Annotated in this window: 83 protein-coding genes, 2 tRNA genes, 1 other RNA gene and 1 pseudogene; 32 read left to right on the forward strand and 55 right to left on the reverse strand. The window is 67.1% G+C overall.

Features of this window, described 5'->3' with window-relative positions; translation table 11 throughout:
• Positions 1–263 precede the first annotated feature (263 nt).
• Both Q0O97_RS04250 and Q0O97_RS04255 read right to left on the reverse strand, forming a co-directional pair.
• Entirely contained in the window at positions 264–3,518 is a 3,255-nt protein-coding gene (locus Q0O97_RS04250) for an error-prone DNA polymerase (protein WP_294925342.1), read from the reverse strand.
• Positions 3,515–5,011 (reverse strand): DNA polymerase Y family protein, encoded by a 1,497-nt coding sequence (locus Q0O97_RS04255; RefSeq protein WP_294925345.1) that lies wholly within the window; start codon positions 5,009–5,011, stop codon positions 3,515–3,517. Before Q0O97_RS04255 ends, Q0O97_RS04250 begins: the two co-directional genes overlap by 4 nt.
• Positions 5,012–5,166: 155 nt before the next feature.
• On the opposite strand from Q0O97_RS04255, the gene glyA reads away from it, so the two are divergent.
• On the forward strand, positions 5,167–6,450 hold the full coding sequence (glyA, locus tag Q0O97_RS04260) for a serine hydroxymethyltransferase (protein WP_294925348.1): 1,284 nt from the start codon (positions 5,167–5,169) through the stop codon (positions 6,448–6,450).
• 503 nt (positions 6,451–6,953) lie between these two features.
• Here glyA and Q0O97_RS04265 read toward each other — a convergent pair.
• Entirely contained in the window at positions 6,954–7,337 is a 384-nt protein-coding gene (locus Q0O97_RS04265) for a hypothetical protein (RefSeq protein ID WP_294925351.1), read from the reverse strand.
• Positions 7,338–7,424: 87 nt separating this feature from the next.
• On the opposite strand from Q0O97_RS04265, the gene Q0O97_RS04270 reads away from it, so the two are divergent.
• Positions 7,425–8,192 carry an alpha/beta fold hydrolase gene (locus Q0O97_RS04270; RefSeq protein WP_294925354.1) on the forward strand — a complete coding sequence of 256 codons (768 nt, stop codon included), beginning with the start codon at positions 7,425–7,427 and terminating at the stop codon, positions 8,190–8,192.
• A gap of 2 nt (positions 8,193–8,194) precedes the next feature.
• On the opposite strand, the gene Q0O97_RS04275 is transcribed toward Q0O97_RS04270, so the two are convergent.
• The gene (locus Q0O97_RS04275) at positions 8,195–8,485 is read right to left on the reverse strand and encodes a hypothetical protein (protein ID WP_294925357.1); all 291 of its coding nucleotides are present in this window, start codon (positions 8,483–8,485) and stop codon (positions 8,195–8,197) included.
• A gap of 216 nt (positions 8,486–8,701) precedes the next feature.
• Between Q0O97_RS04275 and Q0O97_RS04280 the strand changes: the two genes are divergently transcribed.
• Positions 8,702–8,944 carry a hypothetical protein gene (locus tag Q0O97_RS04280; protein WP_294925360.1) on the forward strand — a complete coding sequence of 81 codons (243 nt, stop codon included), beginning with the start codon at positions 8,702–8,704 and terminating at the stop codon, positions 8,942–8,944.
• On the opposite strand, the gene Q0O97_RS04285 is transcribed toward Q0O97_RS04280, so the two are convergent.
• The 12 genes from Q0O97_RS04285 to Q0O97_RS04340 form a co-directional block, all read right to left on the reverse strand.
• Positions 8,938–12,036: an efflux RND transporter permease subunit gene (locus tag Q0O97_RS04285; protein WP_294925363.1), complete on the reverse strand. Its 3,099-nt coding sequence runs from the start codon at positions 12,034–12,036 to the stop codon at positions 8,938–8,940. The genes Q0O97_RS04280 and Q0O97_RS04285 overlap by 7 nt on opposite strands.
• Positions 12,036–13,208, reverse strand: coding sequence for an efflux RND transporter periplasmic adaptor subunit (locus Q0O97_RS04290; protein WP_294925366.1), 1,173 nt, complete (start codon positions 13,206–13,208; stop codon positions 12,036–12,038). Before Q0O97_RS04290 ends, Q0O97_RS04285 begins: the two co-directional genes overlap by 1 nt.
• A gap of 139 nt (positions 13,209–13,347) precedes the next feature.
• Positions 13,348–13,989: a nitroreductase family protein gene (locus Q0O97_RS04295; protein WP_294925367.1), complete on the reverse strand. Its 642-nt coding sequence runs from the start codon at positions 13,987–13,989 to the stop codon at positions 13,348–13,350.
• 26 nt (positions 13,990–14,015) lie between these two features.
• A complete protein-coding gene (locus tag Q0O97_RS04300; protein ID WP_294925370.1) occupies positions 14,016–14,417 on the reverse strand; it encodes a CBS domain-containing protein in 402 nt (133 codons plus the stop codon).
• Positions 14,414–14,581 (reverse strand): hypothetical protein, encoded by a 168-nt coding sequence (locus tag Q0O97_RS04305; protein ID WP_294925393.1) that lies wholly within the window; start codon positions 14,579–14,581, stop codon positions 14,414–14,416. Before Q0O97_RS04305 ends, Q0O97_RS04300 begins: the two co-directional genes overlap by 4 nt.
• A gap of 9 nt (positions 14,582–14,590) precedes the next feature.
• Positions 14,591–15,517, reverse strand: coding sequence for an FAD:protein FMN transferase (locus Q0O97_RS04310; RefSeq protein ID WP_294925396.1), 927 nt, complete (start codon positions 15,515–15,517; stop codon positions 14,591–14,593).
• A gap of 2 nt (positions 15,518–15,519) precedes the next feature.
• Positions 15,520–16,737 carry an NADH:ubiquinone reductase (Na(+)-transporting) subunit F gene (gene nqrF, locus Q0O97_RS04315; RefSeq protein WP_294925399.1) on the reverse strand — a complete coding sequence of 406 codons (1,218 nt, stop codon included), beginning with the start codon at positions 16,735–16,737 and terminating at the stop codon, positions 15,520–15,522.
• Positions 16,734–17,336 carry an NADH:ubiquinone reductase (Na(+)-transporting) subunit E gene (nqrE, locus tag Q0O97_RS04320; protein WP_294925402.1) on the reverse strand — a complete coding sequence of 201 codons (603 nt, stop codon included), beginning with the start codon at positions 17,334–17,336 and terminating at the stop codon, positions 16,734–16,736. The genes nqrF and nqrE overlap by 4 nt, the downstream gene beginning before the upstream one ends.
• Positions 17,333–17,992, reverse strand: coding sequence for an NADH:ubiquinone reductase (Na(+)-transporting) subunit D (locus Q0O97_RS04325; protein ID WP_294925405.1), 660 nt, complete (start codon positions 17,990–17,992; stop codon positions 17,333–17,335). Before Q0O97_RS04325 ends, nqrE begins: the two co-directional genes overlap by 4 nt.
• Complete coding sequence (nqrC, locus tag Q0O97_RS04330; protein ID WP_294925407.1) at positions 17,989–18,771, reverse strand: NADH:ubiquinone reductase (Na(+)-transporting) subunit C; 783 nt, start codon at positions 18,769–18,771, stop codon at positions 17,989–17,991. The genes Q0O97_RS04325 and nqrC overlap by 4 nt, the downstream gene beginning before the upstream one ends.
• Positions 18,764–19,546, reverse strand: a complete 783-nt coding sequence (locus Q0O97_RS04335) for an RnfABCDGE type electron transport complex subunit D (protein ID WP_294925410.1) — start codon at positions 19,544–19,546, stop codon at positions 18,764–18,766. The genes nqrC and Q0O97_RS04335 overlap by 8 nt, the downstream gene beginning before the upstream one ends.
• Complete coding sequence (locus Q0O97_RS04340; RefSeq protein WP_294925413.1) at positions 19,543–20,784, reverse strand: hypothetical protein; 1,242 nt, start codon at positions 20,782–20,784, stop codon at positions 19,543–19,545. Before Q0O97_RS04340 ends, Q0O97_RS04335 begins: the two co-directional genes overlap by 4 nt.
• A gap of 190 nt (positions 20,785–20,974) precedes the next feature.
• Between Q0O97_RS04340 and Q0O97_RS04345 the strand changes: the two genes are divergently transcribed.
• Positions 20,975–21,886, forward strand: coding sequence for a carbohydrate kinase (locus Q0O97_RS04345; RefSeq protein WP_294925603.1), 912 nt, complete (start codon positions 20,975–20,977; stop codon positions 21,884–21,886).
• Positions 21,887–21,992: 106 nt separating this feature from the next.
• On the opposite strand, the gene Q0O97_RS04350 is transcribed toward Q0O97_RS04345, so the two are convergent.
• The 4 genes from Q0O97_RS04350 to Q0O97_RS04365 all read right to left on the reverse strand — a co-directional run bounded on the left by Q0O97_RS04350 (position 21,993) and on the right by Q0O97_RS04365 (position 25,208).
• Positions 21,993–22,538 carry a 5-formyltetrahydrofolate cyclo-ligase gene (locus Q0O97_RS04350; protein WP_294925416.1) on the reverse strand — a complete coding sequence of 182 codons (546 nt, stop codon included), beginning with the start codon at positions 22,536–22,538 and terminating at the stop codon, positions 21,993–21,995.
• Positions 22,535–23,917: a magnesium transporter gene (mgtE, locus tag Q0O97_RS04355; protein ID WP_294925419.1), complete on the reverse strand. Its 1,383-nt coding sequence runs from the start codon at positions 23,915–23,917 to the stop codon at positions 22,535–22,537. The genes Q0O97_RS04350 and mgtE overlap by 4 nt, the downstream gene beginning before the upstream one ends.
• An 88-nt stretch (positions 23,918–24,005) precedes the next feature.
• Positions 24,006–24,791: an inositol monophosphatase family protein gene (locus Q0O97_RS04360; RefSeq protein WP_294925423.1), complete on the reverse strand. Its 786-nt coding sequence runs from the start codon at positions 24,789–24,791 to the stop codon at positions 24,006–24,008.
• Between the two features lie 57 nt (positions 24,792–24,848).
• Entirely contained in the window at positions 24,849–25,208 is a 360-nt protein-coding gene (locus Q0O97_RS04365) for a helix-turn-helix transcriptional regulator (RefSeq protein WP_294925426.1), read from the reverse strand.
• A 397-nt stretch (positions 25,209–25,605) separates the two neighbouring features.
• Between Q0O97_RS04365 and Q0O97_RS04370 the strand changes: the two genes are divergently transcribed.
• Complete coding sequence (locus tag Q0O97_RS04370) at positions 25,606–26,376, forward strand: Bax inhibitor-1/YccA family protein (protein WP_294925429.1); 771 nt, start codon at positions 25,606–25,608, stop codon at positions 26,374–26,376.
• A 306-nt stretch (positions 26,377–26,682) separates the two neighbouring features.
• Entirely contained in the window at positions 26,683–27,993 is a 1,311-nt protein-coding gene (locus Q0O97_RS04375) for a Hint domain-containing protein (protein ID WP_294925432.1), read from the forward strand.
• Between the two features lie 55 nt (positions 27,994–28,048).
• On the opposite strand, the gene Q0O97_RS04380 is transcribed toward Q0O97_RS04375, so the two are convergent.
• The 3 genes from Q0O97_RS04380 to Q0O97_RS04390 are packed head-to-tail and all read right to left on the reverse strand — an operon-like array spanning position 28,049 to position 32,364.
• Positions 28,049–29,641, reverse strand: coding sequence for a gamma-glutamyltransferase family protein (locus tag Q0O97_RS04380; protein WP_294925436.1), 1,593 nt, complete (start codon positions 29,639–29,641; stop codon positions 28,049–28,051).
• Entirely contained in the window at positions 29,638–31,191 is a 1,554-nt protein-coding gene (locus tag Q0O97_RS04385; RefSeq protein ID WP_294925439.1) for an acetolactate synthase large subunit, read from the reverse strand. The genes Q0O97_RS04380 and Q0O97_RS04385 overlap by 4 nt, the downstream gene beginning before the upstream one ends.
• A 45-nt stretch (positions 31,192–31,236) precedes the next feature.
• The gene (locus Q0O97_RS04390) at positions 31,237–32,364 is read right to left on the reverse strand and encodes an aminotransferase class V-fold PLP-dependent enzyme (protein ID WP_294925442.1); all 1,128 of its coding nucleotides are present in this window, start codon (positions 32,362–32,364) and stop codon (positions 31,237–31,239) included.
• Between the two features lie 139 nt (positions 32,365–32,503).
• On the opposite strand from Q0O97_RS04390, the gene Q0O97_RS04395 reads away from it, so the two are divergent.
• Genes Q0O97_RS04395 through Q0O97_RS04405 form a run of 3 tightly spaced genes read left to right on the forward strand, consistent with a single transcriptional unit; the run spans position 32,504 to position 35,888 of the window.
• The gene (locus tag Q0O97_RS04395) at positions 32,504–33,220 is read left to right on the forward strand and encodes a type 1 glutamine amidotransferase (RefSeq protein ID WP_294925445.1); all 717 of its coding nucleotides are present in this window, start codon (positions 32,504–32,506) and stop codon (positions 33,218–33,220) included.
• The gene (locus tag Q0O97_RS04400) at positions 33,217–34,575 is read left to right on the forward strand and encodes a glutamine synthetase family protein (protein ID WP_294925448.1); all 1,359 of its coding nucleotides are present in this window, start codon (positions 33,217–33,219) and stop codon (positions 34,573–34,575) included. Before Q0O97_RS04395 ends, Q0O97_RS04400 begins: the two co-directional genes overlap by 4 nt.
• A gap of 2 nt (positions 34,576–34,577) precedes the next feature.
• Positions 34,578–35,888, forward strand: coding sequence for an FAD-binding oxidoreductase (locus tag Q0O97_RS04405; RefSeq protein WP_294925451.1), 1,311 nt, complete (start codon positions 34,578–34,580; stop codon positions 35,886–35,888).
• Position 35,889: 1 nt separating this feature from the next.
• Here the strand turns inward: Q0O97_RS04405 and Q0O97_RS04410 are convergent, their stop codons facing one another.
• The 4 genes from Q0O97_RS04410 to Q0O97_RS04425 all read right to left on the reverse strand — a co-directional run bounded on the left by Q0O97_RS04410 (position 35,890) and on the right by Q0O97_RS04425 (position 41,464).
• Positions 35,890–36,777: a DmsC/YnfH family molybdoenzyme membrane anchor subunit gene (locus Q0O97_RS04410; protein WP_294925454.1), complete on the reverse strand. Its 888-nt coding sequence runs from the start codon at positions 36,775–36,777 to the stop codon at positions 35,890–35,892.
• Positions 36,777–37,514, reverse strand: coding sequence for a 4Fe-4S dicluster domain-containing protein (locus tag Q0O97_RS04415; RefSeq protein ID WP_294925456.1), 738 nt, complete (start codon positions 37,512–37,514; stop codon positions 36,777–36,779). Before Q0O97_RS04415 ends, Q0O97_RS04410 begins: the two co-directional genes overlap by 1 nt.
• The gene (locus Q0O97_RS04420) at positions 37,511–40,312 is read right to left on the reverse strand and encodes a molybdopterin oxidoreductase family protein (RefSeq protein ID WP_294925459.1); all 2,802 of its coding nucleotides are present in this window, start codon (positions 40,310–40,312) and stop codon (positions 37,511–37,513) included. The genes Q0O97_RS04415 and Q0O97_RS04420 overlap by 4 nt, the downstream gene beginning before the upstream one ends.
• Positions 40,313–40,459: 147 nt before the next feature.
• Positions 40,460–41,464 (reverse strand): D-glycerate dehydrogenase, encoded by a 1,005-nt coding sequence (locus Q0O97_RS04425; protein ID WP_294925462.1) that lies wholly within the window; start codon positions 41,462–41,464, stop codon positions 40,460–40,462.
• A gap of 245 nt (positions 41,465–41,709) precedes the next feature.
• Between Q0O97_RS04425 and Q0O97_RS04430 the strand changes: the two genes are divergently transcribed.
• Positions 41,710–42,174, forward strand: coding sequence for an SH3 domain-containing protein (locus Q0O97_RS04430; protein WP_294925606.1), 465 nt, complete (start codon positions 41,710–41,712; stop codon positions 42,172–42,174).
• 26 nt (positions 42,175–42,200) lie between these two features.
• Here the strand turns inward: Q0O97_RS04430 and Q0O97_RS04435 are convergent, their stop codons facing one another.
• From Q0O97_RS04435 to infC, 5 genes are read right to left on the reverse strand one after another with little or no spacing between them, the layout of a single operon-like run.
• Positions 42,201–42,629: a hypothetical protein gene (locus tag Q0O97_RS04435; RefSeq protein ID WP_294925465.1), complete on the reverse strand. Its 429-nt coding sequence runs from the start codon at positions 42,627–42,629 to the stop codon at positions 42,201–42,203.
• A gap of 22 nt (positions 42,630–42,651) precedes the next feature.
• Entirely contained in the window at positions 42,652–44,697 is a 2,046-nt protein-coding gene (locus Q0O97_RS04440; RefSeq protein ID WP_294925467.1) for a M3 family metallopeptidase, read from the reverse strand.
• Positions 44,694–45,761 (reverse strand): HesA/MoeB/ThiF family protein, encoded by a 1,068-nt coding sequence (locus tag Q0O97_RS04445; RefSeq protein ID WP_294925470.1) that lies wholly within the window; start codon positions 45,759–45,761, stop codon positions 44,694–44,696. Before Q0O97_RS04445 ends, Q0O97_RS04440 begins: the two co-directional genes overlap by 4 nt.
• Before the next feature lie 51 nt (positions 45,762–45,812).
• Positions 45,813–46,274, reverse strand: a complete 462-nt coding sequence (dut, locus tag Q0O97_RS04450; RefSeq protein ID WP_294925473.1) for a dUTP diphosphatase — start codon at positions 46,272–46,274, stop codon at positions 45,813–45,815.
• A gap of 27 nt (positions 46,275–46,301) precedes the next feature.
• The gene (gene infC / locus Q0O97_RS04455) at positions 46,302–46,841 is read right to left on the reverse strand and encodes a translation initiation factor IF-3 (RefSeq protein ID WP_294925609.1); all 540 of its coding nucleotides are present in this window, start codon (positions 46,839–46,841) and stop codon (positions 46,302–46,304) included.
• Between the two features lie 191 nt (positions 46,842–47,032).
• Here infC and Q0O97_RS04460 point away from each other — a divergent pair, with 191 nt between their 5' ends.
• The 11 genes from Q0O97_RS04460 (at position 47,033) to pdxY (ending at position 56,030) form a co-directional block, all read left to right on the forward strand.
• Positions 47,033–47,686 carry a hypothetical protein gene (locus Q0O97_RS04460; protein WP_294925476.1) on the forward strand — a complete coding sequence of 218 codons (654 nt, stop codon included), beginning with the start codon at positions 47,033–47,035 and terminating at the stop codon, positions 47,684–47,686.
• Positions 47,683–48,558, forward strand: a complete 876-nt coding sequence (locus tag Q0O97_RS04465; protein ID WP_294925479.1) for a glycosyltransferase family 2 protein — start codon at positions 47,683–47,685, stop codon at positions 48,556–48,558. Before Q0O97_RS04460 ends, Q0O97_RS04465 begins: the two co-directional genes overlap by 4 nt.
• Positions 48,559–48,696: 138 nt before the next feature.
• Positions 48,697–49,206: a bifunctional 3-hydroxydecanoyl-ACP dehydratase/trans-2-decenoyl-ACP isomerase gene (fabA, locus tag Q0O97_RS04470; RefSeq protein WP_294925481.1), complete on the forward strand. Its 510-nt coding sequence runs from the start codon at positions 48,697–48,699 to the stop codon at positions 49,204–49,206.
• Between the two features lie 24 nt (positions 49,207–49,230).
• Positions 49,231–50,460: a beta-ketoacyl-ACP synthase I gene (fabB, locus tag Q0O97_RS04475; protein ID WP_294925484.1), complete on the forward strand. Its 1,230-nt coding sequence runs from the start codon at positions 49,231–49,233 to the stop codon at positions 50,458–50,460.
• Positions 50,461–50,479: 19 nt separating this feature from the next.
• Positions 50,480–51,268, forward strand: coding sequence for an enoyl-ACP reductase (locus Q0O97_RS04480; protein WP_294925486.1), 789 nt, complete (start codon positions 50,480–50,482; stop codon positions 51,266–51,268).
• Complete coding sequence (locus Q0O97_RS04485) at positions 51,265–52,092, forward strand: alpha/beta hydrolase (RefSeq protein ID WP_294925612.1); 828 nt, start codon at positions 51,265–51,267, stop codon at positions 52,090–52,092. Before Q0O97_RS04480 ends, Q0O97_RS04485 begins: the two co-directional genes overlap by 4 nt.
• Positions 52,093–52,136: 44 nt before the next feature.
• Positions 52,137–52,781, forward strand: a complete 645-nt coding sequence (locus Q0O97_RS04490; protein WP_294925489.1) for a GntR family transcriptional regulator — start codon at positions 52,137–52,139, stop codon at positions 52,779–52,781.
• Positions 52,782–52,883: 102 nt separating this feature from the next.
• On the forward strand, positions 52,884–53,441 hold the full coding sequence (locus Q0O97_RS04495; RefSeq protein ID WP_294925492.1) for a biotin transporter BioY: 558 nt from the start codon (positions 52,884–52,886) through the stop codon (positions 53,439–53,441).
• Positions 53,438–54,415: a biotin synthase BioB gene (gene bioB / locus Q0O97_RS04500; protein WP_294925495.1), complete on the forward strand. Its 978-nt coding sequence runs from the start codon at positions 53,438–53,440 to the stop codon at positions 54,413–54,415. The genes Q0O97_RS04495 and bioB overlap by 4 nt, the downstream gene beginning before the upstream one ends.
• A 65-nt stretch (positions 54,416–54,480) precedes the next feature.
• A complete protein-coding gene (locus Q0O97_RS04505) occupies positions 54,481–55,182 on the forward strand; it encodes an MOSC domain-containing protein (protein WP_294925498.1) in 702 nt (233 codons plus the stop codon).
• Positions 55,179–56,030, forward strand: a complete 852-nt coding sequence (gene pdxY / locus Q0O97_RS04510; protein ID WP_294925501.1) for a pyridoxal kinase — start codon at positions 55,179–55,181, stop codon at positions 56,028–56,030. Before Q0O97_RS04505 ends, pdxY begins: the two co-directional genes overlap by 4 nt.
• 64 nt (positions 56,031–56,094) lie before the next feature.
• Here the strand turns inward: pdxY and rpmG are convergent, their stop codons facing one another.
• The 4 genes from rpmG to Q0O97_RS04530 all read right to left on the reverse strand — a co-directional run bounded on the left by rpmG (position 56,095) and on the right by Q0O97_RS04530 (position 60,001).
• On the reverse strand, positions 56,095–56,262 hold the full coding sequence (gene rpmG / locus Q0O97_RS04515) for a 50S ribosomal protein L33 (RefSeq protein ID WP_011750518.1): 168 nt from the start codon (positions 56,260–56,262) through the stop codon (positions 56,095–56,097).
• A 126-nt stretch (positions 56,263–56,388) separates the two neighbouring features.
• An RNA gene (rnpB, locus tag Q0O97_RS04520) (RNase P RNA component class A) lies at positions 56,389–56,762 on the reverse strand.
• A gap of 47 nt (positions 56,763–56,809) precedes the next feature.
• Positions 56,810–59,185: a UvrD-helicase domain-containing protein gene (locus Q0O97_RS04525; protein ID WP_294925521.1), complete on the reverse strand. Its 2,376-nt coding sequence runs from the start codon at positions 59,183–59,185 to the stop codon at positions 56,810–56,812.
• Between the two features lie 84 nt (positions 59,186–59,269).
• A complete protein-coding gene (locus Q0O97_RS04530) occupies positions 59,270–60,001 on the reverse strand; it encodes a GNAT family N-acetyltransferase (protein ID WP_294925524.1) in 732 nt (243 codons plus the stop codon).
• A gap of 113 nt (positions 60,002–60,114) precedes the next feature.
• Between Q0O97_RS04530 and msrB the strand changes: the two genes are divergently transcribed.
• Positions 60,115–60,510, forward strand: a complete 396-nt coding sequence (gene msrB / locus Q0O97_RS04535) for a peptide-methionine (R)-S-oxide reductase MsrB (protein ID WP_294925527.1) — start codon at positions 60,115–60,117, stop codon at positions 60,508–60,510.
• Complete coding sequence (locus Q0O97_RS04540; RefSeq protein ID WP_294925530.1) at positions 60,510–61,505, forward strand: P1 family peptidase; 996 nt, start codon at positions 60,510–60,512, stop codon at positions 61,503–61,505. Before msrB ends, Q0O97_RS04540 begins: the two co-directional genes overlap by 1 nt.
• 12 nt (positions 61,506–61,517) lie before the next feature.
• Here the strand turns inward: Q0O97_RS04540 and bamE are convergent, their stop codons facing one another.
• Complete coding sequence (bamE, locus tag Q0O97_RS04545; RefSeq protein WP_294925533.1) at positions 61,518–61,976, reverse strand: outer membrane protein assembly factor BamE; 459 nt, start codon at positions 61,974–61,976, stop codon at positions 61,518–61,520.
• A 115-nt stretch (positions 61,977–62,091) separates the two neighbouring features.
• Between bamE and Q0O97_RS04550 the strand changes: the two genes are divergently transcribed.
• Entirely contained in the window at positions 62,092–62,628 is a 537-nt protein-coding gene (locus tag Q0O97_RS04550) for a YceD family protein (protein ID WP_294925536.1), read from the forward strand.
• Here the strand turns inward: Q0O97_RS04550 and betA are convergent.
• Genes betA through betI form a run of 3 tightly spaced genes read right to left on the reverse strand, consistent with a single transcriptional unit; the run spans position 62,625 to position 66,305 of the window.
• Positions 62,625–64,283, reverse strand: a complete 1,659-nt coding sequence (betA, locus tag Q0O97_RS04555; protein WP_294925539.1) for a choline dehydrogenase — start codon at positions 64,281–64,283, stop codon at positions 62,625–62,627. The genes Q0O97_RS04550 and betA overlap by 4 nt on opposite strands.
• Before the next feature lie 7 nt (positions 64,284–64,290).
• Positions 64,291–65,739 carry a betaine-aldehyde dehydrogenase gene (gene betB / locus Q0O97_RS04560; RefSeq protein ID WP_294925541.1) on the reverse strand — a complete coding sequence of 483 codons (1,449 nt, stop codon included), beginning with the start codon at positions 65,737–65,739 and terminating at the stop codon, positions 64,291–64,293.
• Positions 65,736–66,305: a transcriptional regulator BetI gene (gene betI, locus Q0O97_RS04565; RefSeq protein ID WP_294925544.1), complete on the reverse strand. Its 570-nt coding sequence runs from the start codon at positions 66,303–66,305 to the stop codon at positions 65,736–65,738. The genes betB and betI overlap by 4 nt, the downstream gene beginning before the upstream one ends.
• 90 nt (positions 66,306–66,395) lie before the next feature.
• Between betI and choX the strand changes: the two genes are divergently transcribed.
• From choX to choV, 3 genes are all read left to right on the forward strand, one after another.
• Positions 66,396–67,334 carry a choline ABC transporter substrate-binding protein gene (gene choX, locus Q0O97_RS04570; protein ID WP_294925547.1) on the forward strand — a complete coding sequence of 313 codons (939 nt, stop codon included), beginning with the start codon at positions 66,396–66,398 and terminating at the stop codon, positions 67,332–67,334.
• Between the two features lie 252 nt (positions 67,335–67,586).
• On the forward strand, positions 67,587–68,438 hold the full coding sequence (choW, locus tag Q0O97_RS04575) for a choline ABC transporter permease subunit (protein ID WP_294925550.1): 852 nt from the start codon (positions 67,587–67,589) through the stop codon (positions 68,436–68,438).
• Positions 68,431–69,459: a choline ABC transporter ATP-binding protein gene (gene choV, locus Q0O97_RS04580; protein WP_294925553.1), complete on the forward strand. Its 1,029-nt coding sequence runs from the start codon at positions 68,431–68,433 to the stop codon at positions 69,457–69,459. The genes choW and choV overlap by 8 nt, the downstream gene beginning before the upstream one ends.
• Positions 69,460–69,472: 13 nt before the next feature.
• On the opposite strand, the gene Q0O97_RS04585 is transcribed toward choV, so the two are convergent.
• The gene (locus Q0O97_RS04585; RefSeq protein ID WP_294925556.1) at positions 69,473–70,390 is read right to left on the reverse strand and encodes a DMT family transporter; all 918 of its coding nucleotides are present in this window, start codon (positions 70,388–70,390) and stop codon (positions 69,473–69,475) included.
• Positions 70,391–70,433: 43 nt separating this feature from the next.
• Positions 70,434–71,027, reverse strand: coding sequence for a LysE/ArgO family amino acid transporter (locus Q0O97_RS04590; protein WP_294925559.1), 594 nt, complete (start codon positions 71,025–71,027; stop codon positions 70,434–70,436).
• 90 nt (positions 71,028–71,117) lie between these two features.
• Here Q0O97_RS04590 and Q0O97_RS04595 point away from each other — a divergent pair, with 90 nt between their 5' ends.
• Positions 71,118–71,969, forward strand: coding sequence for a LysR family transcriptional regulator ArgP (locus Q0O97_RS04595; protein ID WP_294925561.1), 852 nt, complete (start codon positions 71,118–71,120; stop codon positions 71,967–71,969).
• A gap of 40 nt (positions 71,970–72,009) precedes the next feature.
• Here the strand turns inward: Q0O97_RS04595 and Q0O97_RS04600 are convergent, their stop codons facing one another.
• The 9 genes from Q0O97_RS04600 to Q0O97_RS04640 form a co-directional block, all read right to left on the reverse strand.
• Positions 72,010–72,750, reverse strand: coding sequence for a YebC/PmpR family DNA-binding transcriptional regulator (locus Q0O97_RS04600; protein ID WP_294925564.1), 741 nt, complete (start codon positions 72,748–72,750; stop codon positions 72,010–72,012).
• Between the two features lie 46 nt (positions 72,751–72,796).
• Positions 72,797–73,060 carry a ribbon-helix-helix domain-containing protein gene (locus Q0O97_RS04605; RefSeq protein WP_294925567.1) on the reverse strand — a complete coding sequence of 88 codons (264 nt, stop codon included), beginning with the start codon at positions 73,058–73,060 and terminating at the stop codon, positions 72,797–72,799.
• Positions 73,053–73,241 (reverse strand): DUF4169 family protein, encoded by a 189-nt coding sequence (locus Q0O97_RS04610; protein WP_294925569.1) that lies wholly within the window; start codon positions 73,239–73,241, stop codon positions 73,053–73,055. Before Q0O97_RS04610 ends, Q0O97_RS04605 begins: the two co-directional genes overlap by 8 nt.
• Positions 73,241–74,635: a class II fumarate hydratase gene (fumC, locus tag Q0O97_RS04615; RefSeq protein ID WP_294925572.1), complete on the reverse strand. Its 1,395-nt coding sequence runs from the start codon at positions 74,633–74,635 to the stop codon at positions 73,241–73,243. Before fumC ends, Q0O97_RS04610 begins: the two co-directional genes overlap by 1 nt.
• A gap of 96 nt (positions 74,636–74,731) precedes the next feature.
• Entirely contained in the window at positions 74,732–75,199 is a 468-nt protein-coding gene (locus Q0O97_RS04620) for a ClpXP protease specificity-enhancing factor SspB (protein ID WP_294925575.1), read from the reverse strand.
• Between the two features lie 163 nt (positions 75,200–75,362).
• Positions 75,363–75,439, reverse strand: a tRNA-Asp gene (locus Q0O97_RS04625).
• Positions 75,440–75,467: 28 nt separating this feature from the next.
• Positions 75,468–75,544 (reverse strand) — tRNA-Asp (locus Q0O97_RS04630).
• 170 nt (positions 75,545–75,714) lie between these two features.
• Positions 75,715–76,623: a PRC-barrel domain-containing protein gene (locus Q0O97_RS04635; protein WP_294925578.1), complete on the reverse strand. Its 909-nt coding sequence runs from the start codon at positions 76,621–76,623 to the stop codon at positions 75,715–75,717.
• Between the two features lie 123 nt (positions 76,624–76,746).
• Positions 76,747–77,871 carry an anhydro-N-acetylmuramic acid kinase gene (locus Q0O97_RS04640; protein ID WP_294925581.1) on the reverse strand — a complete coding sequence of 375 codons (1,125 nt, stop codon included), beginning with the start codon at positions 77,869–77,871 and terminating at the stop codon, positions 76,747–76,749.
• 56 nt (positions 77,872–77,927) lie between these two features.
• Between Q0O97_RS04640 and tyrS the strand changes: the two genes are divergently transcribed.
• Positions 77,928–79,166, forward strand: a complete 1,239-nt coding sequence (gene tyrS / locus Q0O97_RS04645) for a tyrosine--tRNA ligase (RefSeq protein WP_294925584.1) — start codon at positions 77,928–77,930, stop codon at positions 79,164–79,166.
• Between the two features lie 11 nt (positions 79,167–79,177).
• Here the strand turns inward: tyrS and Q0O97_RS04650 are convergent, their stop codons facing one another.
• A complete protein-coding gene (locus Q0O97_RS04650; RefSeq protein WP_294925587.1) occupies positions 79,178–79,351 on the reverse strand; it encodes a hypothetical protein in 174 nt (57 codons plus the stop codon).
• 100 nt (positions 79,352–79,451) lie between these two features.
• Between Q0O97_RS04650 and Q0O97_RS04655 the strand changes: the two genes are divergently transcribed.
• The gene (locus tag Q0O97_RS04655) at positions 79,452–80,399 is read left to right on the forward strand and encodes a Hint domain-containing protein (protein WP_294925589.1); all 948 of its coding nucleotides are present in this window, start codon (positions 79,452–79,454) and stop codon (positions 80,397–80,399) included.
• Between the two features lie 73 nt (positions 80,400–80,472).
• Here the strand turns inward: Q0O97_RS04655 and Q0O97_RS04660 are convergent, their stop codons facing one another.
• Together Q0O97_RS04660 and Q0O97_RS04665 are read right to left on the reverse strand one after the other, a co-directional pair.
• Complete coding sequence (locus tag Q0O97_RS04660; RefSeq protein ID WP_294925592.1) at positions 80,473–81,066, reverse strand: peptidylprolyl isomerase; 594 nt, start codon at positions 81,064–81,066, stop codon at positions 80,473–80,475.
• On the reverse strand, positions 81,059–81,565 hold the full coding sequence (locus Q0O97_RS04665; protein ID WP_294925595.1) for a peptidylprolyl isomerase: 507 nt from the start codon (positions 81,563–81,565) through the stop codon (positions 81,059–81,061). The genes Q0O97_RS04660 and Q0O97_RS04665 overlap by 8 nt, the downstream gene beginning before the upstream one ends.
• Positions 81,566–81,733: 168 nt before the next feature.
• Here Q0O97_RS04665 and Q0O97_RS04670 point away from each other — a divergent pair, with 168 nt between their 5' ends.
• Positions 81,734–82,930 carry a phosphoglycerate kinase gene (locus Q0O97_RS04670; RefSeq protein ID WP_294925597.1) on the forward strand — a complete coding sequence of 399 codons (1,197 nt, stop codon included), beginning with the start codon at positions 81,734–81,736 and terminating at the stop codon, positions 82,928–82,930.
• A gap of 40 nt (positions 82,931–82,970) precedes the next feature.
• On the opposite strand, the gene Q0O97_RS04675 is transcribed toward Q0O97_RS04670, so the two are convergent.
• A complete protein-coding gene (locus Q0O97_RS04675; RefSeq protein WP_294925600.1) occupies positions 82,971–83,204 on the reverse strand; it encodes a hypothetical protein in 234 nt (77 codons plus the stop codon).
• A gap of 200 nt (positions 83,205–83,404) precedes the next feature.
• On the opposite strand from Q0O97_RS04675, the pseudogene Q0O97_RS04680 reads away from it, so the two are divergent.
• Positions 83,405–83,768 (forward strand): annotated as a pseudogene (locus tag Q0O97_RS04680) (fructose-bisphosphate aldolase); the annotation flags it as partial.

Consider the following 83,768-nt stretch of genomic DNA (forward strand, 5'->3'; position numbering starts at 1 on the left):
ACCACGACCACGACCACGACCACGACCACGACCACGACCACGACCACGACCACGAGGAAGGTCACGATCACGCGCATTGACGCGCAACCCCGGTCGCATGGACGCCGCCCCGACAAGGGCGGCGTCTTTGCGTCGGGTTCAGCGGCAAAAGGATCCCGGCATCCGCGAAGATCGCCCTGAAACAGGAGATTTTCGCCGTATCTAAGGCAAATTCCCCGGATTCGCTGCCACATGGCCCCGTCACGGACTGTTCCGGCAGCCTGTCAATGAAAGTCGCGGCTTGGAAACAGCCGCTTGGCCTGTTCGCGCGGATGGCGTGCCGAGGCGCGGATGGGCGCGCGGGGGGCATTGTCGGCCTCGGGATGGGTGCACCCGACAGCCTCGCCAAGCGGATGGCCAAGTTCGGAGAGGTGATGCGACAGGTCCTCGATCCGTTCAGCGATCAGATGGGCCACGATCCCCTCGCGCTGCAACCGTCCCCGCACCCGCAGCAGCCTGCCGCCCATGACCTCGCGCCGGAAGCGTTCATAGATCTTGGGCCAGACGACGACATTCGAGACGCCGGTTTCGTCCTCGAGCGTCAGGAAGATCACGCCCGAGGCCGTGCCGGGACGTTGCCGCGTGATGACCAGCCCGCAGACCGACAGGTGCCGCCGGGGCGTCCCCGGCAGTCGGTCATGCGCCGTCAGTCCGGGAATAGCGGGGCGCAGCAGCGCCATCGGATGGGCGCGCAGGGTCAGACGGGTGGCGATGTAATCCTCGACCACCTCTTCGCCGGGATGCATCGCGGGCAGCATGACCGCCGGTTCACGGAGGCCCTCGCCGTCGATGGGATCGGCAAACAGCGGCAGGGGCGCAGGCGCGCGGATCGCCCGCACCGCCCATAGCGCATCGCGGCGCGTCAGGCCCTGCCCGGCGAAGGCATCCGCTTCGGCCAGGCGTTCCAGCACCGCGGGCGCGATCCCGGCGCGCAGCCACAGGCTTTCAGGATCGGGATAGCCGTTGCCCCGCGCGCCCGCGATCCAGTCGGCATCCTCCTGGCGGAAACCCTTGATCTGGCGAAACCCCAGCCGCAACGCCAGCGCCCCGTCGGCGCGGCGTTCCAGCGTGTTGTCCCATGCGCTGTGGTTGACGCAGACGGGCCGCACCTCGACCCCGTGGTCACGGGCGTCGCGCACAAGCTGGGCGGGGGCGTAGAAACCCATCGGCTGGCTGTTCAGCAGCGCACAGGTGAAGATCGCCGGATGACGGCATTTCAACCAGGACGACACATAGGTCAGCAGCGCAAAGGCCGCCGCGTGGCTTTCGGGAAAGCCGTAATCGGCAAAGCCCTCGATCTGCGAAAAGCAGCGTTCGGCCACCTCGCGCCCATAGTTGTTGGCCATCATCCCGGCGATGAACTTGTCACGGTGCTGCCCGATGGTCCCCATGCGCCGGAACGAGGCAAGCGAGCGGCGCAGATGGTCCGCTTCCTCGGCGGTATAACCCGCGCCGATCTCGGCGATACGCAGGGCCTGTTCCTGAAACAGCGGCACGCCAAGCGTCTTGCTGGTGATCGCCTCCAACGCGGGGCCGAAAGGCTCGGCCTGCTCCTGTCCCTGGCGGCGGCGGATATAGGGCTTGACCATGCCGCCCTGGATCGGGCCGGGGCGGACGATGGCGACCTCGATCACCAGGTCATAGAAGTCGCGCGGCTGCATCCGGGGCAGGAAATTCATCTGCGCCCGGCTTTCGACCTGGAACACGCCCACGGCATCGGCGCGGCACAGCATGTCATAGGTCGGCCCGTCGCCCTGCGGGACCGAGGCGATGGAATGGCGCATGCCCTCGTGCCGTTCCAGCAGTTCGAACGCCTTGCGGATGCAGGTCAGCATCCCCAGGGCCAGGACATCGACCTTGAGGATGCCAAGCGCGTCGATGTCGTCCTTGTCCCATTCGATGCAGGTGCGCCCGGCCATTGCGGCATTGCCGATGGGGCACAGCGCGTCCAGCCGCCCGCGCGTGATGACGAAGCCGCCGACATGCTGCGACAGGTGGCGCGGAAAGCCGATGATCTCGCGGATCAGGCGCAGGGTCAGGGCCAGCCGCCGCTGGGTCGGGTCAAGGCCAAGCTCGCGCATCCTTTCAGGGTCCGCGCCGCCATTCGTCAGCCCCCAGATCTGGCCCGAAAGGCTGGCGATCAGGTCCTGCGACAGCCCCATGACCTTGCCCACTTCGCGGATCGCCGCGCGGGAACGGAAATGGATCACCGTCGCGCACAGCCCGGCGCGGTGGCGTCCGTATTTTTCATAGATCCACTGGATGACTTCCTCGCGCCGCTCATGCTCGAAATCGACGTCGATATCGGGCGGCTCATTGCGGTGGCGCGAGATGAAGCGCTCGAACACCATGCCGATGGTGCCGGGATCGACATCGGTGATGCCAAGCGCCCAGCAGATGATCGAATTCGCCGCCGAGCCGCGCCCCTGGCACAGGATGCCAAGCCCGCGCGCATGGGAAACGATGTCGTGGACGGTCAGGAAATAAGGAGCATAGCCCAGTTCCGCCACGATGGACAATTCCCTGTCCAGCTTGCCGCGTTCATCCCGGCCAGGGCGGCCCCGGCGGCGTTCCAGCCCAGCGCGGGCAAGGCGTTCCAGCCGGGACTGGGGCGTTTCGCCGGTCCCGGCCTCATCGGGATAGACATAGCCCAACTGCCCCAGGTCGAAGCCGCAGCGCCCCGCGATCTCGACCGAGCGGTGCAGCGCGGCGGGATGGCGGCGAAACAGCCGCGCCATGTCACCGGCCCCCTTCAGCCGCCGCTCGCCGTTCAGCAGGGCGCGGGTGCCGATATGGTCGATGGTCAGCCCCTCGCGCATGCAGGTCAGCACATCGGCCAGCGGGCGGCGCGAGGCGCGATGCATCAGCACATCCCCCACCGCCACCATCGGCGCGCAAGCCGCCCGCGCCAGCGCGGCGCATTCGTCGAACCAGGCCTGATCGGTGCCGTCATAACGCGGCGCGGCACCGGTAAAGACATGGCCCGGATAGCGCCGCGCCATCGCCCGGATCGCCTCTGCCGCGCTGGCGCCGGGACAGGGCAGCGCGATCAGGATCATGCCGCGGCAATGGCCCAGCAGGTCGGACGGCGTCAGGCGGCATTCCCCCTTTTGCGCCCGCCGCTTGCCCCGTGACAGCAGCCGCGACAGGCGATGCCATGCGGGCAGGTCGGTGGGCAGCGCCAGCCATTCGACCCCGCAGCCCTGCACGATCAGCCGCGCGCCCGCGATCAGCCGGGGCAGCCCGACCGGCACCTGCGCCTGACCCGTGGGCAGCGCCTCGGCCTGCTGACGCAGGTTGCGCAGCGCCGACCAGGCCCGCACCACCCCGGCGACCGAGTTGCGGTCGGTGATCGCGATCGCCTCCAACCCCAGTTCGGCGGCGCGCAGGACCAGTTCCTCGGGATGCGAGGCGCCGGTCAGAAAGGTGAAATTCGTCGTCACGCACAATTCGGCATAGCGGGGCGCGCGGCGGGTCACAGGAATTCCCCCTGAACGAACCAGCCGGGGTCCTGCGGGGTATGGAACAGCCACAGCCGCCAGCCCTCATGCGTCTGGACGCGCCAGTAATCGCGGATGCCGCACGGCCAGTCCCCTTCCCCGTCACCGTCCCACCATTGCGGCGCGATACGTTCGGGGCCGGTGGCATGGGCCACGGTCAGGTCCATGCGTCGCCAGCGAAAGCAGCCGGGCGGGTTGGTGTCGCCGCAGATGGTGACGGGTTCGGGCGGGAAGATGCGCAGCGGACGGGGGCGGCCCGGCTGCCATTCCGCAACCCCTTCGGGATGCCCATCCGCGGCGGGCACCAGCGCAAAGCTGCGCTCGGGCAGGTGGCTGTCCACGGGACGATAGCGCAGGATGTTGTCCAGCCCGATCCGCGTCCCGATCCGGGTGACCAGTTCGGCCAGCCTTGCCCCATCCCCGGTATCCGAGCCGCCGGCCTGACGCATGGACAGGGGTTCGGCCAGCGTCACCTCAAGCCGCAACCGGTCGATGCCGAAACCCGCATCCACCTTGTCCACGTCGCGGGCGAACAGCGGCAGGATGCGCCCCGGATCGCGCATCGCCGCCGCTAGCCGCAGCGTGATCGCGCAGCTTTCGCGATCCACCCGCCGCAGGGTCAGCCGCAGGGCGCGCGCACCGGCCTGCTGCCGCGCCAGCCGCGCGCAGACCGTATCCAGCAGCCGCGCGATGCCCGCCATGACGTCCCTGCTCAGCCCGATCGGCTCGGGCAGGGCCAGGCTGGCCGAATAGCGCGGCGGCAGGGCGGGGATCGAGACAGGCTCGGGCCGGTGCCCCAGGGCCTGGTCCAGGCGCGCCAACAACTCCGCCCCGAAGCGCCGCGCCAAGGGTGCGCGCGGTGCGCGGGCCAGCGCCCCGATGCTGCGCAGGCCCAGCCTTTGCAGGGCGATCACCGTTGCCTCGTCCAGCCGCAGCCCGGCGACCGGCAGCGCCTCGATGGCAGTCAGGGTTTCCCCCGGCGGCGCGATCCCCGGCTTCGCGCGCCCTGCCGCATGATGCGCCAGCGCCCATGCCGCCCCGCGCGTATCGGCCAGCCCCAGCCGGGCACCGATCCCCGCCCGCCCCAGCCGCGCGGACATGTCGGCCAGCATCGGTGCCTCTCCGCCCCGCAGATGGGCGGCGCCGGTCACGTCCAGCACCAGCCCGTCCGCCCCGTCCGGCCCGACCCAAGGGCAATAGCGCATCGCCCAACGGCGCAGGGTCTCCAGCATGCGGGCATCGGCGGCGGCATCGGCCTCGGCGCTTTGCAGGTCGGGACAGAGCGCGCGGGCCTCGGACAGGGGCATGCCGCGCACCAGCCCGCGCGCAAGCGCCTGCCCGTTCAGGCAGCCGACGCGCCAGGCGTTGCCATCCCTGACCCCCACGGCGAACGGTCCCGCCACCGGTCGGGCGCGCAGGATCCGGTCGCTGGGCAGCCGGGGAAGCCATATCGAAACGATTCGCCGCTGCATGCCTTCATTTATGTTCCCTTTTTGTTCTTATTAATGCCCGGCGCGATCCCTGTCGAGTCCCCGCCCCTTTCCTTTCTGGCCCGCACCGGGGAAAGCGGCTAGAAGGACCGTGGATGATTGGGACGGACGCGCCGTCACTTGCCCGAGAGGACCTTATGACCGACACCGGATTCTTCACACAACCGCTTGATTCCCGCGACCCCGAGATCTTCGACGCCATCGGCAAGGAGCTTGGCCGCCAGCGCGACGAGATCGAACTGATCGCCTCGGAAAACATCGTCAGCCGCGCGGTGTTGCAGGCGCAGGGCAGCGTCCTGACCAACAAATACGCCGAGGGCTATCCGGGCAAGCGCTATTACGGCGGCTGCCAATATGTCGATATCGTCGAGACGCTGGCGATCGAACGCGCGAAGAAGCTGTTCGGCTGCGAATTCGCCAACGTCCAGCCCAACAGCGGCAGCCAGATGAACCAGGCGGTGTTCCTGGCGCTGTTGCAGCCGGGCGATACCTTCATGGGGCTGGACCTGAACTCGGGCGGGCACCTGACGCATGGCTCGCCGGTCAACATGTCGGGCAAGTGGTTCAACGTGGTCAGCTATGGCGTGCGCCAGCAGGATCAATTGCTGGACATGGACGAGATCCGCGCCAAGGCGCACGAACACAAGCCCAAGCTGATCGTTGCGGGCGGCACCGCCTATTCGCGCATCTGGGACTGGGCCGAATTCCGCAAGATCGCGGATGAGGTCGGCGCCTGGCTGATGGTGGACATGGCCCATATCGCGGGGCTGGTCGCGGGCGGTCAGCACCCTTCGCCCCTGCCCCATGCCCATGTCGTGACCACGACCACGCATAAGTCGCTGCGCGGCCCGCGCGGCGGCATGGTGCTGACCAACGACGCCGATATCGCGAAAAAGATCAACAGCGCCGTGTTCCCCGGCTTGCAGGGCGGCCCGCTGATGCATGTCATCGCCGCCAAGGCCGTGGCCTTCCGCGAGGCGCTCGAGCCGGGCTTCAAGGACTACGCCGCGCAGGTCGTCGGCAATGCCCGCGCGATGGCGGACGAACTCATGAAGGGGGGCATCGACATCGTGTCGGGCGGCACCGACAACCACCTGTGCCTGGCCGATCTGCGTCCCAAGGGCGTGACCGGCAAGGCGACCGAGGCCGCGCTTGGCCGCGCCAACATCACCTGCAACAAGAACGGCGTGCCTTTCGATCCCGAAAAGCCCTTCGTGACCAGCGGCATCCGCCTTGGCGCACCGGCAGGCACCACGCGCGGCTTCGGCGAGGCCGAGTTCCGCCAGATCGCCCGCTGGATCGTCGAGGTCGTCGATGGGCTGGCCGCCAATGGCGAGGAAGGCAATGGCGCAATCGAGGCCAAGGTCAAGGCCGAGGTGCAAGCCCTCTGCGCCCGCTTCCCGCTTTACGAAGGGCTGTAAGGCCCAAGCTTGCGGCATTGCGGCGATCCCCGCAATGCCGCCCCTTCGCCCTTTGCCGCCCCCGTCCTTTTGCGAGCTGCTGAAAAATCAGTGCAACAGGGCGGCGCAGGCCAGAAGGCGGAAGCCAGGAAGCCGGAAGCCGGAAGCCGGAAGCCGGGAAATCCGCCTTCAACTCGACCGAAAACACCCCGTTTTTCAGACCGATCTTCGTCAGATCTGCAACGGCTTCCGCTGCGACTCCCCGTTAAAAACATGTTTATCAAACGGTTATCGCATTCACGCAGACCGGACCTTGCCGCTGTCCGGCGCCGCCGCTTGCCCCTCGCGCGCCGGTGCGGGCGGGATCAGCGCGCCTGCGGAAAAGACGGCTTGACCTCCTACCTTGCCCCTCACGCGCGGGGGCGGGCGGGATCAACCCATTGAAATGCCTCGCGCATGGCGTGACGCTTACCCTTCGCGCGCCATTGCGGGCAGGATCGGCATTCGACCCCGCCCGGAACGCCTCAGACGTGACCGCGCAGCACCATCAGCCAGACCGCCAGCGCACCGATCAGCAGCAAGGCCAGCGCGAGCGAGGCCCCGACCGAGATCGCACCGCCCTTCCACCTCGACGCCGCGCCAAGTGGCCGCAGGTGCCGCAGCAGCACATCATGCGCGCGCACCAGCCGCGCCATGTCCTGCTGGCGCGCAAGGCGGGGGGCATCGACCAGCACATCGGCCTGCGCAAGCAGATGCGCCTGTCTGCGCAGCTTGCGCGGCAAGGCGCCCCCGCGCCTGCGCATCATCGCGGACAGGTTGACCCTCTCGCCCCGCCGCGCGCCGCCGAAGCGTGAAACCATCAGCGCAGCGACCTCGTCTGCCATGCTGCGGATGTCTTCTGTCGCCATGTCGCCTTCCTTCGCCGAATTTCCGCCCCCGGCTCTGGTTGAGGTCGAGGCAGGACGCTACTATCGCCCCAAAACACGGGTGATGCGATGCTGACATATACAACGACGGGGCAGGCTTCGGAACAGCCTGCGGTAATCCTTGTGCATGGGCTGTTCGGCTCGGGGCGCAATCTTGGCGGAATCGCGCGCAGGCTGGACCAGGGGCGGCAGGTGGTCTCGGTGGACATGCGCAACCACGGCGACAGCTTTCACAGCGACGAACACGACTATCCGGCATTGGCCGATGACCTGGCCCAGGTCATCGCCGCACATGGCGGGCAGGCGGATGTCGTAGGGCATTCGATGGGCGGCAAGGCCTCGATGACACTGGCGCTGACCCGGCCCGAGATGGTCCGCAGGCTGGCCGTCCTGGACATCGCGCCGCTTCGCTACGGCCACAGCCAGAACGACCTGATCGACGCGATGGAAGCGCTGGACCTGCATGATCTGACCCTGCGTTCCGAGGCCGACCGCCGCCTTGCCGCGCGGATCGACGAGCCGGGCGTGCGCGCCTTCCTGCTGCAATCGCTGGACCTGAAGTCGCAACCCCCGCGCTGGAAGATGAACCTGACCGCGCTGCGGCGGAACATGGACAGGCTGACCGGCTGGCCCCAGGGGTTGCCCACGGGCAGCTTTCACGGCCCCGCCCTTTTCCTGGCGGGCGCGCAATCCGATTACTGCCCATCCGAAGGCGTCGACGCGATCCGGCGATATTTCCCGCAGGCCGAGGTCAGCTTCCTTGAGGGCGCGGGCCATTGGCTGCATGCCGAAAAACCGCAAGAGACCGGGGACGCGCTGGCCGCCTTCCTGTCCTGAGTTCAGCACCTTAGCGCGATCCGCCCTTCGCCCGTGTCGCCGGGCAGGCGCGTGCGCAGGCTGCCGCGCACCGCATGGCATCCCGTCACCTGTTCCGCCGCCTGATACATCCGCAAGGGCACCGCGTCGCGGGCGCGGCGGTGAAGGTAGCCCATGCGGATCACCTCGGCCTCCTGCCCGCGGCGGATGACGGTGAAATCCATCCCGCCGACGTTCACCCGCTGAGGGACCGCGCCCGCGAAATCCGGCGCGGGCGAGGCGCAGGCGGCAAGGAAAAGGACAAGAATCAGCATCATCCGCATGGGGCCAGCCTGGACCAAAACCCTGAACCTGCGGTTAACACGCACAGGAAAAAGCGAAAAACCGGGCTTGCCCCCAGCCGAAAGGCGGGTAAATCAGCAGGCAACCCGGTCAGAGAAAATTCGCCGCTCGCGTGACCGTTACGGGATTTTGAACGCTCTTGCGCTTATCTTGCCGGACCAGGGACAGTGACGAAAGGACAAGAACAAATGCGCAATCTTCACCTTCTTGCCGCCGCCCTTGCCGTGACGGCGGTTTCCGCCTGCGAAACGGTTCAGGGCGCTGGCCGCGACATGCAGACCGCAAGCCAGATGGTTTCGCAATATTACAACGGGCAGGGCTATGGGCAGGACCCTGGCCAGCCGGGCTATGGCCAGTCCTATCAGCAACCCGGCCAGCCGATGGTCCAGGACCCCTTTGCGAACCAGCCCGCGCCGGTCCCGACCTATTGACCCTGCACTTGGGCGGCGGCCCGGCGGCGCGCGCGGCGGCGTCCGTCCCAGGCCAGCAGGCTGGGCGTCAGGCATGAGGTGATGACGGTCCCGATCAGCAACCCGCCCACGATGGTCAGCGAAAGCTGCACCCAGAACTGGCCCGAGGGTGCGCCGAAATAGGCGTCGCGCGCCATGAAATCGACCGTCAGCCCCATCGCCATCGGCAGCAATCCGGTGATCGTCGTCACCGCCGTCAGCAGAATCGGGCGCAGCCTTTCATGCGCGGCACGGGTGGCGGCGCCATCGGGGTCCAGCCCGGCGGCAAGATGTTCGTTATAGGCGTCGATCAGGATGATGTTGTTGTTCACCACGACCCCGGCCAACGCCATCATCCCCATGCCCCCCATGACCAGCGAAAAGGGCGTCTGCGTCACCATCAGCACGATCAGCACGCCGGGGATCGAGCAGATGATCGCCGACAGCACCAATATGCTTTGGAAAAAGCTGTTGAGCTGCGTCAGCATCACCATGAACATCAGAAAGACCGCCAGGACGAAGGCGACGATCAGGAATTGCAGGGTCTCGGCCTGATCCTCGATCTCGCCCGCGAAACGGACCGAGACATCGCCGAAATCGGTCTCGGCGATGGCGCGGCCAAGGGTTTCCAGTTCCTGCGCGACGGTATGGCCCGGCGCGATCCCGGCCGAGATGGTCTGCACGCTTTGCCCGTCGGAATGGTTGATGACCGAGGGTGCGGTTCCCGGCACGATGCGGACGAAGTTCAGGACGGGGATCATCCCCTCGGGCGTCATCACGCGCATGGAACCAAGCTGGGCGAAGTTGCGGTCCTGCGGCGGATAGCGCAGGACGATATCGACCTCGTCGTCCAGATGCGGCGGCAGGTAGGAACCCAGCGTGACGCCGTTGGTCATCAGCCGGACGGTATTGCCCAGCGTCTCGACATCGACACCGTAGCGGGCGGCCTGTTCGCGGTCGATCTCGATCCGCGCCTCGACGCCGGGACGCGGCACATCGCTGGAGATTTCGGTGAACGACCCTTGCCGGTCCATCAGTTCGATCAGCTTTTCGGCGGCAGGGGCCAGCGCGCGGTTGTCGGCGGCGGCAAGTTCGACCTCGACCGGGCGGGCCGAGCCAAGGCCCTGTTCCTGTTCCTGTATCTGGATGCCCACGCCGGGAATATCGGCAGTGCGGCGGCGCAGATCGGCCAGGATCTCGCTTGCGGGCTGGCGCATGCGCCAATCGGCCAGGTCAAGCTGAAGCGTGCCGATCACGTCGGGATCGACATTGGCCGAGAGGCGCGATTCGACCGCGCCGATGGTGCGCGAATAGGTCAGCTTCAGCCCCTCGGCCCCGATCACCTCGCGCTCGACCATGCGCACGAGCCGGTCTGCCTCATAGACCGAAAGGTTGCCGTCCGCCTTGATCTGGACCTGCGCGCGTTCGGGTTCGACCGCCGGGAAGAACTCGGCCCCCCGCCCAAGGTGGCCGTAGACGAAAACCGTCAGCAGAAAGGCCAGGATGGCCGCACCAAGCGTGAAGGCGGGGCGCGCGATGGTATAGGTCAGGATGCGGTCGTAGAAGGCGGGCACGCGCGGCTTGTCCTGCGTCGCCGCCGGCCTGGCACGGCGCGACAGAAGCCCGCCGATCACCGGGACGAAAACCAGCGCCACGATCAGCGACATGATCAGCGTGATCAGCACCGTGGCGGGCAGATAGATCATGAAGCTGCCCGCCGTTCCCGGCCAGAACAGCAGCGGGAAGAACACCGCCAGCGAGGTGCCGATGGCCGCGATCACCGGCCACGCCATGCGCTGCGCGGCGGTGCGGAAGGCCTCGGGTCCGGGGGCGCCTTCGGCCTGCAAACGCTCGGCCTTTTCGACGACGACCATCGCGCCGTCCACCAGCATGCCGATCACCAGGATCAGCCCGAAAAGCACCACGATGTTCATGGTGAAGCCGATCAGGTTGATGACCAGGATCCCCCCGAAGAAGGACGCCGGAATCGCCACCCCGATCAGCAGCGAGGCGCGCAACCCCAGCACCAGGATCGTCGGCAGCATGACCATCAGCACGGCCAGCACGACGCTGTTTTCCAGATCGCCCAGCATCGTGGAAATATCGTCGGCCTGGTTCTGCATATAATCCAGCCGGATCGTGTCGGGCCAGTTTTCGCGGGCGTTTTCCACGGCCTGCTGGACGGCGGCGACGGTGTCCAGCACATTGGCGCCGCTGGCCTTGGTGATGTCGATGCCGATGGTGGGCTGGCCGTCCAGCCGCGCGAAGGTGTCGGGATCGCGATAGCTTTGCCGCACCTCGGCCACGTCCTGGATACGCACGACGGTCCCTTCGCTGACCCGGACCGGCATCGCCAGCACATCCGCGATGGACTGGATCGTGCCGGGGATCGAGACCCCGATCCGCCCCGAGCCGGTGTCGAAAGCCCCCGCCGCCACAAGCTGGTTGTTGCCCCGCACCGCCGCCGCCACCTCTTGAGAGGAAATGCCGTAGCTTTGCATCGCCAGCGGATCGACGATGATTTCCAGCAAGTCCTCGCGGTCGCCCGACAGGTTGGCCGCCAGCACGCCCGAGATGGATTCGATGTCGTCCGACAGGTCGCGGGCGATCTGGATCAGGTCGCGCTGGGGAACCGCCCCCGACAGCGCCACGGTCAGGATCGGAAAGATCGACATGTCGATTTCGCGCACGATGGGCGCATCGGCGCCGTCGGGCAGGTCGGGGGTGGCGTTGTCCACCTCGTCGCGCACGTCCTGGAAGGCGGTGGCCTGATCGTGGCCGGGGTCGAATTCCAGCATGATCGAGGCAAAGCCCTCGCCCGCCTGTCCGGTGACCTTGCGCAGCCCGTCGATGGATTGCAGCCGCCGCTCCATCGGCTGGATCAGCAGACGCGCGCTGTCCTCGGCCGAGATCCCCGGATAGGTGATGTTGACGAGGAAGAAGGGGATCTCGATTTCCGGCGACGCTTCCTTGGAAATCGTGACATAGGAAAAGACCCCGCCCAGCAGCAGCAGGGCCAGCAGCATCAGCGTGGTGCGGGCGCGCAGGAAGGCGGCGCTGATCAGGGCCGACATCAGGGCTGCTCCGGCTGCGGTTCGGTTCCCGCGTCGGGTGCGGCGGCATTGGCGGCATCCGAGGCGGCGCTGTCCGAAGCGGCGTCCTCGGGCTGGATCAGGCTGTATTCCTGCGGGGTTTCGCGCACCTCGACCACCTCGCCCTCGGCGATGGCGCCCTGGCTGATCGTGACCAGTTGCACGCGCCGGTCCAGCCCGGTCACCCAAAGCCCGTTGGAATCGGCGGTGACGAAACCGATGGGGTGAAAGACGATGCGGCTTTCGTCATCGACCGCATAGAGCCCGATGCGGCCCTGTTCATCCAGCCGCATCAGGGCCGAGGACACGAAATGCGCGTCGATCGTATCGGTGACCAGCCGCACCTCTGCGCTGATCCCGGCGGGAATGGCGGCGTCGGGGTTGGGGATCTCGATCTCGACGCGGAAGGTGCGGGTCGCGGCATCGGCCAGCGGCGCGACGAAGCTGACGCGGCCCTCGACCGTGCCCTGATCGCCGATGAAACGGACCGAGGCGGGCATGCCGGGGCGGATGTTGCGTATCTCGGATTGCTGCACGTCGACGATGGCCAGCAGAGGGTCGTTCTTGACGATCTCAAGCACCTCGCCCCCCGGCGCGACATAGCTGCCGGTATCCAGGATCACGCGGTTGATGATGCCCGAGACCGGCGCGCGCAGGGTGGTGTTCTCGATGTCCAGCTCGATCGCGCGCAGGGCGGCACGGGCGGCCTGCAACTCGGCCTGGCGGGCCTGCGCCTCAAGACCGGGGCCGACGCCGCGGTCGGCAAGCTGCTGGGCGGCCTCGGCGGTGCGGGTCGCGGCGGCAAGCTGGGCCTGCGCCTGCGCCAGCCGCGCCTCGCGGTCGTCGGCGCTGAGGCGGGCCAGTTCGTCGCCCTGCCGCACGACGGTGCCCTGATCCGCGACCTCTTCCAGCAACCCGTCGGTGCGCGAGCGCAGGATGGCGATCTGGGTGGGCTGCACCTCGCCATAGAGGATCAACTCGCGGTCCACGGGCCGCGCCTCGCTGGTGCTGGCGGCGACGACGGGGACCTGCGGCGCGGGGCGTTCCTCGACCAGCGGCTCGCGCGCGATCATGCCGCTGCCGATCCAGAGAACCAGCAACAGGACGATCCCGGCAAAGACCAGCACCTCGGGCCTGAACAATCTTGATTTCATCGATCCGCCTGTCCCTTGCCCCGTTGTCACGGCAAAATTGAAGCCGCCCGACCCGTTTGGGCAAAGACGGCCGCGATTTCAATGCCGCATGGGTGCAAAGGTTCCCCGGAGGGGCGGATTCCGCCGCGTCACCCCTGCCTCAGCGCGGCGTGCCGACCGGCTGGATATAGGGCACGATCGAGCCTTCGGGCAGCGACAGCGCCTGTGCGATGGCCTCGCGGTTGGCGGCACCGCCGATCAGGCAGGTCCCCAGCCCTTCGGCGACGCAGGCCAGATAGACGTTCTGCGCCGAAAGCGCCGCATTCACATGGGCGCCTATGACCAGCGCCTGATCGTCGGCCCCCTCGGCGGCCTCGCGCAGCCGTGCCCCGTCCGAGACGTAGACGATCAGCGCCGGCGCCCGCGCCACGAATGCGCTGTCGCTGGCGATTGCGCGGATATCGTCCTGCGTCACCTGTTCCAGCGTGTTGCTTTCGGGGACATGCAGGAAAACACCCTCGGCGGTGGCCAGATAGACCTGCGTATCATAGGCCGTGCGCCAGGACGGCACGGTGCGGCCCCCGCTGTCGGGGCGGTTCACGCCATTGGCGGCCCACAGGACGCGCAGGATCTGGTCGTCGGGGACCGGGGCGGGGCCAAAGCGGCGGGTGGACTGGCGCCCCTCGAACGCCTGTTGCAACGTGGTTTCCGAGGCCGAGGCGATGGCGGGAACGGCAGCGACGGCCACCGGCGCGGCGGCGGATGCGGCCAGGAAATGGCGGCGGTTGAGGTCTTTCTTCATCGAAAATCTCCTTGGGGTTGAAGTTTCTAGCGCCACTGTTTCGACAGGGCGCGCAAGACGTCGGTGCGGCTGATCTGGCCGACCAGCCTGCCTTCATGGGTCACGGGAAAGCGGCGATAGGGGCTGTTGACGAAATGCCCGGCCGCCGAAACCAGATCGAGGCCCGCATCCAGCGTTTCGGGGTCCACCGTCATCAGCTCGGCGACGGTGCCGCCCCATTCCTTGTAATAGGCGGCGTTCAGCGCGGCCTTCAGGCAGTCGCGCTTGGACAGCACGCCCGCCAGGTTGCCCTCGGCATCAAGGACGCAGGCGCCGGAAACCCCGCTGTCCAGCAGGACGGTGACGGCGCGGATGATTTCCATTCCCGCGGTCAGGGTGATCAGTTCGGTGCGCATGTGATCGGCGACGGTGGCGATGGGCTGGGTCATCGGTCGTTCCCCCCGGATTTCCTGCGCGGGCAGGCGTGGCATGCGTTGTTGCAGGCCAGCCCCCCGCAGGATCCGCGCAGCGGCGCGCGGCGAAGGATCGCGCCAAGGGCCAGCCCGGTCACGGACAGGCCAAGGATGACGAAGGTCAGGATCACGGTCTGCATCTTTTCCCCCTATGCCCCAAAGCCGGGGCTGGCCGCCCGGCGCAGCCCGCCGCCCTCGCGGATCAGGAACATCGCCTCGGCCCCCTGCGCGGTGACGAAATCCATCCCCCGCGCCTCGCCCATGACCAGCGCGGCGGTGGCCAGCGCATCGGCACTCATGGCGTCGCGGGCGATGACCGAGACCGAGGCGATCCCGCCCCGCACCGGCTGGCCCGTCGCCGGGTCGATCACATGCGACCAGCGCCGCCCGGCCAGGTCATAGCCGTTCACCCCGTCGCCCGAGGTCGCCAGCGCGGCATCCGCCAGCCGCAACCGGCTGTGGATACCGCCCCGGATGGGATCGGCGATGCCCACGGGCCAGTCGCCACGGGCGCGGATCTCGCCCCCGATCTCGATGATGAAGCGGTCGCTTTGCCGGGCAAGGATCGTTGTCAGCGCATCGACGGCAAAGCCCTTGGCGATGCCGCACAGGTCCAGCGTCACTGGCGCGCGGGCGCTCAGGCGTTGACCTTCGCAACGGATGTCGCGCCAGCCGCCGGGCCGCAGGCTGCCCCGGATCGGGCCGAAGCCGTAGCGGTTCACCGCCGGGCCGACGGTCGGGTCGAAGGCGCCGCCGCTGGCCTTCGCCACGGCCAGCGCCGCCTGCACAACGCGCTGGAAATCGGCCGAGACCACGGTTTCCACGGCCCCGGCGTTGAAACGCGACAGGGCGCTGTCGGGACGGAAAGGGCTCATCTCGGCGTCGATCAGGCCAAGCGCGGCCTCGATCCAGCGCGCGGTTTCGCCGGGGTCGGGGATGGCGGTGGCGGCCACGCTCCACCCCGTGCCGAAGGCCCGGCCCGTCAGGCGGGTCTGGTTGCCCGCCACCGCACGGATCGGGCCAAGCCCTGCGACTGCGGCAAGTCCGAACATGGTCTGGCGTCTGGTCAAGCGCATGGTCAGATCCCGAAATCGTCGTTGTGGATATCCGCCGGATCGACCCCGCAATCGTCCAGCATCGCCTGGACCGCCTGGATCATCAGCGGCGGCCCGCAGAGGTAATATTCGCAATCCTCGGGCGCGGGATGGTCGCGCAGGTGGTTGCGATAGGCAACGTCGTGGACAAAGCCCGTCGCGCCTTGCCAACCGTCGTCCCTCGCGGGCTGCGACAGGGCGGGGGTCCAGCGGAAATTGGGGTGGGCGGCAGCCAGTTCCTCGAACTCGGCGGCATAGAACAGTTCCGCCCCGGATCGCGCCCCATACCAGAAGCTGATCGGGCGCGTCGTGCCAAGGGCAAGCTGTTCGTGGATCATCGCGCGCAGCGGCGCCATGCCGACCCCGCCGCCGATAAAGACCATCTCGCGGTCCGTGTCCTGCACCCGGAAATCGCCATAAGGACCGGCGATTTCCACCTTGTCGCCCGGCTTCAGCCCGAACAGCCAGGACGAGACGATGCCCGGCGGCGCATCCGGCACGCCCGGCGGCGGCGTCGCCAGCCGGATGTTCAGCACCACCACCCCCCGGTCCTGCGGACGCGAGGCGACCGAATAGGCGCGCGAGACAGGCGCGCCCGACCCCGCCACCAGACCCAGGATGCCAAGCCGCTGCCATTCCTGGCGGTGATCGTCGGGAATGGCGATGTCGCGATAGGCCAGCCGATAGGCGGGCGCGTTCACCTGCACGAAATTGCCCGCGTGAAAGTCGAATTCGGCGCCTTCGGGCAGGGCCAGCACGATCTCGCGGATCAGCGGCGTCAGGGGGGTGATCCGCGCCACGGTGCAACTGTGGCTGGCCGATCCCATGATGTCCTCGGCCACGCTCAGCGCCATGTCGCCGCGCACGGTAACCTGGCAGGCCAGCCGCACGCCCGCGCGCAGGTCGGCGGGGGACAGCCGGGCGGTCTCGGTCGCCAATGGCCCTTGCGTGCCGGTCACGTCGCTGACCCGGCACAGCCCGCAGGTCCCCTGCCCCGCGCAGCCCGAAGGCACCGGGACGCCCGCGCCGTTCAACACGTCCAGCAGCTTGGCGTTGCTGCGCCCCTCGATCCGGTGCTGGCCGTTGATCGTCAGCACCACCGGGCGCGAAGGCAGCAGCCGCGCCCGCATCCGCTGAAGCAGGAAGGCCAGCAGGACCGTCAGCCCGGTCAGGAAGATGAACGTGACGACGATCTCGGTCATGGCAGGCCGACCCCCACGAATGCGGAAAAGCCCATCGACATGATCCCCGCGACGATGAAGGCCGCGCCCAGCCCCTCCAGCCCGCGCGGGATGTCGGCATAGCGCAGCCGTTCGCGGATGGCGGCGAAGGCGGTGATCGCCAAGGCCCAGCCGATGCCGGTCCCCAGCCCGTAGACGGCGCTTTCGGCCAGGGTATAGTCGCGTTCGACCATGAAGAGGCTGGCGCCGATGATGGCGCAGTTGATCGCCAGCAGGGGCAGATAGATCCCCATCGCGGCATGCAGCGCGGGGGCGAAGCGGTCTAGCACCATCTCAAGCACCTGCACCATCGCGGCGACGATGCCCAGGAAGGTGATCAGCCGCAGAAAGCCCAGGTCCAGATCGCCCATGCCGGCCCATGCCAGCGCGCCCGGCGCAAGGAAATTGGCGTAGAGCAGATGGTTCAGCGGCACGCTGATCCCCTGCACCACGATCAGCGACACGCCTACGCCGAAGGCCGTCTTGACCTGACGCGACACGGCCAGGAAGGTGCACATGCCCAGAAAGAAGGACAGCGCCAGGTTTTCCTCGAAGATCGAGCGTTGGAACAGGTCGATCATGGCCGCGCCTCCTTGCCCGGACGGCGCAGGGCGAATTCGCGCGGTTCGGCCAGGCGGGGGCGCCAGACGCGCATCGCCCAGACCAGCAGCCCGATGATGATGAAGGCCGAGGGCGCCAGCAGCATCAGCCGCAAGGGCACGAACCAGCCGCCTTCGGCCTGCGTGGCAAGGACCTGCACCCCGAACAGCGACCCGGCCCCGAACAACTCGCGGATCGCGGCGACCACCATAAGCACGAGGCTGTAGCCCAAGCCGTTGCCAAGCCCGTCCAGCATGGAAGGCAGGGGCGGGTTGCGCATCGCATAGGCCTCGGTCCGTCCAAGGACGATGCAATTCGTCGCGATCAGCGAGACGAAGACCGTCAGGCGCTGGCTCATCTCGTATGCGAAAGCCTGCAAGAGCTGGTCGGCCAGGATCACCAGCGTCGCGATGATGGTCAGTTGCACGATGATGCGGATCTGGCTGGGGACATGGGCGCGGATCGCGCTGATGATCCCCGCCGCCAGCACCAGCACCACGGTCAGCGCGACCGACATGGTCAGCGCCGTGGACATCGAGGTCGTGACCGCCAGCGCCGAGCAGATGCCCAGGATATGCACCGCGACCGGGTTCTTGTCGACCAGCGGGTCGGCGATCTGTTTCAATGCGGGTTTCATCGCCATGTCCCTTCGCGCAGGTTGTCGAGGAAGGGGCCGAACCCGTCCTCGCCCAGCCAGAAATGCACCATGTCCACGGCGGCGTAGCTGGTGACGGACGCGCCCGAGATCATCTCGACCTCATAGGGTCCCGACGCGCCCGAGGTGGTGTCGATCATGACGAACCCGTCCTCGGCCACCTGCTTGCCGGTCCAGCCCTGCTGGAAGGCGGGTTCGGCCACCCGCGCGCCAAGGCCGGGGGTCTCGCCCTGCTGGTAGACGGAGTAGGCGGCGACGGTGTTCAGGTCGCCCTCGAGCGCCAGATAGGCATGGATCATCGACTGATAGCCCGCGCCGCGCACCGGCAGGACGACCAACCGCAGGTCGTCCCCCTCGCGCACCATCCAGACCAGCGATTCGTCTTCACGGCGCGAGATGGCGGCAAGGTCCTGCGCCGGGGTCAGTGCGGTGCTGCGCTCGGGATCCTGCGCGGCCGCAGCCTGGTCGAAGCTGGCCGGGTCGGTGTCGCTGATGCGGCCGGTGGCCAGGTCGACGACATGGGTTTCGATCCCGCCGTTTTCCAGCAATTCGGCGATGCCCGGCACCGCTTCCAGCATCGCCGCCATCTGCCCGGCGCGGGCGGCAAGGCGGTTTTCCTCTTGCAAGGGGCGCAGCAGGACCGCCGAGACCGACAGGACAAGCGCGCAAAGGGCCGCGACGATCGCCGCCACCCCCATCGCCTTGGCGGGATCGTCGTTCGGGCGGTCGAGAAAGCGCCGCAGGGGGTTGCGCTCAGCCATTGCGCAACCTCGCTGCCCGGCGGCGCATCAGCCGGACGTGGACCGCGACCACCATGCTGTCGAACAACGGCGCGAAGACCTGCGCCAGCAGCGTCGCAAAGACCACCGCGCCAAGCGGCCCGCCCGCCGTGGTGAACAGCACCGCCAGCCCGCCCGTCAGCAACCCGCAGATCACCCGCCCCGCATCCGTCGCGCCGGACGTCACCGGGTCCGCCGAAAGATAGACCAGCGCCAGCAACAGTGCCCCCGCGACCGGCGACGGCGCCAGCAGGCCGGGATCGATCACCAGCGCGGCCACGGCGACCCCCGCCGCTAGCCCCAGCAGCACCGTCACCCGCGCCTGGCCTGACAGCACCAGCAGGACCAGCGCGGGCAGCGCGGCGGCCAGGGGCATCTCGGGCGGATCGCGCCAGGGCTGATCGGTGAAGGAAAAGGCAAGACAGGCCAGCACCAGCACCACGGGCTGGACAAAGTTGCGCCCCCGCCCGCCGAATATCGCCTCGCCCAGGACCATGCCGAAGCTGATGCCGATGACCAACTGCCAGAAGGGCGCCTCGGGCGGGACCAGGATCGCGACCAGCAGGCCCGAGACCAACCCGTGCAGCGCCAGCCCCTGCCCTCGCGCCAACGCAAAGACCACCTGCCAGCACAGCACCAGCCCCACGCTGGCCACCAGCCGCGGCAGCAGCCAGCCGTCATGCGCAGCCAGCCAGGCAAGCGGCATCGCCAGCCCCGCCAGCGCCGTCAGGTCGTCGCGCAGGATGGTGGCCCTCATGCCAGCGCCTCCAGTTCGTTCAGGGTCTGGCGCAACAGGTCGGTGTAATCCGTCCCGCCGCGATTGCCGCCAAGGCGAGCGTTCAGGGCGGCCAGGTCCTCCTCCAGCAGGCCCAGGACCCCCAGGTCCCGCGCCGCCCCCGCATCGCCCGAGGCCAGCGCACGCAGCAGCGCGACCGGCAGGACGCCGGGCGGTGCCGCCGCCTCGTCCCAGGCGTTCGGGATAAAGGCCGGGCGCGCGGGCGCCATCAGGCGGCGCAGCGGGCCGGGGCGCGGCACATCGCGATGGGGAAGCGCGGTGACCTGCACCACGCTCCGGCGCAGGTAGGGCAGCGCCAGCCCCGCATCCAGTCCCCCCGCCAGCAACCGCAGCGGAACGTCCGCCAGGCGCCCGCGCGCGATGTCGTGCAGCCGCGCGCCCAGGGGCGCGGCGACCAGCCCCGGCGACGCCACCGCCGGTCCCCAGACCGAAACGACGCGCCGCTGCCAGATCCGCCCCGTCTGCAACAGGCAGCCAAGCGCGATGACCTCTTGCCAGGCGATCTGCCAGACCATGCCGCCATGCGCGACGGGGTGCAGCCGGTGGATATGCGTGCCCGCCAGCCCCGCCGGATGCGGCCCGCCAAAGGCGCGCGCAGTGACGCCCTCGACCTCGGCCACCGCCATCCCCGGCGCATGGCACAGCCACACCGGCCCGTCCGACAGCACCGGCAGCGCGGCCAGGCCCAACCGGAACCATTCCAAGAACTCGCCGATCACCGCCGAAGCATCCGGCGCGCCGGGCGTGCTTTCCATCGCCGTCACGAAAAGCGCGTCGGGCGGGCGCGCCGGATCGGCCACACGGCCAAAGGGACGCGCACGCATCCCGGCCCACAGGCCCGCCTCGACCATCAGCCGGATCAGCCCCTCGCGCGTCGGCACCCCCGGGATATCGAAGCCGGCCGCCTCATCCCCCGCCGGTTCGATCTCAAGCGCCGAGACCCCGCGTCGCGGCCCCGGCTCAAGCCGCGACACCCGCCCCGAGACGGGTGCGACCACGGTGATCCACGGGCGCTTGCGGTCCGACAGCAAGCGCTGGCCGGCGGCGACCCGCTGGCCCTCGGCCACGGCGACAACCGGACGCAAGGCGGCCAGATCGCCGCCATGGATGCCCAGGACGCCCGGCGCGCAATCATCCGCCAAGTCGCGGATCGGCCCTCCGGTCAGCTCTGCCTCGGCGGAACGCCGTGGAAAATGCATGAACCCTCCTTGTCCATGTGGTCCTGAAATGCTCGTTTTGCGACTTCGGCCAAGGGTGGACCGGGGCGGGTCCGGGTTCTTTGACCTGAATCAAGCGCGGGCGGGTTCCGCCGGCCCGGCCATCCGCACCCCCTTTCCCGAAGGAAAACCTTGCTCTAATACGGCAGGGGAAACGATGGGGGGCAGGCGCGTGATCCTTTGCGCGGGCGAATCGCTGATCGACATGATCCCGCAAGGCGGCGGCTTTCGCGCGCTGCCCGGCGGCTCGGTCTACAACACCGCCATCGCGCTGGGCAGGCTGGGGGTGGCGACTTCCTACCTCTGGCCGATCTCGCGCGATCCCTTCGGCCAGATGCTGCTGGCGCCCCTGCAACAGGCCGGGGTGGACATCACGCTTTGCCCGCGCACCGACCGGCTGACGACGCTGGCCTTCGTCACGCTCGAAAATGGCGAGGCGCGCTATTCCTTCTACGACGAAGGCTCGGCCGGGCGCATGTTCGCACCGCAGGACCTGCCGCCCCTGCCCCCGGCCACCTCGGCGCTGTTCGTCGGCGGCATCAGCCTCGTCCCCGACCCCTGCGGCGCCACGATCGAGAAGCTGGTCGAACAGGCCCGCGCCCGCAGCGTCCCGGTCATGCTGGACCCCAATATCCGCCCCTTCTTCATCCGGGACGAATCCGGCTTTCGCGACAGGCTGACCCGGCTCATCTCGCGCGCCGATATCGTCAAGCTCTCGGCCGACGACCTCGACTGGCTGCACCCGCAGGGGGGGCGGCGGGCCATCGCACGGATCCAGGACCTCGGCCCCCGCATCATCCTGCAAACCGGCGGCGACGAGGGCGCCACGGCCCATTGGCAAGGCCAGGCCATCGCGGCAAGGGCGGTCAAGGTCGCCGTCGCCGACACCATCGGCGCGGGCGACACCTTCAATGCGGGTGTGCTGGCCGCCCTGTCGCAAAAGGGCGCGCTGGCCCGGGGAATGGACGGTATCGACCGCGACATTCTCGGCGCGGCCCTCGACCTTGGCACGCGCGCGGCGGCGATCACGGTCTCGCGCCCCGGCGCAAACCCGCCCTGGTCCTACGAATTGCCCCCGGCCTGACCGCATCGGGCGCCGCGCCCGGTTTCTTCATCACCCAAATACCCATGCGACATCGCCCGCAAGCGCCGATCATGCCGCCTGCCGGGCCGACCCCAAAACGGGAACCTCAGGGCCGGATGATCTCGCGATCCGTCACGATCAGGTCCATCGGCTGGTCCACCGGCTCGACCGGGATATCGGGCAGTTCCTGCACCGCCCAGGCCAGCGCGACCGCCAGGACATCGCCCCCGCGGCGCAGCTTCTCCAGCGTGCGGTCGTAATAGCCGCCGCCATAGCCCAGCCGGTTGCCGCGCCTGTCGAAACCGGCCAGAGGCACGATCAGCACCTCGGGCAGAACCTCGGGCGCGCCTTCTTCGGGGTGGCGGGTGCCGAAACCGCCCCGCTCCAGCCTGGTCGGATCGCCGTCCCATGCCCGGAAGATCAGCGGCGTTCCCCGCGCCGTCACCACGGGCAGGCACAGCGGCCCGGCATGGGCGGCCATCGCGGGCCGCGGGTCGGCCTCGTCGCGGATCGGCCAATAGCCCGACAGGACCGCGCCGGGCCGGGCCGCCAGCACATCTTGCAGATGGCGCATCAGGCTTGCCGCGTCCCCCCCCCCCGACCGGGCGGCAAGGGCCTGGTGGCGCAGCCGTTCCTTGGCCAGGGCGGTCATAGCAGCATCCATGACGCCAACCCCAGGAAAGCGAAAAAGCCCATCACGTCGGTCATCGTCGTGACGAAAGTCCCCGAGGCCAGCGCCGGGTCCAGCCCCAGCCTGCTCAGCGCCAGCGGCACCAGAACCCCGCCGGTGGCCGCGACGATCTGGTTGGCGATCATCGCCATGCCCAGAACCGCGCCGATCCACGGGCTGCCCAGCAGCAGCGCGCCCGCGGCAAACAGGATCACCGCCAGCCCCAACCCGTTCAGCAACCCCGCCATCAACTCGCGCAGGATCACGCGCCGGGCATTGGCAGCGGTCAACTCGCGCGTGGCCAGTGCCCGCACGGCTACGGCCAGCGATTGCGTCCCTGCGATGCCGCCCGTCGAGGCCACGATCGGCATCAGCGCAGCCAGGATCACCAGCGCGCTCAGCGTGTCCTCGAACTGCGCGATCACCAGCGCCGAGATCGAGGCGGTGCAGAGGTTGATGACCAGCCAGGGCAGCCGCTGGCGCGCGGTGGCGAAAGCGCTGTCGGAAACGTGGCTGTCCTCGGCCACCCGCGCCATGCGCAGGAAGTCCTCTTCATGTTCCTCGTCCAGCACCGACATGGCGTCGTCGATGGTGATGATGCCGACCAGCCGGTCGTGGTCGTCCACCACCGGGGCCGAAATCAGGTGATACTGGTTGAAGATATAGGCGACGTCGCCCTCGTCCTGCCGCGCCTTGACGGTGCGGAAACTGTCCTCGGCGATGTCCTTCAGCAGCATTTGCGGGCGCGAGGACAGGATCTTGCCCAGCGTGACATAGCCCGTCGGATGGCGGCGCGGATCGACCAGCACAACGTGATAGAACTGGTCGGGCAGCCAGTCCTCGGAGCGCAGGAAGGCGATGGCGTCGCCGACGGTCCAATGCTCGGGCGCGGTCACCACATCGGGCTGCATCAGGCGCCCGGCCGAGTTCTCGGGATAGGTCAGCGACTGCTCGACCGCGGCCCTGTCCGAATCGTCCAGCGCGGCCAGAAGCGCGCGCTGGTCGGTTTCCTCAAGGTCCTCCAGCAGGTCCACGACGTCGTCGTTGTCCATCTCGCGGACGGCTTCGGCGACGATTTCGTGCGGCAGCAGGTCGACGACCTCTTCGCGGATCGATTCGTCGATCTCGGACAGGATCTCGCCGTCGATCTCGCCGGAATAGAGCGACAGGAAGGCCCGGCGGCGCGCGGGCGAAAGCTGCTCGATCACGTCGGCGATATCGGCGGCGTGCATCGGCTCCAGCAGTTGATCCAGCGCGGCCTGGTCGCCGTCGTCCACCGCCTCGATGATCCTGCCGATCGATTCGCTGACCGGGGTGAACTCATCGTCCAGGGGCGTGTCGGCGTCGCGGGTCGTGGTCATCGGCGCGCTCCTGTCGTGCGGGGATCCAATCGTGGGCGCAACATAGTGCGCTGCCCGCGCGGCGACAATCAGGTGCGGTGCATTTCCTTCAGCCCGCCAGCAATTCCAGCGCGGCGGCGTGCAATTCGGGCGAGGCGGCGGCAATCACGCGCCCGCCTTCGTGGGCAGGCCCGCCCTCCCAATCGCTGACAATGCCCCCGGCGGCCCGGATCACCGCGATCGGGGCGGCGATATCGTAGGATTGCAGCCCCGCCTCGATCACCAGGTCGACGTGACCGGCGGCAAGCAGGGCATAGGCATAGCAATCAATGCCGTAGCGGGTCAGCTTCACCCGGCTTGCCACGCGCGCGAAACCCGCCTGATCCGTGGCCGAGCCGACCTCGGGATAGGTCGACATCAAAAGCGCCTGCCCCAGTTCCACATCCCGGCGCACGGCAAGCGGCGCGACGCCGCGGCGGCTGGTCAGCGTGGCAAGGCCGAAGCCGCCCTCGAACCGTTCCTCGGTATAGGGCTGGTCGATGATGCCGTAGATCGGACCGCTTTCATCCGCCACGCCGATCAGGACGCCCCAAGTCGGCGCGCCCGCGATGAAGGCGCGGGTGCCGTCGATCGGGTCCAGGATCCAGGTCAGGCCCGAATCGCCCCGCTGGAACCCGTATTCCTCGCCCAGGATCGAATCGCCGGGCCGCCGCGCGGCGAGAATCGCCCGCATCGCCTTTTCGCTGGCGCGGTCGGCCTGGGTCACCGGGTCATAGCCCTGCCCCGCCTTGTTGTCGGGCCGCAGGGCGGGGTCGCGGAACAGGCGCAACGTCTCGGCCCGCGCGGCATCGGCAAGCAGATGGGCAGTCGCGCGGATATCGTCAATATCTGTCATGGCCGTCCCCTTGATCCGCGCGGACAGCCGCAATCCGCCCGGCGGATCGGGAAAAGATCAGGCGGCGTCCGAAAGGACGCGGGCAAGCTCGAAAATCTGGCGGCGCTGGACTTCAGGCATGGCGTAATAGGCCCGGACCAGTTGCAGCGCCTCTTTGTCCGCAAGGATATCGCCCTCGATCTCTTGCCGGCTGCGGTCCTCGGTCAGGCCCTCGAAGAAGAAGCTGACGGGCACGTCCACGGCCTGGGCGATGTCCCACAGGCGCGAAGCCGAGACGCGGTTCATGCCGGTTTCATATTTCTGAATCTGCTGGAACTTGATGCCGACCTTTTCGGCCAGTTGCTGCTGCGTCATGCCGATCATCCAGCGACGATGGCGGATGCGCTTGCCGACATGCAGGTCTACATTATGTTTCATACCAACACCTCACTTGTCCAAAACGGCGATGATCCGTCCGCGGGACCAGAAAACACCAAAATACGGCCCGAACGGAACAGGATCGCCCAGCCCGGCCAAACACACAAAACTCAGCCGCGCCTATTTTCTACAACGGTTTTCGATATTGCCAAGCCTCAATACGCATTAAAGGCGAAAAACCCCCGAGGACACGTCCGAAAAGTGGAAATCCGCCGATGCCGCTCCCAGTTTGAACCAAGAGGTTCAGGCCGCGAACGGGCCGGACGATCTGACAAGCTGTTGATCGATGCGTTTTTATGCACTGCGGCATTGAAAAAACGGCTAAACTCACGATATTCATGCCAAGGGAACGGTGGACCGACCGGGTCGCACCGCGATTTCTGACCGGGGAGAAACGATGGCAGATTACAACACGATCCGCACGGCCGGGACCGCAGCACACTCGGCCGCCGTGGATGCAGGGCTTCGCGCCTATATGAACAAGGTCTACGGCCTGATGGCTGTGGGCATGCTTCTTACCGCCGCAACCGCCTGGGGCCTGTCGGGGCTGACGCTGTCCGCGACCCCGACGCCCTATATGCTGGGCGAAGGCAAATATCTGACCGAGCTTGGCCGCACGCTCTATGTCAGCCCGCTGAAATGGGCCGTCATGTTCGCGCCGCTGCTGATGGTCTTCGCCTTCGGGGCTGCGCTGAACCGCCTGTCCGTGCAGGGCGCCACGCTGCTGTTTTACGCCTTCGCAGCGGTGATGGGCATCTCGATCAGCTGGATCTTCGTCGCCTATACCTCTTTCTCGATCGTCCAGACCTTCCTGGTGACCGCCATCGCCTTCGCGGGGCTGTCGCTTTACGGCTATACGACGAAGAAGGACCTGTCGGCGATGGGCACCTTCCTGATGATGGGGCTGATCGGCCTGATCGTCGCGATGATCGTCAACATCTTCCTGCAATCCAGCGCGATGCAATTCGCGATCTCGGTGATCGGCGTGCTGATCTTTGCGGGCCTGACCGCCTACGACACGCAGAACATCAAGAACACCTATCTGTCGCTGGCCGGATCCGATCAGGATTTCCTGGGCAAGACCGCGATCATGGGCGCGCTGAAGCTGTATCTGGACTTCCTGAACCTGTTCATGTTCCTGCTTCAGTTCCTGGGCAACCGCGAGTGATCGCGGCCCACAGGGCAGGAAAGACAGCAAAAGGCCGGGCTTGTCCCGGCCTTTTTCATTTTTGGACCGCTTTTCCTGCTCCAGGCGAATAACTGACCTGTTCGGTTTTTCAACTTGTTAATTTCATTGCGAAATCTATCCCGATAGCTGCCTTTGCCCTGTTTGGCAGGCCCTGTTCGCGCAGGGTCGCGGGCCTTGTCGTGCAGCCGTTTCTGCCCGCGCAAGAACCCCGGCCCCAATCGCAGTCGCAGGCAGGCAACCGATTACGCGCGGCAAGCTGCGTATCTGATTTTAAAAGGTGTTGCGATGAAAGATTTCCACGGCGGCAAGAATTCCGGCAAGGGGGGCGGTCATTGGGACAAGAACCCCGGCAAGGGCGGTCACGGCGGCAAGCATCCCGGAAAAGACGACCACGGCGACAAGCATCCGGGCAAGGACGGCCATTGCGGTCCCAAGGAACCGGGATGCGAGGACATGATCCATATCGGCAAGCTGCCCGACATGGACCCGAACGAAAAGAAACCCGGTGCCGAATATGCCCACAAATACCTGGGCGGCAAGGGATTCGGCGACCCGGACAATCCGCTTTACAGCCAGTTGGTCGAGGTCAACCTGAACGACAAGAACGGCGACGGCATCATCAAGGACAACGGCCAGTCTGGCGGCAAGCATTGGGGCAAGCACGGCAAGCCCGAGACCATCACCCATGATGCGACCGGCTCGTCCAAGGACTATCACGTCGACAGCGCCTTTCTGGTCAAGAACACCTCGGTCACCTTCCTCAACGAGGACGGCACGACCGAAACGGTGAAGATGTCCGTGCGCGTGATGCAGGACACCGGCGGCAATACCTTCATCATGCCGCCCCCGGTCAAGGCTTCGGTCAAGGAAATCGAGATGATGACCTCGCGTCCCATCGTCTCGGTCGAATTCTCGAAGAACCCCAAGGATTTCGACCTGTGCTATGACAGCATCTTCACCGACCGCGCCTGCTTCCCCTGCTTCGTGCGCGGCACCCTGATCGAGACCGAGTTCGGCGCCCTGCCGATCCAGGACCTGCGCGAGGGGATGAAGGTCTGGACCCGCGACAACGGCATGCAGCCCATCCGCTGGATCGGCTCGCGCAAGCTGGGGGCCTCCATCCTGGCCACCGCGCCCAACCTGGCGCCGATCCGCATCAAGGCGGGCACGCTTGGCGCGGGCAAGCCCGAGCGCGACCTGCTGGTGTCGCCGCAGCACCGGGTCCTGGTGCGCTCGCGCATCGCGCAGAAGATCTTCGGCTGCGACGAGGTGCTGGTCGCCGCCAAGCAGCTTTTGCAGATCGAGGGGATCGACGTCGTATCGGATCTGCCCGAGGTGGAATATTTCCACATCCTGTTCGACCGGCACGAAATCGTCCTGTCCGAGGGCGCCGAAACGGAATCGCTCTACACCGGGGCCGAGGCGCTCAAATCCCTGGGCCATGCCGCACGGGAAGAGATCTTCACCCTCTTTCCCAACCTGCGCGACACGGATGCAGCGGACGCGATTCCCGGCGCGCGCCTGCTGGCATCGGGCCGTCTTGGCCGCAAGCTGGCCGTGCGCCACGTCCAGAACCGCAAGGCGCTGGTGCAGTAACAGCCACCCTTCACGAACATGGAAAGGCCGGTCCCTGGGGGCCGGCCTTTTCGCGTCAGAAACCGATGGCAACGCCGTCCTTGCGGCTGTCCGACCCGCCGACAAGGCAACCCGTCCGATGGTCGATCCAGATCGCCTGGGCGCCCCCGATGGGCTTGGCCAGGATCGAAAGCCGATGCCCCCTTGCGGCGAGGTCGCGGCGCGTGGCCTCGTCCACCGTCGCCTCAAGCTGCAATTCCCCGTCGAAGGCAAAGCTGCGCGGCTGCTCCATCGCCGCTTGCGGGTCCATCCCGCGGTCCAGCATATCCGACAGGAAGGCCGCATGGCCCGCCGCCTGGTAATGGCCACCCATCACGCCAAAGGGCATGACGACCCGCCCCCGATGGCGCAGCATTCCGGGAATGATCGTATGCATCGGACGCTTGCCCGGCCCGATGGCGTTGGGGTGACCCTCGTGCAATCGGAACGAGGCCCCGCGATTGTGGAAAAGCACCCCGGTTTCGGGACAAAGCCGCGTCGAGCCAAAGGGATAGTAGATCGAATTGATGAACGAGATCGCATTGCCCTGCCCGTCCACCGCGCAAAGACAGATCGTGTCCTTGTGTTCGGCCTCGTTCCACAGCACCGGGGGCTGCGCGCGGGCGGGGTCGATGCGGGCGCGCAGCCCGGTGATGAGATCATCCGACAGCAGCCGGTCGGCCAGCCCCGCGCAATGGTCGGGATCGGCCAGCAGCGCGTCGCGGTGGTGATAGGCCAGCTTGGTCGCCTCGGCCTGCAAATGGATGCGGTCGGCCAAGGGCAGATCGGGGCCAAGGTCGAAGCCTTCCAGCATCCGCAGGATCATCAGCGCGATCAGCCCCTGCCCGTTCGGGCCGCATTCCACAACCTCGTGGCCGCGATAGCTGGCGCTGATCGGCTGCTCCCACCGGGCGGCTTCCAGGCCGTCGCGGAAGTCCTGTTCGTCCTGCAACCCGCCAAGGGACCGCAAGTGCCGGACCATCGCAGCGGCGGTGGGGCCGGTATAGAAGGCCTCGGCCCCGTGTTCGGCGATCTCGTGCAGGCGGGCGGCCAGCAGGGGCTGGGTCAGCACCTGCCCCGCGACCGGCACCTTGCCACCGGGCAGGAACAGCGCGCTGGCATGGGCATCGCCGCGCAGATCCTTGGCATAGCGCCCGAAATCCCAGGCGACGCGGGCGGACAGGGGAAAACCCTGACGGGCATAGCGGATCGCGGGGGCGAACAGGCGCGACAGCGGCAGCGACCCATGATCGCGGTGCAGCAGGCACCATGCCGAGACCGCCCCCGGAATCGTCACCGCATGGGCGCTGGTCCTGTCGATGGCGCTGGCCCCGGTGGCGCGGATCGCGGCGGGCGTGGCGGCGGCAGGCGCGCGGCCCGATCCGTTCAGCGCCCGCACCTCGCCCCCGGCGGGGGCATAGAGGACGAAGCAGTCGCCGCCGATCCCGGTCATATGCGGATCGACCACGCATTGCACCGCATTGGCGCAGATGGCGGCATCGGCGGCGGTCCCGCCCTCGGCCAGCACCGCAAGCCCCGCCGCGCTGGCAAGGGAATGCGAGGTGGCGATCATCGCCTGCGGCGCATGGGCGGCGGGACGGCGGCCCGACAGAAAGGAAAAGCCGCTCATAGAACCGCCTCGATCAGGAAGGGACCGGGTTCATGGATCGCGGCGGACAGGATGCGGTGCAATTCCGCCGCGCATTCGACGCGGGCGGCGGGCACGCCCATCCCCCTGGCCAGCGCGACGAAATCCAGATCGGGACGGCGCAGGTCCAGCATGTTCAGCGCATCCGGGCCGGGATTGGCGCCGACATTGAACAGTTCCTGCTTCAGCAGGTCATAGCTCTTGTTGGCGAAGATGACGGTGGTGATGTTGAGCTGCTCGCGCGCCTGCGTCCACAGCGCCTGGATCGTATACATGGCCGAGCCGTCGGCTTGCAGCGCCACCACGGGCCGGTCCGGGCAGGCGATGGCCGCGCCGATGGACAGCGGCGGCCCGATGCCGATGGCGCCGCCCGTCAGCGCCAGCCAGGAATGGGGCGGCGCACCGGCGGTCAGCCCCTCGACCTCGCCCCCGCTGGTCAGGCTTTCATCGACGATGATCGCCCCTTCGGGCAGGGCCGAGGCAATGGCGGCGGACAGCGGCCCGTCGGACAGCGGCCCGGCCTGCGGCGCCTCGGGGCGGGGGGCGTCCTTGGGGCGGATCGCCCTGGCGCCGATGGCATCGGCCAGCGCCTCGACGGCGGCGCGCCCGTCCTGGTCGAAGCCGGCAAGCTGGATGACCTCGCACGCCTGGGGCAACAGCAGGCTGGGGCGGTCGGGATAGGCGAAGAAGGCGACGGGCGCCTGCGCCTCAATCAGGATGGCGCGGCGGAAGCCGGACAGCCGCCCGAGGGCCATGTCGATGGGATAGGGGATGCGCGGGATATCGGCGCGGCCCGCCCCCCGCTCGATCCGGCGGGTCGAGTTGGGGGCCATCAGTTGCGCCCCGGTCTGCCGCGCGATCCCGGCCAGCAGGCGGGTCGCATCCGGGTCCTCCAGCACGGTGCCGCCGCAAAGGATCAGCGTCCCCGGACCAAGCGCCGAAACCGCGCTGCGGATCACCTGCGGGTCCAGCGGCTGCGGGCCTTGGGGCGGCAGCGGCGGGCTGATCCGGCCGCCTTCGTCCCAGCCGATGTCCGCGGGCGCGATCAGGGTCGCGATCCGTCCGGGGTGGCCCTTCGCGGCGGCCAGCCCCTCGATCGCGTCGCGGGCGATGGTCCCGGCGGTCTCAGCGGTGCGCACCCAATCGGAAAACACCGCCGCCGCGCCCTCGACATCCGCCGTCAGCGGCGCGTCGTAGCGCAGGTGGCGCAGCGCATGGTTGCCCACGAGGTTCAGCATGGGCACCCGCGCCTTCCTGGCATTGTGCAGGTTCGCCCCCGCATTCGCCAGCCCCGGCGCCAGATGCAGCAGCGTCACCGCGGGCTTGCCCGCCATGCGCGCATAGCCGTCCGCCGCGCCCGAGACGACGCCCTCGAACAGGCCAAGCACGCAACGCATCAGCCGGGTGCGGTCCAGCGCATCGACGAATTGCATTTCCGATGTGCCGGGGTTGGCGAAACAGACCTCGACACCGCCCATCGACAGGCTGCGCACGAGGCTTTCGGCGCCGTTCATCTTCCGGTCGTCGGTCATGGGCGCACCCTCCTTGTCCGGGCGCAGGCGCGCCCCGCCTGCCGGTTACAGGACCGCGTCCAGCGCGGTTCTCAGCCGCGCGATGGCGGCATCGACATCGGCCAGCTTGTCCAGCCCGAACAGCCCGATGCGGAAGGTGCGGAAATCGGTGCCCTCGCCCACCTGCAAGGGCACGCCCGCCGCGATCTGCACGCCTTGGGCCAGGAACTTGGCGCCGCTGTGGATTTCGGGATCCGAAGTATAGGCGACCACCACGCCCGGCGCGCCGAAACCCTCGGCGGCCAGCAGGCGAAAGCCCTTTTCGCGAAGCAAGGCACGCACCCCGTCGCCCAGCCGCCATTGCGCCTGGCGGGCGGCGTCAAAGCCCATGCTGCGCGTTTCCTCCATTGCGTCGCGCAGCCCTTGCAGCGCGTCGGTGGGCAGGGTCGCATGATAGGCGTGGCCGCCGTTTTCATAGGCGGCCATGATCGCGCGCCATTTCTTCAGGTCCAGGAAGAAGCTGTCGCTGGCGGTTTCCTCAAGCCGGGCGGCGGCGCGATCCGACAGCATCACCATCCCCGCCGAGGGCGAGGCCGACCAGCCCTTTTGCGGGGCCGAGATCAGCACATCCACCCCCGTGGCCTTCATGTCGACCCAGACCGCGCCCGAGGCGATGCAGTCCAGCACCATGACCGCCCCCACCTCATGGGCGGCATCGGCAAGGGCGCGGATGTAGCCGTCGGGCAGGATCAGCCCCGCCGCGGTCTCGACATGGGGCGCGAAAACCGCATCGGGGCGGGTTTCGCGGATCTTGGCGACGACCTCCTCGATGGGTGGGGGTGAAAAGCTGGCCTGCGGCTCGTTTCCGGTCGCGCGGGCCATGACGACGGTGGTTTCGCGGGCAAAACCGCCCGCCTCGAAGATCTGGCTCCAGCGATAGCTGAAAAAGCCGTTGCGGACGACCAGCGCATGGGCGTCGCGGGCGAACTGGCGCGCAACCGATTCCATCGCCGCCGAACCGCCGCCCGGCACCAGCGCCACGCTGTCGGCCCCATAGACCTCGCGCAGCGTGGCCGAGATGTCGCGCATCACCTGCTGAAAGCGCCGCGACATGTGATTAAGCGAGCGGTCGGTGAACACGACCGAATATTCAAGCAATCCATCCGGGTCGATATCGTCGCGCAGGGCGGGCATGGCGGTCTCCTCTTGATACTTGCCCGTGGATAGCATGGCGGGCCGTGCCGGGGCAGTCCTCTTTTTGCCGCGTGGCGGATGCACTTGCCGCGCAGGCCCCGCGCGACTACCTTTGCAGCGAACCAACAAGAGCCATTCGATGCATATCGGCATATTGAAATGCGGCCAGTCCCCCGAGGCCATCCGGGGTGAACTGGGCGATTACGACACCCTTTTCGAAAACCTGCTGGCGGGGCGCGGCTTCCGCTTCACCTCGTGGCATGTCGAGGCGATGGAGTTTCCCGCCAGCGTCCAGGACGCGCAGGGCTGGCTGCTGACCGGATCGCGCCACGGCACCTATGAGAACCACCCCTTCATCCCCCCGTTGGAGGATTTCATCCGCCGCGCCTTTGCCGCCCATGTGCCGCTGGCCGGCATCTGCTTTGGCCACCAGATCATCGCGCAGGCGCTTGGCGGCAAGGTCGTCAAAAGCCCTGCTGGCTGGGTGGTCGGGCCGCAGGAATACGACTTCGGCGGCCAGCCCGTCGTGCTGAACGCCTGGCACCAGGACCAGGTGGTCGAACTGCCGCCGGGTGCGCAGGTGATCGCATCCAATCCGCAGTGTCCCTATGCCGCGCTGGCCTATGGCGATGACGCCCTGACCGTTCAGGCGCATCCTGAATTCGACGAGTGTTTCGTGCAGGGGCTGATCCGCCACCGCTCGGCCGGGGTGGTGCCGCCCGAACTGGTCCGGCAGGCGCAGGATCGGATGGGCGCGGCAAACCCCGGCCCGCAGGCAGGGCTTCTGGCCGACCGGCTCGAGGGCTTCTTCAAGGCCCCCCGCGCCGCAAAGGCAACCGACAGGGGGGCCGCATGAAACCCGAATGGCTGCAAGACGCACCCGAGGCGGCGCGCGATTACGTCGAGGGCCGCAGGCTGGACGAGGTCGAATGCATCGTCGCCGATATCGCGGGCGTGGCGCGCGGCAAGGCGATGCCCGCCTCGAAGTTCGCCAAGCAGGAACGGTTCTACCTGCCCAACTCGATCTTTTTGCAAACGATCACGGGGGAATGGGCCGACAACCCCTCGGGCGCGTTCACGGAACCGGACATGATCCTGACGCCCGATTTCTCGACCACCGCCGCCGCGCCCTGGACGGCGGACGTGACGCTGATGGTCATCCACGACGTCAGCGACCCGCAGGGCAACCCGATCCCGGTCGCCCCGCGCAACCTGCTCAAGCGGGTGATGAAGCTTTACGAAGACAAGGGCTGGCGCCCCATCGTCGCCCCCGAGATGGAGTTTTTCCTGGTCGCCCGCAACGTCGATCCGAACCAGCCGATCATCCCGCCGATGGGCCGCACCGGCAGGCGCGCGGCGGCAAAACAGGCTTATTCCATGTCGGCGGTGGACGAATACGGCAAGGTGATCGACGACATCTATGACTTTGCCGAGGCGCAGGGCTTCGAGATCGACGGCATCCTGCAAGAGGGCGGCGCGGGCCAGGTCGAGATCAACCTCAACCACGGGGACCCGGTGCATCTGGCCGACCAGATCTTCTACTTCAAGCGCCTGATCCGCGAGGCCGCGCTGCGCCACGACTGTTTCGCCACCTTCATGGCCAAGCCGATCGAGGACGAACCGGGCAGCGCCATGCATATCCACCACTCGATCGTGGACCTGAAGACCGGGCGCAACATCTTTTCCGACGACCAGGGACGCGAAACGCCGCAGTTCCTGCATTTCATCGCCGGGATGCAGAACCACCTGCCCGCCGCCATCGCGCTGCTGGCGCCCTATGTGAACAGCTACCGCCGCTATGTCCCCGATTTCGCGGCACCGATCAATCTGGAATGGGGCCGCGACAACCGCACGACGGGGCTGCGCGTCCCGGTCTCGGGGCCTGAATCGCGGCGTGTGGAAAACCGGCTGGCGGGGATGGATTGCAACCCCTACCTGGGGCTGGCCGCCAGCCTCGCCTGCGGCTACCTGGGGCTGATCGAGCAGCAGAACCCGCGCGCCGAATGCATCGGCGACGCCTATATGGCCGATGACGAACTGCCCTATAACCTTGGCGACGCGCTGGACCTGATGGACGAAAGCGCCCCCATGCGCGAGGTGCTGGGGTCCGAGTTCGTGGACGTCTACCAATCTGTAAAACGCAACGAATACAAGGAATTCCTGCAAGTCATCAGCCCGTGGGAACGCGAACACCTGCTGCTGAACGTCTGACGATGGGCCTGCTTCATCTCAACGACCGGCCGGGGGAGTATCCGCCCAGCCTCTATGCCGAGACCCGCGACGAGGCGCCCGAATTCGCCCCCCTGCGCGGCGAACTGCGGGCGGATGTGGGCATCGTCGGCGGCGGCTATACCGGGCTGTCCGCCGCATGGCACCTGGCGCAGGCGGGCTATTCGGTCGCGCTGCTGGAGGCGCATCGGGTGGGCTTCGGCGCATCGGGGCGCAACGGCGGGCAGGTCGGATCGGGCCAGCGGCTGGAGGTGGACGCGCTTGAGCGCATGGCAGGGCGCGAAACCGCTCGCCGCCTTTGGGACCTGGCGGAAGAGGCCAAGGCGCTGGTCCGCGACATCGCCGGGCGCAGCGGCGTACCCTATCATCCGGGGCTGGCCCATGCCTTCCGCTCGGCCCGCGAATATGACGAGGCGCGGCGCCATATCGACCATCTCGCGCGGCATTACGATTACGGCCTGATCCAGCCGCTGGGGCGCGAGGCGTTCCGCGCCATCCTGCCCTCGGACCGCTACTGTGCAGGCGAGCTGGACGAGGGTGCGGGCCATCTGCATCCTCTGAACCTGGCCCTTGGCTTGGCGCGGCTGGCGGCGCAGGCGGGGGCCGGCATCTTTGATCACAGCACCGTCACCCGCATCGACCACGCCCCGCGCGCGGGCGGCGAAAGCGTGCTGCATTGCGCGCAGGGGCGGGTGCGCTGCAACCACGTCATCCTTGCCGCCAACGGCTATCTGGACGATCTGGACCGGACCGTCGCCGCACGGGTCATGCCGATCAACAATTACATCGTGGCGACCGAGCCACTGGGCGAACGCGCCGCGCAGGTGCTGACGCGCGACATCGCGGTGCATGACACGAAATTCGTGGTGAACTACTGGCGGCTGTCGCAGGACAGGCGCCTGATCTTCGGCGGGGGCGAGACGATCACCTATCGCTTTCCCCGCGACATCGCCGCCAAGGTGCGCAAGCCGCTGTTGCAGATCTATCCCGGACTGTCCGATGTGCGGCTGACCCATGCCTGGGGCGGCACGCTGGCGATCACGCGCACGCGGATGCCATGCTTCGCGCGACCCGCGCCGAACTGCATGTCCGCCAGCGGCTATTCGGGCCACGGCGTCGCGCTGGCTACGCTGGCAGGCAGGCTGATGGCCCGCGCCGTCGCAGGCCAGGCCGAAGATTTCGACGTGATGGCCAGCCTCAGGCCCCCCGCCTTTCCGGGCGGCAGCCTGCTGCGCCAGCCGCTGCTGATCGCCGGGATGGCGTGGTTTTCGCTGCGCGACCGGCTGGGGTTCTAGCCTAGCGGGCGGGTCCCCTGATCGCGTCGTAATAGAGGCCGACGACATGTTCGGCCTCGGCGAAGAACAGCCAACGCGACACGAAGCAGCCCAGCATGCAGGACAGGAAGGCCAGCGCAAAACCCGCCGTCGCCGGCCACAGCCCGACAAGGACCAGCGGAACCGGGCAAAGCGCCGCAAAGGCGATCGCGCGCAGCTTGGGGCGGTGACGGCGCCCGACCTGATGGACGAATTCGTGCAGCAGGAAGTTGCTGCCTGTATGGGGCGGCTCGAACAGCCGCAGCCGCCCGAGAAAGCCAAGCCCGGTCGCGCTGGCCAGATCATGGCCGCGCGCGGCCAGGCGCCGGTCTCCGCGCCACCAGCACAGCAGTTGCACCGCGCCAAGCAGGGCCAGCAAGGCCAGCGACGGTCCCGCCTGCCCCGCCAGCAGCGCGCCGCAGGCCAGGCCGCAGGTCACGAAATAGGCAGGCGTCAGCGCCGTATTCCAGCGCGGCACCGTCGCAAGCTGGGCATAGATCATCGAGGTCGCAAACAGCACGCCAAGGGCCAGCGCCGCCCCGATCCAGCCCAGGACGGGCAGCGGCTGGCCGAAGAACACCAGCCACGCCGCATGGGGCGCCATGACCAGCAGCGCCGCGACCGAGACCCAGCCTTCGCGCGACAGCCAGCTTGTCCGCCACTGGCTGAACGCCCGCCACGCCCTTTGCGGATTGGCCAGGTGAAAGACCGAGGCCACCAGCCCCGAAACCGCCAGCCCATAGGCGATTGCGAACAGCACAAAGGCCACGAGGCCCTGCGGCGGATCGCCCCTCATCCCCAGAAAGACCAGCAAGCCGAAACCCGCCCCCGACAGGACGGTGAAGATGATGATCGAGGGGGCGGCATGCATCAGCCCCCTCCCAGCATCCGGTCGAGCCAGCCGGCCAGCCCCCCGCCCGACGCGATGGGGGTCAGGGGCGGCGCGGCGTTTTCCAGCCGGTCCTTGCGCCGGGGCGGCAGGTATTTGTTCACCGGGGCCGTGTCCAGTTCCGCCATCAGGTCGAAGCCGCCGCGTTCCGCCACTAGTCGGCTGACAGCGCTGTCGGGGTCGGCCAGATCGCCGAAATGGCGCGCCCCCGCCGGGCAGGTGCGCACGCAGGCGGGCACGCGGTCCTCTTGGGGCAGGTTTTCATTATAGATACGGTCGATGCACAGGGTGCATTTCTTCATCACCCCCGAGGCCCGGTCCAATTCGCGCGCGCCATAGGGGCAGGCCCATGCGCAGAGGTTGCAGCCGATGCAGGCGTCCTCGTCCACCAGGACGATGCCGTCCTCGGCGCGCTTGTAGCTGGCGCCGGTCGGACAGACCGTGACGCAGGGCGCATTGTCGCAATGCAGGCAGGACTTCGGGAAATGCACCATCTGCGCCGCACCGCCGTCGTCGGGCAATGCCTCGTAGCTGTGGATGCGGTTCAGGAAGGTGCCCTCGGGGCGCGGGCCGTAGGGGTCCATATCGGAAAGGGGCGCGCCGTGATACTGGGTATTCCAGCCCTTGCAGGCGATCACGCAGGCATGACAGCCGACGCAGGTGTCCAGGTCGATGACCAGGCCCAGCTTCCGGTCGGTGGCGGCGGGCAGGCAGGTCATGGCGCGTTCCCTTTCGTTCCGACCCGCCAGGCAAGGTCCTTCGGTCCACGTCCGACCGGCGACAGGACCGGCGGCAGGCCGGGGTCCGAAGCGGATTGCGGCGCGAGTTTCTCGATCCGCACCCGCAGGTCGAACCAGGCCGCCTGGCCCGTGATCGGGTCCGAATTCGCCCAGCGGTGCCCGTCGCCGCGGGGCGGCAGCAGTTCGTGGATCAGGTGGTTGAGCAGAAAGCCCTTGACCGCCTCGGGCGCGTCCTCGTCCAGCGCCCACGTGCCCTTGCGCTTGCCGATGGCGTTCCATGTCCAGATGGTGTCGCCGTTCAGCCCCTGGTGCAGCGCCACCGGCACCGTGATCGCGCCGTGGGCCGAGGTGACCCGCGCCCAGTCCCCTTCCGCGAATCCATGCCTTTCCCAGACCTGCATCGGCAGATACATCGGATTATGGCCGTGGACCTGACGCAGCCATGCATTCTGGCTGCCCCATGAGTGATACATCGCCATCGGCCTTTGGGTCAGCGCATGCAGGGGGAAGTCGCGGGCCTGCGCTGCCTCGTCGAAGGGCGGATACCAGATCGGCAGGGGCGACATGGTGTCGATGATCCGCTGCCGCAGATGGTCGGGGGGTTGGCGCGCGCCCTGCCCCTTCGCGGCGTTCTGGAACCTGGCCAGCGGCTCGCAATAGATCTGGAACAGATAGGGCTGGGGCTTGTCGGCCAGCCCCATGCGAACGGCCCAATCCTGATAGGCGTTGTTCCAGGGCTTGAAATAGCTGGCCTCGGCCGGGACGGGATGGGTGAAAAAGCCGCCGTTCGCGATATAACGCGCGATCTGGCCGGGGTTGGGCGCGCCGCGGCCCACCGCCGTGCCGTCGCCGCGAAAGCCCGCAAGCGGGCCGATGCCGGGCTTGCGTTCGTGGTTGACGATGTAATCGGCATAGTCGCGATACATCGCCGCGCCATCCGCATCGACGAAGCCCGGCAGCTTCAGGCGGTTGGCAAGCTGGATCAGCACCGTCTGAAAGCTGCGGACATCGCGGTCGGGCCGGACCACCGGCCAGCGGATCGCATCGGCCAGCGCATCGGCCTCGCTGATCGGGCGGTCCAGCAGGCTGATGCAGTCGTGACGTTCCAGATAGGTCGTATCGGGCAGGACCAGATCGGCATAGGCCACCATTTCCGACGAATAGGCATCGGAATAGATGATATGGGGAATCGCGTAATTGCCGTCCTCGTCCCGGTCGGTCAGCATGTCCATCACGCCGCGCGTGTTCATGGACGAATTCCACGACATGTTCGCCATATACAGAAACAGCGTGTCGATCCGGTAAGGGTCGCCCGCATGGGCGTTCGAGATGACCATATGCATCAGCCCATGCGCCGACATCGGGTTTTCCCACGAAAACGCCTTGTCGATCCGGGCGGGGCTGCCGTCGGCGCACAGGGCCAGGTCTTCGGGACCGCGGACATAGCCCAGGTGGGGACCCTCCAGCGGCTGGCCGGGGCGGGCGGCGAAATGGGGGACGGGGTGGGCCTCGGCTGGCTTGGGATAGGGCGGCTTGAAGCGGAAACCCCCCGGCGCCTCGACCGAGCCGATCAGGATCTGGAGCAGGTGCAGCGCGCGGCAGGTCTGGAAGCCGTTGGAATGGGCAGAGATCCCGCGCATCGCGTGGAAAGAGACAGGACGGCCCACCATCTTGCGGTGAACCTCGCCCCTGAAATCGGTCCAGGGCCGGTCGAGTTCCACCGGCTGGTCGAAGGCCGCATGGGCGATCATGGCGGCCAGCGCGCGGATGCGGGCTGCGGGGATGCCGCAGCGTTCGGCCACGTTTTCAGGCGCATGGCGCGGGTCCAGGTATTCTTGCAGCATGGCAAGGAAAACGGTGCTGTCGCCGCCCTCGCTGCCGCGCAGGTCGGGGTGGATGCCCGGCTGATCGAAGGGGCAGAGCCGCCCCGAGCGGCGGTCGATCACCAGCGGCCTGCCTGCATCGTCGCGGCGCAGCAGCCCGCTGGCGCGGTCCAGCAGCACCGGCGCATTGGTGTAGCGCGCCAGATAGTCCAGGTCGATCCGGCCCGCCTCGACCAGGCAATGGATCAGCGCCAGGATCAGCAGCCCGTCGCTGCCCGGCGTGATTCCGAACCAGTCGTCGGCGATCGCGTTATAGCCCGAGCGGATGGGGTTGATCCCCACCACCCGCGCGCCGCGCGCCTTCAGCTTGCCCAGGCCCATCTTGATGGGGTTGCTGTCGTGATCCTCGGCCACGCCGAAAAGCAGCAGCAGCCGGGTATGGTCCCAGTCGGGCTGGCCGAATTCCCAAAACGAGCCGCCGATCGTATGGATCCCCGCCGCGGCCATGTTGACCGAACAGAACCCGCCATGGGCCGCGTAATTGGGTGTGCCGAAGCCCTGCGCCCAGAAGCCGGTGAAGCTCTGGCTTTGATCGCGCCCGGTGAAGAAGGCCAGTTTCGACGGATCGCTGCGCCGGATCGGTTCCAGCCAGGCGGCGGCTTGCTCCAGCGCCTCCTCCCACGAAATTTCCTCAAACGCGCCCGATCCGCGCGGCCCGACCCGGCGCAGGGGCTTGCGCAGGCGCGAGGGCGCGTTGACCTGCATGATCCCCGCCGAGCCTTTGGCGCAAAGCACGCCGCGGTTGACCGGGTGATCGCGGTTACCCTGAATATAGGCGACGCGGCCGTCCTTCATATGCACATCGATGCCGCAGCGGCAGGCACACATGTAGCAGGTGGTCCGGCGGATCTCGTCCGAGACCCTGGGCGAGGTGCTGGCGGCTGGCTGGTTCATCTGCGGATTCCGGTTTCACGGGCCTTGCTGCATCCGATGTTGCCGGGATTGGCGCGCAATGGCAAATCCGATCGCCTGGTTGCGCGGCCGCATGGGTATTTGGGTGATGAAGAAAGCCGGTGCCGCGCCCGAGGCGGCAAGGCCGGTCTAGAAGGCGCCCGGCTCGACAAGGTCGGGCAGCGGTTCGCCCTGTGCGAAGGCCCGGATATTGGCCAGCACCCTGTTACCCATCTCGATCCGCCCCTCGACCGTGGCGGAACCCATATGGGGCAGTAGCACGACATTGGGCAGGCGGCGCAGGCGGGGGTTGATGTCGTGGCCATGTTCGAAGACGTCGAGACCGGCACCCGCAAGCTGGTCCGCGCGCAGCATCCGGGTCAGGGCGTTTTCGTCGATCACCTCGCCGCGCGAGGTGTTGACCACGATGGCATCCGGCCTGAGCAGCTTGAGCCGCCGCGCGTTGAGCAGGTGATAGGTCGAGGGCGTATGCGGGGCGTTCACGCTGACGATATCCACCCGCGCCAGCATCTGGTCCAGGCTTTCCCACCAAGTCGCGTCCAGCGCCGTTTCGACGCGCGGATCGAGGCGGCGGCGGTTGTGGTAGTGGATCTGCATGCCGAAGGCCCTTGCCCGCCTTGCGACCGCCTGCCCGATGCGGCCCATGCCGAGAATGCCCAGCTTGCGCCCCCCCACCCGCCCGCCGAGGTAGAGCGTGGGCGCCCAGCCCTTCCAGTTGCCCGACTGCATCTCGGCCAGGCCCTCGGGGATGCGGCGGATGACGGCGAGGATCAGGGCAAGGGTCATGTCGGCGGTATCCTCGGTCACCACGTCGGGGGTGTTGGTGACCGCGATCCCCCGGTGCCGCGCCGCCTGGATGTCGATGTGATCGACCCCCGCGCCGTAATTCGCGATCAGGCGCAGCCGGTCGCCCGCGCGTTCCAGCATCCCCGCGTCGATCGGGTCGGTGATCGTCGGCACCAGCACGTCGCTGTTGCGCATCAGGGCCAGCAGGGCGTCGGGGTCGAGCTTGCCGTCATCTTCGCGCAGGCGGGTGTCGAAGGTTCGGGTCAGGTCCCGCTCGACCGATTCGGGCAGGCGGCGGGTCACGGCGACACGCAGACGCGATGAAGTGAACGGCTGGGATGCGGTCATGGGGTCTGATGCTCTTCCAAAGCGGGGCGGGTTTTGGCAAGGTGACGCCGAAGAGGGGCGGAAACAAGACCCGGACAGAGCATGACATGAAAATCAACCTGATACAGGCGCCGCAGCTTGCGGCTTTCGCGGTGGCCGCATGGATGGCGGCGGGCCAGCAGGCGGCGGCGCAGGAACAGGGCACGGCCAGCACCGCCGAAGAGGCGGTCGAGTTGATCGAGGAAGGCGCCGTCTCGGCGGATGCGATGATCAGCCGCCACCAGAACGCGCAGCGCGACCCCAATCGCGGGCCGGTGACGAACCTGCCGCTGCCGCGCTATGTCAGCCTGAAGGGGGGCGAGGGCAATGCCCGGCGCGGTCCCAGCCTGTCGCATCGGATCGACTGGGTCTTTCGCCACGCAGGCATGCCCCTGCGCGTCGTGACCGAGTTCGGCCATTGGCGCCGGGTCGAGGATCAGGACGGTGCCGGGGGGTGGGTGCATTATTCGCTGCTGTCGGGGGTGCGCACCGCCATCATCCGCAACGACATGACGCAGCTTCATGCGCGCGCGGACGAACAGTCCTCGGTCGTGGCGCGGGCTGAAACCGGGGCGATCGTCCGCCTGCACGAATGCGGGTCCGAATGGTGCCGCGTCTCGGGCGGGGGCGAAAAGGGCTGGGTGCGCAAGACCGAAATCTGGGGCGTGGACCGCGACGAAACCCGCGACTGAGGTTCCCGCGCGGTCCACGCGGCGGTTCAAAGCGCCGGGCGGGTGTCGCTGGAGGCCTCGGCCCGGTCGCAGAGGTGATAGTTCAGCGTCATGCTGTCTTCGGTCAGCCGCAGCAGGTTGTCGCGGATTTGCAGGTCCACGATGCGGTTGCCGGCGGCGGGGCTGCCTTGGCAGGCCAGGGTGACGCGGGTGCTGCTGACCTGCTGTTCGGACCCTGCGACCGTGCAGGTCGTTTCCGGGAAGGTGAAGCGGCTGCCGTCGATGACCAGGCCGGTGTCGCTGCCCGTCGTGCCGCAGGAACTGGCGCGCAGGTTGTAGGTGCCGTTCAGCGCGTTCGATGCGGCCGAGGGACCGGGGGTCGGCTCGGGCGTGGCGGGCGGTGTCGTTTCGCATGCGGCAAGGGCCGCCAGCGCGGCGATGGCACAAAGCGGGGTGGCGATCTTGAGGGCTTTCATGGCGTTCTCCGGGTTGTCGGGATTACGCGGTATCCAGTCCGCGTCCTTTCAACAAAGCCCGAACCCCCGGTTTTCGTTCCCGAAATTTTTGCCAAAGCACGTCGGCAGGCAGGGAATCGCCTTTCGAGAGTATCCATTCCTCAAGCCGCGCGGCGGTTTCGGGATCGAAGGCATCCTGCTTTTCGGTGAAGGCGGCGAAGGCGTCGGCGTCCATCACCTCGGACCACATATAGCTGTAATAGCCCGCCGCATAGCCGTCCCCGGAAAACACATGGGCGAAATGGGGCACCGCGTGGCGCATGGGAATGGCGGAAGGCGCACCGAGTCTGGCCAGGACCTCGGCCTGCCGCACCATCGGATCGGCGGGCGGCGGACCGCTGTGCAGGTCCAGGTCAACCAGCGCGCTGGCCAGGTATTCGACGGTGGCGAAGCCCTGGTCGGCATTGCCCGCCGCGATGATGCGGTCGCGCAGATCGACGGGCAGCGGCTGGCCGGTTTCGACATGGCGGGCGTGGCGGTCCAGCACCTGCGGCTGTTCCAGCCAATGTTCGTAAAGCTGGCTGGGCAGCTCGACGAAATCGCGCGCCACCGCGGTGCCCGACATCGAGGGCCATTTCACATCCGACAGGATATGGTGCAGCGCATGGCCGAATTCGTGAAACAGCGTATGCGCATCGTCCCACGACAGCCATGCGGGCGCGCCGGGCTGCTCGGGCGGGGTGAAATTGCACACGTTCACCACGATGGCGCGCTGGCCCGCGCCGATCCGGTGCTGATATTGCAGCGCCGAACACCACGCGCCCGAACGCTTGGACGGGCGCGCGAAGTAATCCCCCACGAAGACCGCCATGAGGCGACCATCCCGCGTCACCCGCCAGGCGCGGACATCGGGCGACCAAAGCGCGGCGTCCAGCGGCTGGAACTCCAGCCCGAACAGGCGGTTGGCGGTGTCGAAGACCGCGCCGATCATGGCGTCCAGCGACAGGTAGGGCTTGATCTCGGCATCATCAATGCGATGTTCGGCGCGACGCAACCGGCCCGCGTAATGGCGCCAGTCCCAGGGTTGCAGCGCGCCGGTTTCGCCGTCCTCGCGCAGCATCCGGGTCAGCCGGGCGGCATCGGATTGCGCGCGGGCCTTGGCGGGGCGCCAGACCTGCATCAGCAGTGACCGGACGTTTTCGGCGTTGCGGGCCATCTCGGGTTCCAGCTTGAAACCTGCGAAATCCGCGTATCCCAGCAGTTGCGCGCGTTCGTGGCGCAGCGCCAGGATTTCGGCGACCAGCGGGCGGTTGTCGCTGTCCGCGCCATGTGCCCCCTGCCCCGAGCCACGCGCAATCCAGCCGCGAAAGGCGGCCTCGCGCAGCGCGCGATCCGGCGCATATTCCAGAAACGGCACGATGAGCGAGCGGTTCAGCGTCACCACCTGCCCCTGCATCCCACGTTCGCGCGCGGCGGCGCGCATGGCGCGGACCAGCCAGTCGGGCAGGCCCACAAGGTCCTGGTCCCCGACGGGCAGGACGAAATCGCGTTCATCCTTCAGCACGTTCTGGGCAAATTGCGTCGTCAGGACGGCCAGCCTTTCGCGGATGGCGGCCATCCTGTCGCGCGCCTCACCCTCCAGCGCCGCACCGGCACGGCGCAACCCGCGCAGGGTGTTTTCGACAAGGCGGCGATCCTCGGGCGGCAAGGCATCGGCCTTTTCGGCGACCCCCTGCACGCGGGCGTAAAGCCGGGGGTCCATGCCGGTCCGGCTGCCATGCGCCGCCAGCCGGGGCGCGAATTCGCGTTGCAGATCCTGCCGCAGCGGGTTCGCATCCACCGCCGCAAGGGTATAAAAGACGGCGCAAAGGCGATTGAGCGGCTCTTCGGCCAGTTCAAGCGCGGCAAGGGTGTTCTCGAAATCGGGCGGGGCGGGGTTGGCGGCGATCGCCTCGACGGCGGCCTGCGCCCGGGCCAGGCACTGGTCGAAACCGGCAGCGAAATCGCCGTCGGCGATCGCATCGAAACGCGGCAGGCCCAGCGGGCCGCTCCACCGGGTCAGTTCGGGATTTGCGGTTTCAGCGTTCATGGTGCCCCTTTTCCCGCCCCGCAGATGGGGCAATCGGCGTTGCGATGGATCTTGATGCTGCGCGTCTCGCCCCATAGCCCGTCGAAGATCAGCATCCTTCCGCGCGCGTCAAGCCCGGCACCCGCGATCAGCTTGATCGCCTCCAGCGCCATCATGGAGCCGATGACGCCGGGCAGCGCACCGACCACGCCCGCCTCGGCGCAGGACGGAGCAAGGCCGGGCGCAGGCGGCTGCGGGAAAAGGCAGGCCATGCAGGGCGCGCCGCGCGCAGGGTCCCAGACGGTAAGCTGCCCCTCCCATTGCGCGATCGAGCCTGCGACCAGCGGCACCCCCGCTGCGACGCAGGCGGCATTGATCCGCGCGCGCGAATCGAAACTGTCGGTTCCGTCCAGAACAAGGTCGAATTCCTTAACGAAATCAGCGTCCCCTGCCGTGATACGTCGCGGCAGCGGCGTGACCTGGACATGGGGGTTCAGCGCATGCAAGCGCGCGGTAGCCGCCTGAACCTTGGGACGACCCGTATCGGCATCGTCAAAGATCACCTGCCGCTGAAGGTTGGACAGCGACACGTGATCGTCGTCGGCAAGGGTGATTCGCCCCACCCCCGCCGCTGCCAGATAAAGCGCCACGGGCGAACCAAGCGCCCCCGCACCGACGACCAGCACAGACGCCCGGCGCAGGCGTTGCTGCCCCGGTCCGCCAAGCTCTCGCAGCACGATATGGCGCGCATAGCGGTCCAGTTCGGCATCCGACAGCATCGCGGGGTCTGATGCCGGGCTTGCGGCGGCGCCGAGCGTGCCGGGCGCGCCATCCTCTTTCGCCGCCGCGTCGCGCAGGCGGCGCAACCCCCACGCATAAGCCGCCAGCATCAGGGCAAACACCCCGCCCGCAAGCCACACCCGCCGATCCCCGGCCAGTTCGGCCAGCGCCGATTGCGGGGCAAAGCGCTGGACCAGCAACACGCCCGCCCACAAGCCCGCCGGAATCGCAAGACGGATGGCCGGACGGACAGATGCCAGCCCAAGCCCCAGCCAGATCGCGACGATTGCAAGAAAAACGCTCATCCCCCGGTCCCGTCCATGCGAAAGCGCCCCAGCGCGGGCTTTGCGGGCAGGTTAACCCCCGGTCGAGCCGAACCCCCCTGCGGCCCGCTGCGTCTGGCCCGAAAATTCGTCCACGACCGAGAATTGCGGGTGCAGCACGGGGACGAACATCATCTGCGCGATCCGCTCACCCGGCCGGATCGTGACCGGCTCGGCGCCGGGCGGGTTGCGGTTCCAGACACTGACGAAGATCTGCCCGGTATAGTCGGAATCGATCAACCCGACCGAATTGCCCATGACCAGCCCCTTCTTGTGACCCAGCCCCGAGCGTGGCAGAATCAGCCCGGCCACGGCATTTTCCTTGCAGAACAAGGCAATGCCGGAAGGAACCAGCAGCGCAGGCGCCTGCGGCAGAACCTCGACCGGATCATCGAGGCAGGCGATCATGTCGATGGCGGCGGCGCCGGGGCTTTGATAGTCGGGCAGGCCCCATTGGTGAAGCCTGCCGTCCAGCACTTTGATCTCGATCTGCAAGGCAGGCCTCCTGCGGGTGGGCGCCGCCTAGCGCGGGGCGATCATCATGATCATCTGCCGCCCTTCCATCTTGGGCATGGATTCGACCTTGCCGATCTCATCGACGTCCGAGGCGACGCGGCGCAGCAGTTCGGCCCCCAGTTGCTGGTGGGCCATCTCGCGTCCACGGAAGCGCAAGGTGACCTTGACCTTGTCGCCCGCCGTCAGGAACTTCAGCACGTTGCGCATCTTGACGTCATAGTCGTGGGTGTCGGTGCCGGGGCGAAACTTGACCTCTTTGATGTCGATGGTCTTCTGTTTCTTGCGCGCTTCGGCTTCACGCTTTTGCTGTTCGTATTTGAACTTGCCCAGGTCCATGATCTTGCAGACCGGAGGCGTCGCATTCGGCGAAATCTCGACCAGGTCGAGACCGGCGGCCTGCGCCAGTTCAAGCCCCTTGGCGGGGGTGACGACCCCGATGTTTTCACCTTCGGCGCCGATCAGCCTGATTTCTGCGACACGGATCCTTTCGTTGACGCGCGGTCCGGTATCACGGACGGGCGGGGCGTTGTGCGGTCTGCGGGCTATGGTTGTCTTCCTTCGATTGTCGGTATTGGCCGGGATTAGATAGTCTTGCGCGCGCCATCTTTCAACTGATTCCACACGCCCCGCCCCCATCCGCGCGCCAAAAATGCCGCCCCTCGCACCCTTCCACGCGGCGCGGGACCGTGGCATAGAGAACGCGAAACAGACAAATCGCACCGGAGGCAGAGCCGCCCATGTCCAAAGCCGTCATCCTGATCGCCTTCCTCGCCCTCGCGCTGATGGGGGCCTGGTTCTGGACAGGCGGCGACCTGGCGCGGCTTACGGGCGGCGATACGCCCGTGGCCGAGCCGATGCCGGAACCTGTCCCCGCCAACCCCGATACCGCCCCCGATGCCGTCCCGGCCACGCCCGAGACCCAGGCCGCCGATGCCGCGGCGGATGCCGCCGCCGACGCTGCCGCGATCGCCGCGGATGTCGCCGCAAGCGCCAGCGCCATCGCCCCCGCCAGCGAGGCCGCGGCCGAAGCCGAAAGGGCCGCCGAGGAAGCCATCGAAGCCGCCTCGCGCGCGGCCGAGGCCGCAGCCAGCGCCACCGCGGCCCAGGCCATCGCGACCGACCCCGAACCTGCCGTGCAACAGGCAGGGGAAGCCGCACTGGACGCCGCCGATGCCACCACCCGTGCCGGGGACGCGGCGCAGCGCGCGGCTGAAATCCAGTCGCTTTTGACACCCGAGGGTTTCGATGCGGAACGCCTGTCCGCCCTGATCGACGAATCCGACCTACCGGCATCGCAAAAGGCAGACTTGCAAGAACTGGTCAGCACCGCCTCGGAAGGTCCGGCACCACGGGACGCCGCGCTGGAAGATCTGCGCGAAGCCCTGCAATGACTGCCTTCGCTGCATTCGAGGACCATATCCGCAAAGGTGGCCTGAGCGATGCGAAAGGCCCCGTCGCGATCATCCTGATCGAGGACGACACCGCCGTCGGTGCCACGCTGGCCCACCATTTGCGCACGGGCTTCAAGAGCATCCTGGCCCTGTCGCGCGAACCGTTGCCGGAAGGGGCGATCCCGGAAGGCGACACCCGCGTCACCAGCCTGCGCTTCGACGCGCGGCGGCCCGGTGCCCATGTTCCGGTCGTGAACGCCGTCATCGACGCGGTTCCGCCCGGCACCTGGCTTTATTACTGCTATAACGCGGAATTCCTGTTCTTCCCCTTTTCGGAATCGCGCAGCATCGGCGAGATGCTGGCCTTTCACGCCGAGGAACGGCGGCGGGCGATGCTGACCTATGTCATCGACCTCTATGCCCCTGACCTGAAACGCTTTCCCGATGCGGTCAGCCTGTCCGAGGCAATGTTCGACCGTAACGGTTATTACGCGCTTGGCCGCCGCGACCGGCAGGGCGGCATGCACGAGCGGCAGCTGGATTTCTTCGGCGGCTTGCGCTGGCGGTTCGAGGAACACCTGCCGCCCGATCGCCGCCGGATCGACCGGATCGCCATCTTCCGCACGGCACAAGGGCTGCGGATCCTGCCCGACCACCGCTTCAATATCGAGGAATACAACACCTATTCCTGCCCCTGGCATCACAACCTGACGGCGGCGATCACCTCGTTCCGGGTTGCGAAGGCGCTGGCCAGCAATCCCGGCTCGCGCCAGCAGATCGCGGATTTCAACTGGCGGAACTCGCATCCCTTCCGCTGGAATTCGCAGCAGTTGATGGACCTGGGGTTGATGGAGCCGGGCCAGTGGTTCTGAAATCCGCGTAAACCGCCACGCCGGGACGAATTGTCGCGCCCTTCTGCATGCTTGCACGCGCGGCACGGTGAATGATAGACCAGCAACTGAAACCCATCGGGCGACAAGCCCCCGAAAAGGCGATAGGCAGAGCAGCATATGACAGCAAAGCAGACCAGTTTCGACAAGAATGACCTTCTGGCCTGCGCAAGGGGCGAACTGTTCGGACCGGGCAATGCCCAACTGCCCGAACCGCCCATGCTGATGATGGACCGCATCACCGATATTTCCGAGGACCGGGGCGCCTTCGGCAAGGGCCATGTCGTTGCCGAATTCGACATCAACCCCGATCTGTGGTTCTTCGCCTGCCATTTCCCCGGCAACCCGATCATGCCGGGCTGCCTGGGCCTTGACGGGCTGTGGCAGTTGACCGGCTTCAACCTGGGCTGGCGCGGCTGGCAGGGTCGCGGCTACGCCTTGGGCGTGGGCGAGGTCAAGCTGACCGGCATGGTCCGCCCCGACCGCAACATGCTGCGCTATTTCGTCGATTTCACCAAGGCCGTGCAGACCCGCCGCCTGACGATGGGCGTCGCCAACGGCCGGGTCGAGGCCGACGGGGAAACCATCTATGAAGTCAAGGATATGAAAGTGGCCCTCTCGGCCAGTTGAACCCAGATAAAGAAGGAGGACGCCATGCGCCGCGTCGTCATTACCGGGCTGGGTATCGTCTCGCCCATCGGCAACAATGCGGCCGAGGTGACCGCCAGCCTGCGCGAAGGCCGCTCGGGCATCACATCCGCCCCGGAATATGCCGAACTGGGCTTTCGCAGCCAGGTCCACGGGATGCCGCAGATCGCGGTCGAGGACCATGTCGACAAGCGCAACCTGCGCTTCATGGGCATGGGCGCGGCCTATAACTTTATCGCCATGCAGCAGGCCATCGAGGATGCCGGGCTGGAGGAAGGCGACGTCTCGAACCCCCGCTCGGGCCTGATCATGGGGTCCGGCGGACCCTCCACCGCGAATCTTTACGAGGCCCATCGCATCGTCAAGGAAAAGGGCGCGCCCAAGCGGATGGGACCGTTCATGGTGACGCGCTGCATGTCCTCGACCAATTCGGCCTGCCTGGCGACGCCCTTCAAGATCAAGGGCGTGAACTATTCGATCACCTCGGCCTGCTCGACCAGCGCCCATTGCATCGGCAACGGGGTCGAACTGATCCAGATGGGCAAGCAGGACATCGTCTTCGCCGGCGGCGGCGAGGAACTGGACTGGACGCTGTCCTGCCTTTTCGACGCGATGGGCGCGATGTCGTCGAAATACAACGACACGCCCGAAACCGCCTCTCGCCCCTATGACACGACGCGCGACGGATTCGTGATCGCGGGCGGCGGCGGCGTGCTGGTGCTGGAGGAACTGTCCCACGCATTGGCCCGCGGCGCGAAGATCTATGCCGAGGTGACGGGCTACGGCGCGACCAGCGACGGCTACGACATGGTGGCCCCGTCGGGCGAGGGCGGCGAGCGTTCGATGCGCCTTGCCCTTTCCACCCTGCCCGAAGGGCGCAAGATCAGCTATATCAACGCGCATGGCACCTCGACCCCCGTCGGTGACGTGGGCGAAGTCGAGGCCGCCCGCCGCGTCTTCGGCGAAGATGCGGTGCCTGTCATCGGCTCGACCAAGTCCCTGACCGGCCATTCCCTGGGCGCAACGGGTGTGCATGAGGCGATCTATTCCCTGCTGATGATGCAGAACCGTTTCATCGCGGCATCGGCGAATATCACCGAACTGGACCCCCGGATCCGCCCGCAGGAAATCGCGCTGCAACGCATCGACGATGTGGATTTCGATTCGGTCCTTTCCAACAGTTTCGGTTTCGGCGGCACCAACGCAACGCTGGCCCTGTCGGTCTATCGCGATTGATTTAAGAAAAGGTTAAGGCATGAGCGAATTGCTGAAGGGGAAACGCGGCTTGGTGATGGGGGTCGCGAACGACCGCTCGATCGCGTGGGGCATCGCGTCGGCGCTGGCGGCACAGGGGGCCGAACTGGCTTTTTCCTACCAGGGTGAGGCTTTCGGCAAGCGGGTCGAGCCGCTGGCCCGCTCGCTGGGGTCGGACCTGCTTCTGGACATGGACGTTCAGGACGACGAATCGCTGGATCGCGGCTTTTCCCGGCTTGAACAGGAATGGGGCGGCCTGGATATCCTGATCCACGCCATCGCCTTTTCCGACAAATCCGAATTGACGGGCCGGTTTATCGACACGACGCGCGAGAATTTTAAGACTTCCTTGACGATTTCGTGCTATTCGCTGATCGACGTGGCCCGGCGGGCGCGGCCCCTGATGACGAATGGCGGCTCGATCATCACGCTGACCTATGCCGGATCCAACCGCGTGACGCCCTATTACAACGTGATGGGGGTGGCAAAGGCGGCGCTGGAATCCAGTGTGCGCTACCTGGCCAACGACCTGGGACCCGAGGGGATTCGCGTCAATGCGATCAGCCCCGGCCCGATGAAGACATTGGCGGGCGCCGCGATCGGCGGCGCGCGCAAGACCTATCGCCATACCGAGGCGAACGCCCCCCTGCGCGCCAATGCAACGCTGGAGGCGATCGGGGGCACGGCGGTCTGGCTGACCTCGGATTGGGGGGCATGCACGACGGGCGAGATCGTGCTGGTCGATGGCGGCTATCATGTGCTGGGCATGCCGCAATCGGACAACCTCTGATGCGGTATTTCCCGGCACCGGACGGGGCGCGGCTGGCCTATCGCGACGAAGGCGCGGGCATCCCGGTCCTGGCGCTGGCGGGGCTGACGCGCACGGGTGCCGATTTTGACTATCTCGCGCCGCATCTGCCGGATGTGCGGTTGATCCGGCCCGATTATCGGGGACGCGGCGCATCCGAATGGACCGGCCCGGACAGCTATACGGTCGAGCAAGAGGCCGCCGATGCGCTGGCCCTGCTGGACCATTTGGAAATTCCCAGGGCGGCGCTGCTGGGCACCTCTCGCGGGGGGCTGATCGGGTTGCATCTGGCGGCCAGCGCAAACCATCGGCTGGCAGGGCTGTGCCTGAACGACGTCGGCCCGGTGATCGAAACCGAGGGTTTGCGACGCATTTCCGCCTATATCGGGCGCAATCCCTCGGTGAACAACCATGCCGAACTGGCCGAGGTGCTGCCCAGGGTAATGGAGGGGTTTGCCAATGTCCCGCCCTCGCGCTGGCTGGAGGAAGCGCGCAAGCATTATCAGCCCGACGGCGGCAAGCTGGTCATCACCTATGATCCCGCCCTGCGCGACGCCTTCGTCGAGGCGTTCCGGGACGACCTGTCCGATGCCTGGCCGCAGTTCGACGCGGCAAGGAACCTGCCGCTGGCGGTGATCCGGGGTGCAAACTCGGACCTGCTGTCCAGGGCCACCGTGGCCGAGATGCAAAGGCGCCGCCCCGACATGATCGTGGCAGAGGTGCCGGATCGCGCGCATATCCCCTTTCTGGACGAACCCGAGGCGCTCGACGCGATTCGCGGGTGGCTGGATCGGATTGCCATCTGAATCGGATGGTGGACATGGCCAAGGGGCAGGATTATCTATAATCCATGCCCCAGCCACCCGGTGAAACCCTTGCCACCCGCATCGCCCGCACCCTTGCCGAACGCATCATCTCGGGTCGGATCCCACCGGGTGCGCGGCTGAGGCAGGACCACATCGCGACCGAATTCGGCGCCAGCCACGTCCCCGTGCGCGAAGCCTTCCGCCGTCTGGAGGCGCAGGGCCTGGCGGAAAGCCTGCCCCGACGTGGTGTCCGCGTCACCAGCTTCGACATCGCCGAACTGCGCGAGGTCGCCGAAATGCGCGCCTCGCTGGAATCGCTGGCGCTGCGCCATGCGGCGCCCAACATGACCCCCGCCGTTCTGGCCGAGGCCGAGGAGGCCACCGCCGCCGCCGAATCCGCCCCTGACGTGCAGGTGTGGGAATCCGCGAATCGCCGCTTTCACCGCCTGATCCTGACCCCCTGCCACATGCCGCGGCTGCTGGCGACGATCGACGACCTGCATGCCGCCAGCGCGCGCTTCCTGTTTGCAGCCTGGCGGCAGGAATGGGAATCGAAGACCGACCATGACCATCGCGCCATCATCCTTGCGCTGCGAAAGGGCCAGACCGATATGGCCTGCATGACCCTTGCCCGCCATGTCGGGTGGATCGGCCGGCGGCGCGGGGGACAAAAAACGATGATTTCCTAAGCCTCTACGCGAATATTTATAAATTATCTATAATCCTGCTTGCAGCGATCCCGATACCTTGCCCTGTTTATAGATATCTTGACCGATATCGACGGAGCACACATGTCCACCCACAGCCATTCCATCCCCCAAGGGACAAGCATCACGAAATTCGCGGCCTGCACGGTGGCGGGGGCCGCGCTGATCACGCTTGGCGCAAAGACCCAGATCCCCTTCTGGCCGGTGCCGATGACGCTGCACACGCTGGCAGTGTTCTGGATCGCGGTCAGCTTTGGCCCGCGCCTGGCGCTTGCCGCGATGGCGGCCTATCTGGCGGCGGGCGCGGCGGGGGCGCCGGTCTTTTCCGGCTCGCCCGAGCGGGGTATCGGCCTTGCCTATATGTTCGGGCCGACGGGCGGTTATCTGCTGGGCTATCTGGTCGCGGCGGGCCTGATCGGCTGGCTGGCGCGTGGGGCCTCGTTGCCCCGGCAGGCGATGGCGATGCTGGCAGGGCTTGCAACCGTCTACGCCCTTGGCCTTGCCTGGCTTGGCAATTTCGTCCCCGCCCGCGAGTTGCTGGCCGCCGGGCTGACGCCCTTCCTTGCCGGAGACCTGCTGAAGATCGCGCTGGTCTGCGCGCTGGCCCGTGGCTGGCAGCGCCTGAAAGGCGGCGCGCAATGATCCGCCGCGACTGGACCCTGGACGAGGCGGGCCGGATCCACGCCCTGCCCCTGCCCCTGCTGATGGCCCGCGCGGGCCGGGTCCACGCCGCCCATTTCGACCCGACCGTGATCGAGACGGCCAGCCTTCTGTCCATCAAGACCGGCGGCTGCCCCGAGGATTGCGGCTATTGTTCGCAAAGCGCGCATCACGATACGGGCGTCAAGGCGACCCGGCTGATGGACAAGGCCGAGGTCGTCGCGGCCGCCCGGCGCGCCAAGGCGGCGGGGGCGCAGCGTTTCTGCATGGGTGCGGCCTGGCGCAGCCCCAAGGACCGCGACATGGACAAGCTGTGCGACATGGTGCGCGAAGTCAGCGGGTTGGGGCTGGAGACCTGCATGACCCTGGGGATGCTGACGCCCGCGCAGGTCGCGAAGCTGAAGGCGGCGGGGCTGGATTTCTACAACCACAACATCGACACCTCGCCCGAATATTATGCGCAGATCGCCTCGACCCGGACGATCGGGGACCGGCTGGAAACGCTGGAACATGTCCGCAAGGGCGGCATCCGCACCTGCTGCGGCGGCATCATCGGCATGGGCGAGGCCGAGGGCGACCGCATCTCGATGCTGGTAACGCTGGCCACGCTGCCCGCCCACCCCGACAGCGTGCCGATCAACCTGTGGAACCGGGTCGAGGGCGTGCCGGTGCAGGAACGCGCCCGCCCCGTCGATCCCTTCGCACTGGTGCGCACCATCGCGCTGGCCCGCATCCTGATGCCCGCCAGCATCGTCAGGCTGTCCGCCGGCCGCACGGGGATGAGCGATGAACTGCAAGTGCTGTGCTTCCTGGCCGGGGCGAACTCGATCTTCGTGGGCGACATGCTGCTGACGACCGAGAACCCGGCAAGCTGGCAGGACGCCGACCTGCTGGAACGGGTGGGCATGACCGTCGCCCCCTGCAACCCGCAGCGGACCGGAATCGCGGCGCAATAGCGCAACCCCTTCCACCGGGCGCGCGGATTTGCGACATCTGGGCCGACGAATGAAAGGCAGCACCGATGCCCGACCGCCCGCCCCAGCCCGCAACGACCACCCTGCTGACCGGGCGGGTCCGCCCCCTGCCCGACAGCGACCGGACCAGCGGGATCTACAAGACCCCCGTCACCGGCCCGCTGCAACTGGGCGCACTTGGCCTGGAGGGCGACGAACAGGCCGACCTGCGCGTTCACGGCGGCATCGAAAAGGCGGTCCATCACTATCCCGCCGAACATTACCCCGATTGGCGGGCCGAGCTTGGCCCCCTGCCCGACCTGGCCCGGCCCGGCGGCTTTGGCGAGAACATCTCGACCACCGGCCTGACCGAGGAAAACGTGGCCGTCGGCGACATCTTCCGGCTTGGCGGCGCGCTGGTGCAGGTCTCGCAGGGGCGCCAGCCGTGCTGGAAGCTGAACCGGCGCTTCGGCGTGCCCGACATGGCGCGGCGGGTGCAGGGAACCGGGCGCACGGGCTGGTATTACCGCGTCCTGCAACCGGGCCGGGTCGCCCCCGGCGACCTGCTTGCGCTTGATGATCGCATCGCGCCGGAATGGACGCTGCGCCGGTTGTGGCATGCGCTTTACGTCGACCGCATGAACCTGGCCGAGCTGCGCGGCATCGCCGCCCTTGACGTTCTGGCCGAAGGGTGGCGCAAATACGCCATCCGGCGGCTGGACAGCGGCCGGGTCGAGGATTGGAACAAGCGCCTGGAGGGCCGCGAATGAAGAAACCGCCGCTCGTCATCTCGATCCAGAGCCAGGTGGTCTTTGGCCATGTCGGCAATTCCGCCGCGATCTTTCCCATGCAGGCGGCGGGGCTGGAGGTCGCAGCGATCCCGACCGTGCTTTTTTCCAACACGCCGCATTATCCGACGCTGCGCGGCTGCCCGACACCGCCCGAAATCTTCGCCGACCTGCTGACGGGGGCCGAGGAGCGCGGGCTGCCCGCCCGCGCGTCCTTTGTCCTGTCGGGCTATATCGGCTCGGTCGAGGTGGCGCGGATGGCGGCGCGTTTCGTGGCCGGGGCCAAGGCAGCAAATCCCGGCCTGCGCTATATCTGCGACCCGGTGATGGGCGACACCGGGCCGGGGCTTTACGTTCCGCCCGAGATCGCCGCCATCATGCGCGCGGACCTGTTGCCGCAGGCCGACCTTGCCACCCCCAACCAGTTTGAACTTGGCTGGCTGACCGGGCTGGACATCCACACCCTGGCCGACCTGCATCGCGCACGGCAACGGCTGAACATGACCCCCCAGGCGCTGCTGATCGCCACCGGCTGCAAGCTGGACGACACACCCGAAGGCATGATCGAAAGCGTCATCCTGTCCGGGCATGGCGAGACCCGCCACCCGACGCCCTATCTGCCGATTTTCCTGTCGGGGACGGGCGACCTTTATACCGGGCTGCTGACGGCAGAGCTGGGCGGCGGCGCGACCCCCGCGCAGGCGGTCGAACAGGCGCAGCGCCTGACCGCCCTTGCCCTGAAACGCGCCCGCGTCCTTGGCGCGAAAGAGGTGGTCCTGTCCGACCCCGCCTTTCGCCGCGCGCTGCTGGAACTGTCACCGCCGGAATAGGCGCCGAAAAGAAAGGCCGCGACCCGAGGGGCGCGGCTGCAACAGGTTGTCCTGTCGGGCAAGATTACTTGATCTTGCCTTCCTTGTATTCGACATGTTTGCGCACGACCGGATCGTATTTGTTGACCGTCATCTTTTCGGTCATCGTGCGGGCGTTTTTCTTGGTGACATAGAAATGCCCGGTTCCGGCCGTCGAGTTCAGACGGATCTTGATCGTCGTCGGCTTCGCCATTGGTTATCGCTCCTGCTGCGGGGCGGCAGGCTAAGGCCGCGATTCACCCCGGAAATCCCTTGGAAGCCCGCTTTTTAGTCGCAAAACGGTCAGAGTCAACCTGAAAAGGGCGCAAACGCGGGGAAAACACGCAGATGGCCTGTAAGCCGGATTTTGTTCCGGGGTCGCCCCCTTCGATGACCATTCCTCTAGCCCCGCTGTTGCCAACGGGGTCTGGCTGCCAACCCGGACCTGCTGGGGCGAAGGCAGCCCTGCCTTGCGGCGCGCGGTCCCTATTCGGCATTGCTCCCGGTGGGGCTTGCCGTGCCGGTCCGGTTGCCCGTCCCGCGGTAGGCTCTTACCCTACCGTTTCACCCTTGCCCATGCGCGCATGGGCGGTCTCTTCTCTGTGGCGCTTTCCCTGGGGTCGCCCCCGCCGGGCGTTACCCGGCACCGTGCCTTCATGGAGTCCGGACTTTCCTCGTGGGTCCGAAGACCCCCGCGGCCATCCGGCCATCTGCGTATTGTCGCAGATAGGGCCGTTGGCGGGCAGCGTCAAGCAAGGGGATCAGAATGGAACGTCGCCACCCGCCGAATCGCCGGGCTGGACATAAGAGGCCTTGACCGTCTTGAACCCGGTCTGGAACTGGACGGTCAGCGTATCCTCGGCAATGCCCATGATCGTGCCCTTGCCGAATTTCTGGTGGAAAACGCGGTCGCCGACGGAAAATTCAGCCGCGGGTTCGGCGTCGATGACGACCGGCTTGCGATGGACCGCCTGCGCGCGCTGGCCCGCGCGTTCCTGCATCCGCCGCCATCCGGGCGAGTTGTAGACATCCGCCCGCGCCGCCCGGTCATGCATCGCGGTCGAGCCTGCGACCTGCGCCGCCGCCCCGTAGCCGCCGCCGTAAAGGCCCGGCGGGGTCAGCACCTCGATATGGTCTTGCGGCAATTCGTCGATGAAGCGCGAGGGCAGGCTGGATTGCCATTGCCCGTAAAGCCGCCGGTTGCCGGCAAAGCTGATCGTCGCCAGATCCTCGGCACGGGTCAGGCCGACATAGGCCAGCCTGCGCTCCTCCTCCAGCCCGCGATTGCCGGTTTCGTCCATGCTGCGCTGGCTGGGAAACAGCCCGTCTTCCCACCCCGGCAGAAAGACGATGGGATATTCCAGGCCCTTGGCGGCGTGCAGCGTCATGATGCTGACCTGCTCGACCGCATCGCCCGATTCGCGGTCCATGACCAGCGCGACATGTTCCAGAAAGCCTTGCAGATTGTCGAAATCCTCAAGCGCCTTGACCAGTTCCTTGAGGTTGTCCAGCCGCCCCGGCGCGTCGGGCGACTTGTCGTTCTGCCACATGGCGGTATAGCCCGATTCGTCCAGGATACGCTCGGCCAGTTCGACATGGTTGACGCCTGCGTCCAGCGTATCGGCATGCCAGCGGCCCATGTTCTGCGTGAAGGCGCGCAGCGCAGCCGCGCCCTTGCCGCCAAGCGCCCCGCTGGCCACCACGGCAGCCGCGCCTTCCAGCAGCGACAGGCCCCTGTCGCGCGCCTCGCGCTGGATCACCTGCACCGCCTTGTCGCCAAGCCCGCGCCGGGGCAGGTTCACGATCCGCTCGAACGCAAGGTCGTCGGCGGGCGAGACCGCCAGGCGGAAATAGGCCATCGCGTCACGGATTTCCTGCCTTTCGTAAAAGCGCGGGCCGCCGATCACGCGGTAAGGCAGGCCGATCGTCATGAAGCGGTCCTCGAAGGCGCGCATCTGGTGGCTGGCGCGGACAAGGATCGCGATCTGGTTCAGGCTGCGCTGGCCGATGCTGTGGCGGTGGCCGCCGTGAAAGGCCTCGATCTCTTCGCCGATCCAGCGGGCTTCGGCCTCGCTGTCCCAATGACCGATGAGGCGCACTTTCTCGCCCCCTTCGGCCTCGGTCCACAGCGTCTTGCCAAGCCGCCCCTGGTTGGCCGCGATCAGCCCCGAGGCCGCGGCAAGGATATGCGCGGTCGAGCGGTAGTTCTGTTCCAGCCGGATCACCTGCGCGCCCGGAAAGTCGCTTTCAAAGCGCAGGATATTGTCCACCTCGGCCCCGCGCCAGCCATAGATCGACTGGTCGTCGTCGCCCACCACGCAGATGTTGCGATGCCCCTGCGCCAAGAGCCGCAACCACAGGTATTGCGCGGTGTTGGTGTCCTGGTATTCGTCCACCAGGATATAGCGGAACCGTTCCCGCCACTGGTCCAGCACGTCGGGATGGGCCTGGAAGATGCTGACGCAATGCAGCAGCAGATCGCCGAAATCGACCGCATTCAGCGCCAGCAGCCGGTCCTGATAGGCCCGATACAGCGCGACGCCCCGCCCGTCATATGCCCGCGCGTCCGATTTCGGCACGCGCGCGGGCGTCAGCGCGCGGTTCTTCCAGCCGTCGATCAGCCCCGCCAACTGCCGGGCGGGCCAGCGTTTTTCGTCGATCCCCTCGGCCGCGATCAACTGCTTGAGCAGCCGCAACTGGTCGTCGGTGTCCAGGATCGTGAAAGAGGGTTTCAGGTGCAGATCGCCATTGCCGACCAGTTCGGCATGGCGGCGCAGGATCTTGACGCTGACCGAGTGGAAGGTGCCCAGCCAGGGCATCCCCTCGACCGTCTGGCCGAGCAGGCGGCCGATACGCTCTTTCATCTCATGCGCGGCCTTGTTGGTGAAGGTCACGGCAAGGATCTGGCCGGGGCGCGCCAGCCCCTGCATCAGGATATGCGCGATGCGCGTCGTCAGCGCCCGCGTCTTGCCGGTGCCCGCCCCCGCCAGCAGCAGGACCGGCCCGTCCAGCGATTCGACCGCCGCGCGCTGCGCCGGGTTCAGGCCGTCCAGATAGGGCGCGGGCCGCGCCGCCATCGCGCGCTGCGACAGGGGAATGGCGGCCTCGAAGGCGTCGGAATCGTCAAACTCGGTCATGGGCGCAACATAGCGCGGGGCTTTGCGCAAAGAAAGCCGAAGTTCCCATTATGTTCCGCGCCCCGCGCAAATTTCGCGCATGGCCTATCCGGCAACCGCGCGCAGCAGATTGGCGCGGGCGGGGGGAATCGCGCCGACCTCAAGCCCGGTAAAGACGTGCAGCGTGTTCATCTGCCGGTCCACCACCGCGTGATCGCTGACCCAGCCCCCCATCAGCAGGTAGCTGCGCAAGAGTGGCGGCATCTGGGCCATCGCACGCCGGGGGTCGGGCTTGCGCAGGCGCAGCGCGTGGGCAAAGCGAAAGACATCGGGGGCCTTGACCCGCGGGCGCCAGCGGGCCGGGCCAAGGTGGCGTTCGCGCAGCATGGCAAAGGCGTCCTCGTAACCCGCAACTTCGGTTCCGCGAAAGCTGGAGCAGCCGAACAGCATCCCGACCCCCTGCCGGTCGACATGGCGGGTCAACGCACCCCATGCCAGCCGCAGGATATCGGGGTCGTGGCGGTCGGGGTGGATGCAGAAACGCCCGATCTCGACCATGCGGTCCCGATAGCCGCGCAGGGCCGACAGATCGTAGAAACGCGCTGAATAGCTTGCCCCGATCCGCGCGCCGTCCGGCAGGGTCATCATGCGAAAGCAGGCGACGGGCTGGCGGCTGGCGGTCTCGCGGATCAGGACATGCCGACACCGCGGGTCCAGGTCGTCGGCGTCGGCCCCGCCAGTGCCGAAGCAAAGCGCGCGCAGGCGTTGGGCGGCCAGGATGTCGCCCTGGCATTCCGCCGGGGCAAGCCGATAACGACCCTTCTGCATCTGCTGCATGCTGCGTTCCGCATCAAACCAATTCACAAGCCGCGAGGCGATAACAGGCACCTTGCCCTGACACAGCCTAAGCCTATCTTGTAACGGCAGGGCAACAGGAAAGCACATCAGCCATGAGCGAAAAACTCGTCAAATCCGAAGCCGAATGGCGCGAGCAGCTTGACCCCGAGACCTTCCGCGTCACCCGGCAGGCAGGGACCGAGCGGCCCTTCTCGCACCCCGGCTTTCCCGAAGGCCCCGGCCATTACGAGTGCATCTGCTGCGGCGCGCGGCTTTTCGACGGCGACACCAAGTTTGAAAGCCATTGCGGCTGGCCCAGCTTTTACCGCAGCGGCGGGCAGATCGACGAACACCGCGACGTCAGCCACGGCATGGTCAGGACCGAGGTGCGCTGCCACCGCTGCGACGCCCATCTGGGCCATGTCTTCCCCGACGGCCCGCCCCCCACGGGGCTGCGCTATTGCATCAACGGGGTGGCGCTGAAATTCGTGCCGGGCGCCGGGCGCTGATGCGCGACCACATCCGTCCCGGCGGCTGGTGGACGCTGCAGGCGGGGCCGGGCAACGCGATCACCGATGTCGCGGGGGTGAAGGTCGGGCAGGTGACGCTGGACCGGGGGCCGGTTCAGACCGGCTTCAGCGCCGTTCTGCCGCATGGGGGCGATCTTTTCGCCCAACCCGTGCCTGCGGGGGTTTGCGTGCTGAACGGCTTCGGCAAAAGCGCCGGGCTGATGCAACTGGCCGAGCTTGGCCAGATCGAAACCCCGATCCTGCTGACCAACACCTTTTCCGTCGCGGCGGGCACCGAGGCGCTGATCCGCCGCGCAATTGCCGACAACCCGCAGATCGGGCGGTCGCTGCCGACGGTGAACCCGCTGGTTCTGGAATGCAACGATGGCCGGGTGAACGACATCCAGGCGATGGCGCTGCGGCCCGATCACGCGCTGGCGGCAATCGGGCGGGCCGACGGCGGGCCGGTGCGGCAAGGCACGGTGGGCGCGGGGCGCGGCATGGTCAGCTTCGGGCTGTCGGGGGGAATCGGCACGGCCTCGCGCCTGTGTGGGGGTTGGGTGCTGGGGGCCTTGGTGCTGTCGAACTTCGGCCAGCCCGGCGAGTTGCGCGTGATGGGCCGCAGGCTGCAAGCGGCGCGGCCAGAGGCCGAGAAAGGCTCGATCATCATGCTGCTGGCGACCGACGCCCCGCTTGATTCGCGACAGTTGTCACGGCTGGCGCGGCGGTCCGCCGCGGGGCTGGGGCGGCTTGGCAGCCATCTGGGCCACGGCAGCGGCGATATCGCGGTGGCGTTTTCGACCGCGCTGCCCACGGCTGACGCGAATGGGCTGCTGACCTGCCAGCGGCTGGCCGAGCCGGATCTGGACCCGCTGTTTCTGGCCACGGCCGAGGCGGTCGAGGAAGCCGTGCTGAATGCGCTGTGGCACGCCGAGCCGGTCCCGCGCCGCGAAGGCCCTGCCACGGTGCTGCGCGATATGTTGGCGTGGGGCTAGGCGCCCGGCAGATCAGAAATCGTCCAGCAACTGACCCGCGCTGACGCGGCCGACATTGCCCAGCATCTGGCGAATGATGCCCATGCCCTGGATCCCCGAATCGGTCACGCGGCGCGACAGGACGACGACGCGGCCATCCTCCAGCCCGAAGCTTTCGACATTGGTGACGGTGCCCGCCTCGTTGAAGCGCACGGCGACCACGCGCCGGTCGATCTCGCGCGGTTCGCGGGCGCCGAAATATTCCCAGCGCGAACCGACGTAATACCAGCTCGACCCCGCCAGGACGCCTTGCGTGCTGGGCCGGCCGATGATCGATTCCAGTTCGGCCTGGCTGGTCTGGCCGACGACGACCTGCGACAGGTTCATCTCGGGCGGGATATATCCGTGGTTGCGATAGGTCGGGCTGCAACCCGCCACGACCACCGGAATCGCCAGGGCAAGCGCGAACACATGCTGCCTGAATTTTGTCATATCGCTTGCCTGTCCCCTTGCGCGCCTGTTGACGCCGTGAGACCGGATTAGCAAACTCGGCCCTCACGCTCAAGAATGTCCCTTGGATAAGAGCATAAACGGCAAAGGTCATCCGATGGCTTCTTCAGACAACAGCAGGACGCGGTTGCGCGTCGCCCACCTGAACCCCAACCGGCCCACGCCCTTCGTGCTGGCCCCCGATCAGCCCGCCCGCGCCGCGCTGGCGGCGGAACTGGGCCTGATCGACCTGCCCGCCCTGCGATTCGAGGGGCAGGTTTCGCCCGTCCACGACGACGCATGGCAGGTCGAGGGGCGCCTGCACGCCCGCGTCGTCCAGCCCTGCGTGGTGTCCTTGCAGCCCGTCGCTTCCGAACTGGAGGACGAGGTGCGGCTGGTCTTTTCCCCCCATGTCGCCCCGCCCGAGGGGGAAGAGACGGAAATGCCCGACGACGAACTTGAGCCGCTTGGCCAGTATATCGACATTGCCGCCATCATGGCCGAGGCGCTGGCGCTGGCGCTGCCCCTTTACCCCCGCGCGGCGGATGCCAGCCTCGAAGGCACGCTGCCCGAGGATCCGGCCACGGATGACGAGACCCGCCGCCCCTTCGCCGGGCTGGCGGACCTGCTGGCGAAAAGGCCCGGCAAGCCCTAGCTTGCCGGTCGTTGCAGCCGTTCCCAGTCCGGGACCATCCGGGGACCAAGATCCGACGGCGACAGCATCCCTTGCCCCAGAATATGATCGGCGGCCTTTTCGCCGGTCATGATCGAAGGCGCGTTGATATTGCCGTTCGTGATGCGCGGGAAGATCGAACTGTCGGCGACGCGCAGCCCCTCGACCCCGATCACGCGCAATTCCGGGTCCACCACGGCCAGCGGATCATCGGCCCGGCCCATGCGCGCGGTGCCACAGGGGTGAAAGGCCGATTCGGCATGATCGCGGATGAAGGCGTCGATCTGCGCATCGGTCTGCACCGATTCGCCGGGCTGAATCTCGGGTCCGCGATAGGGCGACATCGCGGGCTGGGCAAAGATTTCGCGCGTCAGGCGAAGGCAGGCGCGGAACTCGGTCCAGTCGTCGGGGTGGGACATGTAGTTGAAGCGTATCCGCGGCGCGGCCTGGGGGTCGGCGCCGTTCAGCCGCACCGAACCGCGCGATTTCGAGCGCATCGGCCCGACATGGACCTGGAAGCCGTGCCCCTCGGCCGAGGCGCGCCCGTCGTAGCGCACCGCCAGCGGCAGGAAATGATACTGGATATCGGGATATTCCACCCCCGGACGCGACCGGATGAAGCCGCAGCTTTCGAACTGGTTCGACGCCCCCAGCCCCTGCCCCGTCGCCATCCATTGCGCCCCGATCGAGCCTTTGCCCCAAAGGTTGTAATGGCTGTAAAGCGTCACCGGCTCAAGCGAACGGAACTGGATATAGACCTCCATATGGTCTTGCAGGTTGGCACCCACGCCGGGGCGGTCGATCAGCGGCGCGACCCCGTTTTCACGCAGGTGATCCGCCGGACCGATGCCCGACAGCATCAGCAGCTTGGGCGTGTTGATCGAGCTGGCCGAGACGATGACCTCGCGCGCGGCATGGACCGCCTGCGTCTTGCCGCCCGCGCGGATTTCCACGCCGATGGCGCGGTGCCCGTCGAACAGGATGCGCGTCGCCAAGCCGCGCCGCAGCCGCAGCAGCCCGGTTTTCAGCGCCGGGCGCAGATAGGCGTTGGCGGCGGACCAGCGGCGGCCTTCCCAGATGGTGGCCTCCATCGCGCCGAAACCTTCCTGCTGCGCGCCGTTGTAATCGTCCGTCACCGGATAGCCCGCCTCGCGCCCCGCCCGGATGAAGGCGTTGAACAGCGGGTTCTTGCGCGGCCCCCGCGTCACATGCAACGGTCCCGAAGTGCCGCGATAGTCGCTGACCGCGCTGTGCGAGTTCTCCATGCGGATGAAATAGGGCAGCACGTCTGCATAGGACCAGCCCGCGGCCCCCGCATCGCGCCAATGGTCGTAATCGCAGGCATGTCCGCGCACGAAAACCATGCCGTTGATCGAGGACGACCCCCCGATCACCTTGCCGCGCGGCGTCACCAGCCGCCGCCCGCCCAGATTGGGTTCGGGTTCCGACATGAAGCCCCAGTCGTAGCGGCTCATGTTCATGGGATAGGAAAGGGCGGCGGGCATCTGGATGAAGGGACCGGCATCGGTTCCACCATATTCGATCAGATCGACCCGGCATCCGGCCATCACAAGCCGGTAAGCCAGCGCGCAGCCGGCGGAACCGGCACCGATGATGACATATTCAGCGTTGCTCATTTCAACCTCAATAAGGGGCCTCGACCGGGCCGGTGCCCACATAGACGGATTTCAGTTGCGAATAATGCTCGATGGCCGCGGCCGAGTTCTCGCGCCCGATCCCCGATTGCTTGACGCCGCCGAAGGGGGCCTCGACCGGGGTCAGGTTATAGGCGTTGATCCAGCAGGTGCCCGCCTGCAAGGCCGCAACGACACGATGGGCGCGGGCCAGGTCGCGGGTAAAGACCCCGGCGGCAAGGCCGAAGCTGGTGGCATTGGCCCGCGTGACGGCCTCGGCTTCGTCGGTGAACCGCAGGACGGTCATCACCGGACCGAAGATTTCCTCGCGCGTGATGGTCATGTCGTCGCGGGCATCGGCAAAGACCGTGGGCGGGATGAAGGCCCCCTCGCCCGGCCCGCCGCAGACCAGCCGCGCGCCCTCGGCCAGACCCGAGGCGATGGCCGCGCGGATCTTTTCGGCCTGCGCGGGGCTGATGATGGGGCCGTGCTGCGTGGCCTCGTCCAGCGGATCGCCCATGCGCACATCGGCGCAGCGTTCCGCCAGCCGCGCCAGAAAGGCGTCGTGCAGCCCGTCCTGCACGAAAACCCGAGTCCCGTTGGAACAGACCTGCCCCGAGGAATAGAAATTCGCCAGGATCGCGGCGCCGACCGCATCCTCCAGGCTGGCATCGTCGAAAACGATCAGGGGCGACTTGCCGCCAAGCTCCATCGTGACATGGCGCATCCCCTCGGCGGCGGCGGCATAGACCTTGCGCCCCGTGGGAACCGAGCCGGTCAGCGAGACCTTGGCCACGCGCGGATCGGTGACCAGCGCCGCACCCACCGCGCCGCGCCCCTGCACGACGTTGAAGACCCCGGCGGGCATCCCGGCTTGCACGAAGATCTCGGCCAGCTTCAGCGCGCCAAGCGGCGTTTCCTCGCTTGGCTTGAAGACCATCGCATTGCCCATCGCCAGCGCAGGCGCGGATTTCCAGCAGGCGATCTGGCTGGGGTAGTTCCATGCGCCGATGCCCGCGCAGACGCCAAGCGGCTCGCGGATCGTATAGACGAAATCGCCGCCCAGCGGGATCATCTGGCCGGTGACCGTCGCGGCCAGCCCGGCGAAATATTCCAGCGCCTCGGCGCCCGAGGGCCAGTCGGCGACCCGCGTTTCCTGAATGGGCTTGCCGGTGTCCAGCGTTTCCAGCCGCGCCAGTTCCTCGGCCCGGTCATGGATGATCTGGACGGCGCGCGACAGGATGCGGCCACGTTCGACCGGGCGCAGCGCGGCCCATTCGGCCTGCGCGGACGCGGCGGCGCGGGTCGCGGCCTCGACTTGTGCGGGGGATGCCTCGCGCAATTGCGCGATCACCTCGCCCGTATAGGGATAGCGCACGTCCAGCGCGGGGCCTTCGCCCTCGACATATTCGCCGCCGATGAACAGGCTGGCGGGGGGGTGTGCGTTCGTTGCGCTCATTTCAGGACTTCCTTCAGATAGTCGCTTGCCATGCGTTCGGCCTTTCTGGGGTCGCTGTCGCCCGACAGCGCGGCGCGCAGGTAAACCCCGTCGATCAGCGCCCCCAGCGTCTCGGCCAGATCCGGGGCGCGCGCGCCAGTCAGGGGCCGCAGCGCCGCCACCAGGTTCGAGCGCAGCCGCAACCGATAGACCCGCAGAAGCCGCGCCGCCTCGGGTTCGACCAGCGCCAGCGCATAGAAGTTCATCCATGCGGCAATGGTCTCGCGCTCGAAGTTCGGGCGCGCGAAAGAGGCGTGCAGGATCGCGTCCAGCCGCTCTCGCGGGCTTTGCCCCGCCTCAGTCGCTGCGCGCACCGCGTCGCGGTAGCTGGTCAGGATCCGGCGCATCGAGGCCAGGAAGATCCGGGTCTTCGAGCCGAAATAATGATGCGCCAGCGCCGAGGAGACCCCCGCCTCGCGCGCGATCTGGGCCACCGTCACATCCAGCGAACCCGTCCGCCCGATGGTGCGGATCGCCGCCTCGATCAGGGCGGCCTTGCGCAGATGTTCTACCCCAGGTTTTGGCATTTCCTGCAATTTCCGTATAAAGCACTCGACGCGAGGCGATGTCTCTGTCTTAATTGACTCGTCAATCAATAACAAGGGAGCAAGCAAAACATGCACATTCGACCCTATGGCCTGGCCGCGGCACTGGCGATTCTCGCCGCCCCCGCAATGGCGGCGGAACCGGCCGAATGCCGCGACGTGGTGTTTTCGGATGTCGGCTGGACCGATATCACCGCCACGACGGCGCTGGCGACGACGGTGCTGGACGCGCTGGGCTACCAAAGCGAAATCAAGATCCTGTCGCTGCCCGTCACCTATACCGCTATGGCGCAGGGCGATGTGGACGTCTTTCTGGGCAACTGGATGCCCAGCCAGGAAAACGATATCCGCCCCTATCGCGACGCAGGCACGGTCGAGGTGCTGCGCACCAACCTGACCGGCGCGAAATACACGCTGGCGACGAATCAGGCTGGCGCCGACCTGGGCATCGGCGATTTCGCGGATCTTGCCGCCCATGCCGATGCGCTGGATGGCAAGATCTACGCAATCGAACCGGGCAATGACGGCAACCGCCTGCTGCTGGAAATGGTGGCCGAGGACCGCTATGGCACCGGCACCTTCGAGATCGTCGAATCAAGCGAGCAGGGCATGCTGGCGCAGGTCGCGCGTGCCGATTCGGCCGGCAATCCGGTCGTCTTCCTGGGGTGGGAGCCGCATCCGATGAACAGCCAGTTCCAGATGACCTACCTGGAAGGCGGCGACGACACCTTTGGCCCGGACCTGGGCGGCGCGACGGTGGACACCAACATCCGCCAGAACCTGACGCAGGACTGCCCCAACCTTGGCCAGTTCCTGTCCAATCTCGAATTCTCGCTGGAGATGGAGAACGAGATGATGGGCCGCATCCTCAACGACGGGCAGGAACCCGGCACCGCCGCGCGCGAATGGCTGGCCGCCAATCCCCAGGCCGCGACGCCGTGGCTGGAAGGCGTGACCACCTTCGACGGGCAGGATGCGAGTGCCGCCCTGGCCGGGTCGCTGGCCGATTAGACAGGGCCAAACAAATCGGGACAGGGCGGTCGGGCCGCCCTATGATGCGACACCCGGACCCGCCCGGCCCACCTGCCGGGCGCGTGTTCCGGCCCGCCTGGGGCCAACCCGGCGGCTTGATCCCGGTCGCGTCGATCCGACAGGCGCGATCCCCTTTTCCGTCACGTCCGCCAGGGCGCAGGACACGGCCACGACAGGCGTCAAGGGCCACCCACCGGGGCATCACGCCCGTCGCACCGGAACGGAGAACGAATGGAACAACTGACCCAGCTTTTGACGGCGACGAAGATCCCCGTCGGCAGGACGGCGAAACAGGTCTTCGACTGGCTGAACGCCAATGCCGCCCCTGTCTTCAACATCATATCCGGCGCGATGGAGTCGCTGATCGGCGGCATCCTGCATCTGCTCAGTTGGCCGCATCCGCTGGTCTTCACGCTGCTGGCCGTGGCGCTGACATGGTTTTTGCAACGCAACTGGAAGGTCTGCCTGCTGGTGGCGGCGGGCTTCCTGTTCATCCTGAACCAGAATTATTGGACGCCGACCATGCAGTCGCTGACGCTGGTGCTGTCGGCCTGCGTCGTCTGCATGGCCGTCGGCGTGCCCATCGGCATCGCGATGGCCCACCGTCCGCGCCTTTATGCATGGGTGCGCCCGGTGCTGGACCTGATGCAGACGCTGCCGACCTTCGTCTACCTGATCCCGGCCATCGTCTTTTTCGGCATCGGCATGGTGCCCGGCCTGATCGCGACGGTGATCTTCGTGCTGCCCGCGCCGATTCGCCTGACGCATCTGGGCATCTCGTCCACGCCGCCCGCGCTGGTCGATGCCGCCACCGCCTTCGGCGCGACCCGGCGGCAACTGCTGTGGAAGGTCGAACTGCCAAGCGCCATGCCCCAGATCATGGCGGGGCTGAACCAGACCATCATGCTGTCGCTATCGATGGTGGTGATCGCGGCGCTGGTCGGGGCCTCGGGGCTTGGGGTGCCGGTGGTGCGGGCGCTCAACAGCGTCAATACCGCGCTTGGGTTTGAAAGCGGGTTCATCATCGTCGTCGTGGCGATCATGCTGGACCGGATGATGAGGGTAAGCCGCAAAGATGACTGACAACCAGCAAGATCAACGCAACATGGTCGAGATCGACCGGGTCAACGTCGTCTTCGGCAGCCATCCCGAAGCCGCCCTGCCTCTGATGGATCAGGGGATGGAGCGTGACGCGATCAAGGCCGAAACCGACCAGGTCCTTGGCGTCCACGACTGTTCACTGAACGTCCGCCAGGGCGAGATCCTGGTGCTGATGGGCCTGTCCGGTTCGGGCAAGTCCACCCTGCTGCGCGCCATCAACCGGCTCAACCCCGTCTGCCGGGGCGAGGTGCGGATCTGGGACGGCTCGGACATGGTCTCGGTCACCGGCGCCAGCGCCGCGCAACTGCGCAAGCTGCGGCTGAAGAACATCTCGATGGTGTTCCAGCAATTCGGCCTGCTGCCCTGGCGCAGCGTGCGCGAGAACGTGGGCCTCGGGCTGGAACTGGCGGGCCTGCCCGCCGCCGAACGCCACCAGCGCGTCGAGGCCCAGCTTGAAACCGTGGGCCTCAGCGAATGGGCCGACCGCAAGGTGGGCGACCTGTCGGGCGGCATGCAGCAGCGCGTCGGCCTTGCCCGCGCCTTCGCGACCGAAGCGCCGATCCTGCTGATGGACGAACCCTTCAGCGCGCTGGATCCGCTGATCCGCACACGTTTGCAGGACGAATTGCTGGAACTGCAAGCCAGGATGCGCCGCACCATCATCTTCGTCAGCCACGACCTGGACGAGGCCTTCAAGCTGGGCAACCGCATCGCGCTGATGGAGGGCGGGCGCATTGTCCAGACCGGCACCGCGCATGACATCATCGCCAATCCGGCCAGCCCCTACGTCCAGCAATTCGTGGCCCATATGAACCCCTTGCAGGTCCTTCGGGCGGCGGATGTCGCGGAACCCGGCAGTGCCGAAGGCGCAGCCCTGCCCCGCGACCTGCCCCTGCGCGACGTGCTGCGCGACCTTTCCGCCCGCCCCTCGGCCCCGGTCGAGGGCGGGGGCCGCGTCACCCGCGAGGGCGTTCTGGCGGCGCTGGTCGCCTCACGCGACTGAACGGGGGGCCGGATCAGGACAGCCGTTCCGGCCCATCGACCGCCGGGGGCGTCACCGGCGCGCGGCGCGACGCCGCCTCGCGCCAGGTGATATAGGTGATCGCGCCGATCATCAGCCCGCCGCCGGCCAGCACCCAGCCATCGACCGCCTCGCCAAAGGCCAGCGCGCCCAGCAGGCTGGCCCACAGCAGTTGCAGGAAGGTCACCGGCTGCGTCACGATCAGCGGGGCCGCCATGAAGGCGCGCGTCATCGCGTAATGGCCCAGCGTGGCAAAGGCGGCGGTCCCGGCCAGAACCAGCAGTTGCACCATGCCGGGCGCGACCCAGTTCATCGCCGCCACCGGCGCCAGCACGGCGCAGACGACCAGCGACATCATCGCCACCACGACCGAGGCCGGGACCAGGTCGGACAGCCGCTTGGCGACCAGATATGAGACGCCGAAGATCACCGCCGCCCCGATCTGCGAGACATGACCCGGCGCCAGCTCGCGTATTCCCGGCCGCAGCACGATCATCGCGCCCGCCAGCGCCACACCGATGGCCAGCGCACGGCGCCATGAGATCGTCTCGCCCATCACCAGCGCCGCACCGATGGTCACGATGATGGGGTTGAGGTAACCGATCGCCGTCACCTCGGCCACGGTGATGCGGGCCATCGCGAAAAACCACATCAGCACGCCCAGCGCATGCAACCCGCCGCGCAGCGCGAACAACCCCCAGACCCGCGCCGAAAATCCGCGCCGCAGCGCAGGCAGCAGGACCGGCAGCGTGAACAGCGCCCCGAAGGCAAAGCGCAGAAAGGCTGCCTCGGCAGTGGGCAGCGAGGTGCCCAGCCAGCGCACGCTGCCATTGACCGCGACGAAGCTCAGCCCCGCCGCCATCATCCAGCCGATTCCCGCCAGATCGTTCCTGCCTGCCACCTGCTCGCCCATGCCGGGCAACGTGGCCCAGGGCCGGGGGCTTGGCAAGCGCGATTCACAAGACCAGGCTGGCCGCGATCATCCACATCACCACCGCCACGCCAAGATCCAGCACCCGCCAGGCCACGGGCCGCGCAAAGACCGGCGCCAGCAGCCTCGCCCCGAAACCAAGCGCGGCGAAGAAACTCAGCGAAGCCAGGACCGCCCCCGCCGCAAAACCATGCTTGTCCGGCCAGCGCGCCGAAACCGCGCCCATCAGGACCACCGTATCCAGATAGACATGCGGGTTCAGCCATGTCAGCGCCGCAAGGGCCAGCAGGGTGCGCGGCAGGCCCTGCCCCGCCCCGCCCGAGGCCCGAAGCGCGCTGGCCCCCGACCATGCCGAAACAAAGGCCCGCAACCCGTAAAGCACCAAAAACGCCGCCCCGCCCCAGCGCAGCACCGGCATCAGCCAACCCGCACGCCCCGACAAGGCCCCCGCGCCGAAGACCCCCACCGAAATCAGCATCGCATCCGAGACCGCGCAGAACAGCACCACCGCCAGGACATGCTGCCGGACCAGCCCTTGCCGCAAGACAAAGGCATTCTGCGCCCCTATCGCCGCAATCAGCGACAGGCAGAAAAGAAACCCCGCAAGAAACGCCTGCATCCCGACCTCCGACCCCGTGGAAAGCAAGCAGTTGCCCCAGCCCGCCGGATCATTCAAATTAAATTAACTGGACATGATTAAGAAAAACTGATGCTCGACTATCCCGCCCTGCGCGCCCTTGCCGAAATCATCCGACGCGGCTCGTTCGAGGCGGCGGCGGCCAGCCTGAACCTCACCCCCTCGGCGGTCTCGCAACGCATCAAGGGGCTTGAGGAACGGATGGGCGCCGTCCTCATCCTGCGCGGACCACCGGCAACAGGCACCCCCGAGGGGCTGCGCCTGATGCAGCATCTCGACCAGGTGCAACTGCTGGAACAGGGCCTTGCGCCGACATTGCGCCCGGTTGACGGCCCGGCGGTCCTCAGGATCGCGGTCAACGCCGACAGCCTCGCGACATGGTTCCCGGCGGCGATGACCGCGCTGCCGCTGCGCTACGACTTGGTGATCGACGACCAGGACCACGCGCGCGAATGGCTGCGCAGCGGCCACGTTTCGGCGGCGATCACCTCGGACCCCGATCCGGTCGGGGGCTGCGACGCCTACCCCTTGGGCCATATGCGCTACCTCGCGATGGCGACGCCCGAATTCATCCGCCGCCACTTCCCCCAGGGCATCACGCCGCAGGCCCTTGCGACCGCGCCCGCCGTCATCTTCAACGCCAAGGATGCGCTGCAAGCCCGATGGGCCAGGCTTGCCACCGGCCATCGCCCCAGCCTCGCCGGCCACATGATCCCCTCGTCCGAGGCCTTTGCGAAAGCCGTGGCCCTCGGCCTCGGCTGGGGCATGATCCCGCAGGCAATGCGGACGCCCGGCCTGCACCCGCTGGCCGGCCCACCGCTCGACGTGCCGCTCTATTGGCAGGTCACGCGCGCCATCGCGGGCGCCATCACCCCGCTGACCTCGGCAATCAGGAAAAGGGCCGCAGATTCCCTGCGACCCTGATTTCTTCATCACCCAAATACCCAAAACGCAACGGCGCAACTCAAAGCTGCGCGGCAACTTCCTCGGGGATGTCGAAGTTGCCGGTGACGTTCTGCACGTCGTCGTCATCCTCCAGCGCGTCGATCAGCTTCATCAGCTTGGTGGCCGTTTCCAGGTCGATCATCGTCGGCGCCTGCGGCTTCCAGATCAGCTTGGCGGATTCCGATTCGCCTAAAACCGCCTCCAGCGCCTGCGAGACCTCGGCCAGATCGGTGTCGGCGGTATAGATCCAATGGCCGCCCTCGTCGCTCTGCACGTCGTCGGCCCCGGCCTCGATGGCGGCCTCCATCACCGTATCTGCATCGCCCGCGCCGGCAGGATACATGATCTCGCCCACCCGGTCGAACATGAAGCTGACCGAACCCGTCTGCCCCAGGTCGCCGCCATGCTTGGTGAAATAGCTGCGCACGTTGGACGCCGTGCGGTTGCGGTTGTCGGTCATCGCCTCGACGATGATGGCGATGCCGTTGGGGCCGTAGCCCTCATAGCGGATCTCGTCGTAGTTCTCGGCATCGCCGCCCTGCGATTTCTTGATCGCGCGGTCGATCACGTCCTTGGGGACCGAGTTCGACTTGGCTTCCTTCACCGCCAGCCGCAGGCGCGGGTTCTTCTCGGGGTCGGGATCGCCCATCTTCGCGGCGACGGTGATTTCCTTGGAAAGCTTGGAAAACAGTTTCGAGCGCGCCGCATCCTGACGCCCCTTGCGGTGCTGGATGTTCGCCCATTTGGAATGGCCTGCCATGTGCCCTTTTCCCGTATGTCCTGAAAATGATGTATCGAGGGCGCTTCTATGCCCCGCCGTCCGATGCCGCAAGCGTCCCGGCCGATTTCACCCCGGCCAGCACGAACAGGCGGATCGCCGTCGCCAGCCCCACGTCCGGAGGGCGCGCATGATCGATAGCGGCGATCAGCCCCGCCGGGCTGATCCCGTTCATGCGCGCAAGATTGCGCAACTCGACCCAGAACGCATCTTCCAGCGAAACGCTGGTGCGATGCCCGTCGATGGTGACCGAGCGTTTGCGGGGCGCGTCCAGCGGCGGCAGGTCAATCATCCTCGCCCCCCAGCCGATGCGCATCCAGATGGGCCTCGGCGCGGGCGGCATCCGCGTCCTCCGCCGCCTTCTGCGCCCGCGTGCGCCCGAATTTCACGGCATTTTCATCGCCCTGCCGTCGGGCGGCGTCGCGGGCGGCGGATTTGCGCGCCGCCCGCAGGTTGATCACCTTGCCCGTCATCAATCCTCGGGACCGACCATCTGCTCGGGGCGGACGACGCGGTCGAAGGTCTCGGCATCGACGAAGCCCAGATTGATCGCCTCTTCGCGCAGGGTGGTTCCGTTCTTGTGGGCGGTCTTGGCGACCTTGGTGGCGTTGTCATAGCCGATGGTCGGCGCCAGCGCCGTCACCAGCATCAGCGATTCCTTCATCAGCCGGTCGATACGCTCGACATTGGCCTGCGTGCCCACGACCATGTTGTCGGTGAAGGAACCCGCCGCATCGCCCAGAAGCTGCATGGATTGCAACACGTTGTAGGACATCATCGGGTTGTAGACGTTCAGTTCGAAATGGCCCTGCGAGCCGGCGAAGCCCACCGCCGCGTCATTGCCCATGACATGGGCGCAGACCATCGTCAGCGCCTCGGCCTGGGTCGGGTTGACCTTGCCCGGCATGATCGAGGAACCCGGCTCGTTTTCCGGCAGGATCAACTCGCCCAGACCCGAACGGGGGCCGGAGCCCAGCAGCCGCATGTCGTTGGCGATCTTGAACAGGCTGCCCGCCACGGTCTTGAGCGCGCCCGAGAACATCACCATCGCGTCATGCGCGGCCAGCGATTCGAACTTGTTGGGCGCGGTGATGAAAGGCAGGTCCGTGATCTCGGCGATCTTGGCCGCGATGGCGACGTCCCAGCCTTTTTTCGTGTTCAGCCCGGTGCCGACGGCGGTGCCGCCCTGCGCCAGTTCGTAGATGTCGGGCAGGCACATCTTCACCCGCTCGATCCCCTTGGCGACCTGATGGGCGTAGCCGCCGAATTCCTGCCCGAGCGTCAGGGGCGTCGCGTCCTGCGTATGGGTGCGGCCGATCTTGATGATGTCCTTGAACTCATCCGATTTCGCGGCCAGCGCCTTGTGCAGCTTTTCCAGCCCCGGCAGCAGCACGTCGCGCGCCTGCATGGCGATGGCGACATGCATCGCGGTCGGAAAGGTGTCGTTGCTGGACTGGCCCATGTTGCAATGATCGTTGGGGTGGACGGGTTTCTTGGAACCCATCTCGCCGCCCAGGATCTCGATGGCGCGGTTGCCGATCACCTCGTTGGCGTTCATGTTCGACTGCGTGCCCGAACCCGTCTGCCAGACGACCAGCGGGAAGTTGTCGTCGAACTTGCCCGCCACGACCTCGGAAGCCGCCTGCACGATCGCGCGGCCCAGTTCCGCGTCCAGCTTGCCGGTTGCCATGTTCACCTCGGCGCAGGCTTGCTTGACGACGCCAAGCGCGCGGATGACCGGCACCGGCTGGCGTTCCCAGCCGATGGGGAAGTTCTGGATGGAACGCTGCGTCTGCGCGCCCCAGTATTTGTCGGCGGGAACTTCAAGCGGGCCGAAGCTGTCGGTTTCGGTGCGGGTTTGGGACATCACGGAACTCCTCAACGATCTGCGAGAGGTTCTAGACCGCCGGCCACCGATTGGCAATTCGCATGCCGTTGCATGCCGAACGCCATGAGGGGCGGGCTATTTGCGCCACTTGTCCAGACTGACCACCTCGCCCGAGGGGCGGGGGGATTCCTCGGCATCCTCGATCTCGATCCCGCCTTCGTCGTCGTCAGAGGCGTCCTCGTCCTCATCCGACTGGGTTTCAAACCGCAGCCCGAACTCGACCGAGGGATCGACGAAGGTGCGCAGCGCGTCAAAGGGAATGTGCAACGGCTCGGGCGCATTGCCGAAGTTCAGCGTGATGTCGAAGCTGTCGTCATGCACGGTCAGGTTGTCGAACCAATGCTGGATGACGATGGTCATTTCCTCGGGGTAGCGTTCGCGCAGCCAGTCGGCCATCTCGACCCCGGAATCGCGCGTGTCGAAGGTGATGAAGAAATGATGTTCGCCCGGCAGCCCGTCCCGAGCCACCTCGCGCAGGACGTCGGCGATCAGGCCCTGCATGGCACGGTGCATCATCCCGCCATAATCGATTCCGCCTGCCATGATCTTCCTCTTGCTTGACTGCCTTGCAGCATAGGGCAATGCGAGTGGATGAAAAGCCCCACAGCCATGCCGCAAGGTGATTTTATGATTGCGGCCCGGACTGCGGCCCGGAACGAAAAACGCGCCGCGAAGGGCGGCGCTGTCGGGATTTTTCCGTTGAAAGTGGCGCGGTTGACGGGGCTCGAACCCGCGACCCCCGGCGTGACAGGCCGGTACTCTAACCAACTGAGCTACAACCGCGCAGGTCGGGCGATTTTCATGGTGGTGGTGGCGCGGTTGACGGGGCTCGAACCCGCGACCCCCGGCGTGACAGGCCGGTACTCTAACCAACTGAGCTACAACCGCGCAGACCACCTCTGGATCGCCATCCAGAGTGCGTGGGGTTTACGCAGCCCGATGCGGGGCGTCAAGTGGCAAGATCCGGTTTTGCGCAGAATTCTTTGCCACGGGGGAATGGCGTCGAAAAAGGGGCGCCGCGGGGCGCCCCTGTTGCCGTTGGGAAGGATCCCGCCCGTTCAGCGGCGGACCGAAGCCGTTTCAAAATCGGGCAGCGCCTGCAACTCTTCCTTGGTGAAGCTGGTCAGGAAGAACCAGTCCTCTTCGATATTGGTCAGAACCAGCGCATCGGTTCCCAGCAGCACCTGCTTGGCGCCGATACCAAGGAAGCCGCCGATATCGGCCAGGTAGCCGACGACCTGCCCATCATCGTCCAGCACCACGTCCTGGACCTTGGCAATGTCCTGCCAGTCCTCGGGGCGTTCGCTCATCCCGCCACCTTCGGCAGCCGAGGTATCGCCGCCATTGGTCGTCCAGATGCGGCGATTCGTCAGCCACGAGCCGGTCGTGCCGGGATTCGTCTCGCTGATCGACGGGGCGCTGACATCGGGGGCGACGACGGGCGCCGCCTCGGGATCCGCCATCGGGTCGGCGGCGGGATCGGCCAGCGGGTCAGCCGCAGGGTCGGCCATCGGATCAGCAGCGGGGTCGGCCAGCGGATCGGCGGCAGGGTCGGCCAGCGGGTCCGCAGCGGGGTCCGTCACGGGATCGGCTGCGGGGTCCATTGCGGGATCGGTGGCCGGTGCGCTGTCCGAACCCTCGGGCGTCTCATCCAGCGGCGCGTCGGTGGTCTCGGTCCCCCATTGGGCCAGGCCGCCCGAAGCGTTTTCGCCGGGATCCTCGGCCTGATCGGCGGCGTCCTGCGCCTCGGCGGCGGCATCCTCGGCCTGCTGGGCCGCGTCCTGCGCGGCATCGGCGGCGTCAGAGGCCGCGCCATCGGGCGCCGCATCGCCCAGCGGGGGATCGACCTGCTCGGCAGGCATTTGTTGGGTAGGAACCGCAGGGTCCTGGTCAGGGCTTTCGGACACTTGAGCAAGGGCCGCGCCCGAAAGCGCCAGGCTGGTTGCGGCGATTACGAAGGTTTTCATCGTTCTTGTCCTTTTCCAGACTGATCTGCGCAGGTCCGCGTCGGGGACCGCTGGCCAATCAACCCGCGCATCGCCGATTCCGTTCCCCGGCATCCGCGTGAAAAGGCACGACATTGCCGCCACTTATGCGGTTTTCCGCCGATCGGGCCAACTGATGCGGCCGCCGCAGGCCGGTTGCGGCACGCCCGTCGTCCCCGGCCCCGAGGTGGGCATTGCGCGCAGCACACGCAGGGCCAGCCAGCCGAAAGCCTGCGCCTCAAGCATGTCGCCATCCAGCCCCGCCGCCTCGACCGGCAGGACCGGCAGCGCAAGGCGGCGGGCCAGTGCCGCCATCATCGCCGCATTGTGACGCCCGCCACCGCAAACAAGCACCTGCGCGGGCGGGGCGGGCAGCCAGTCCAGCGCGCAGGCGACGGATGCCGCCGCCGCCTCGGTCAGGGTCGCGGCGGCATCCGCATCGGACAGCCCCGCCACCTGCGCGACCTGCGCCGCGAAGGCGTCGCGGTCCAGCGATTTGGGCGGCTGGCGGCGGAAATAGGGGTGGTCGAGGAAAGCGGCGATGACGCCCGCGTCGGCCTGCCCCAACTGCGCCAGCGCACCGCCTTCGTCGCGCGCCAGCCCGCGACGGGCGCGCATCAGGTCATTTATCGGCGCATTGGCCGGGCCGGTGTCGAAGGCAAGGCAGGCGCCGGGGGATTCGGGCGCGGCGGCGCGGGGGTCCACCCAGGTCAGGTTGCCGACGCCGCCAAGGTTCAGGAAGGCGACCGGCGCGGGATCCAGCCGCCCCCGCCCGACCGCCCAATCGGCGCAGGCCCAGTGAAAGAAGGGCGCAAGCGGCGCGCCCTCGCCGCCCTGCCGGACATCCTCGGACCGGAAATCCCAGACCACGGGGCGGCCCGTCTCGCGCGCAAGCGCGGCACCGTCGCCCGCCTGATGGGTGCGGCGCCGCTTCGGATCATGGGCCAGCGTCTGGCCGTGATAGCCGATCAGCGCCGCCTGCGGAAAGTCGCGCGCAAGCGCCGCATGGGTGGCGACGGACAGCCCCGCGGCCTCTGCCACGCCCTGCCCGCCCGGCCAGCGCCCGAGCGCCGCGTGCAGCACCGCCGATTCATTGCCCGAATAGGCGCGGTAGCCGCTGGCGCCAAAGCCCGCGATGCGCCGCCCGTCGGTGCGGATCATCGCTGCGTCCACCCCGTCCAGCGAGGTTCCCGACATCATGCCCAGAACATCGACGAATCCGTCTCTCATGGCTTTTCCTTCCCTGCCCCCGCCGGTATATCCGCCCCATCAGAAAGGGAAAGACGATGACATACCGTGCCAAATCCGAATTCCTGCGCATCATGGTCGAGCGCGGCTATCTGGCCGATTGCACCGACATGCAGGCGCTGGACGAAGCCCTGATCGAAGGCCCGGTAACCGCTTATATCGGCTATGACGCGACGGCGGCCAGCCTGCATGTCGGCCACCTTCTGAACATCATGATGCTGCGCTGGTTCCAGAAGACCGGCAACCGTCCGATCACCCTGATGGGCGGCGGCACGACCAAGGTGGGCGATCCGTCCTTTCGCAGCGACGAACGCCCGCTGCTGGACGATGCCGCGATCCAGCGCAATATCGACGGGATGGGGCAGGTCTTTGCCCGCTACCTCGACTATGGCGAGGCGGGCGCGCGGATGCTCAACAACGCCGAATGGCTGGACGGGCTGAACTACCTGGATTTCCTGCGCGACATCGGGCGGCATTTTTCCGTCAACCGGATGCTGTCCTTTGAATCGGTCAAGTCCCGGCTGGACCGCGAGCAGTCGCTAAGCTTCCTTGAGTTCAACTACATGATCCTGCAAGCTTATGACTTCCTTGAGCTTTACCGGCGTTACGACTGCCGTTTGCAGATGGGCGGCAGCGATCAGTGGGGCAATATCGTCAACGGCATCGACCTGACGCGCCGGATCCTGGACCGCGAGATCTGGGGCCTGACCTCGCCCCTGCTGACCACCTCGGACGGGCGCAAGATGGGCAAATCGGCCAGCGGCGCGACCTGGCTGAACGGCGAGATGCTGTCGCCCTATGAATTCTGGCAGTTCTGGCGCAACTCGACCGATGCCGACGTGGGCCGGTTCCTGAAGCTTTACACCGAACTGCCGGTCGAGGAATGCGACCGCCTGGGCGCGCTGCAAGGATCCGAGATCAACGAGGCCAAGATCATCCTGGCCAACCATGTCACGACGCTGCTGCACGGCGCCGAAGCCGCCGCCAGCGCCGAAGCGACCGCGCGCGAGGTCTTTGAACAGGGCGGCGCGGGCGGCGACCTCGAGGTGGTGACGATCGGCGCCGATGCCCTGCCGCTGTCGGTGGTGCAGCTTCTGGCCCAGACCGGCATCGCGGCCTCGGGCAAGGAAGCCAAGCGCCTGATCGCCGAGGGCGGGTTGCGGCTGAACAACGATGCCGTCGGCGATCCGCAACTGACCGTGGACGCGGGGCTGATCGGCGACGGGCTGAAGGTCTCGGTCGGCAAGAAGAAGCACCGGATGGTCAAGATCGGCTGACCATATTGGCATCAACAAGGCGGGCCAGCGGGAAATCGCTGGCCTTTTTCCTGTCCGCCGCCTCGGATAACGCGAATATTCTTGACCGGCGGCGGCTTACCGGCGAAACGATATTCCATCGACCAGCTTTCGCTGGCCGATTCGATGAGCGGAATGCCGTCTGTTTTCTGATTGATCGCCAGCACAAGCCCGCGATCCGCGAATGCTACACGCCATCCCCTTCATCAACTTCATCGGCGCTCCGGCAAGGGCGTCTGTTACTGATGTCATGAACGGAGGGCCGGAATGGCGGACTTCACGATAAATGCAGATTCCTTTGGCGCATTCTATGAAAATGTCGGCAACAACGGAACGGATGACAATGTCACCGTCAACATAGGTCCGAATTTTTCCGGAACGATTACGGTCGATTCCCAACCTGCTGATGGAGAATACGACAACACCACCATCAATATTCCGGACGGCTGGCGCCTTGAGGTGGTCAATCTTGTCGAGGACGACGGCACGGAAGATCCTTCCTTCAAGGATATTTCCTATAAGGTGTTCCGCGCTGACGGAAGTGAGGCCGGCACCCTCAGCATACGGGCCAATAACATCCAGGGCGCCCCCGTCCCCTGCTTTGCCCGCGGCACGCTGATCGACACGCCCGACGGCCCCACGACCATCGAAGACCTCAAGCGCGGCGATCTGGTGCTGACGCGCGACAACGGCCCGCAGCCCATCCGCTGGATCGGATCGACGAAACTGGCCGCGCTGCAATTGATGCGGAACGGCAAGCTGCGCCCCATCCGTATCGTGGCGGGTGCTTTGGGCAATGGCCTGCCGTCCAGCGATCTGATGGTCTCGCCGCAGCACCGGGTTCTGGTGCGCTCGCGCATCGCGCAAAAGATGTTCGGCACGGATGAGGTTCTGGTCGCCGCCAAGCAGCTTTTGCAGGTCGAGGGCGTGGATATCGCCGCCGACATCGAATCGGTCGAATATTTCCACATGCTGTTCGACCGGCACGAGGTGGTGGTCTCGAACGGCGCGGAAACCGAATCGCTCTATACCGGACCCGAGGCGCTGAAAGCCCTGCCGCCCGCGGCGGTCGAGGAAATCTTTACGCTGTTTCCCGAATTGCGCGCCCACGGCCACAAGACGACGCCGGCGCGGGTGCTGGCCTCGGGGCGGCGGGGCCGCAACCTGGCGATCCGCCATATCCAGAACGGCAAGGCGCTGGTCGCCACCCCCTGACAGGGCCGGCCAACAGCACGACCAATTCAGCGAAATCCGTGAAAGGGGGCGCAGGCAGCGCCCCCTTCCTGCATCATTCCTCGACCGTCACGCTCAGCATGTAGTCGGGGCCGACGACCGCGCCATTGGCGGCAGGATCGCCCTTCTTGATGCTGTTCAGCACGTCCCAACCATCGACCAGTTGGCCGACCACGGTATATTGCCCGTCCAGGAACTCAGCCGGGGCAAGGTCGATGAAGAACTGGCTGTTGGCGCTGTCAGGGCTTTGCGAACGCGCCATGCCGACGGTGCCCGCCTGAAACGAGACGTCGTTGAACTCGGCCTTCAGGTCGGGCAGGTCGGATCCGCCCATGCCCGCGCGGCTGGTGTCGCCGTCCTGCTTGCCGAACTGCACGTCGCCCGTCTGCGCCATGAAACCGTCGATCACCCGGTGGAACACCACCCCGTCATAGGCGCCGGAACCGGCCAGCGTCACCAGGCGCTCGACATGGTTCGGGGCCTTGTCGGGGTAAAGGTCCAGCACGATCCGGCCCTTGGACGTGCCCGAGGCATCGGCGACCTCGATCACCAGGTTCGGGCCGGGACCATCGGTCACGCCCGGCAAGCCCTGAGCCTGCGCGGCGCCCGCCGCCAGGACCAGCGCGGGGATCAGCGCCGCCTTACGCATCGGCGGCCACCTTGACCGAAATCATGCGGTCGGGATTGGCAGGCGGCTCGCCGCGCACGATCGCATCGACATGCTCCATCCCCTCGATCACGCGACCATAGACGGTATATTGGCCGTTCAGGAAATGGTTGTCCTTGAAGTTGATGAAGAACTGGCTGTTGGCGCTGTTGGGGTTCATCGACCGTGCCGCGCCAAGCGTGCCGCGGTCATGGGGCAGCTTGGAAAACTCGGCCGGAAGGTCGGGAAGGTCCGAACCGCCGGTGCCGGCGCGGCCCGGATTGTAATCCTTTTCCATATTCGCATGCTGCACGTCGCCCGTCTGCGCCATGAAGCCGTCGATCACGCGGTGGAAGGCGACGTTGTCATAGGCGCCGGCGCGGGCCAGTTCCTTCATGCGCGCGCTGTGCTGGGGGGCGACTTCGGGCAGAAGCTCGATCACCACCGGGCCGTCCTTCAGCTCGATGATGACGGTGTTTTCGGGGTCCTTGATCTCGGCCATCGACGATTCCTCTGTTTTTGGTTTCCCGTAAGGGTTAAGCCTTTCATCCGTCCTGGACAACGGGACAAGTCGGATTACCGCCTGCCGCGGCGGGGATCGGTTGACGAAAATGTCAACTTGTCGGAAAAACCCGCCAAGGCCCGAAAGACCGCAAAAGGACGCAAGCCAATGGCAGATTTCAATACCATCGACGACCTCGACCTTGACGGCAAGGTCGTCCTGACGCGCGTGGACATCAACGTCCCGGTCGAGAACGGCACGGTGACCGACGCCACCCGGATCGAGCGGATCGTGCCCACGGTCAAGGCCATCCAGGCCAAGGGCGGCATCCCCGTCCTGCTGGCGCATTTCGACCGCCCCAAGGGCAAGCATGTCCCGGAAATGAGCCTGCGCCAGTTGGTGCCCGCGCTGGAAGCCGCCCTTGGCCAGCCCGTGAAATTCGCCGAGGAAGCCATCGGCGGCCCGGCCAAGCGCGCCGTGGGCGACCTGGCGGCGGGCGATGTGCTGCTGCTGGAAAACACCCGCTTCTATCCGGGCGAGGAACAGAACGACGCGACCTTCGCCGCCTCGCTGGCCGCGCTTGGGCAGGTCTATGTGAACGACGCCTTTTCGGCCGCCCACCGTGCCCATGCCTCGACCGAGGGTATCGCGCGGCTGCTGCCCGCCGCCGCAGGGCGGCTGATGGAGGCCGAGTTGAACGCGCTGGACGCCGCCCTCGGCAACCCCGAGCGCCCGGTCGCGGCGGTGGTCGGTGGCGCGAAAGTGTCCACCAAGCTGGAGCTTCTGACCAACCTGATCGAGAAGGTTGAACATCTCGTGATCGGGGGCGGCATGGCCAATACCTTCCTGGTCGCGCAGGGGATCGAGGTCGGCAAGTCGCTGGCCGAACGCGACATGGCCGATACCGCGCGCGAGATCCTGGCGAAATCGGAAAGCACCGGCTGCACCATCCACCTGCCGGTCGATATCGTCGTGGCGCGGGAATTTGCGGAAAACGCGCCCTCCGAAGTGCTGCCCGCCGGCGAATGCCCGAGCGACGCGATGATTCTGGACGCAGGTCCCCGGACGGTCGAGGCGATCCGCGCGACCTTCGCCCAATCGCGCACATTGATCTGGAACGGCCCGCTTGGCGCCTTCGAGATCGCCCCCTTCGACACCGCCACCAATGCCGCGGCCCAGTCCGCAGCCGAGTTGACGCGCGAGGGCAAGCTGGTTTCGGTCGCGGGCGGCGGCGATACCGTGGCCGCGCTGAACAAGGCGGGCGTGGCCGGGGACTTCACCTATATCTCGACCGCGGGCGGCGCTTTCCTGGAATGGATGGAGGGCAAGGAACTGCCCGGCGTCGCCGCCCTGCTCAAACGCTGATCGGGCAAGCGAAAGGGGCCATTGCGGCCCCTTTTTCGTCTTACTCGGCTGCGGCCGGTGCATCCTCGGGCGGCAATGGCTCGGTCGCCGCTTGCGGGCCGTCGGCGGTCGGGGCCTCGGGCGTCTCGATACGCGAGACGTCGCCTTCCTCGGAAGGGTCCGAGCGCGTGAACCAGACCGCAGCGATCGCCACGAGGATCAGCACGATGATGATTCCCGCGATCGGGCCGGGGTGACGGCGCGCAGCGCGCTCGGGTTCGGTGTTGTGGCTCATCCGGGTCTCCTCTGCGTCTGGACGAAAAACGCCCCAACCGGCGCAAGGTTCCTGTTTTGGCGGGCGAAACCGCGGCGGTGCCCCCGCGCATCGGCAAAAAACCGGAAACCTTGGCCCGCTTGGGGAAGTTAGCGCAACCGGCGTTGCCCTTGGGGCACGGTCTGGTAAGGAGCAGGGCAATCTCGTTACTGGAGTTTCCCATGCAAATGACCGATACCGTTCGCAAGATCCTGGCCAATTACGAAGGCGAGACGCCGGGGGTAAAGGCGCAGCTTGCCCGTATGCTGATGACCGGGAAACTGGCCGGCACCGGCAAGATGATCATCCTGCCCGTCGATCAGGGCTTTGAGCACGGCCCGGCGCGCAGCTTTGCCCCGAACCCGGCGGGCTACGATCCGCATTATCACTATCAGCTTGCCATCGACGCGGGGCTGAACGCCTATGCCGCGCCGCTTGGCATGATCGAGGCAGGGGCCGACAGTTTCGCGGGCCAGATCCCGACCATCCTGAAGGTCAACAGCGCCAATTCGCTGATGTCGGGCACGGCGGGCAAGAACCAGGCGG

Origin of the sequence: uncultured Paracoccus sp. (assembly GCF_945915435.1) — a bacterium.
Classification (GTDB): domain Bacteria; phylum Pseudomonadota; class Alphaproteobacteria; order Rhodobacterales; family Rhodobacteraceae; genus Paracoccus.

Bases quoted from the DNA above. Each gene is read 5' to 3' on its own strand.
- Q0O97_RS04255 (WP_294925345.1), bottom strand. From the start codon at position 5,011: ATGCAGCGGCGAATCGTTTCGATATGGCTTCCCCGGCTGCCCAGCGAC.
- glyA (WP_294925348.1), top strand. From the start codon at position 5,167: ATGACCGACACCGGATTCTTCACACAACCGCTTGATTCCCGCGACCCC.
- Q0O97_RS04265 (WP_294925351.1), bottom strand. From the start codon at position 7,337: ATGGCGACAGAAGACATCCGCAGCATGGCAGACGAGGTCGCTGCGCTG.
- Q0O97_RS04270 (WP_294925354.1), top strand. From the start codon at position 7,425: ATGCTGACATATACAACGACGGGGCAGGCTTCGGAACAGCCTGCGGTA.
- Q0O97_RS04275 (WP_294925357.1), bottom strand. From the start codon at position 8,485: ATGCTGATTCTTGTCCTTTTCCTTGCCGCCTGCGCCTCGCCCGCGCCG.
- Q0O97_RS04280 (WP_294925360.1), top strand. From the start codon at position 8,702: ATGCGCAATCTTCACCTTCTTGCCGCCGCCCTTGCCGTGACGGCGGTT.
- Q0O97_RS04285 (WP_294925363.1), bottom strand. From the start codon at position 12,036: ATGTCGGCCCTGATCAGCGCCGCCTTCCTGCGCGCCCGCACCACGCTG.
- Q0O97_RS04290 (WP_294925366.1), bottom strand. From the start codon at position 13,208: ATGAAATCAAGATTGTTCAGGCCCGAGGTGCTGGTCTTTGCCGGGATC.
- Q0O97_RS04295 (WP_294925367.1), bottom strand. From the start codon at position 13,989: ATGAAGAAAGACCTCAACCGCCGCCATTTCCTGGCCGCATCCGCCGCC.
- Q0O97_RS04300 (WP_294925370.1), bottom strand. From the start codon at position 14,417: ATGACCCAGCCCATCGCCACCGTCGCCGATCACATGCGCACCGAACTG.
- Q0O97_RS04305 (WP_294925393.1), bottom strand. From the start codon at position 14,581: ATGCAGACCGTGATCCTGACCTTCGTCATCCTTGGCCTGTCCGTGACC.
- Q0O97_RS04310 (WP_294925396.1), bottom strand. From the start codon at position 15,517: ATGCGCTTGACCAGACGCCAGACCATGTTCGGACTTGCCGCAGTCGCA.
- nqrF (WP_294925399.1), bottom strand. From the start codon at position 16,737: ATGACCGAGATCGTCGTCACGTTCATCTTCCTGACCGGGCTGACGGTC.
- nqrE (WP_294925402.1), bottom strand. From the start codon at position 17,336: ATGATCGACCTGTTCCAACGCTCGATCTTCGAGGAAAACCTGGCGCTG.
- Q0O97_RS04325 (WP_294925405.1), bottom strand. From the start codon at position 17,992: ATGAAACCCGCATTGAAACAGATCGCCGACCCGCTGGTCGACAAGAAC.
- nqrC (WP_294925407.1), bottom strand. From the start codon at position 18,771: ATGGCTGAGCGCAACCCCCTGCGGCGCTTTCTCGACCGCCCGAACGAC.
- Q0O97_RS04335 (WP_294925410.1), bottom strand. From the start codon at position 19,546: ATGAGGGCCACCATCCTGCGCGACGACCTGACGGCGCTGGCGGGGCTG.
- Q0O97_RS04340 (WP_294925413.1), bottom strand. From the start codon at position 20,784: ATGCATTTTCCACGGCGTTCCGCCGAGGCAGAGCTGACCGGAGGGCCG.
- Q0O97_RS04350 (WP_294925416.1), bottom strand. From the start codon at position 22,538: ATGACCGCCCTGGCCAAGGAACGGCTGCGCCACCAGGCCCTTGCCGCC.
- mgtE (WP_294925419.1), bottom strand. From the start codon at position 23,917: ATGACCACGACCCGCGACGCCGACACGCCCCTGGACGATGAGTTCACC.
- Q0O97_RS04360 (WP_294925423.1), bottom strand. From the start codon at position 24,791: ATGACAGATATTGACGATATCCGCGCGACTGCCCATCTGCTTGCCGAT.
- Q0O97_RS04365 (WP_294925426.1), bottom strand. From the start codon at position 25,208: ATGAAACATAATGTAGACCTGCATGTCGGCAAGCGCATCCGCCATCGT.
- Q0O97_RS04370 (WP_294925429.1), top strand. From the start codon at position 25,606: ATGGCAGATTACAACACGATCCGCACGGCCGGGACCGCAGCACACTCG.
- Q0O97_RS04375 (WP_294925432.1), top strand. From the start codon at position 26,683: ATGAAAGATTTCCACGGCGGCAAGAATTCCGGCAAGGGGGGCGGTCAT.
- Q0O97_RS04380 (WP_294925436.1), bottom strand. From the start codon at position 29,641: ATGAGCGGCTTTTCCTTTCTGTCGGGCCGCCGTCCCGCCGCCCATGCG.
- Q0O97_RS04385 (WP_294925439.1), bottom strand. From the start codon at position 31,191: ATGACCGACGACCGGAAGATGAACGGCGCCGAAAGCCTCGTGCGCAGC.
- Q0O97_RS04390 (WP_294925442.1), bottom strand. From the start codon at position 32,364: ATGCCCGCCCTGCGCGACGATATCGACCCGGATGGATTGCTTGAATAT.
- Q0O97_RS04395 (WP_294925445.1), top strand. From the start codon at position 32,504: ATGCATATCGGCATATTGAAATGCGGCCAGTCCCCCGAGGCCATCCGG.
- Q0O97_RS04400 (WP_294925448.1), top strand. From the start codon at position 33,217: ATGAAACCCGAATGGCTGCAAGACGCACCCGAGGCGGCGCGCGATTAC.
- Q0O97_RS04405 (WP_294925451.1), top strand. From the start codon at position 34,578: ATGGGCCTGCTTCATCTCAACGACCGGCCGGGGGAGTATCCGCCCAGC.
- Q0O97_RS04410 (WP_294925454.1), bottom strand. From the start codon at position 36,777: ATGCATGCCGCCCCCTCGATCATCATCTTCACCGTCCTGTCGGGGGCG.
- Q0O97_RS04415 (WP_294925456.1), bottom strand. From the start codon at position 37,514: ATGACCTGCCTGCCCGCCGCCACCGACCGGAAGCTGGGCCTGGTCATC.
- Q0O97_RS04420 (WP_294925459.1), bottom strand. From the start codon at position 40,312: ATGAACCAGCCAGCCGCCAGCACCTCGCCCAGGGTCTCGGACGAGATC.
- Q0O97_RS04425 (WP_294925462.1), bottom strand. From the start codon at position 41,464: ATGACCGCATCCCAGCCGTTCACTTCATCGCGTCTGCGTGTCGCCGTG.
- Q0O97_RS04430 (WP_294925606.1), top strand. From the start codon at position 41,710: ATGATCAGCCGCCACCAGAACGCGCAGCGCGACCCCAATCGCGGGCCG.
- Q0O97_RS04435 (WP_294925465.1), bottom strand. From the start codon at position 42,629: ATGAAAGCCCTCAAGATCGCCACCCCGCTTTGTGCCATCGCCGCGCTG.
- Q0O97_RS04440 (WP_294925467.1), bottom strand. From the start codon at position 44,697: ATGAACGCTGAAACCGCAAATCCCGAACTGACCCGGTGGAGCGGCCCG.
- Q0O97_RS04445 (WP_294925470.1), bottom strand. From the start codon at position 45,761: ATGAGCGTTTTTCTTGCAATCGTCGCGATCTGGCTGGGGCTTGGGCTG.
- Q0O97_RS04460 (WP_294925476.1), top strand. From the start codon at position 47,033: ATGTCCAAAGCCGTCATCCTGATCGCCTTCCTCGCCCTCGCGCTGATG.
- Q0O97_RS04465 (WP_294925479.1), top strand. From the start codon at position 47,683: ATGACTGCCTTCGCTGCATTCGAGGACCATATCCGCAAAGGTGGCCTG.
- fabA (WP_294925481.1), top strand. From the start codon at position 48,697: ATGACAGCAAAGCAGACCAGTTTCGACAAGAATGACCTTCTGGCCTGC.
- fabB (WP_294925484.1), top strand. From the start codon at position 49,231: ATGCGCCGCGTCGTCATTACCGGGCTGGGTATCGTCTCGCCCATCGGC.
- Q0O97_RS04480 (WP_294925486.1), top strand. From the start codon at position 50,480: ATGAGCGAATTGCTGAAGGGGAAACGCGGCTTGGTGATGGGGGTCGCG.
- Q0O97_RS04490 (WP_294925489.1), top strand. From the start codon at position 52,137: ATGCCCCAGCCACCCGGTGAAACCCTTGCCACCCGCATCGCCCGCACC.
- Q0O97_RS04495 (WP_294925492.1), top strand. From the start codon at position 52,884: ATGTCCACCCACAGCCATTCCATCCCCCAAGGGACAAGCATCACGAAA.
- bioB (WP_294925495.1), top strand. From the start codon at position 53,438: ATGATCCGCCGCGACTGGACCCTGGACGAGGCGGGCCGGATCCACGCC.
- Q0O97_RS04505 (WP_294925498.1), top strand. From the start codon at position 54,481: ATGCCCGACCGCCCGCCCCAGCCCGCAACGACCACCCTGCTGACCGGG.
- pdxY (WP_294925501.1), top strand. From the start codon at position 55,179: ATGAAGAAACCGCCGCTCGTCATCTCGATCCAGAGCCAGGTGGTCTTT.
- rpmG (WP_011750518.1), bottom strand. From the start codon at position 56,262: ATGGCGAAGCCGACGACGATCAAGATCCGTCTGAACTCGACGGCCGGA.
- Q0O97_RS04525 (WP_294925521.1), bottom strand. From the start codon at position 59,185: ATGACCGAGTTTGACGATTCCGACGCCTTCGAGGCCGCCATTCCCCTG.
- Q0O97_RS04530 (WP_294925524.1), bottom strand. From the start codon at position 60,001: ATGCAGCAGATGCAGAAGGGTCGTTATCGGCTTGCCCCGGCGGAATGC.
- msrB (WP_294925527.1), top strand. From the start codon at position 60,115: ATGAGCGAAAAACTCGTCAAATCCGAAGCCGAATGGCGCGAGCAGCTT.
- Q0O97_RS04540 (WP_294925530.1), top strand. From the start codon at position 60,510: ATGCGCGACCACATCCGTCCCGGCGGCTGGTGGACGCTGCAGGCGGGG.
- bamE (WP_294925533.1), bottom strand. From the start codon at position 61,976: ATGACAAAATTCAGGCAGCATGTGTTCGCGCTTGCCCTGGCGATTCCG.
- Q0O97_RS04550 (WP_294925536.1), top strand. From the start codon at position 62,092: ATGGCTTCTTCAGACAACAGCAGGACGCGGTTGCGCGTCGCCCACCTG.
- betA (WP_294925539.1), bottom strand. From the start codon at position 64,283: ATGAGCAACGCTGAATATGTCATCATCGGTGCCGGTTCCGCCGGCTGC.
- betB (WP_294925541.1), bottom strand. From the start codon at position 65,739: ATGAGCGCAACGAACGCACACCCCCCCGCCAGCCTGTTCATCGGCGGC.
- betI (WP_294925544.1), bottom strand. From the start codon at position 66,305: ATGCCAAAACCTGGGGTAGAACATCTGCGCAAGGCCGCCCTGATCGAG.
- choX (WP_294925547.1), top strand. From the start codon at position 66,396: ATGCACATTCGACCCTATGGCCTGGCCGCGGCACTGGCGATTCTCGCC.
- choW (WP_294925550.1), top strand. From the start codon at position 67,587: ATGGAACAACTGACCCAGCTTTTGACGGCGACGAAGATCCCCGTCGGC.
- choV (WP_294925553.1), top strand. From the start codon at position 68,431: ATGACTGACAACCAGCAAGATCAACGCAACATGGTCGAGATCGACCGG.
- Q0O97_RS04585 (WP_294925556.1), bottom strand. From the start codon at position 70,390: ATGGGCGAGCAGGTGGCAGGCAGGAACGATCTGGCGGGAATCGGCTGG.
- Q0O97_RS04590 (WP_294925559.1), bottom strand. From the start codon at position 71,027: ATGCAGGCGTTTCTTGCGGGGTTTCTTTTCTGCCTGTCGCTGATTGCG.
- Q0O97_RS04595 (WP_294925561.1), top strand. From the start codon at position 71,118: ATGCTCGACTATCCCGCCCTGCGCGCCCTTGCCGAAATCATCCGACGC.
- Q0O97_RS04600 (WP_294925564.1), bottom strand. From the start codon at position 72,750: ATGGCAGGCCATTCCAAATGGGCGAACATCCAGCACCGCAAGGGGCGT.
- Q0O97_RS04605 (WP_294925567.1), bottom strand. From the start codon at position 73,060: ATGATTGACCTGCCGCCGCTGGACGCGCCCCGCAAACGCTCGGTCACC.
- Q0O97_RS04610 (WP_294925569.1), bottom strand. From the start codon at position 73,241: ATGACGGGCAAGGTGATCAACCTGCGGGCGGCGCGCAAATCCGCCGCC.
- fumC (WP_294925572.1), bottom strand. From the start codon at position 74,635: ATGTCCCAAACCCGCACCGAAACCGACAGCTTCGGCCCGCTTGAAGTT.
- Q0O97_RS04620 (WP_294925575.1), bottom strand. From the start codon at position 75,199: ATGGCAGGCGGAATCGATTATGGCGGGATGATGCACCGTGCCATGCAG.
- Q0O97_RS04635 (WP_294925578.1), bottom strand. From the start codon at position 76,623: ATGAAAACCTTCGTAATCGCCGCAACCAGCCTGGCGCTTTCGGGCGCG.
- Q0O97_RS04640 (WP_294925581.1), bottom strand. From the start codon at position 77,871: ATGAGAGACGGATTCGTCGATGTTCTGGGCATGATGTCGGGAACCTCG.
- tyrS (WP_294925584.1), top strand. From the start codon at position 77,928: ATGACATACCGTGCCAAATCCGAATTCCTGCGCATCATGGTCGAGCGC.
- Q0O97_RS04655 (WP_294925589.1), top strand. From the start codon at position 79,452: ATGGCGGACTTCACGATAAATGCAGATTCCTTTGGCGCATTCTATGAA.
- Q0O97_RS04660 (WP_294925592.1), bottom strand. From the start codon at position 81,066: ATGCGTAAGGCGGCGCTGATCCCCGCGCTGGTCCTGGCGGCGGGCGCC.
- Q0O97_RS04665 (WP_294925595.1), bottom strand. From the start codon at position 81,565: ATGGCCGAGATCAAGGACCCCGAAAACACCGTCATCATCGAGCTGAAG.
- Q0O97_RS04670 (WP_294925597.1), top strand. From the start codon at position 81,734: ATGGCAGATTTCAATACCATCGACGACCTCGACCTTGACGGCAAGGTC.
- Q0O97_RS04675 (WP_294925600.1), bottom strand. From the start codon at position 83,204: ATGAGCCACAACACCGAACCCGAGCGCGCTGCGCGCCGTCACCCCGGC.